The sequence below is a fragment of the Pseudomonas sp. R4-35-07 genome (assembly GCF_003852235.1).
Lineage (GTDB): Bacteria > Pseudomonadota > Gammaproteobacteria > Pseudomonadales > Pseudomonadaceae > Aquipseudomonas.
Window position 1 is genome coordinate 2563386 of record NZ_CP027732.1, and the last position, 115343, is coordinate 2678728.

At 62.6% G+C, this 115343-nt stretch carries 82 protein-coding genes and 1 pseudogene (2 of these 83 cut by a window edge); 36 read left to right on the forward strand and 47 right to left on the reverse strand.

The window, feature by feature from the left end; translation table 11 throughout:
• A protein-coding gene (locus C4J89_RS11850) for an AraC family transcriptional regulator (protein WP_124414487.1) crosses the window boundary here: on the reverse strand, positions 1–702 show its 5' portion. The gene continues 222 nt to the left of window position 1, outside the view; the window shows 702 of its 924 coding nt (coding positions 1–702); its start codon is at positions 700–702; its stop codon lies beyond the left edge, outside the window.
• Between the two features lie 210 nt (positions 703–912).
• On the opposite strand from C4J89_RS11850, the gene C4J89_RS11855 reads away from it, so the two are divergent.
• Together C4J89_RS11855 and C4J89_RS11860 are read left to right on the forward strand one after the other, a co-directional pair.
• Positions 913–2238: a sugar ABC transporter substrate-binding protein gene (locus C4J89_RS11855; RefSeq protein ID WP_124414488.1), complete on the forward strand. Its 1326-nt coding sequence runs from the start codon at positions 913–915 to the stop codon at positions 2236–2238.
• A 17-nt stretch (positions 2239–2255) separates the two neighbouring features.
• Positions 2256–3029 carry an L-iditol 2-dehydrogenase gene (locus C4J89_RS11860; protein WP_124414489.1) on the forward strand — a complete coding sequence of 258 codons (774 nt, stop codon included), beginning with the start codon at positions 2256–2258 and terminating at the stop codon, positions 3027–3029.
• 33 nt (positions 3030–3062) lie between these two features.
• On the opposite strand, the gene C4J89_RS11865 is transcribed toward C4J89_RS11860, so the two are convergent.
• Positions 3063–3755, reverse strand: a complete 693-nt coding sequence (locus C4J89_RS11865) for an NUDIX hydrolase (RefSeq protein WP_124414490.1) — start codon at positions 3753–3755, stop codon at positions 3063–3065.
• 146 nt (positions 3756–3901) lie between these two features.
• On the opposite strand from C4J89_RS11865, the gene C4J89_RS11870 reads away from it, so the two are divergent.
• The 3 genes from C4J89_RS11870 to nadE are packed head-to-tail and all read left to right on the forward strand — an operon-like array spanning position 3902 to position 6595.
• Positions 3902–4549 (forward strand): isochorismatase family protein, encoded by a 648-nt coding sequence (locus tag C4J89_RS11870; RefSeq protein WP_124414491.1) that lies wholly within the window; start codon positions 3902–3904, stop codon positions 4547–4549.
• Positions 4550–4560: 11 nt separating this feature from the next.
• A complete protein-coding gene (pncB, locus tag C4J89_RS11875; RefSeq protein WP_124414492.1) occupies positions 4561–5778 on the forward strand; it encodes a nicotinate phosphoribosyltransferase in 1218 nt (405 codons plus the stop codon).
• Between the two features lies 1 nt (position 5779).
• Positions 5780–6595, forward strand: coding sequence for an ammonia-dependent NAD(+) synthetase (gene nadE, locus C4J89_RS11880; protein ID WP_124414493.1), 816 nt, complete (start codon positions 5780–5782; stop codon positions 6593–6595).
• Here the strand turns inward: nadE and C4J89_RS11885 are convergent, their stop codons facing one another.
• Genes C4J89_RS11885 through C4J89_RS11915 form a run of 7 tightly spaced genes read right to left on the reverse strand, consistent with a single transcriptional unit; the run spans position 6596 to position 13035 of the window.
• The gene (locus C4J89_RS11885; RefSeq protein WP_124414494.1) at positions 6596–7627 is read right to left on the reverse strand and encodes an ABC transporter substrate-binding protein; all 1032 of its coding nucleotides are present in this window, start codon (positions 7625–7627) and stop codon (positions 6596–6598) included.
• A gap of 14 nt (positions 7628–7641) precedes the next feature.
• Positions 7642–8685: an FAD-binding oxidoreductase gene (locus tag C4J89_RS11890; RefSeq protein WP_256681812.1), complete on the reverse strand. Its 1044-nt coding sequence runs from the start codon at positions 8683–8685 to the stop codon at positions 7642–7644.
• Positions 8686–8735: 50 nt separating this feature from the next.
• Positions 8736–10079 (reverse strand): NAD(P)/FAD-dependent oxidoreductase, encoded by a 1344-nt coding sequence (locus C4J89_RS11895; RefSeq protein WP_124414496.1) that lies wholly within the window; start codon positions 10077–10079, stop codon positions 8736–8738.
• A complete protein-coding gene (locus C4J89_RS11900) occupies positions 10076–10366 on the reverse strand; it encodes a (2Fe-2S)-binding protein (protein WP_124414497.1) in 291 nt (96 codons plus the stop codon). The genes C4J89_RS11895 and C4J89_RS11900 overlap by 4 nt, the downstream gene beginning before the upstream one ends.
• Positions 10366–11160 (reverse strand): ABC transporter permease, encoded by a 795-nt coding sequence (locus tag C4J89_RS11905; protein WP_124414498.1) that lies wholly within the window; start codon positions 11158–11160, stop codon positions 10366–10368. Before C4J89_RS11905 ends, C4J89_RS11900 begins: the two co-directional genes overlap by 1 nt.
• Before the next feature lie 4 nt (positions 11161–11164).
• Entirely contained in the window at positions 11165–12010 is an 846-nt protein-coding gene (locus C4J89_RS11910; RefSeq protein ID WP_124414499.1) for an ABC transporter permease, read from the reverse strand.
• Positions 12007–13035 (reverse strand): ABC transporter ATP-binding protein, encoded by a 1029-nt coding sequence (locus C4J89_RS11915; RefSeq protein WP_124414500.1) that lies wholly within the window; start codon positions 13033–13035, stop codon positions 12007–12009. The genes C4J89_RS11910 and C4J89_RS11915 overlap by 4 nt, the downstream gene beginning before the upstream one ends.
• A gap of 239 nt (positions 13036–13274) precedes the next feature.
• Here C4J89_RS11915 and C4J89_RS11920 point away from each other — a divergent pair, with 239 nt between their 5' ends.
• The 4 genes from C4J89_RS11920 to C4J89_RS11935 all read left to right on the forward strand — a co-directional run bounded on the left by C4J89_RS11920 (position 13275) and on the right by C4J89_RS11935 (position 18418).
• Positions 13275–14108, forward strand: coding sequence for an IclR family transcriptional regulator (locus C4J89_RS11920; RefSeq protein ID WP_177413008.1), 834 nt, complete (start codon positions 13275–13277; stop codon positions 14106–14108).
• Between the two features lie 242 nt (positions 14109–14350).
• On the forward strand, positions 14351–15655 hold the full coding sequence (locus tag C4J89_RS27000; protein ID WP_177413009.1) for a hypothetical protein: 1305 nt from the start codon (positions 14351–14353) through the stop codon (positions 15653–15655).
• A gap of 162 nt (positions 15656–15817) precedes the next feature.
• The gene (locus C4J89_RS11930) at positions 15818–17173 is read left to right on the forward strand and encodes an MATE family efflux transporter (protein ID WP_124362543.1); all 1356 of its coding nucleotides are present in this window, start codon (positions 15818–15820) and stop codon (positions 17171–17173) included.
• Positions 17174–17212: 39 nt separating this feature from the next.
• The gene (locus tag C4J89_RS11935; protein WP_124414502.1) at positions 17213–18418 is read left to right on the forward strand and encodes an MFS transporter; all 1206 of its coding nucleotides are present in this window, start codon (positions 17213–17215) and stop codon (positions 18416–18418) included.
• Here the strand turns inward: C4J89_RS11935 and C4J89_RS11940 are convergent.
• A complete protein-coding gene (locus C4J89_RS11940) occupies positions 18385–18750 on the reverse strand; it encodes a type II toxin-antitoxin system HicB family antitoxin (protein WP_124362545.1) in 366 nt (121 codons plus the stop codon). The genes C4J89_RS11935 and C4J89_RS11940 overlap by 34 nt on opposite strands.
• Positions 18747–18998 carry a type II toxin-antitoxin system HicA family toxin gene (locus C4J89_RS11945; RefSeq protein ID WP_124414503.1) on the reverse strand — a complete coding sequence of 84 codons (252 nt, stop codon included), beginning with the start codon at positions 18996–18998 and terminating at the stop codon, positions 18747–18749. The genes C4J89_RS11940 and C4J89_RS11945 overlap by 4 nt, the downstream gene beginning before the upstream one ends.
• Positions 18999–19207: 209 nt before the next feature.
• Here C4J89_RS11945 and C4J89_RS11950 point away from each other — a divergent pair, with 209 nt between their 5' ends.
• Together C4J89_RS11950 and C4J89_RS11955 are read left to right on the forward strand one after the other, a co-directional pair.
• Positions 19208–33244, forward strand: a complete 14037-nt coding sequence (locus C4J89_RS11950; protein ID WP_124414504.1) for a non-ribosomal peptide synthase/polyketide synthase — start codon at positions 19208–19210, stop codon at positions 33242–33244.
• A 3-nt stretch (positions 33245–33247) separates the two neighbouring features.
• Entirely contained in the window at positions 33248–45103 is an 11856-nt protein-coding gene (locus C4J89_RS11955; RefSeq protein ID WP_124414505.1) for a non-ribosomal peptide synthase/polyketide synthase, read from the forward strand.
• Between the two features lie 340 nt (positions 45104–45443).
• Here C4J89_RS11955 and C4J89_RS11960 read toward each other — a convergent pair whose 3' ends face one another.
• The gene (locus C4J89_RS11960; protein WP_124414506.1) at positions 45444–47885 is read right to left on the reverse strand and encodes a TonB-dependent siderophore receptor; all 2442 of its coding nucleotides are present in this window, start codon (positions 47883–47885) and stop codon (positions 45444–45446) included.
• 109 nt (positions 47886–47994) lie between these two features.
• Positions 47995–49647, reverse strand: coding sequence for a cyclic peptide export ABC transporter (locus C4J89_RS11965; protein ID WP_124414507.1), 1653 nt, complete (start codon positions 49645–49647; stop codon positions 47995–47997).
• Positions 49648–49844: 197 nt separating this feature from the next.
• Here C4J89_RS11965 and C4J89_RS11970 point away from each other — a divergent pair, with 197 nt between their 5' ends.
• Positions 49845–50672 (forward strand): formyltransferase family protein, encoded by an 828-nt coding sequence (locus C4J89_RS11970; RefSeq protein ID WP_124414508.1) that lies wholly within the window; start codon positions 49845–49847, stop codon positions 50670–50672.
• A gap of 120 nt (positions 50673–50792) precedes the next feature.
• Here the strand turns inward: C4J89_RS11970 and C4J89_RS11975 are convergent, their stop codons facing one another.
• From C4J89_RS11975 to pvdM, 3 genes are read right to left on the reverse strand one after another with little or no spacing between them, the layout of a single operon-like run.
• A complete protein-coding gene (locus tag C4J89_RS11975; protein ID WP_124414509.1) occupies positions 50793–51665 on the reverse strand; it encodes a formylglycine-generating enzyme family protein in 873 nt (290 codons plus the stop codon).
• Positions 51666–51695: 30 nt separating this feature from the next.
• Positions 51696–52964, reverse strand: coding sequence for an aminotransferase class V-fold PLP-dependent enzyme (locus C4J89_RS11980; protein ID WP_124362553.1), 1269 nt, complete (start codon positions 52962–52964; stop codon positions 51696–51698).
• Positions 52961–54322 carry a pyoverdine-tailoring dipeptidase-like protein PvdM gene (pvdM, locus tag C4J89_RS11985; protein ID WP_124414510.1) on the reverse strand — a complete coding sequence of 454 codons (1362 nt, stop codon included), beginning with the start codon at positions 54320–54322 and terminating at the stop codon, positions 52961–52963. Before pvdM ends, C4J89_RS11980 begins: the two co-directional genes overlap by 4 nt.
• A gap of 142 nt (positions 54323–54464) precedes the next feature.
• Between pvdM and C4J89_RS11990 the strand changes: the two genes are divergently transcribed.
• Both C4J89_RS11990 and C4J89_RS11995 read left to right on the forward strand, forming a co-directional pair.
• Complete coding sequence (locus tag C4J89_RS11990) at positions 54465–56093, forward strand: PvdJ/PvdD/PvdP-like protein (protein ID WP_124414511.1); 1629 nt, start codon at positions 54465–54467, stop codon at positions 56091–56093.
• A gap of 109 nt (positions 56094–56202) precedes the next feature.
• Positions 56203–57555, forward strand: a complete 1353-nt coding sequence (locus C4J89_RS11995; protein WP_124414512.1) for a Fic family protein — start codon at positions 56203–56205, stop codon at positions 57553–57555.
• Positions 57556–57561: 6 nt separating this feature from the next.
• Here the strand turns inward: C4J89_RS11995 and C4J89_RS12000 are convergent, their stop codons facing one another.
• Complete coding sequence (locus C4J89_RS12000) at positions 57562–58104, reverse strand: thioesterase family protein (protein WP_124414513.1); 543 nt, start codon at positions 58102–58104, stop codon at positions 57562–57564.
• Positions 58105–58212: 108 nt separating this feature from the next.
• Here C4J89_RS12000 and C4J89_RS12005 point away from each other — a divergent pair, with 108 nt between their 5' ends.
• Positions 58213–59172, forward strand: coding sequence for a GlxA family transcriptional regulator (locus C4J89_RS12005; protein ID WP_124414514.1), 960 nt, complete (start codon positions 58213–58215; stop codon positions 59170–59172).
• Between the two features lie 70 nt (positions 59173–59242).
• On the opposite strand, the gene C4J89_RS12010 is transcribed toward C4J89_RS12005, so the two are convergent.
• Together C4J89_RS12010 and C4J89_RS12015 are read right to left on the reverse strand one after the other, a co-directional pair.
• Positions 59243–59590: a hypothetical protein gene (locus C4J89_RS12010; RefSeq protein WP_124414515.1), complete on the reverse strand. Its 348-nt coding sequence runs from the start codon at positions 59588–59590 to the stop codon at positions 59243–59245.
• A 116-nt stretch (positions 59591–59706) separates the two neighbouring features.
• Positions 59707–60429, reverse strand: coding sequence for a pirin family protein (locus tag C4J89_RS12015; RefSeq protein ID WP_124366789.1), 723 nt, complete (start codon positions 60427–60429; stop codon positions 59707–59709).
• 179 nt (positions 60430–60608) lie between these two features.
• On the opposite strand from C4J89_RS12015, the gene C4J89_RS12020 reads away from it, so the two are divergent.
• Both C4J89_RS12020 and C4J89_RS12025 read left to right on the forward strand, forming a co-directional pair.
• Positions 60609–61559: a GlxA family transcriptional regulator gene (locus tag C4J89_RS12020; protein ID WP_124414516.1), complete on the forward strand. Its 951-nt coding sequence runs from the start codon at positions 60609–60611 to the stop codon at positions 61557–61559.
• 149 nt (positions 61560–61708) lie between these two features.
• On the forward strand, positions 61709–63160 hold the full coding sequence (locus C4J89_RS12025) for a winged helix-turn-helix domain-containing protein (RefSeq protein WP_124362562.1): 1452 nt from the start codon (positions 61709–61711) through the stop codon (positions 63158–63160).
• On the opposite strand, the gene C4J89_RS12030 is transcribed toward C4J89_RS12025, so the two are convergent.
• Both C4J89_RS12030 and C4J89_RS12035 read right to left on the reverse strand, forming a co-directional pair.
• On the reverse strand, positions 63107–65878 hold the full coding sequence (locus C4J89_RS12030) for a winged helix-turn-helix domain-containing protein (RefSeq protein ID WP_124414517.1): 2772 nt from the start codon (positions 65876–65878) through the stop codon (positions 63107–63109). The two genes, C4J89_RS12025 and C4J89_RS12030, sit on opposite strands and share 54 nt — an antisense overlap.
• A 58-nt stretch (positions 65879–65936) precedes the next feature.
• Positions 65937–66335, reverse strand: coding sequence for a helix-turn-helix domain-containing protein (locus tag C4J89_RS12035; protein ID WP_124414518.1), 399 nt, complete (start codon positions 66333–66335; stop codon positions 65937–65939).
• Positions 66336–66539: 204 nt separating this feature from the next.
• Here C4J89_RS12035 and C4J89_RS12040 point away from each other — a divergent pair, with 204 nt between their 5' ends.
• From C4J89_RS12040 to C4J89_RS12060, 5 genes are all read left to right on the forward strand, one after another.
• Positions 66540–67448, forward strand: coding sequence for a LysR family transcriptional regulator (locus C4J89_RS12040; protein ID WP_124362565.1), 909 nt, complete (start codon positions 66540–66542; stop codon positions 67446–67448).
• Positions 67449–67580: 132 nt separating this feature from the next.
• The gene (locus tag C4J89_RS12045) at positions 67581–68171 is read left to right on the forward strand and encodes an antibiotic biosynthesis monooxygenase (protein WP_124414519.1); all 591 of its coding nucleotides are present in this window, start codon (positions 67581–67583) and stop codon (positions 68169–68171) included.
• Entirely contained in the window at positions 68168–70006 is a 1839-nt protein-coding gene (locus C4J89_RS12050; RefSeq protein WP_124414520.1) for an amidohydrolase, read from the forward strand. The genes C4J89_RS12045 and C4J89_RS12050 overlap by 4 nt, the downstream gene beginning before the upstream one ends.
• A gap of 27 nt (positions 70007–70033) precedes the next feature.
• Complete coding sequence (gene ycaC / locus C4J89_RS12055; RefSeq protein WP_057722054.1) at positions 70034–70651, forward strand: isochorismate family cysteine hydrolase YcaC; 618 nt, start codon at positions 70034–70036, stop codon at positions 70649–70651.
• Positions 70652–70848: 197 nt separating this feature from the next.
• A complete protein-coding gene (locus C4J89_RS12060) occupies positions 70849–71730 on the forward strand; it encodes a LysR family transcriptional regulator (protein ID WP_124366798.1) in 882 nt (293 codons plus the stop codon).
• Here the strand turns inward: C4J89_RS12060 and C4J89_RS12065 are convergent.
• Positions 71717–72754: an AraC family transcriptional regulator gene (locus C4J89_RS12065; protein WP_124414521.1), complete on the reverse strand. Its 1038-nt coding sequence runs from the start codon at positions 72752–72754 to the stop codon at positions 71717–71719. The two genes, C4J89_RS12060 and C4J89_RS12065, sit on opposite strands and share 14 nt — an antisense overlap.
• Before the next feature lies 1 nt (position 72755).
• Positions 72756–73670 (reverse strand): GGDEF domain-containing protein, encoded by a 915-nt coding sequence (locus C4J89_RS12070; RefSeq protein ID WP_124362570.1) that lies wholly within the window; start codon positions 73668–73670, stop codon positions 72756–72758.
• 380 nt (positions 73671–74050) lie between these two features.
• On the opposite strand from C4J89_RS12070, the gene C4J89_RS12075 reads away from it, so the two are divergent.
• The 5 genes from C4J89_RS12075 (at position 74051) to C4J89_RS12095 (ending at position 80507) form a co-directional block, all read left to right on the forward strand.
• Positions 74051–76555: a TonB-dependent receptor gene (locus tag C4J89_RS12075; RefSeq protein ID WP_124414522.1), complete on the forward strand. Its 2505-nt coding sequence runs from the start codon at positions 74051–74053 to the stop codon at positions 76553–76555.
• 144 nt (positions 76556–76699) lie between these two features.
• The gene (locus C4J89_RS12080; protein ID WP_124414523.1) at positions 76700–78559 is read left to right on the forward strand and encodes a phytase; all 1860 of its coding nucleotides are present in this window, start codon (positions 76700–76702) and stop codon (positions 78557–78559) included.
• Between the two features lie 47 nt (positions 78560–78606).
• A complete protein-coding gene (tolQ, locus tag C4J89_RS12085) occupies positions 78607–79299 on the forward strand; it encodes a protein TolQ (protein ID WP_124414524.1) in 693 nt (230 codons plus the stop codon).
• 15 nt (positions 79300–79314) lie between these two features.
• A complete protein-coding gene (gene tolR, locus C4J89_RS12090) occupies positions 79315–79761 on the forward strand; it encodes a protein TolR (RefSeq protein ID WP_124414525.1) in 447 nt (148 codons plus the stop codon).
• Positions 79758–80507 (forward strand): energy transducer TonB, encoded by a 750-nt coding sequence (locus C4J89_RS12095; RefSeq protein ID WP_124414526.1) that lies wholly within the window; start codon positions 79758–79760, stop codon positions 80505–80507. The genes tolR and C4J89_RS12095 overlap by 4 nt, the downstream gene beginning before the upstream one ends.
• Positions 80508–80625: 118 nt before the next feature.
• Here C4J89_RS12095 and C4J89_RS12100 read toward each other — a convergent pair whose 3' ends face one another.
• The 6 genes from C4J89_RS12100 to C4J89_RS12125 all read right to left on the reverse strand — a co-directional run bounded on the left by C4J89_RS12100 (position 80626) and on the right by C4J89_RS12125 (position 87456).
• Entirely contained in the window at positions 80626–81570 is a 945-nt protein-coding gene (locus C4J89_RS12100; RefSeq protein WP_124414527.1) for a D-isomer specific 2-hydroxyacid dehydrogenase family protein, read from the reverse strand.
• Positions 81567–82736: an acyl-CoA dehydrogenase family protein gene (locus C4J89_RS12105; protein WP_124414528.1), complete on the reverse strand. Its 1170-nt coding sequence runs from the start codon at positions 82734–82736 to the stop codon at positions 81567–81569. Before C4J89_RS12105 ends, C4J89_RS12100 begins: the two co-directional genes overlap by 4 nt.
• A 119-nt stretch (positions 82737–82855) precedes the next feature.
• A complete protein-coding gene (locus C4J89_RS12110; protein ID WP_124414529.1) occupies positions 82856–84196 on the reverse strand; it encodes an LLM class flavin-dependent oxidoreductase in 1341 nt (446 codons plus the stop codon).
• A 10-nt stretch (positions 84197–84206) separates the two neighbouring features.
• A complete protein-coding gene (locus C4J89_RS12115) occupies positions 84207–85181 on the reverse strand; it encodes an ABC transporter substrate-binding protein (protein ID WP_124414530.1) in 975 nt (324 codons plus the stop codon).
• Between the two features lie 83 nt (positions 85182–85264).
• On the reverse strand, positions 85265–86848 hold the full coding sequence (locus C4J89_RS12120) for a rhodanese homology domain-containing protein (RefSeq protein ID WP_124414531.1): 1584 nt from the start codon (positions 86846–86848) through the stop codon (positions 85265–85267).
• Positions 86845–87456: a cysteine dioxygenase gene (locus tag C4J89_RS12125; RefSeq protein ID WP_124414532.1), complete on the reverse strand. Its 612-nt coding sequence runs from the start codon at positions 87454–87456 to the stop codon at positions 86845–86847. Before C4J89_RS12125 ends, C4J89_RS12120 begins: the two co-directional genes overlap by 4 nt.
• Before the next feature lie 213 nt (positions 87457–87669).
• Between C4J89_RS12125 and C4J89_RS12130 the strand changes: the two genes are divergently transcribed.
• Complete coding sequence (locus C4J89_RS12130; RefSeq protein WP_124414533.1) at positions 87670–88575, forward strand: LysR family transcriptional regulator; 906 nt, start codon at positions 87670–87672, stop codon at positions 88573–88575.
• A 229-nt stretch (positions 88576–88804) separates the two neighbouring features.
• Positions 88805–89599: a class II aldolase/adducin family protein gene (locus C4J89_RS12135; RefSeq protein ID WP_124366812.1), complete on the forward strand. Its 795-nt coding sequence runs from the start codon at positions 88805–88807 to the stop codon at positions 89597–89599.
• A 55-nt stretch (positions 89600–89654) separates the two neighbouring features.
• On the opposite strand, the gene tkt is transcribed toward C4J89_RS12135, so the two are convergent.
• On the reverse strand, positions 89655–91712 hold the full coding sequence (gene tkt / locus C4J89_RS12140) for a transketolase (RefSeq protein ID WP_124414534.1): 2058 nt from the start codon (positions 91710–91712) through the stop codon (positions 89655–89657).
• 174 nt (positions 91713–91886) lie between these two features.
• On the opposite strand from tkt, the gene C4J89_RS12145 reads away from it, so the two are divergent.
• Positions 91887–92111 (forward strand): YdcH family protein, encoded by a 225-nt coding sequence (locus C4J89_RS12145; protein ID WP_124362585.1) that lies wholly within the window; start codon positions 91887–91889, stop codon positions 92109–92111.
• A 105-nt stretch (positions 92112–92216) separates the two neighbouring features.
• On the opposite strand, the gene solA is transcribed toward C4J89_RS12145, so the two are convergent.
• The 6 genes from solA to C4J89_RS12175 all read right to left on the reverse strand — a co-directional run bounded on the left by solA (position 92217) and on the right by C4J89_RS12175 (position 97578).
• Positions 92217–93470, reverse strand: a complete 1254-nt coding sequence (gene solA / locus C4J89_RS12150) for an N-methyl-L-tryptophan oxidase (protein ID WP_124414535.1) — start codon at positions 93468–93470, stop codon at positions 92217–92219.
• A gap of 15 nt (positions 93471–93485) precedes the next feature.
• Positions 93486–94229, reverse strand: coding sequence for a hypothetical protein (locus C4J89_RS12155; protein ID WP_124414536.1), 744 nt, complete (start codon positions 94227–94229; stop codon positions 93486–93488).
• A gap of 251 nt (positions 94230–94480) precedes the next feature.
• Entirely contained in the window at positions 94481–95245 is a 765-nt protein-coding gene (locus C4J89_RS12160; protein ID WP_256681795.1) for a 50S ribosomal protein L11 methyltransferase, read from the reverse strand.
• A 5-nt stretch (positions 95246–95250) separates the two neighbouring features.
• Positions 95251–95676, reverse strand: a complete 426-nt coding sequence (locus C4J89_RS12165) for a pyrroline-5-carboxylate reductase (RefSeq protein ID WP_124414537.1) — start codon at positions 95674–95676, stop codon at positions 95251–95253.
• Positions 95673–96053, reverse strand: coding sequence for a pyrroline-5-carboxylate reductase (locus tag C4J89_RS12170; protein ID WP_124414538.1), 381 nt, complete (start codon positions 96051–96053; stop codon positions 95673–95675). Before C4J89_RS12170 ends, C4J89_RS12165 begins: the two co-directional genes overlap by 4 nt.
• A 148-nt stretch (positions 96054–96201) precedes the next feature.
• Positions 96202–97578 (reverse strand): VOC family protein, encoded by a 1377-nt coding sequence (locus C4J89_RS12175; RefSeq protein WP_124414539.1) that lies wholly within the window; start codon positions 97576–97578, stop codon positions 96202–96204.
• 198 nt (positions 97579–97776) lie between these two features.
• Between C4J89_RS12175 and C4J89_RS12180 the strand changes: the two genes are divergently transcribed.
• The gene (locus C4J89_RS12180; protein WP_124414540.1) at positions 97777–100413 is read left to right on the forward strand and encodes a glucosidase; all 2637 of its coding nucleotides are present in this window, start codon (positions 97777–97779) and stop codon (positions 100411–100413) included.
• Between the two features lie 123 nt (positions 100414–100536).
• On the opposite strand, the gene C4J89_RS12185 is transcribed toward C4J89_RS12180, so the two are convergent.
• Complete coding sequence (locus C4J89_RS12185) at positions 100537–100851, reverse strand: SCP2 sterol-binding domain-containing protein (RefSeq protein ID WP_005788868.1); 315 nt, start codon at positions 100849–100851, stop codon at positions 100537–100539.
• A gap of 56 nt (positions 100852–100907) precedes the next feature.
• Complete coding sequence (locus C4J89_RS12190) at positions 100908–101618, reverse strand: histidine phosphatase family protein (protein ID WP_124366817.1); 711 nt, start codon at positions 101616–101618, stop codon at positions 100908–100910.
• Between the two features lie 192 nt (positions 101619–101810).
• Between C4J89_RS12190 and sohB the strand changes: the two genes are divergently transcribed.
• A complete protein-coding gene (sohB, locus tag C4J89_RS12195) occupies positions 101811–102836 on the forward strand; it encodes a protease SohB (protein WP_124362594.1) in 1026 nt (341 codons plus the stop codon).
• A gap of 133 nt (positions 102837–102969) precedes the next feature.
• Here sohB and dhaL read toward each other — a convergent pair whose 3' ends face one another.
• The 7 genes from dhaL to C4J89_RS12230 form a co-directional block, all read right to left on the reverse strand.
• Complete coding sequence (gene dhaL / locus C4J89_RS12200) at positions 102970–103614, reverse strand: dihydroxyacetone kinase subunit DhaL (RefSeq protein ID WP_124414541.1); 645 nt, start codon at positions 103612–103614, stop codon at positions 102970–102972.
• A 3-nt stretch (positions 103615–103617) separates the two neighbouring features.
• Positions 103618–104619 (reverse strand): dihydroxyacetone kinase subunit DhaK, encoded by a 1002-nt coding sequence (locus C4J89_RS12205; RefSeq protein ID WP_124414542.1) that lies wholly within the window; start codon positions 104617–104619, stop codon positions 103618–103620.
• 151 nt (positions 104620–104770) lie between these two features.
• A complete protein-coding gene (locus C4J89_RS12210; RefSeq protein ID WP_124414543.1) occupies positions 104771–105886 on the reverse strand; it encodes a zinc-binding dehydrogenase in 1116 nt (371 codons plus the stop codon).
• A gap of 24 nt (positions 105887–105910) precedes the next feature.
• Positions 105911–106666, reverse strand: coding sequence for an SDR family oxidoreductase (locus tag C4J89_RS12215; protein ID WP_124414544.1), 756 nt, complete (start codon positions 106664–106666; stop codon positions 105911–105913).
• 138 nt (positions 106667–106804) lie between these two features.
• Positions 106805–107812: a substrate-binding domain-containing protein gene (locus C4J89_RS12220; protein ID WP_124366823.1), complete on the reverse strand. Its 1008-nt coding sequence runs from the start codon at positions 107810–107812 to the stop codon at positions 106805–106807.
• A gap of 34 nt (positions 107813–107846) precedes the next feature.
• Positions 107847–108824 (reverse strand): ABC transporter permease, encoded by a 978-nt coding sequence (locus C4J89_RS12225; RefSeq protein ID WP_124362600.1) that lies wholly within the window; start codon positions 108822–108824, stop codon positions 107847–107849.
• Positions 108821–110308 carry a sugar ABC transporter ATP-binding protein gene (locus C4J89_RS12230; protein WP_124414545.1) on the reverse strand — a complete coding sequence of 496 codons (1488 nt, stop codon included), beginning with the start codon at positions 110306–110308 and terminating at the stop codon, positions 108821–108823. The genes C4J89_RS12225 and C4J89_RS12230 overlap by 4 nt, the downstream gene beginning before the upstream one ends.
• A 283-nt stretch (positions 110309–110591) precedes the next feature.
• Here C4J89_RS12230 and rpiB point away from each other — a divergent pair, with 283 nt between their 5' ends.
• From rpiB to C4J89_RS12245, 3 genes are all read left to right on the forward strand, one after another.
• Complete coding sequence (gene rpiB, locus C4J89_RS12235; RefSeq protein WP_124414546.1) at positions 110592–111053, forward strand: ribose 5-phosphate isomerase B; 462 nt, start codon at positions 110592–110594, stop codon at positions 111051–111053.
• A 63-nt stretch (positions 111054–111116) separates the two neighbouring features.
• On the forward strand, positions 111117–112097 hold the full coding sequence (locus C4J89_RS12240; RefSeq protein WP_124362603.1) for a sugar-binding transcriptional regulator: 981 nt from the start codon (positions 111117–111119) through the stop codon (positions 112095–112097).
• 456 nt (positions 112098–112553) lie between these two features.
• Positions 112554–114122 (forward strand): TerC family protein, encoded by a 1569-nt coding sequence (locus C4J89_RS12245; RefSeq protein ID WP_124414547.1) that lies wholly within the window; start codon positions 112554–112556, stop codon positions 114120–114122.
• A 76-nt stretch (positions 114123–114198) separates the two neighbouring features.
• On the opposite strand, the pseudogene C4J89_RS12250 reads toward C4J89_RS12245, so the two are convergent.
• Together C4J89_RS12250 and C4J89_RS12255 are read right to left on the reverse strand one after the other, a co-directional pair.
• A pseudogene (locus C4J89_RS12250) lies at positions 114199–114432 on the reverse strand (thioredoxin family protein); the annotation flags it as partial.
• A 73-nt stretch (positions 114433–114505) separates the two neighbouring features.
• Complete coding sequence (locus C4J89_RS12255) at positions 114506–114754, reverse strand: hypothetical protein (protein ID WP_124414548.1); 249 nt, start codon at positions 114752–114754, stop codon at positions 114506–114508.
• A 385-nt stretch (positions 114755–115139) separates the two neighbouring features.
• Between C4J89_RS12255 and C4J89_RS12265 the strand changes: the two genes are divergently transcribed.
• Positions 115140–115343, forward strand: the beginning of a protein-coding gene (locus C4J89_RS12265; protein WP_124362608.1) for a transporter substrate-binding domain-containing protein. It continues 645 nt past the right edge of the window; only the first 204 of its 849 coding nucleotides appear in the window; the start codon lies at positions 115140–115142; its stop codon lies beyond the right edge, outside the window.

Consider the following 115343-nt stretch of genomic DNA (forward strand, 5'->3'; position numbering starts at 1 on the left):
GGTCGTGCGTTTGAAGAAACGCGAGAAACCCGGTTCGCTCATGTCCAGTTGCCGGGCGATGTCTGACAGGCGCACCTCGCCGCCGAGTTCACGCATCAGGTAGGCGAAGGCCTTGTTGATGCGTTCGGCACTGCGCGGGTCCAGGGTCGGCGCGTAGCGCGGGCTGGCCAGCACCTTGAACTGGCGGGGCGGGGCGTTCTTGAGGGTGTCCAGCAGTTGCAGGAACAGGATCAGCCGTTGCAGGCCCTGGGCGCTGCCGATGGCTTCCATCAACCGTGCCGCGTGCACCGCTGTTTCGCCGGTGAACTCAAGGCCGCGTCGCGCGTGTTCGAACAGCGGCTGCAGATCGCCGAGTTCCGGCAGTGCCTTGCGCAAGGCGAGGAGGGCGGCGCCGTCGAACTGCAGCACCACGTCGCGACCGCTCAGGCACTCGCCGGGTGCCACGTCGCCAATCCAGTCGTGGGGCAGGTCGGGGCCGATCAAGGCGACATGCCCGGCACTGAATGCACCGATATAGTCGCCCGCCACCAGCTTGCCGCTGCCGTGGCGAATCAGGTGGATTTCGAACTCAGGATGATGGTTCCAGCGCGCCAGCTCAATCGGATAGTCGTGTTCGAACCAGCGAAAGCAGTGCTCCGGTTCGGGCAGGATCACTTCCAGTTCGGCAGGACGGTGCTCGAACAGCGGGGCGCGGATGGGCATGCGGCTGCCTCTTGTGCGTTGGGTACCCGCCAAAATACCCGCCTCGGCAGGCCTGGCGCTACCCCCGGCGCCGCCCCACACTGATACTTTTTTGCGCCTGGGACACCGGTTAAAAAAGTACCGGTCGGGCATCCGCCAGGGGTTTGTGAGAAACCGGCCCAAGCTGCTGTAATCGGCGCTCAACAACAAAAACAACCGGTGGACACCGCCATGCTATCAACCCGCAAAGCCACGCTTGCCCAAACGCTGTTGCTGCTCTCCGGCCTGGCCATGAGCCTGCCCAGCCAGGCCGCCGACACCCTGACCATCGCCACGGTCAACAACAGCGACATGATCCGCATGCAGCGCCTGTCCAAGGTGTTCCAGGCGCAGCATCCGGACATCCAGCTCAATTGGGTGGTGCTCGAAGAAAACGTCCTGCGCCAGCGCCTTACCACCGATATCGCCACCCAGGGCGGGCAGTTTGACGTGCTGACCATCGGCACCTACGAAACCCCGCTGTGGGGCGCCAAACATTGGCTGGAGCCACTGACCGACCTGCCGGCCGACTACGATGTCGAGGACATCTTCCCCTCGGTGCGCCAGGGCCTGTCGGTGAATGGCACGCTCTACGCCTTGCCGTTCTACGGCGAAAGCACCGTGACCTATTACCGCACCGACCTGTTCAAGCAAGCCGGCCTGAGCATGCCCGCGAATCCAACCTGGACCCAGCTCGGCGAATTCGCCGCCAAGCTGACCGTAAGGGACAAAGATCAATATGGCCTGTGCCTGCGCGGCAAGGCGGGCTGGGGCGAGAACGTTGCGTTGCTGAGCACCATGGCCAATGCGTTCGGCGCGCGCTGGTTCGATGAGCAATGGCAGCCCGAACTGACCAGCCCCGAGTGGACGGCTGCGGCCAATTTCTACGTCAACAGCCTCAAGCAATACGGCCCGCCGGGCGTGTCGAGCAATGGCTTCAACGAAACCCTGGCGTTGTTCAACAGCGGCAAGTGTGCGATCTGGGTCGATGCCAGCGTCGCCGGCTCCTTCACCACTGACACCGGCCAAAGCAAAGTCGCCGATAGCGTAGGCTTCGCTGCGGCGCCCACCGAGGTCACCGATAAGGGCTCTTCCTGGCTCTACGCCTGGTCGCTGGCCATCCCGGCCACCTCCAACCACAAAGACGCTGCCAAGGCTTTTATCCGTTGGGCGACGTCCAAGGATTACATCCAGCTGGTCGCTGAAAAAGAAGGCATCACCAACGTACCGCCAGGCACGCGGCAATCGACCTACAGCGAGGCGTACCTGAACGCGGCGCCGTTTGCCCAGGTCACGCTGCAGATGATGAAGCACGCCGACCCGGCGCACCCCTCGGCCAAACCGGTGCCGTACGTGGGCATCCAGTACGTGACGATTCCCGAATTCCAGGCCATCGGCACTTCCGTCGGCAAACTGTTTTCGGCAGCGCTCACCGGCGGCATGACGGTCGACCAGGCGCTGCAGCAGGCGCAGACCACCACTGAGCGCGAGATGAAGCGTGCCGGTTATCCGAAGTAATTCCACAGGACACCTCGATGAAACGACTTGAAGGTAAGAGCGCGCTGATCACCGGATCGGCGCGGGGGATTGGCCGCGCGTTTGCCCAGGCCTATATCCAGGAAGGCGCCACCGTCGCCATTGCCGATATCAACCTGCAGCGCGCCGAGCAGACGGCGGCCGAACTGGGCCCCCAGGCGTATGCGGTGGCGATGGACGTCACCGACCAAACCTCCATCGACGCGGCCATGGCCGCCGTGGTCGCCCATGCCGGCAAGCTGGATATACTGGTGAATAACGCGGCGCTGTTCGACCTGGCGCCCATCGTCGACATCACCCGCGACAGCTATGACCGGCTGTTTTCAATCAACGTCGCCGGTACGCTGTTTACCCTGCAGGCCGCCGCGCGGCAGATGATTCGCCAGGGCCACGGCGGCAAGATCATCAACATGGCCAGCCAGGCCGGACGGCGCGGCGAGGCGCTGGTGGCGGTGTATTGCGCGACCAAGGCGGCCGTGATCAGCCTGACGCAATCGGCGGGGCTGAACCTGATCAAACAGGGCATCAACGTCAATGCCATCGCCCCGGGTGTGGTGGACGGTGAGCACTGGGATGGGGTGGATGCGCTGTTCGCCAGGCATGAGGGCCTGGCGCCGGGCGAGAAGAAAAAGCGGGTAGGCGACGAGGTGCCTTATGGGCGGATGGGCACGGCGCAAGACCTGACCGGCATGGCGATCTTCCTGGCTTCGAAGGAGGCTGACTATGTGGTTGCACAGACTTACAACGTCGATGGTGGCAATTGGATGAGCTAGAGCCATCGGTCACCCGTGGATCTCCATGTCCGGTCACTCGGCAAAACTGCGGTCGAAGAAGTAAATCTCTCCTGGCTTCAACATCTCCAGCGTCGCCTGTGGCCTGCCGCCTTCACCCTGCTTCTTGCGCCCCGTCTCACGCAAATATCCCGCCTGCGTCAGCTTCAACAAGCGCTGGCGCACGCTGGTCTTGAGCACCGGCCGCGCCAGTACCAGGGAAAAGATCGCGGTCGCTTGCGGCGCACTGAACTCCTTGCCCAGAAACATCAGCGGCAAGCTGCTGTACAGCGCTTTGGACAACACTCGTTCCTGCACCGCCGCGACGATCAGGTTGTGATCGAAGGGCAGCTTGATGCTGCCGTCCGCCACCGCGTTGAGGGAAAACCAGGCCTGATGTTCACTCAGCGTTACCTCGTCCGCCACAATCGCCAGGTAGTAAGTGGACGACGACCAGCAGCGCGGGTCGCGAAACGCATCGCCTACCGTGCCAACCTGCTCGCTCCAGGCCAGCTCCAGGCCGACTTTGTCACTGGCGCGCAACCGTTCCACGGCATCCTTGAGGCTCAGATCCTGCACGCCGCCATTGACCACCACACCCGGCAGCGCCCAATGCCCGGCGAAGGGCTCGGCGTCACGTTTGTTCAGCAGCAGTTTGAGTTCGCCCGAGGCGCGGCAGTAAAACACTGCGCACAGGTCGACGGTGTGGAGGTAGGCACTAAGTGGCATGTGAAGTCCTTCTGAACGGCAGTGTGGCACAGTCTAACGGATCGAACCGCTATGTCATGTACTTGCTGAAGTACTGGTAAATAAATGTTTCTTGCAATGAAAGTACATGACATGTACTTTTGTTTCCAGGCCACCGGAGAATCACCATGACCCTCGCCAAAACTGCCATCGCTTCATTCGATGTCGACGCCCAGAAGAGTTTCACGCCGCTGTGTCCGGACGAGTTGCCCGTCGTCGGCGGAGATCTGATCGGCGCCGAGCTCAACTACATGGCCAGCCTTGCCGGGCATCGCGTCGGCAGCAAGGACGCTCACACCCCACACGCGCCCTGGGTGGTCGCGCAGCACAGTCAGATGCTGCAACCCACGGGTCTCGTTCACGCCGATGTCACCTGGGTCAGCCACTGTGTACCCGGTACCGAGGGCTTCACCTTGCTGGATGAGTTGCCCACCCCGTATGACTACGACTACTTCATCTGGAAGGGTGTCGAACCCGACCTGCACCCTTACGGCGCGTGCTACCACGACCTGCACGACAAGTTGTCGACGGGCGTCATCGAATACCTCAAGGCCCACGGTGTCGTGCGCGTCATCGTTGGTGGCCTGGCCCTGGACTACTGCGTCAAGACCACCGCCTTGCAACTGCTCAAGGCCGGGCTGCAAGTGGTGCTGCACCTGCCGGCGTGTCGGAGCATCACTGAGGCGGGCGGGGTTCAGGCCGTCAATGCGTTGCTTGAGGCCGGTGCTGTCATCAGCAGTACCCGCGAAGAACTGGCCGCGATGGCCACGCGTTAAGGAGACTCACCATGGAAAGCGCGTATGACGATAAACCCCCGGTCATCCAGGGCTTGCTCGACACCGATTACTACACCTTCACCATGATGCAGGCGGTGCTGCACCAGCATCCCAACGTAGACGTGGAATACAACTTCATCGTCCGCTCCAGGGAAAAGCTCGGCCACCTGATCCCGGCGTTGCGAACCGAACTGGAAAAGCTTGCCGGCCTGCAGATGCGCGAAGGCGAGCTGCGCTTCCTGTTCAACCCGCGTTTTCGCGAATACCTCACGCCGGATTACGAGCGCTTCCTCGGCCTGTTTCGCTTCGACCTGCGCTATATCCACGTCAGTGAAGTAGACGGCCAACTGAACATCCGCGTGATCGGCCCGATGCTGCATTGCATCATGTTCGAGCAACCGGTCCTGGCGCTGGTCAGCGAACTGCGCAACCGCGACAAATACCCTGACGTGACCCTCGAAGATGTCACCCGCAAGCTGTATCAGAAGTTCGACTGGCTGGAGAAGAATCTCAGCCGTGAAGAACTTGCCGACCTGCGCGTTTCCGACTTCTCCACCCGCCGGCGCCTGTCATTCAAGGCCCAGCGCGAAGTCGTCGACATCATGCGCCGCGACTTTCCCGGCCAGTTCCTTGGCACCAGCAATGCGCACCTGGCCTACGAATTCAACTTGCCACTGATTGGCACCATGGCCCACCAATGGCTGATGGTGCATCAGCAACTGGGCCGTCTGCGCGAAAGCCAGAACGCCGCCCTGGAGAACTGGGTGCGCGAGTACCGTGGCCGTCTCGGTATGGCCCTGACCGACTGCATCAGCACCGATTTCTTCCTCAAGGATTTCGACCTGTACTTCGCCAAGCTCTACGACGGCCTGCGCCAGGACTCGGGTGACCCCATCGCCTGGGCCGACAAAGTCCTGGCCAGATATAAGGAACTCGGCATCGACCCCATGACCAAAGACCTTATGTTCTCCGATGGTCTGAATTTCGAAAAATGCCTGCCGATCCTGCGACACATCCGTGGCAAGGCGCGGTTCGGCTTCGGCATGGGCACCAGCCTGGCCTGTGATGTGGACGGCGTCGAGCCGCTGAGTATCGTCATGAAGCTGGTGCGGGTACACGGTGAGCCGGTGGTGAAATTCTCCGATGACCCGGTCAAGAACGTCTGCGAAGACCCGTCGTTTTTGCAGTACGCGGCACAAGTATTCAACGTTGGTAGCGTGGAGGAATGACATGCAAACTCAAGAACGGATCGCGCGTGAACTGAACGTCAACCGCTCGCTGGGCAAAGGTGGCGAGCCCGAGGAGATTCAACGGCGTATCGACTTCATCAAGACCACCTTGCGCGATTCAGGCTGCAAGGCGCTGGTGCTGGGCATCAGCGGCGGTGTCGACTCACTGGTCGCCGGCCGCCTGTGCCAGCTGGCGGCGCAGCAACTGCGCGAAGAAGACTACGCCGCGCGCTTTATCGCCATGCGTCTGCCCTATAAGACCCAGGGCGACGAACACGATGCCCAGGCTTCCCTGGACTTTATCCTGCCGGACCATATCGACACCCTCGACATCGCGGCCAGTGTCGACGGCCTGATGGCCAGCCTGGCCGCTGCCGAGGCCAGCGCCGCCCAACTCGATTTCATCAAGGGCAACGTCAAGGCCCGTGCGCGCATGATCGCGCAATACGCGGTCGCCAACCTGCACAATGGTCTGGTGGTCGGCACCGACCAGGCGGCCGAAGCGCTGATGGGCTTTTTCACCAAATTCGGCGACGGCGCCTGCGACCTGGCGCCGCTGTTCGGCCTGACCAAAACCCAGGTGCGCCTGCTGGGCACGGCCCTCGGCGCTCCAACGAACCTGGCGTACAAGCCGCCCACCGCAGACCTTGAAGAACTGGCACCGGGGAAACTGGATGAGGACGCCTACGGCTGTTCGTATGAAGAAATCGATGCGTACCTGATGGGCGAGCCGGTGAGTGAGCGGGTGAGGGGATTAGTCGAGGCGGCCTACAGCAAGACAGCGCACAAACGCGCGCTACCTTTCGTGCCGTTGTGATCAACGCTCGATTGATCGACTCCATCGCGCGTTCCACTCCGGACGTGCCTGGTTGACCTGGTCCCAATCGATCGAAATCGCCGTCTGCAGGTAACCCTGCATCGCCTCGACCCGTGCGCGGGTCTTGTCGGTGGTCGGCGTGGTCGGGTTTGACGGGATCTGGTCACCGTCTTCCAGTGCTGGCGCCTGGGCTTGGGCGCTGAGCAGGAACGCCGCGAGCTTCTGCGCCAGTTCCGGCTGGTCATTGCGCGCAATCACGCATTCGGCCACGTTCAGCACCACTGCGCCTTCCTTGGGTTGCGCGTATTCCATGGGCACGCCGAGCAGCTTCTGGGTGGCAACCTGGGTCGGCGTCAGGGGGAAGATCGCCGCTTCGTCGGTTTGCACCATTTCGGAGATTTTTGCCGAACTGGCGATGTATTCCAGCACGTTGGGGCCGACGGTCTTCGGCCACGCCTTGAAGCCTGGCTCCACGTCGGCCTCGCTGCCGCCCTGGATACGGTTGAACATCAGGAAAGCGTGCAAGCCGAAGGTGGAGGATGCCAGAGACTGGAACACCACTTTTTCCTTGAAGCGCGGGTCGGCCAGGTCCATCCAGGAGGTGGGCGCGGCCCAGCCGTTTTCCTTGAACATTTTGGCGTTGTAGCCAAGGCCTGTAACGCCGAGGGTCACGGCCACGGCCTGGTCCTTGATTTTTGCCTTGGCCGGGATCTGCTCCAGGGTCGGGCTGGGCGCCAGTTTGTCGCACAGGCCCATGGAGATGGCGCGGTACATGATGCCGTCGTCGAGGAACATCACATGCATCTGCGGGTTGTCCTTGTTGGCCTGCACCTTGGCAAGAATGTCCGACGAGGTGCCCGGCACAATCACCACTTTGACGTCGTTGGCCTTTTCGAAGGCAGGCAGCACTTTATCGGCGTAGACCCGTTCCATGGTGCCGCCGTTCATGCCCAGGTACAGCGTGGACGCGGCATGGGCATTGGACGCGAGCAAGGCGAGGGACAAGCAGGACAGCGCGGTACGTGGGTTCATGGGATTTTTTCCTCTCAGGCTTGGAAACGACGGATGGAAAACGCTTCAATGGGCTGGCGGCTGGCACCCGAGCAGACGATCTCTGCCAGGGCTTCACCGACCGCAGGGCCGAGCTGGAACCCGGCGCCGGCAAAACCGAAACCGTGGAGCAGGCCGGGTTGGGTGCTGCTGGGGCCGATCACCGGTTCATGATCGGGTAGATAACCTTCGGTGCCGCTCCAGGTACGGATGGCCTGGGCCCCCCGCAGGAATGGGTACAGCTCACCCGCATTGCGCAGGATCTCCAGCACCGCTGCGTGGCCGGGCCGGGCCTGCTGCGGGCCAAGGGCGAAGCCGCGACCACCGCCGAGGATGCAGTTGCCGCGCGCCACTTGCCGCGCATAGATGCCGCCGCCTTCGACGCCGGTGCTCACGTTCATCACCCTCGGCAACGGCTCGGTCACTAACATCGCCGGGTGTGCCGAGATCATCGGCACCGGTTCGCCAAATTGCGCGGCGACGCTGCCGGCCCACGCACCTGCGCAGTTGAGCAGCCATGGCGCCTGCAGGTGAAGGCCATTGGCGCAATGCACCTGGAAGCGCTGGCCGTCATGGTCGATGCGGCTCACTTCTGCCTGCTCATAAACGCAGGCGCCACTGCGTTGCGCCGCTCGGGCGAAGGCCGGCGATACCAGGCGCGGATTGGCGTGGCCGTCGTCGGGGCAGAGCGAGGCGCCCACTGCGATATCGCCCACCCACGGGAAGCGCTCGCGCAACTGGGTGTAATCGAGCAATTGCAGGTTCAGGCCAAAGCCACGGGTGTGCGCGGCATAGGCTTCAAGCGCGGCAAAATCCCCATGACTGCGCGCCAGTTTCAGGTGTCCGGAGCGCACGTATTCGCCGTCGATGCCGATCAATCCAGGCAGGTCGGCCCACAGCTGATGGGCGCGCTGTGACAGCGGTAACTGATGCAAGGGCCGTCCTTGGCGCCGCACCCCACCGTAATTCACGCCGCTGGAATGCGAGCCGCAAAAGTCGCGCTCGACCAGCGCCACCCGCTGACCCTGGCGCGCAAGCATCAAGGCCGCTGACGCGCCAACAATCCCGCCGCCCAACACAATAACGTCGATCACGGCTGCACCTGCACGCCGAACGGCAGCGGCTTGATCGGCGCCTGGGCACGCAGGCGCCCGACCTGTTCAATGCTCCGCCCGCTGCGCTCGGCGACGATCTCCGCCGCCGCCAGCCCGCACATGCGCCCCTGGCAGCGGCCCATGCCGACGCGGCAATGGGCCTTGACCCGGTTGATCTCCCAGTGGCCTTCATCCACCACAGCGCGCACCTCGCCCACACTGACTTCTTCGCAGCGGCACAGGGTCAACGCATCCGATGCCTGCGCGGCCCATTGTTCAGGGAAGGGAAACGCGGTTTCCAGGCCCTGGCGAAAGCGCTGGATGCGCGCCAGTTGCTGTTCCAACTGGGTGATGCGACGCTGATCGACCCCCTTGCCGATATCTTCCAGTACGGCCAGCGCTGCACGCTCACCGGCCAATTGCGCCGCGTCGGCGCCCATGATGCCGGCACCGTCGCCCGCCAGGTAAACCTGCGCCACGCTGCTGCGCCCGGCGCTGTCGCGGCGCGGCAACCAGGCCCGGTTCAGGCGGTTCCAGGCAAACGCGCAACCGAGCAGGTCTGCCAGTTGCGTCTCACTGCGCAGCGCGTGGGCGAAGGCCACGGCGTCGCACGCCAGGCGCTGTTCGCCCCAGCGAATACCGCTGACCCGCTGTTCACCGTCGATCTGCCGCAGGGTTGCGCCCTGATGCACGGCAACCCCGTGGGCGGTCAGCCAGGCGCGGTAATACATGCCCTTGGCCAGGGTCAGCGGCTGCCCGAGCAGGGCCGGCAGCGCACGGCATTGGGCGCTGAACGGCGCGCTGTCGAGAACCGCCACAACCTGGGCGCCGGCCTTGGCATATTGGTAAGCCACTAAATACAGCAAGGGCCCCGAACCACAGAACGCGACGCGCTCGCCAATGGCGCAGCCCTGATATTTCAATGCAATCTGTGCGGCGCCCAGGCTGTAGACGCCGGGCAAGGTCCAGCCTGGCACCGGCAGGATACGGTCGGTGGCCCCGGTGGCGACGATGACCCGCGAGTACTCGACGCGCTCGGCACGGCCCTCTGTGAGCGTGTCCAGGCATGTGTCTTCGGCATTCCACACCAGGGTGTCGGGGCGATAGTCGATCAGCGGTGCCAGCTCGTCCAAGGTGCGATGCACGGCCTGGGCCTTGCCCGCTTCAAAACCGTAGAGCTGCTTGGCCGAGCGTTGGAAGCTCACCGGTTGGCGCCGATAGACCTGCCCGCCGCCGCGCAGGCTTTCATCGATCAGGCACGGCTTGATGCCATGGTCGAGCAAGGTTCGCGCCGCCGTGATGCCGGCCGGGCCTGCGCCCACAATCACAATCGGTTTCATGTGTGGCGCCCCGGTTCACGGCTGATCGCCTGGCCCTCTTCCAGTAACGTCGAACAGGCGCGTACGCGGCGCCCGTCTGCAAGGCGCACCCAGCAGTCCTGGCAGGCGCCCATCAGGCAGAAACCGGCACGGCGCTCCGCGCTGAAATCGCTGCCGCGCAGATGCTCGGCGCAGGTCAGAATTGCCGTCAGCAGGGTGTCGCCGAGCAGGCCTGCGGCCGGTTGGCCGTCCAAGGTGAATGCCAGGGCAGGGCGCTGGGTTTCAGCGAGTCGCTTGAACAGGGCCATCAGTGTTTCCCCACCAGCACGCGGTCCAGGCCGTACACCCGGTCGAGCAGAATCATGGTTGCCGCCGTCAGCGCGATCACCAGCGCCGAGACCGCCGCCATCATCGGGTCGATGGACTCGGTGGCGTACACGTACATGCGCACCGGCAGGGTTTGCGTGGCCGGTGAGCTGACGAATATCGACAGGGTCACCTCATCGAAACTGTTGATGAACGCCAATAGCCAGCCACCGGCCACGCCCGGCAGAATCATCGGCAGCGTGATCTGGCGAAACAGCGTAAAGCGGCCGGCACCGAGGGATTCTGCGGCCTGTTCGGCACTGCGGTCGATACCGATGGCGGCCGCCAGCACCAGGCGCAGCACATAGGGCGTGATGATCACCACATGGGCGAGCATCAGCCAGGTGAAGCTGCCATTCACGCCCATCAGCGCAAACAGGCGCAACATGGCGACGCCCAGGACCAGGTGCGGGATGATGATCGGCGACAGAAACAGCGCACTGAAAAAATCCCGTCCTGGAAACGCATAACGGCTGATCGCCAAAGCCGCCGGCACCGCAATCAGCGTGGCCAGCGTCGCGGCGGTAAACGCCAGGATCAGGCTGTTATAGAACGCCTGGATAAAGTCGGCGCGCTCGAACACCGCGCGAAACCAGCGCAGGGAGAAGCCCGACGTGGGCAGGCTCAAGGTGTTTTCCGGGGTGAAGGCCACCAGGCACACCACCACCAGTGGTGCCAGCATGAACACCACCACCAGGGCGTGGAAACTGAGGGCCAAAGGACCGTTTCTAGACATGCGCTCAAACCCCCAGGGACTTTTTGTAGCGGCCTTCGACCATGCGGTTCCAGCTCAGCATGATCAGCAGATTGACCAACAGCAGCACCACGGCGATGGTCGCGCCCATGGGCCAGTTGAGTTCCGAGAGGTATTGGTCGTACACCACCGTGGCGACCATTTTCAGGCGGCGCCCGCCGAGCAGGCCGGGGATGGCGAACGAACTGGCGGCCAGGCCGAACACAATCAGGGTGCCGGACAGCACGCCGGGCATCACTTGGGGCAAGACGATCTTGCGCATCACGGTGGCCTGGCTGGCACCCAGCGACAATGCGGCCTGTTCAGCCGACGGGTCGAGCTTCTGCAAGGAGGTCCAGACCGGGATGATCATGAACGGCAGCATCACATGCACCAGCGCGATGATCACCGCGAACGGTGTGTACAGCAGCTTCACCGGGCGGCCGCCGAGCATCTGGATCACTTGGTTGACCAGCCCGTCGGCGCCGAGCAGCAGGCTCCAGCCAAAGGCGCGCACCACCACCGAAATCAGCAACGGCGTGAGGATCAGGATCAGGAAAATCGAGCGCCATGGCGTGTCCATGCGGCTGAGGATATAGGCCTCCGGTACACCGATCACCACGCACAACAGGGTGACCAGCGCACTGATCCAGAAGGTGCGCCAGAAGATCTCGTAGAAGTAGGCATCACTGAACAACGACAGGTAATGGGCGAAGGTCCACTCATCGGCCTTCACGCCTACCTGGTAATCGAACACGTTGAACGACAGCACCAGCGTCAGGCCCAGCGGCAGCACCAACAGCCCGGCAAACAGCACCAGCGCCGGCAGGGACAGCAAGTAGCCCCGGCTCATGGCTGCACCTCGTCCGGCGCCAAGACCCGCAACAGATCCGCCTGCCAATCCAGGCCCACTGCCGCGCCGTTGCCCAGCGGCGCGCTGCCGTCGTTGCTGCGTACTACGGTGATTTCGCCGAGGTCGGTATGGACCCGGTACAGCCACTGGCTGCCGAAGAAGTAACGGTCCAGCACCTTGCCCTGCAAGCGTCCCGAGCCCGCGTCCAGCAGTTGGATTTTCTCCGGGCGCAGGCTCAGAGTCAGCGCGCCAGCGCCGCTTGTATGGCGCACTTGCGGGGTGCCCAGGGCATCGTAGTCGCCGGCGAGCAGATTGGCCTTGCCGACGAAGTCCGAGATAAACCGTGTGCGCGGGTGCTCGTACAACCGGTAGGGCGCATCGATCTGGGTCACGCGCCCGGCCTGCATCACCACCACGCGGTCGCTGATCGATAGCGCCTCGGCCTGATCGTGGGTGACCATCAAGGTGGTGATGCCCACCGCGCATTGAATACGGCGGATTTCGAACTGCATTTCTTCGCGCAGGTTGGCGTCGAGGTTGGACAGCGGCTCATCCAGCAGCAGCACCGGCGGCTCGATCACCAGCGCTCGGGCCAAGGCCACGCGCTGGCGTTGGCCGCCGGACAGCTCCCGGGGGTAGCGTTCGGCATGGGGGGCCAGGCGCACCAGCTCCAGCACGGTCTTGACCTTGGCGGCGATCTCGCCGGCGGGCACCTTGCGCATCTTCAGGCCGAAGGCGACGTTGTCGCGCACCGTCATGTGCGGGAACAGCGCATAGCTCTGGAACACTACGCCCAGGCCCCGGCTGGCGGGCTTGGCATGGGTGATGTCGCGACCGTCGAGCAGGATCTGCCCGCCGCTCACGTCGACGAAGCCGGCAATCATCTGCAGGGTGGTGGTCTTGCCGCAACCCGAGGGGCCGAGCAGGGAAACGAATTCGCCTTTTTCCACCGCAAGGTCGGTGGCGACCACCGCATCGACGGTGCCGTAGCGTTTGCTCAAGGCGCGGAGTTGGAGAAATGCCATGTCTGCGTTCCACCTGTTTGAGTCGCGTCGAAACGCGCTTTTTTTGTTTTGGGCAGATGCGAAAGAACCGTTGCGGGTGCGTTGGCGCTCGATCTTCGGTCGGCTGCCGGTTGTTGTTCATTTCGCCCCTGTGGACGCAGATTAGGACGAAGACTAGAGTGGACGGAAGACGGCATTTCACTGAATGGATGATTATTTTCAGTTTTATTCATTCATCAGAATTTAATTGGAGATTAAGCGTGGAAAATTCCATTGAGCGGAATGAAGCTGCCAGGGAAGTCGGGTCAGGCGGCGTCTCCCGCCTGTTTGCGGTGTTGCGCACCCTGGGTGAAGTGCCTGAAGGCGGTGAGCGCGTGACCCAACTTGCGCAGCAGGTCGGCCTCTCGCAGCCGACCACCCACCGCCTGCTGCGCAGCCTGATGGACGAAGGCATGGTCGAGCAGGACGCGCGCAGCAAGCGCTACCGCCTGAGCCTGGAGTTCTTTGCCCTGGCGGCGAATGCCGGCAAAACCGGCAACCTGCGCGACCTGGTACGGCCAAGCCTGTTGCGCTTGAGTGCGTCGCTGGGCGATTCGTTGTTCCTGCTGGCCCGCAGTGGCTTCGACGCAATCTGCCTGGACCGCAGCGAAGGCCCGTACCCGATCCGTACCTTCACCGGCGATATCGGTGGGCGCGTGGCGCTAGGCGTGGGGCAGGGCAGCCTGGCGATCCTGGCATTCCTGCCCGAGGAAGAGCGCGAAACGGTAATCCGCTACAACCTGCCACGGCTCAAGGATTTCCATGTGTACGACGAGGTGCTGTTGCGTTCGGAGGTCGAGAATGTGCGCAGCCTGGGGTATGCCGCGCGCAACACGGGCGTGCTCGAAGGCATGGCCGGGCTGGCGGTGCCCATTCTCAACCGTGACGGGCATGCGGTGGCGGCGTTGAGCGTAGCGACCATCAGTGATCGCCTGGGGCCGAGCCGTTTGCCGATGGTGGTGGAATTGTTGAAGCGCGAGGCGGCGGCGATCGGGCCACGGATCAATCCGTTTGATCCGACGTTGCGCCGGCCTTCGCAGGCCTTTGGTGGGTAGTCCATTTCTGATGCGAAAGCGTATATGAGAGAGCGGGGCTTTTCAGATCGGTCCTACGCAAATGCCATTCTTTTTCGCATCGTTGCACAGGCTTTTACTTTGCGTGCGACGGTAAATTCCTTGCGTGTAACTGCATGTTTATTTGGAACTGCACTGTTTTCGGTTGCCACCAAGAGGTAGCTGAATCGAGGGCTTACTGGCCTGGTTAAGCAGTTGTTACGTCCAAGACATGAGGTGTTGCAATGAATCCTAACTTCAACCAGCCGCTCTATTCGCCTCCACCCGCACAGAGCTTCGGATATACCCCTGCCGACTATGAGCGCAAGGCTACTGCGAACATGCCGAGCAACATGACCAGCATTTATTCCAATTCGGCAGTCGCAGAGTTGCTGCTACGCAATTTTGAATACTTCTCGTCTGGAGCTGCTTTCGTTACGCGAGACTCGCTTATTGACTTTGCCAATCGTCCACTGGTAGACGGTGGTTACCATGATCAGATGACGTTGCTTGCCAGGGATATATTGGGCAGGGGCGACCTCCCACGCCTCTTTGATGGCGTTCAGAACGGCGGGCAGGAAGACGGGCTGATCAACCAAGAGGATGTAGAGCTAGCCATCAACCAGTTAGCTCAGCAAGGCGCACGTGGCTATCGGTCACCGGGTTATAACGGCGCGATGCAACAGCCAACAGGGGAGTTTGGCGCGCGCTATACCAGCGCGATGCAGCAACAGAGAGTCAACCAGCAGTTTGCTCCTGCGTTCTGCGAACGGCCTTTCTCCAATGGGCCGCGCGGCATGGAAGGCTGGGACGCGTCGCCACCTGCACCACGAGCGTTCGGGGCGCAGCAGCCGTTCTATGCGGGGATGCCAGTCAGTCAGCAGTGGAACCCCACGACGACAGGGCAGCGACCGTATGCGAATGACAGTAACGAAGCCTTATCGGCCAAAGTGCTCTCCCATTTCAGCAACCTGCAAGACCCCTCAACGGGGACGATCACTGACGCGTCACTGAGTGCTGCAGCGTCGGGATACGCTCTGGATGGTCGGCCTATCAGCGCGGCGGATGCCGCTATCGCGCAGGAGCTGCTGGAGCGGGGCCAACTGTTCAAGACCCTTGATCAAGGCCGCACTGGCACACTTGACGGCAGTATTGCCCGGCAGGATCTGGGCGATGCAGCGAGTGAGTACCGCACAAATAGCAACGCCGAACTTCTGCAGGCCGTGAAAGATAATTTCAGGCAGTTTACCGCCGGTGGGACTGATGATTATGTCAATGTCAATGAGTTGAAAGAGGCGGCGGGTCTTATTCCGTCCGACCGAACGTTCAGCCCGCAAGCGCGCGAAGTGGCCTTGGAGTTGCTCAATCGTCCGGGATTATTGCGCGAGTTGGATATCGGCGTTCGGGAAGACGGTACGCCAGGCGCTGAAGATAAACGTTTCGACATGGTTAACATCGACCATATGATCAAGAAAGAGTCCTCCCCAGAGCGCGCCAAGCCTGACGCCAGCGCATCTGTGGGTAATTACTCCGTGGCTGCGGGTGGCTAGTATCGACTGAGCGCCAACGGCTGCTTCCGGTGACTCAGGTAGCAGCCGTCGGTGCTTGAGGCTTGTGCAGTGGGATCGTCATGTCGGCGTAGCATTCGCGGTTCAGCGCCAATAGACTCAAGCGATTGACGACACCACCGAGACCCAGGGCCCCGAATCATCATGGAAGTCATCCAACAACGACCGCTGTGGCAGGTCTATCTGTTTTTTCTGGCACCGATGGTGCTGTCCAACTTTCTGCAAAGCTTTTCCGGCACGCTCAACGGTATCTATGTCGGGCAGATGCTGGGTACCCACGCGCTGGCGGCGGTGTCGGGCATGTTCCCCATCGTGTTTTTCTTCATTGCTCTGGTGATTGGCCTGGGGGCTGGCGCCTCGGTGTTGATCGGCCAGGCCTGGGGCGCCCGGGAGACGGGAATGGTCAAGGTGATCACCGGCGCCACGCTGACCCTCGGCGCGCTGGTGGGCCTGGTTGCCGCCCTGCTTGGCAGCCTGTTGGCTCGCCCCGCGCTGCAGGCGTTGGGAACCCCTGTCGATGTGCTTGACGATGCGGTGGGCTACGCCCAAGTGATGATGCTGATCATGCCGCTGCTGCTGGTATTCATTCTTTATACCCAGTTGCTGCGCGGCGTCAGCGATACCGTTTCACCGTTGTTGGCCTTGATGGTGTCGACCCTGGTGGGTTTGCTGCTGACGCCAGCGCTGATTCGCGGCTGGATCGGCCTGCCGCCCATGGGCATCCAGAGTGCGGCGTACGCGGGGCTGGCGGGGAATGCCTTGGCAATGCTGTTTCTGATCCTGCGCCTGCGCCACAAAAACTCGGTGATGGCGCCGGATCGCGACATGCTCGCCGCCTTGCGCCTGGACCGGGTGATCCTCGGCAAGGTCCTGCGCATCGGCCTGCCGACAGGCCTGCAGATGGTGGTGCTGTCGTTGTCGGAACTGGTCATCCTGGCGCTGGTCAACGGCCACGGTTCCCAGGCGACGGCGGCGTACGGCGCGGTGACGCAGATCGTCAACTACGTGCAGTTTCCGGCGCTGTCGATTGCTATCACCGCCTCGATCCTGGGGGCCCAGGCGATTGGCGCCGGGCGCCTGGAGCGCATCGGGCCTATCCTGCGCACCGGGCTGTTGATCAACACCGCCCTTACCGGTGGCCTGATCGTGCTCGGCTATGGGCTATCGCATTGGCTGCTGGGGCTGTTCATCACCGACGCCGCCGCGCGCGTCAACGCTGAGCACCTGTTGCACATCATGTTGTGGAGCATCCTGGTGTTCGGTTTCCAGGCCGTTATCGGCGGGATCATGCGCGCCAGCGGTGTGGTGTTGATACCGGTCGCCATCTCGATTTTCTGTGTGCTATGCGTGGAATTGCCGGTGGCCTACCTGTTCAATGCGCATTTTGGCCTCGAAGGCGTGTGGATGGCGTTTCCGGTGACTTACCTGGCGATGCTGGTGCTGCAGACCGCGTATTACCGCCTGGTATGGCGGCACAAGCAGATCAAGCGGCTGCTGTGATAAAAGGTTGCCCACCCAAGCAGAGAAGGCGCTTTATCGATGGCTAACCCTTACGCCGAGCTGTTCCAGGTGCCAGGCGCTCGCGCTTTTGTGCTGGCGGGCATGCTGGCACGCATGCCGATCTCCATGACCGGGATTGGCCTGATCACTATGCTCTCGCAGGTGCATGGCGGTTACGGCCTGGCGGGTTCGGTGGCGGCGGTATTCGCGTTGGCCACCGCGTTTTGCGCACCGCAGGTGTCGCGCCTGGTGGACCGCTACAGCCAGGGCAAGGTGCTGCCCATTGCGGCGTCGATCGGTGGCGGCGCGTTGTTGATGGTGTTGCTGTGCACGCGTTTGCGGGCGCCAGGCTGGACGTTGTTCCTGTTCGCCGCATTGGCCGGCTGCATGCCCAATATGTCGGCGATGGTGCGGGCGCGCTGGACCGAGCTGTACCGTGGCCAGCCCAAGCTGCACACCGCATTTGCCCTGGAGTCGGTGCTCGATGAAGTGTGCTTCATCATCGGCCCGCCCATTTCCGTCGGCCTCAGTGTGGTGCTGTTCCCCGAGGCCGGGCCTTTGGTGGCGGCCATATTGCTGGCGGTGGGTGTGACCACTTTCGTATTGCAACGCGCTACTGAACCGCCGGTGCATGCACGTCATGACCACCAGGGGCGCTGGTTGATCGCCTCGCCGTCGGTGCTGATCCTTATGACCCTGTTGCTCGCCATGGGTGTGATCGTCGGTGTGGTGGATGTGGTCAGTGTCGCGTTCGCCCAGCAGGCGGGCCACCCGACGGCAGCCAGTATTGTGTTGTCGGTCTACGCCATCGGTTCCTGCCTGGCAGGCTTGGCCTTCGGCATGCTCAAGCTCAAGGCGCCGCTGCCCCGGCAGTTTCTGTACTGCGGCGTGGCCACGGCGGTGACGACGTTGCCATTGTTGTTGGTGACCGACATTCCGGGGCTGGCCGTGGCGATCTTTATCTCCGGGCTGTTCTTCGCCCCAACCCTGATCGTGTCCATGGCGCTGGTGGAGCAAGTCGTCCCACCCAGCCGCCTCACCGAAGGCATGACCTGGCTGATCACCGGCCTGAGCATCGGGGTGGCCATCGGCGCCGCCAGCTCCGGCTGGATGATTGACCACTTTGGCGCCGCCAGCGGGTTCTGGGTGGCACTGGCGGCGGGGCTGGTCGTGTTGGGTTCGGCGGTGCTGGGGTATCGGCGGTTGGGCAGTCAGCCAGTCGCCGCGCAAGGCTGCGGGAAATGATGGTGTAGAAACTCATCCAGCGCCTGGCGTGTCAGGTCGTTCAACGTCACTTTCTTGCGGTTCGCCGCCAACGCTGCCGCCAGATGCAGGTCATGGCCGACGCGTACGTTGAACGAGCCCTTGCATGGCTTTTCAGGAGTTTGCCCGAGCGACTGGCAGGTGGCGAGGTAATCGTCCACCGCCTCTTGGAAGGCCGCGTCCAACTCTGCGACGGTTTTGCCTTCGTAGCTCACCAGGGCCTTGATGAACAGGATTTTGCCGAACAGGCAGTTGTCCTCGAGGCTGGCTTCGATGGAGCCGATGTAGCCTTTGTGTTTCAGCTGGTTGTTCACTGAATCAGTTCTCCTGATTTCAATTGTTCGATGATTTGGCGCCGAATGTAGTGTTTCAGTTCGTTGCCGGGGTAAGGCTTGTGCAAGGTGATCATTGCATTGGGGTCGCCAATGTCGAATTTGACCCGGCTTCCAGCCTCTTCAATCTGGGTGTAACCCAGTCGACTTAACAGGGTTACGAGTTCAGACCAGGTGAATGCCATGTGCTCATTGAGCAGTTTGGCGAGCAGCTTTTCATTTTTGGACACGGCGTTCCCTGCGTGTAACTAAATTTAGTTGCAAAAAGTGGTGTACGTCAATGCTAGCTCGGTCTGATGCGTCTTTCCCAAGATTGATGTAACCCGTGATGACACCTCGCTTGCAGGCCCCCATTGCTCGCTAATTTTTCCCTCTGCGGTTCGTTTTATAGGGACGACGTGCCTTTGTGCTTCCTGCCTATTGCTCCGGACTCCAACAAATGAATGCTGAAGACTCCTTGAAACTTGCTCGCCGGTTTATCGGGTTGCCCCTGGAAAAACGCCAAGTGTTCCTGCAGGCCTTGCAGAAAGAAGGCGTGGATTTTTCCCGGTTTCCGATTCCGGCGGGGGTTGAGGCCGAGGATCGCCAGGCGCTGTCCTACGCGCAGCAACGCATGTGGTTTCTCTGGCAGTTGGATCCGGCCAGCGGCGCCTACAACCTGCCCGGCGCCGTACGCTTGAAAGGCGCGCTCAGCCTCGACGCCCTGGAACAAGCGTTCGCCAGCCTGGTGGCGCGTCACGAAACCTTGCGCACGGTGTTTCAGCGTCAAGCGGATGAGCGTCTGGCGCAGGTTTCAATCGAGCCGTCGTTGGCCATCGAGCACCTGGACTTGAGCACCCTGGCGCCCGTTGACCGTGAGCAGGCGGTCAACGCGGCAGCGACGCGTCAGTCGCTACTGCCATTCGACCTCGAGCATGGCCCGCTGCTGCGCGTGCAGCTGCTCAGGCTCGACGAACACGAGCACGTGCTGCTGCTGACCTTGCACCACATCGTCTCCGACGGTTGGTCGATGAATGTGTTGATCGACGAGTTCATCCGTTGCTATGACGCCCACGAGCGCAACGAGGCGCCACAATTGCCGGCGCTGGCGATCCAGTACAGTGACTACGCCCTGTGGCAGCGCCGCTGGCTGGAGGCCGGCGAACAGGCGCGCCAGTTGGCGTATTGGCAGGCGCGCCTGGGCGATGAACATCCGGTTCTGGAGCTGCCGACCGACCGTCCACGCCCGGCCATGCCAAGTTACCAGGGCACTCGCCATGCCTTCGAGATCGACCCGGCGCTGGCCACGCAACTGCGCGTGTGCGCGCAAAAGCACAACGTCACCTTGTTCATGCTGCTGCTCGGTGCCTTCAACGTGTTGCTGCATCGTTATACGGGGCAGGACGACATTCGTGTCGGCGTGCCCATCGCCAACCGCAACCGCACTGAAGTCGAAGGCTTGATCGGCTTCTTCGTCAACACCCAGGTACTGCGCACCGAGCTGACCGGCCAAACCCGCATTACCGAACTGCTGCAAGGCATCAAGGAGCACGCCCTGGGCGCCCAGGCCCATCAGGAATTGCCGTTCGAACGCTTGGTCGACGCCTTGAGCGTCGAGCGTAGCCTCAGCCATACGCCGCTGTTCCAGGTGATGTACAACCATCAACCGGTGGTGGCGGATATCGCTTCTGTCAGCACCGCCTCCGGCCTGGAACTGGCCCTGGTGGAATGGCAAGGCCGCACCACCCAGTTCGACCTCACCCTCGACACCTATGAAAAATCCGGCACCTTGCATGCCGCGCTGACCTACGCCAACGACCTGTTCGACGCGACCTCCATCCAGCGCATGGCGCGCCATTGGACCCGCCTGTTGCAGGCGATGGTGGCGGACGCTGAACAGCGCATCGGTGAGCTGCCGATGCTGGACGCCGACGAGCTACAACTGCTGGTCAAGACCCGGAACCACACGGCCACGCCGTACCCCACCGAACGCGCGATCCATCACTTGATTGAAGACCAGGCGCAACGCACGCCTGATGCGCCAGCGCTGGTGTTCGGTGAGCTGACCCTGACGTATGCCCAGCTTGACGCGCGCGCCAACCGGTTGGCCCATGCATTGCGCGCACAAGGCATCGGCCCGGACGTGCTGGTGGGCATCTGTGTCGAGCGTTCCATTGAAATGGTCGTGGGCCTGCTGGCAATTCTCAAGGCGGGCGGCGCCTACGTCCCGCTGGACCCGGAATACCCCGAGGAGCGCCTGGCGTACATGATCGACGACAGCGGCATCAGGCTGCTGCTCAGCCAGCAAAGCCTGCTGGCACGGCTGCCGACCGCAGGCCTCCAGGTGATTGCCCTGGATCAGCCAGCGAACTGGCTCGATGGCTACAGCACCGCAGCCCCGAACGTCAGCCTGCATGGGCTGAACCTGGCCTACGTGATCTACACCTCGGGTTCCACCGGGAAACCCAAGGGCGCCGGTAACAGCCACCGCGCACTGGTCAACCGCCTGTGCTGGATGCAGCAGGCCTATGCGCTCGATGGCGGTGACGCGGTGCTGCAGAAAACCCCGTTCAGCTTCGACGTTTCCGTGTGGGAGTTTTTCTGGCCGCTGATGACGGGCGCGCGCCTGGTGGTTGCCGCGCCGGGCGAACACCGTGAACCGGCCCGCCTGATCGAGACCATCGGCCGGCACGCCATCACCACCGTGCACTTTGTGCCGTCAATGTTGCAGGCGTTTATCCATGAGCCCGGCGTGGAGGCCTGCGCCAGCCTCACGCGCATTGTCTGCAGTGGCGAAGCCTTGCCGTTGGACGCGCAACGCCAAGTGTTCGCCAAGCTGGCGAATACGGCCTTGTACAACCTTTACGGCCCGACCGAAGCAGCAATCGACGTCACCCACTGGACCTGCATCGACGAAGGCGCCGACAGCGTGCCCATCGGCCGGCCGATCGCCAACCTCGGCACCTACGTGCTGGATGCCCAGCTCAATCCGGTTGCGGCTGGCGTCTCGGGCGAGCTGTACCTCGGCGGCACCGGCCTGGCGCGCAGTTACCATCGCCGCCCGGCGCTGACGGCCGAGCGCTTTGTGCCAAGCCCGTTCGTGGCCGGCGAGCGCCTGTATCGTACCGGTGACCGTGTGCGCCAGCGCGGCGACGGGGTGATCGAATACCTTGGCCGCCTCGACCATCAGGTCAAGCTGCGCGGCTTGCGCATCGAACTGGGTGAGATCGAAACGCGCCTGATGCAGCACCCAACGGTGCGCGAAGCGGTGGTAGTGGTACACGGCGGCAAGCAGTTGGTGGCTTACCTGGTGCTTGAACGCGACGCACCGACCGACCTCAAGGCCTGGCTGCTTGGCAGCCTGCCGGAATACATGGTGCCAAGCCACTTCATCACGCTTGCCAAACTGCCGGTGACCGCCAACGGCAAGCTCGACCGCAAGGCGCTGCCACTGCCGGACGCCACGGCGCAGCAGGCCTTTGCTGCCCCGGAAAATACCGTGCAACAAGCCCTGGCCGCGATCTGGAGCGACGTGCTGGGCATTCAGGCTGTCGGCCTGGACGACAACTTTTTCGCGCTGGGCGGCGATTCGATCATCTCCATTCAGGTGGTCAGCCGGGCCCGCCAGGCCGGTATCCGCCTCAGTCCGCGCGACCTGTTCCAGTACCAGAGTGTGCGCAGCCTGGCGCTGGTGGCGGGCGTCGACGAACTGAGCGAAGTCGATCAGGGGCCGGTCAGCGGTGAGGTCATCCTCACGCCGGTGCAGCAGGGCTTTTTCGCCCAGGCCATCCCGGCGCGTCACCATTGGAACCAGTCGTTGCTGCTGACCCCGCGTGAACCACTGCAGCCCGCTCGGCTCGACGCGGCCGTGATGCAAGTGGTCCGGCATCACGATGCCCTGCGCCTGCGCTTCGTGGCGCAGGCTGAAGGGTGGCAACAGCACCACGCCGCTGCGGTCGATGCATCGCTGCTGTGGCAGGCCCAGGCCGACACCGACGCCGAATTGGCCGCGCTGTGTGAAAAGGCCCAGCGCAGCCTTGACCTGGAGCACGGCCCGTTGCTGCGCGCCGCCCTGGTCGAGATGGCCGACGGCACCCAGCGGTTGCTGCTGGTGGTGCATCACCTGGTGGTGGATGGCGTGTCCTGGCGCATTCTGCTGGAAGACCTGCAACAGGCGTATCGCGAGCAGCGGTTGCCGGCAAAGACCAGCGCCTATCAGCACTGGGCGCACCGGCTGCAGGAGCGGGCGCACGTTCTCGAGCACCAACTGGCGTACTGGCAGGCGCAATCGGTCGATGCCGAGTTGCCGTGTGATCATCCTGAAGGCGGCCTGCAGCATCGCCTGGGCGTCAAGCTGGAAACGCGCCTCGACGCCGAGCACACGCGCCAGTTGCTGCAAGAGGCGCCGGCGGCCTATCGCACCCAGGTCAATGACCTGTTGCTCACCGCCCTGGCGCGCGTGGTCAGCCGTTGGAGCGCTCAGCCCGCCGCGCTGATCCAGCTGGAAGGGCATGGCCGCGAAGACCTGTTCGACGGCATCGACCTGACGCGCACCGTCGGCTGGTTCACCAGCCTGTTTCCGCTGCGCCTGCAAGCGGACGGCGAGTTGGCCGGCGCGATCAAGGCGGTCAAGGAACAACTGCGTGCAGTCCCCGACAAGGGTCTGGGCTATGGCCTGCTGCGCTACCTCGGCGCGCCCGGAGCCCGCGAATCCCTGGCCGGCCTGGCCGTGCCGCGCATTACCTTCAACTATCTGGGGCAGTTCGATCGCCAGTTCGATGAATCGGCACTGTTTGTACCGGCCGCCGAGGGCAGCGGCCAGGCCCAGGACCTCGAGACACCGCTGGCCAATTGGCTGACGGTGGAAGGGCAGGTGTATGGCGGTGAATTGGCGCTGCAGTGGGGCTTCAGTCGCGAGATGTACGAGGCGGCGACCATCCAGCGCCTGGCGGACGACTTCGCCTGTGAGCTCAAGGCCGTGATTGCCCATTGCTGTGCCACACCGGCCGGGCAGGTCACGCCATCGGATTTCCCCCTGGCACAGGTCACTCAGGCGCAACTGGATGGATTGCCGGTGGCCGGGCCGGCCATCGCCGACCTGTACCCGCTGTCGCCGATGCAGCAGGGCATGCTGTTCCACACCCTGCTGGCGCCGGAGGCCCAGGCCTATATCAACCAGTTGTGCGTCGACATCGACGGCCTCGATCTGCTGGCGTTCGGGCGCGCCTGGCAGGCCGCGCTGGACCGTCACGACATCCTGCGCAGCAGCTTCCATTGGCTGGGCCTGGACAGCGCCCATCAAGTGATCCGGCGCCAGGTCGACCTGCAGCTGCAGGTGATTGAAGACCCGAGTGCCGATCTGGATGCGCTGGCCCACGCCGAGCGTGAACGCGGTTTCGCACTCGATACCGCGCCGCTGTTTCGCCTGATGCTGGTGCGCGGCACGGGGGCGACCTGGCACCTGATTTTCACCAGTCACCACATTCTCATGGATGGCTGGAGCAACGCCCAGTTGCTCGGCGAGGTGCTCGCCCATTACGCCGGCCAGGCCGTGCCCGCACCGCTCGGGCAATTTCGCGATTACCTGGGCTGGCTGCAACGGCAAGGCAACGGCGAAGCGTTCTGGAAAGCCCAGCTGGCGCCGTTGCAGGCGCCGACCTTGCTGGCCCAAGCGCTGCGTACGCCGGTTGCGCCGGCAGGCACTGCCGACCATCACGTCGTGCTGGGCCGTGAGGTCACCCACACCCTCAGTGAGTTCGCCCGCCAATACAAAGTCACCCTCAACACCGTGCTGCAAGGGGCCTGGAGCCTGCTGCTGCAACGCTACACCGGCCAGGCGTGCGTGGCGTTCGGCGCCACCGTGGCCGGGCGTTCCGCGCCGTTGCCGGGGATCGAACAGCAGTTGGGCCTGTTCATCAACACCTTGCCGATCATCAGCGCCGCCTCGCCGGCACAATCGGCCATCAGTTGGCTCGGCGAGTTGCAAGCGCTGAACCTCAGCCTGCGCGATCACGAGCATGTGCCGCTCTACGACATCCAGGGCTGGGCTGGCCAGCCAGGCGCCGCGCTGTTCGACACCCTGCTGGTGTTCGAAAACTTCCCGGTGGCCGAAGCCTTGAAACAGGGTGCGCCGGCCGGGCTGAGCTTCGGGCCGTTGCATAACCATGAGCGCACGCATTATCCGCTGACCCTCGGCATCGAACTGGGTGACAGCCTGCGCCTGGAATTCAGCTACGACCGGGCGCACTTCAGCCAAGCCCAGGTCATCCGCCTGAGCGACAACCTGCAGTATCTGCTCGCGCAATTCCTCGCGGACGCGCAAAGCCCCCTGGGCAACCTGCGTCTGCTCGACGCCAGCGCCCAGCGCGACGTGCTTGCCCTCAGCCAATTGCCCGCAGCCACCCAGCCTCACCAGCGCGCCCATCAACGCATCGCTGCCCAGGCCCAGGCCACGCCGAACGCACTGGCGGTGCAGGCTGGCAGCGAACGCCTCAGCTATGCCCAACTCAACGCCCGCGCCAACCGCCTGGCCCATCGCCTGCTGGAATGCGGCGTCGGCCCCGGTCAGCGCGTGGGCCTCGCGTCCCGTCGTGGCCCGCAGTTGATCGTCAGCCTGCTGGCGGTGCTCAAGAGCGGCGCGGCCTATGTGCCGCTGGACCCGAAATACCCGGCCGAGCGCCTGGCCTACATGCTGGCGGACAGCCGCCTCGATCTGCTGCTCAGCGAAACCGGCCTGCTGGCCGACTTGCCATTGCCCGCAGGGCTGAGCCGCATCGACTTCAGCGCCGGCGGTGATGAATTGGCCAGCTACCCTGCGACCAATCCGCCCAACCACGCGGCGGCGGCAGACCTGGCCTATGTGATCTACACCTCCGGCTCCACCGGCCAGCCCAAAGGCGTGGCCATCGACCATGCCGCTCTCGACCAGTTCTGCGACAGCGCCGCGGTGTACAGCCAACTGAGCGGCCAGGACCGCGTGCTGCAATTTGCGACCTTCAGTTTCGACGGCTTTGTCGAGCAGTGCTACCCGCCGCTGTGCGTGGGCGCGGCGCTGATCATGCGCGGCGATGAACTGTGGGACGCCGGGCAACTGGCGCGAGAAATCGTCGAGCAGGGCGTGACCCTGGCCGACTTGCCCGCCGCCTACTGGTACTTGCTGGCCAAGGAATGCGCCGTGCACCGCCGCCCCCTGGGCCAGCTGCGCCAGGTGCATGTGGGCGGTGAGGCCATGTCCGTGGAAGGCCTGCGCGCCTGGCATGCCGCCGGGTTGGGCGGTGTGCGGCTGGTCAACACGTACGGGCCGACCGAGGCGACGGTGGTGTCCAGCGTGCACGATTGCCGGTTGGCTGATGCCAGCGATGCGTTCGGCGTGCCGATTGGGCGCGCGATTGCAGGGCGCTCGCTCTACGTGCTCGACAGCGCTTTCGAACTGCAGGCGACCGATGGCGTGGGCGAGTTGTGCATTGGTGCCGAGGCCGGCCTGGCCCAAGGCTATTTCGACCGCCCGGCGCTGACCGCCGAGCGCTTCCTGCCCGACCCGTTTGCCGCTGTCCCCGGTGCGCGGCTCTACCGCAGCGGCGACCTGGCCCGTTACAACGAGGAGGGTGTGCTGGAATACGTCGGGCGCATCGACCACCAGGTGAAGATTCGCGGCTTGCGTATCGAAATGGGCGAAATCGAAGCCAGCCTGCAAGCCTTGCCGCAGGTGCGTGAAGCAGCGGTGCATGCGCTGCCGAGCGCCACGGGCACGCAATTGGTCGCCTACGTGGTAGCCGCCGAAGGCCATGTGCTGGAGACACAGGCACTGGCGAGCCGTTTGCGCCAGTCGCTGCCGGACTACATGGTGCCTGGGCAGTGGGTGGTGCTCGAGGCGTTGCCCTTGAACACCAACGGCAAGCTCGACCGCCGCGCACTGCCGGCGCCGGACCTGAACCTGCACGCCCCGGCCTACGTGGCGCCCCACAGCCCGCTGCAAATCCAGCTCGCGGCGATCTGGCAAGCGGTGTTGCAGGTTGAGCGCGTCGGCCTGGACGATCACTTCTTTGAACGCGGTGGTCATTCGTTGCTGGCCACCCAGGTGATCTCACGGGTGCGGCATGCGCTCAAGCTGGAAGTGCCGCTGCGCGCGCTGTTCGAACAGCCGACCCTGCGCGCATTTGCCGACGCTTGCGCGGCGTTGCAGATGAGCACGGCGCAGCCGTTGCTGGCGCTGGAACGCGGCCGGCCGCTGGCGTTGTCCTTCGCCCAGGAACGCCAATGGTTCCTCTGGCAGTTGGACCCCGCCAGCGCGGCCTATCACGTACCCGTCGCCCTGCACCTGCGCGGCCAACTGGACCGCGCCGCACTGGAGCAGGCGTTCCAGGCCCTGGTACAGCGCCATGAGCCGCTGCGCACCACCTTTGTGGAGCAAGGCGAGCACACTTTGCAAGTCATTCATCCGCACCTGGCGCTGACCATCGAGCAGCAGCGCGTCGATGTGGCGGCTATCGAACAGGCGGTGGCCGAGGAAATCCAGCGCCCGTTCGACCTGCGCAACGGCCCGCTGATGCGGGTTAAAGTGCTCGACGTCGCGCCAGAGCATCATGTGCTGGTGATCACCCAGCACCACATCATCTCCGACGGTTGGTCGATGCAAGTGATGGTCGATGAGCTGGTGGCGCTCTATCAGGGCGACGACGCCTTGCCGGCGTTGCCGATCCAGTACGCCGACTATGCCCAGTGGCAACGTGACTGGATGGCGGCCGGGGAAACACAGCGCCAGCTCGATTACTGGTGCGCGCGCCTGGGCAGTGAGCACCCGGTGCTGGCGCTGCCCCTGGACCACCCGCGTCCGGCGGTGCAAAGCCATCGGGGCGCGCGCCGGCAGATCCATCTGGACCGCGCGCTGGTGGCCGAGCTCAAGGCGTTGGCCCAGCGTCAGGACGTGACCTTGTTCATGCTCCTGCTGGCCTCGTTCCAGACCTTGCTGCATCGCTACAGCGGCCAATCCGAGATCCGCGTCGGCGTACCGATCGCCAACCGTACGCGCCTGGAAACCGAGCGACTGGTCGGTTTCTTCGTCAACACCCAGGTACTGCAGGCGCAGTTGCATGGGCAAATGCCTTTCGAACAGTTATTGGCCCAGGTCAAGCGCCGTGCCCTGGAGGCCCAGGCGCATCAGGACCTGCCATTCGAGCAACTGGTCGAAGCCTTGCAGCCTGAGCGCAGTCTCAGCCACAACCCGCTGTTCCAGGTGATGTTCAACCATCAGGACAGCCTGCGCGCCGGCCCTGTGCACTTGCCGGGCCTGGCGTTGCAGGCGCTGGACTGGGCCGGGCACACCACCCAGTTCGATTTGAGCCTGGAAACCGAAGAATCCGCCGATGGCCTCTGGGCGTCGCTGACGTACGCCACCGACCTGTTCGAAGCGGCGACCCTGGAACGCCTGGCCGGGCATTGGCATAACCTGCTGCGCGCAGTGGTGAGCGATGCGTCCCAGGCGCTCGATGACCTGTCGATGCTCAGCGCGCCGCAATGGCAGCAGATGGTTGAAGACTGGAACCACACCTCATTCGACTATCCACGCGAGCAGTGCGTGCATCAGTTGTTCGAGGCCCAAGCCCTTGCCCAGCCGGAGGCCGTCGCACTGCGCTTCAATGGCGACCGCCTGAGCTACGCCGAACTCAACCGCCGGGCCAATCGCCTGGCGCATCGCTTGATTGCGACAGGCGTGGGCCCTGACGTGCTGGTGGCGGTGCATGTGGAGCGCTCCCTGGACATGGCGGTCAGCCTGTTGGCCACCCTCAAGGCCGGCGCTGCCTACGTGCCGCTCGACCCGCAGTTCCCGGCCGAGCGCCTGGCATTCATGCTCGACGACAGCGGCGCCCGGGTGCTGCTGACCCAGGCGCGGTTGCACGGTCAGTTGGCGCAGCCCGAGGGCCTGCAGGTGCTGCTGGTCGAGGATGAACCGGGAGCAGAACACAACCCGCAGGTTACGCTCACGCCGGAATACCTGGCCTACGTGATCTACACCTCCGGCTCCACCGGCAAGCCTAAAGGCGTGATGGTGCGGCACCAGGCGCTGTGCAGTTTTACCTGCGCCATGGCCGACAGCTTGTCCATCGGCGCTGATGCCCGCCTGTTGTCGTTGACCACGTTCTCGTTCGACATCTTCGCCCTGGAGCTCTACGTGCCGCTGAGTGTCGGCGCGACAGTGCTGCTGAGCGAGCAGGCCATGGCGCTCGACCCGGAAGCCATTCTCGACCTGGCCCACAGCCAAGCGGCCACGGTGCTGCAGGCCACGCCGTCGACCTGGCGCATGCTGCTCGACAGCCCGCGCGCGCAGCTGTTGCGCGGCGTCCAGTGCCTGTGCGGCGGCGAAGCGTTGCCGGCTGATCTGGCCCAGCGCCTGCTCGCTCTGCAAGGTCCGGTGTGGAACCTCTATGGGCCGACGGAAACCACCATCTGGTCGGCGGCCCATCGGCTGCACGAAGCGCAGCCTTTGGTCGGGCGGCCCATCGCCAACACCTCGCTGTTCATCCTCAATGCCGGGCTCACGCCATGCCCGCAAGGCGCGGCCGGTGAGCTGCTGATCGGCGGGGTCGGCCTGGCGCGTGGTTATCACGCACAGCCTGCGCTCACCGCCGAGCGTTTTGTGCCAGACCCGTTCGGTGCGCCCGGCGCACGCCTGTACCGCACCGGCGACCTGGCGCGTTACCGCGCAGACGGCGTGGTCGAGTACCTCGGCCGGGTCGATCATCAGGTCAAGGTGCGCGGTTTCCGTATTGAACTGGGTGAGATTGAAGCCTGCCTGCGTGACTGCCCAGGCGTGCGTGAAGCCGTGGTGCTGGCCGACAACGACCGCTTGATCGCCTACCTGGTGAGCTCCGCACCGGACGAACAACAGGCCTACAAAACCGCGTTGCGCGAGCGCCTGCCGGACTACATGGTGCCGGCGCACCTGCTGTTCCTCGACCGTCTGCCCCTGACCCCCAACGGCAAGCTCGACCGCAAGGCCTTGCCCAAGGTGGATGCCAGCCAACTGAGTAAAGGCCATCTGGCCCCCGTCACCTCGCGCGAACAACAGGTCGCGGCGATCTGGGCCGAGGTGCTGGACGTGCCGCAGGTAGGTCTCGACGATCACTTTTTCGAACTGGGCGGGCATTCCTTGCTGGCCACGCGGGTGGTGTCGCGGGTGCGTCAGGCCTTGGCCCTGGAAGTCGCGCTCAAGACCCTGTTCGAACAACCCCTGCTGGGTGACTTTGTGCGCGCACTGGGCGAGGAGGGCGTGACCGCGCCGGCGCTGCAGAGGGCCGACCGCACGCAACCCTTGCCGCTGTCTTACGCCCAGGAGCGCCAATGGTTCCTGTGGCAACTGGACCCGCACAGCATGGCCTACCACATCCCCAGTGCCTTGCGCTTGCATGGCCCACTGGACCAGGCCGCGCTGCAACGCAGCTTCGATACCTTGCTGGCGCGCCATGAAAGCCTGCGCACCCATCTGCGCCAGGAAGCCACGGGCGCGGTGCAAGTCATCGAAGCGCTGGGCCTGATCGATATCGACCGGGGCGCCTGTGCCTACGCCGACCTCAAGGGCGCTGTGGCGGCCGAAGTCGCACGCCCCTTCGATTTACTGCGCGGGCCGCTGTTGCGGGTCAAGTTGCTGCGCCTGGCTGAGGACGACCATGTGCTGGTGCTGGTGCAGCACCACATCGTCTCCGATGGCTGGTCGATGCAACTGATGGTCGAGGAACTGGTGCAGCTGTACGCCGCGTTCAGCCAGGGGCACACGCCGCACCTGCCGGCATTGCCGATCCAGTACGCCGACTATGCCGTGTGGCAACGCCAGTGGATGGAAGCCGGCGAGCAGACGCGTCAACTGGCTTACTGGCGCGAGCAGTTGGGCGGCGAGCAACCGGTGCTGGAGCTGCCGTTCGACTACCCGCGCCCGGCGCTGCCAAGCCATCGCGGCGCACGCCTGGGCATCGAGTTGGCGCCAGGGCTGCTGGACGGCCTGCGCACCTTGGCGCACAACGTCGGCGTCACGCTGCCGATGGTGCTGCTGGCGTCCTATCAGGCGCTGTTGCACCGCTACAGCGGCCAGGAAGACGTGCGCGTCGGCGTCCCGGTTGCCAACCGTAATCGCCTGGAAACCGAGGGTTTGATCGGCTTCTTCGTCAACACCCAAGTGCTCAAGGCCGATCTGCACGGGCAGATGAGCGTCGAGCAGTTGTTGAGCCAGGTGCGCCAGCGCTCCCTGGACGCCCAGGCCCATCAGGACCTGCCGTTCGAACAGCTGGTGCAGGCGTTGCAACCGGAGCGCAGCCTCAGCCTGAGCCCACTGTTCCAAGTGCTGTTCAACCACCGCGTGACGTCCGCCGCAAGCCAGTTGCACCAGCTGACCGACCTGCACATCGAAGTGCTGAGTTGGGACGAAGGCGTGGCCCAGTTCGACCTGGCGCTGGACGTCGAAGAAAGCCCGACGGCGGTGCATGCCTCCCTGAGCTATGCCACCGACCTGTTTGCGCCTGCCACCATCGCGCGCATGGCGGCGCATTGGCAGAACCTGCTACAGGCAATGGTCGCCGATCCACACCAACCCATCGGCCAGTTGCACCTGCTGGGTCAGCATGAGCAGCAACACATCCTGCAACTGTGGGACCGTACCGAATCCGGCTACTCGGCCCAGCGCCTGGTGCATGAGCTGGTCGCTGACCGTGCGCGGCAGACCCCGGATGCAGTGGCGGTGAAGTTCGATGCGCAAACCCTGAGTTACGCTGAGCTCGACGCCCAGGCCAACCGCCTGGCCCATGCGCTGATCGCCCGTGGCGTCGGCCCGGAAGTGCGGGTGGCCATCGCCATGCCGCGCAGTGCCGAGATCATGGTGGCCTTCCTCGCCGTGCTGAAGGCCGGGGGCGTGTACGTGCCATTGGATATCGAATACCCGCGTGATCGTTTGCTGTACATGATGCAGGACAGTCGTGCGCAACTGCTGCTCAGCCATACCCAGGCATTGGCGCAACTGCCGATACCGCAAGGGTTGGAGACCTTGGCGATTGACGCTACCGAGCAATGGGCGCACCTCAACGACAACGCGCCGAACGTGGTTCTGCACGGCGACAACCTCGCCTACGTGATCTACACCTCCGGTTCCACCGGCATGCCCAAGGGCGTGGCGGTGTCCCACGGGCCGTTGGTGGCGCACATCATCGCCACCGGCGAGCGCTATGAAACCAGCCCCGCCGATTGCGAACTGCACTTCATGTCGTTCGCCTTCGACGGTGCCCACGAAGGCTGGATGCACCCGCTGATCAACGGCGCCAGCGTGTTGATCCGTGACGACAGCCTGTGGTTGCCGGAATACACCTACGAACAAATGCACCGCCACCACGTGACCATGGCGGTGTTCCCACCGGTGTACCTGCAACAACTGGCCGAACATGCCGAGCGTGACGGCAACCCACCGGCGGTGCGCGTGTATTGCTTCGGCGGTGATGCGGTGGCGCAGGCCAGCTATGACTTGGCCTGGCGCGCACTGAAACCGACTTACCTGTTCAACGGCTATGGCCCCACCGAAACCGTGGTCACGCCGCTGCTGTGGAAGGCGCGCAAAGGCGACCCGTGCGGCGCGGTGTACGCGCCCATCGGCACCTTGCTCGGCAACCGCAGCGGCTACGTGCTCGATGCCCAGCTCAACCTGCAACCCATCGGCGTGGCCGGCGAGTTGTACCTGGGCGGCGAGGGCGTGGCCCGGGGTTATCTGGAACGCCCGGCGTTGACCGCCGAACGTTTCGTGCCGGACCCGTTCGGCCAGCCCGGCAGCCGTGTGTACCGCAGCGGCGACCTGACCCGCGGGCGCGCGGACGGGGTGGTGGACTACCTCGGCCGTGTCGACCATCAGGTCAAGATCCGCGGCTTCCGTATCGAATTGGGCGAAATCGAAGCGCGCCTGCGTGAGCAGGACAGCGTCGGCGAAACCGTGGTGGTGGCCCAGGAAGGCCCGACCGGCAAGCAGTTGGTGGCCTACGTGGTACCGGCCGATGCCAGCCTGGCCGACCAAGGCGAGTTCCGCGACACCCTGCGCCGCGCCCTGAAAAGCGGCCTGCCGGATTACATGGTGCCGGCGCACTTCGTGTTCCTCGCGCAGATGCCGTTGACCCCCAACGGCAAGCTCGACCGCAAGGGCCTGCCGCTACCCGACGCCAGCCAAATGCAGCAACGCTACGTGGCGCCGCAGACCGAACTGGAGCAGCAGATCGCCGCCATCTGGGCCGACGTGCTGCACCTGGCGCAAGTGGGCCTGGACGACAACTTCTTCGAAGTCGGCGGGCATTCCTTGCTGGCCATCCAGATCACCTCGCGGGTCCAGGCCGAGCTGGGCCTGGACGTACCGCTGATGGAACTGTTCCAGACCGAATCGCTGCGTGCCTATGTGCAGGCCGCAGCCACCTTCCGCGCCGGCAGCGAGGAAGATTTTGATGATCTTCGTGACTTTTTGAGCGAACTAGAGGCGATTTGAACCATGCTTTCCAACCCTAACATCGACCTGGTGTCGCGCTTTCTTCGCCTGCCTCTGGAACAACGCCAGCAGTTCTATCAGCGTCTGCAGGGCCGGGGCATGAGTTTCGCTCAACTGCCGATTGCCCCGACGCGTCACGACAGCGACACAGTACCCTTGTCCTACGCCCAGGAACGCCAGTGGTTTCTCTGGCAACTGGACCCCGACAGCGCCACTTACCATATCCCCGGCGCCTTGCGCTTGCATGGGCGGCTCGACCTGGCGGCCCTGCAGCGCAGCTTCGACAGCCTGTTGGCCCGCCACGAAAGTTTGCGCACGCAACTGATCGAGGACGGTAAGCAGGTGCGCCAGGCCGTGCTGCCCGAGGCGCGGGTGCAGATCCAGCAGGCGCAGATCGATGAGGCGCAATTGATGGCGCGCGTGGAAGCGGAGGTGGCCCAGCCTTTCGATCTGCTCCAGGCGCCGCTGCTGCGCGTGACCCTGTTGCAACTGGCTGAAGATGACCATGTGCTGGTGATGGTGCAGCACCACATCGTGTCCGATGGTTGGTCGATGCAGGTGATGGTCGAAGAGCTGGTGCAGTTGTATGCCGCCTACAGCCAAGGCCAGGACCTGCAACTGCCGGAACTGCCGATCCAGTACGCCGACTACGCCCTGTGGCAGCGCGGCTGGATGGAAGCGGGGGAGCGGGCGCGGCAACTGGCCTATTGGCAGGCGCTGCTGGGCGGTGAACAACCGGTGTTGGAGTTGCCGCTGGACCGTCCGCGCCCGGCGCAGCAAAGCCATCGCGGCGCCAGCTTGCAGGTGCATCTGCAACCCGAGCTGGTCGCCGGCCTCAAGCGCCTGGCCCAGCACGAGGGCGTCACCCCGTTCATGCTGCTGCTCGCGTCGTTCCAGACCCTGTTGTATCGCTACAGCGGGCATTCGGACATCCGTATCGGCGTGCCGATTGCCAACCGCAACCGTGTCGAAACCGAGCGGCTGATCGGGTTTTTCGTCAACACCCAGGTGCTCAAGGCTGACCTGAACGGGCAGATGAGTTTTGTCGAGCTGCTGCAACAGACCAAGCAGCGCGCCCTGGAGGCCCAGGCCCACCAGGACCTGCCGTTTGAGCAATTGGTGGTGGCACTTTCGCCTGAGCGCAGCCTGAGCCATAACCCGTTGTTCCAGGTGATGTTCAACCATCAGACCGACGCCCAGGGCGCGCGCGACGGCCAGGCATTGCCGGGCCTGCGCGTAGTGGAGCTGGACTGGGACAGCCAGACCACGCATTTCGACCTGAGCCTGGATACCCACGAGTCGGCCGACGGGCTGTGGGCGGCGTTGAGCTACGCCACCGACCTGTTCGACGCCGCGACCATCGAGCGCCTGGCGCAGCACTGGCAGCAGCTGTTGCAGGCGGTGGTGAGCGCGCCGCGTAGCCGTCTGGCCGAACTGCCGATGCTGGCGGCCGCCGAGCAGCAACGCATGCTCCAGGACTGGAACGCCCCGGCCTGCGCCCGTGCATTGCAAGGCGTGCACCACTTGTTCGAGGCCCAGGCCGCCGAGCAGCCCGAACGCCAGGCCCTGGCCCTGGATGATCAAACCCTCAGCTACGGCGAGTTGAACCGCCAGGCCAACCGCCTGGCGCACTACCTGATGGCACAGGGCGTAGGCCCGCACGCATTGGTCGGGATCGCCGTGGAGCGCTCCTTTGCCATGGTGGTGAGCTTGCTGGCGGTGCTCAAGACCGGCGCCGCCTACGTGCCGCTGGACCCCGAGTACCCGCGCGAGCGTCTGCTGCATATGCTCGAGGACAGCGGCGTGCGCCTGGTGTTGACCCAATCGCACCTGCGCGAGCGCCTGCCATTGCCGGCGCAGGTAGACGCCGTGGCGATCGACCTCGTCCAGGCGTCGTTGGCGTTGTGCGCAGACCACAATCCACCCGGCGACTTTGAGCCGCAAAGCCTGGCCTATGTGATCTACACCTCGGGCTCCACCGGCAAGCCCAAGGGCGTTGCCATCAGCCACGCGGCGTTGAGTGAGTTCGCCGGCATTGCGGCCGAGTACTCGCACCTGGTCGCGCAGGATCGGGTGTTGCAGTTTGCGACCCTGAACTTCGACGGCTTCGTCGAGCAGTTGTACCCGGCCCTGACCCTCGGCGCTACGGTGGTGCTGCGCGGGCCGCAGCTGTGGGACGGCGCCGAGCTGTACCGGCAGATCATTGCGCAGGGCATCACCCTGGCCGATTTGCCCACGGCGTACTGGAAGCTGTTTTTGCAGGATTGCCTGGCGGCGGGCTCGCGGCCTTACGGCGCCTTGCGCCAGGTGCATATCGGCGGCGAAGCCATGCCCTTGGACGGCCCGCTATTGTGGCAACGCGCGGGCCTGGGGCATGTGCGGCTGCTCAACACCTATGGGCCGACCGAGGCCACCGTGGTCTCCAGCGTGCTGGACTGCACCGACCCCAACGTCATCAGCGGTGTCACCGCCAGCCCCATTGGCCGCGCAGTGCCTGGGCGTGGCTTGTTGGTGCTTGATCGCGACCTGAACCTGTTGCCGATCGGTGCCGTGGGCGAACTCTACATTGCCAGCGCCAGCGGCCTGGCCAGCGCTTATCTGCAGCGTCCGGGCCTGACCGCCGAGCGCTTTGTGGCCAACCCGTTCAACGCCTGCGGCGAGCGGCTTTATCGCACGGGTGACCTGGCGCGTTATCGCGCCGATGGGGTGGTGGAGTACGTCGGGCGGGTCGACCATCAGGTGAAGATTCGCGGGTTCCGCATCGAACTGGGCGAGATCGAAACCTTGCTGCTGGCCCAGGACAGCGTGCGAGAAGCGCTGTTGCTGGCCGCCGACAATCAGCTGCTGGCCTACCTGGTGCCCGCGCAGCCGTTGAGCGAGGCCGAGCGCGAAAAGACCGGCGAGCAGTTGCTGATCATCCTGCGCGCACACCTGCCGGATTACATGGTGCCGGCGCACCTGATCTTCCTTGAACGCATGCCGCTCAACCCCAACGGCAAGCTGGACCGCCAGGCTCTGCCCAAGCCCGACGCCAACGCGGCGCAACCGGGCTGGCTGGCACCGGTCACGCCGTTGCAGCAACAGGTCGCCACGGTCTGGGCGGATATTCTCGGTGTCGAGAAGGTCGGTTTGAACCAGCATTTCTTTGAACTGGGCGGGCATTCGTTGCTGGCGATGCAAGTAGTGTCGCGCATTCGCCAGGCATTGCAGCTGGAGGTGCCGCTCAAGGCGTTGTTCGAATACCCGCGACTGGATGCATTTGTCGCGGCATTGCAGGCCCAGGACAGCCAGGTGCCGACCGCGCCAGCCTTATTGCCGACTGGGCGCGAGCACCCCTTGCCGCTGTCCTACGCCCAGGAGCGCCAATGGTTTCTCTGGCAGTTGGAACCCCACAGCGCCGCGTACCACATCCCCAGTGCGCTGCGCCTGAAAGGGCAGTTGGACCGGGACGCGTTGCAGCGCAGCTTTGATGCGTTGCTGGCCCGGCATGAAAGCCTGCGCACTCACCTGCGCCAGGATCGCGCGCGCACGGTTCAAGTGATCGAGCCGCTGGCGTCGTTGCAGATCGCGCACGTCGAGGTCGACGAAGCCGGACTCAAGGCACAGGTGGAGGCGCTGATCGCCCAGCCGTTCGACCTCGAACGCGGCCCATTGCTGCGCGTGTCGCTGCTGCGCCTGGCTGCGGATGAGCATGTGCTGGTGCTGGTGCAGCATCACATCGTCTCCGATGGCTGGTCGATGCAGTTGATGGTCGAGGAACTGGTGCAGCTGTATGCGGGCTACAGCCAAGGCTTTGATGTGCAACTGCCGGCGCTGCCGATCCAGTACGCCGACTACGCCGTGTGGCAGCGCAACTGGATGGAGGCGGGCGAAAAGGACCGCCAGCTGGCGTACTGGCGCGACCGGCTCGGCGGCGAGCAAAGCGTGCTGGAGCTGCCGTTCGATCACCCGCGCCCGGCCGTGCAAAGCCACCGTGGCGCGCGCCTGGCCTTCGAACTGGCCCCTGAACTGAGCCACAACCTCAAGGCCCTGGCCCAGCAACAGGGCGTGACCCTGTTCATGTTGCTGCTCGCGTCGTTCCAGACCCTGCTGCATCGCTACAGCGGCCAGGAAGACATCCGCGTCGGCGTGCCCATCGCCAACCGCAATCGCAGCGAAACCGAGCGTCTCATAGGCTTCTTCGTCAACACCCAGGTGCTCAAGGCCGAGCTGCACGGCCAGATGAGCGTCGAGCAGCTGTTACAACATACCCGCCAGCGCGCGCTGGAAGCCCAGGCCCACCAGGACTTGCCGTTCGAACAGCTGGTGGAAGCGCTGCAACCGGAGCGCAGCCTGAGCCACAACCCGTTGTTCCAGGTGATGTTCAACCACCAGACCGACGTCGGCCAGGCCCAGGTCCAGCAGCAATTGCCGCAACTTCTGGTCGAAGGGCTGGAGTGGCAAAGCAAGACCGCGCATTTCGACCTGGACCTGGATATCCAGGAGTCTACCGAAGGTATCTGGGCCACCCTGGGATATGCCCAGGACCTGTTCGAAGCCAGCACCGTGCAGCGTATGGCGCGCCACTGGCAGAACCTGTTGCAGGGCATGGTCGCCAACCCTCGGCAGCCGCTCGGCCAGTTGAGCCTGCTGGACGCCGCCGAGCAGCAGCAGATTCTGCAACTGTGGGACCGTACTGAATCCGGCTTCTCGGCCCAGCGGCTGGTGCATGAATTGGTGGCCGACCGCGCCCGCGAAACCCCGCAGGCGGTGGCAGTGAAGTTTGCGGACGAGCAGCTCACCTACGGCCAACTGGACCGCCAGGCCAACCGCCTGGCCCATGCGCTGATCGCCCGTGGCGTCGGCCCGGAAGTGCGGGTGGCCATCGCCATGCCGCGCAGCGCCGAGATCATGGTGGCCTTCCTCGCCGTGATGAAGGCCGGTGGCGTGTACGTACCGCTGGATATCGAATACCCGCGTGACCGCCTGCTGTACATGATGCAGGACAGTCGCTCGCGGCTGCTGCTGACCCACTCGGCGGTGCAACACCGCCTGCCGATCCCGGAAGGCCTGCAAGCCCTGGCTGTGGATCAGCTACTGGCTGGGTGCGATGCGCATGACGCGGCGCCGAATGTGGCGCTGCACGCCGACAACCTCGCCTACGTGATCTACACCTCCGGTTCCACCGGCATGCCCAAGGGCGTGGCGGTGCCCCACGGGCCGTTGGTGGCGCACATCATCGCCACCGGCGAGCGCTATGAAACCAGCCCCGCCGATTGCGAACTGCACTTCATGTCGTTCGCCTTCGACGGTGCCCACGAAGGCTGGATGCACCCGCTGATCAGCGGCGCCAGCGTGCTGATCCGTGACGACAGCCTGTGGTTGCCGGAATACACCTACGAACAAATGCACCGCCACCACGTGACCATGGCGGTGTTCCCACCGGTGTACCTGCAACAACTGGCCGAACATGCCGAGCGCGACGGCAACCCACCGGCGGTGCGCGTGTACTGCTTCGGCGGTGATGCGGTGGCCCAGGCCAGCTATGACCTGGCCTGGCGCGCACTGAAACCGACTTATCTGTTCAACGGCTACGGCCCCACCGAAACCGTGGTCACGCCGCTGCTATGGAAGGCGCGCAAAGGCGACCCTTGCGGCGCGGTGTACGCGCCTATCGGCACCTTGCTTGGCAACCGCAGCGGCTACGTGCTCGATGCCCAACTCAATCTGCAACCCATCGGCGTGGCCGGCGAGTTGTACCTGGGCGGCGAGGGCGTAGCCCGGGGTTATCTGGAACGCCCGGCGTTGACCGCCGAACGTTTCGTGCCGGACCCGTTCGGCAAGCCCGGCAGCCGCGTATATCGCAGCGGCGACCTGACCCGTGGGCGTGCGGATGGCGTGGTGGACTACCTCGGCCGCGTCGATCACCAGGTGAAAATCCGCGGTTTCCGTATCGAACTGGGCGAAATCGAAGCGCGCCTGCGTGAACAGGACAGCGTCGGCGAAACCGTGGTGGTGGCCCAGGAAGGCCCGACCGGCAAGCAATTGGTGGCCTACGTGGTGCCGCTGGACCCGGCCCTGCTCGACGATGCCGTCGCCCAAGCCAACGGCCGCGAAGCGCTGCGCCGCGCCTTGAAGACCCGCTTGCCGGACTACATGGTGCCCACGCACCTGATGTTTCTCGAACGCATGCCGCTGACCCCCAACGGCAAGCTCGACCGCAAGGGCCTGCCGTTGCCGGATGTGAGCCTGATGCAGCAGGTGTATGTGGCGCCGCAGAGTGAGCTGGAGCGCAAAATCGCTGCGATCTGGTCCGACGTGTTGCGCCTGCCGCAAGTGGGCTTGCATGACAACTTTTTCGAGCTGGGCGGCGATTCGATCATTTCCATCCAGGTGGTCAGCCGTGCGCGTCAGGCCGGGGTGAGGTTCTCGCCCAAGGATCTGTTCCAGCACCAGACCGTGCAGAGCCTGGCGGCCGTCGCCCGGGAAGGCGAGGGCGCAGTGCTGCTGGATCAGTCGGCGCTGAGCGGCGCGTTACTGCTGCTGCCGGTACAGCAGGCGTTTTTTGCCGATGACATACCCCAGCGCCACCACTGGAACCAGTCCGTGGTGCTGCAACCGCACCAACCGTTGCAGGCACCGCTGCTGGTGGCCGCGCTCGAGGCGCTGATCGTGCACCACGATGCGCTGCGCAGCACCTTTGTACACGGGCCGGCGGGCTGGAGCGCGGCGTATCGCGAGCCGCAACAGCACCAGGCCGACCAGGTGCTGTGGCAGACCCGCTTGAATAGCGTCGAGGAACTTGAGGCCCTGGGCGAAGAAGCCCAGCGCAGCCTCGACCTGAGTGCCGGGCCATTGTTGCGCGCGGTGCTGGCGCAGTTGGCCGACGGTTCCCAGCGTTTGTTGCTGGTCATCCATCACCTGGTGATCGACGGCGTGTCCTGGCGCATCCTGCTCGAAGACCTGCAAAGCACTTACCAGCAACTTGCCCAGGGCGCCGCCGTGCAACTGCCGGCCAAGACCAGCGCCACCCGTGCCTGGGCCGAGCGCTTGCAGACCTATGCGCGCAGCACCGCCCTGCAACACGAGCTGGCCTGGTGGCAGACGCACTTGCAGGGCAGCCCGTCCGGCTTGCCGGGCGCAGACCCGCAGGCCAGCCTGAGTAACCACCTTGCGCTGAGTGTGACCACGCATTTGGACCCGGCCTACACCCAGCGCCTGCTGCAGGACGCGCCGAGCGCCTACCGAACCCAGATTAACGACCTGTTGCTGACCGCCCTGGCCCGTGTGATCACGCGCTGGACCGGCGACGAGTCGATGTTGATCAGGCTCGAAGGCCACGGTCGCGAAGACCTCTTCGATGAGATCGACCTGACCCGCACCGTCGGCTGGTTCACCAGCCTGTACCCGTTGCAACTGCTGCCGGCCGCGACGTTGGCCGGCTCTCTGAAACAGATCAAGGAACAGCTGCGCGCTGTCCCGGCCAAAGGCCTGGGCTTTGGCGCATTGCGTTACCTGGGCGATGCCGAGGCCCAGCGGGCATTGGCCGCGTTGCCGCGCCCACGCATCACGTTCAACTACCTGGGGCAATTCGACGCCAGCTTCGACAGCGCTGAGCAAGCAGGGCTGTTCGCGCCGTCCGATGACGCCAGCGGTGCCGAGCAAAGTCCGGAGGCGCCACTGGGCAACTGGCTGGAAATCAACGGCCAGGTGTATGGCGGCGAGCTGAAGCTCAATTGGAGTTTCAGCCAGGCCATGTTTGCCCAGGCGACTGTCCAGCAACTGGCCGACGAGTACGCCGAGGAACTCAAAGCCCTGATCGACCACTGCTGCACGCCTGCCAACCAGGGCGTGACGCCCTCCGACTTCCCGCTGGCACAGTTGACTCAGCACCAGCTTGACGACTTGGCGCTGAACGCGGTCGAGGTCGAAGACTTGTACCCGCTGTCGCCCATGCAGCAAGGCATGCTCTTCCAGTCACTGTATGGCGAAGGTTCGGGTGACTACATCAACCAGATGCGCATCGACGTGCACGGCCTGGATGTATCGCGCTTCCACCAGGCGTGGCAGGCGGCGGTCGAGCGTCACGAGATCCTGCGCAGCGGGTTTGTCTGGCAGACCGCGCTGGAGCAGCCGCTGCAGGTGGTCTACAAGCAGGCACGGCTGCCGTTTTTCGAGCTGGATTGGCAGACCCGCGAGGACACCGCCCAAGCTCTCGACAGCCTCGCCGAATCGGCACGGGCCCAGGGCTTTGTGCTGGAACAGGCCCCCCTGTTGAGCTTGACGGTGGTGCGCACCGGCGCGTCGAGTTATCACTTGATCTACACCAACCACCACATTCTGATGGACGGCTGGAGCGGTTCGCAGTTGTTCGGCGAGGTGTTGCAACACTATGCAGGTGAGCCGTTGCCGGCGCCGACCGGGCGTTATCGCGATTACATCGCCTGGCTGCAAGCCCAGCACAAGGCGCTCAGCCAGGCGTTCTGGAAAGACCAGTTGATGAACCTGCAGGAACCCACGCGCCTGGCACGGGGCACACATGCCCAGCCAGACGCGAGCCTGGCGGTCAACGGTGAACATCGCCTGGCCCTTGACGCGCCGCAAACCGAACGCCTCAAGGCATTCGCCCAGCGCAACAAAGTGACCCTCAACACCCTGGTGCAAGGTGCCTGGCTGTTGCTGCTGCGCCAGCACACCGGGCAAGCGACCGTGGCGTTCGGCGCCACGGTGGCGGGGCGCCCGGCGCAACTGCGCGGGATCGAACAGCAGGTCGGTTTGTTCATCAACACCTTGCCGGTGGTGGCGACCCCGGATGCGCAGATGTCGGTCAGCCAGTGGCTGCAGCAGATCCAGCAGCAGAACCTGAGCTTGCGTGAGCAGGAACACACGCCGTTGTTCGAGATCCAGCGCTGGGCCGGCCTGGGCGGCGAGGCGCTGTTCGACAGTATTCTCGTATTCGAAAACTACCCGGTGTCAGAGGCCCTGGAGCAGGGCGCACCGTCGGGGCTGCGCTTTGGCGCGGTGCACAGCCTGGAGCAGACTCACTACCCATTGACGGTCTTGTTGGCGCTGGGCGACAGCCTGGGCGTGGAGTTCAATTACGACCGCCATGCCTTCAGCGCGACGCACATCCAGCGCTTGGCCGAGCATTTCCAACAATTATTGCTGGCATTGGCCGACGATGCTTCCCAACGCCTCGGTGCATTGCCGTCCATGGCTGCAGCCGAGCGCGAAACGGTGGTGCAGGCCTGGAACGCCACGGCGGTGGAGTATCCGCTGGATCAAGCGGTGCACCAGTTGATCGAGGCCCAAGCGCAGCGCACACCCCAGGCCCCGGCCTTGGTGTTCGCCGGGCAGACCTTGAGTTATGCCCAATTGAATGCGCGGGCCAATCGTCTGGCTCATCGCCTGATGGCTGCCGGCGTCGGCCCGGATGTGCTGGTGGGGCTGGCGCTGGAGCGTTCGATCGAAATGGTCGTCGGCCTGTTGGCGGTGCTCAAGGCGGGCGGTGCCTATGTGCCGCTGGACCCGGAATACCCGCGTGAGCGCCTGGCCTATATGCTGCAGGACAGCGGTGTGCAACTGCTATTGACCCAGGCCCACTTGCAGGCGCAACTGCCGGTGCCGGCGGGGGTGCAAAGCCTGGTGCTGGAAAGCGGCGATGCCTGGCTGGACGCCTTCAGCGCCCACAACCCGAACATCGCGGTGCAGGGCGAAAACCTCGCCTATGTGATCTACACTTCCGGCTCTACCGGCCAACCCAAGGGCGCCGGCAACCGCCATCGTGCGCTGACCAACCGCCTGTGCTGGATGCAGGAGGCGTATGGGCTTGGCGCGAACGACAGCGTGCTGCAGAAAACCCCGTTCAGCTTTGACGTGTCGGTATGGGAGTTCTTCTGGCCGTTGATGACCGGCGCACGGCTGGTGGTGGCCGCACCGGGCGACCACCGTGACCCCGCCAGGCTGGTCAGCCTGATCAACGCGCAGCACATCACCACGCTGCACTTCGTGCCGTCCATGCTGCAAGCCTTTTTGCAGGACGCAGACGTCGCCTCATGCCACAGCCTGCAACGCATTGTGTGCAGTGGTGAAGCGCTGCCCGCAGACGCTCAGCAGCAGGTCTTCGCCAAGCTGCCTCGCGCCGGGTTGTACAACTTGTATGGCCCGACCGAAGCGGCGATCGACGTGACCCACTGGACCTGCGTCGAGGAAGGCCGCGACGCCGTGCCGATTGGCCGGCCGATCGCCAACCTGGCGTGCTACGTGCTCGACGACAACCTGGAACCGGCGCCGGTCGGTGTGTTGGGCGAGTTGTACCTGGGCGGTGTGGGCCTGGCGCGGGGGTATCACCGTCGCCCGTCGCTGACCGCCGAACGCTTTGTGACCGACCCGTTCGGCAGCGGCGCGCGCTTGTATCGCACCGGCGACCTGGCGCGTTATCGCGAGGATGGCGTGATTGAATACGCCGGGCGCATCGACCATCAGGTAAAACTGAGGGGGCTGCGCATCGAGCTGGGTGAAATCGAAGCACGCCTGCTGGCGCTCGACAGCGTCCGCGAAGCGGCGGTGCTGGCCGTCGACGGCACGCATCTGGTGGGTTACCTGGTGCTGCAAACAACTCAGGAGGATTGGAAGGCGCAGGTGGTTGCGCACCTGGCCGAGCAGTTGCCGGATTACATGGTGCCGGCGCAGTGGGTGCTGCTGGCGCAGATGCCGCTGAGCCCGAATGGCAAGCTGGATCGCAAGGCATTGCCCAAGCCGCAGGCCCACTGCGCCGAGCAGTACCAGGCACCGCATAGCGAACTCGAACGGCAGGTCGCGGCGATCTGGAGCGAGGTGCTGGACGTGGAGCGCGTGGGGCTGCACGACAACTTCTTCGAATTGGGTGGCCATTCGTTGCGGGTCCTGATGCTCAAGGAGCGCATCCGCAAAGTCAGCGGCGTGAACGTGTCGGTCAGTCAGTTGATGCTTAACCCCACCGTAGCGGGTCAGGTCAGATGCGTGCAGGGCGATAGCCGCACGTCGTTGATCGTCAAGCTCAACCAGCAGACCGAAGGCACGCCGTTGTTCCTGTTCCACCCAAGTTTCGGCTCGGTGCATTGTTACACCGCAATTGCCCTGGCACTGCGCGAGCAGCGCCCGGTATTGGGGGTGATGTGTCGTGCCTTGGCCGAGGACGGCGCAGCGGTGCCGCACTGGCAAGTGATGGTCGAGGATTACACCGCACAACTGTTGACGGCCCAGCCTGAGGGGGCGTTCCGTCTGGCCGGTTGGTCGTTGGGGGGCAACCTAGCGATGGAAGTGGCGCACGGCCTGGAACAGGCGGGGCGTGACGTGGAGTTCGTGGGGTGGATCGACGCCGCACCGCCACAGTGGGTCAAACCCTACTGGGACGCGGTGGACCTCGGGGACGATCGTGAGGTGTCAGCCAACGAGCGCCGCGCCGCTTTACTGGGCGTGATGTTCCCTGAGTTCGCCGACGCGATACAGCGCGCCTGGGCGCAGTGCCAGCGCGATGCCGAGGACGAAGCGGGACAATGGCAAGGGTTCGTGAGCTGGGCTGAGCAGGCTTTGGGTGAAACCTTTATCGCGATCAAGGAGCAATTGCTGCACGGTAACGAAGCGCAGATTGCCTGGGACGTCGACCAGGCGCTGAGCGAACGGATGGTGGCGGCCGACTTCAAACCGATCAAGGCACCTGTCAGTTGCTGGTGGGCGTCCATGAGCCGGGCAGGGCGCTTCAGGGAACTGATCGAACAGCAGATGGCGACAGTGATCAGCCAGGGACGCATCGAGCGTTCGGTGATGATCGAGACGGACCACGACGGCATTGTCGACAGTGCCGTGTTCATCCGCAGCTTGGCGGAAGCGATGGGGTAACCCGTATCCAATGTGGGAGGGGGCTTGCCCCCGATTGCGGTGTCACAGTCAACAGATGTATTGACTGACACACTGCCATCGGGAGCAAGCCCCCTCCCACATTTGGAGCTTCATTACTCCGCCGATTGGGGAGCTTGCCGCAGTGCGATCAGAGTCCCAGCGATGCTGACCATTACGAGGCGGATCAGGACGGCATTATCCAATGTGGGAGGGGGCTTGCCCCCGATTGCGGTGTCACAGTCAACAGATGTATTGACTGACACACTGCCATCGGGAGCAAGCCCCCTCCCACATTTAGAGCTTCATTACTCCGCCGATTGGGGAGCTTGTCGCCGTGCGGTCAGAAGTCCCAGCGGGTGCTGACCATCACGTTACGCGGCTCGCCGTAGGCGGCGGAGTTATAGAAACCGACATTGGTGTAGTAGGACTTGTCGAAGATATTGTTGAAGTTGACCGTCGCCGACAGGTTCTTGGTGACCTGGTAACGGGTCATCAGGTCCACCAGCCAGTAGGATTCCTGGGTGATGTCCTGGTTGGTTTCGAGCGGCCCGTTCCAGATCTCGTTCCAGCCCTTGGTCTGCCAGCGTACGCCGCCGCCGATGGTGAACTTGTCCAGGTCACCCTTGAGCTTGTAGGTGGTGTTCAGGTTGACCTGATGCTCAGGTTCGAAGGTGGAGATCTTCTTGTCGTCATCATCGCGCACGATCTTGTGGGTGTAGCCACCTTGCACTTGCCAGCCTGGGCTCAGTTCACCGGAGATTTCCGCTTCGTAGCCTTTGGTCACGGCCTTGGAGCCTTTGAACGCATAATTTTGCGGGGTCGGCGTCTGGTTGTTGTACGCATCGTCCGAGATCGCGCGGTTGGTCTCGTGCACTTCGAAGTAAGCGATGCTGGTGTTCAGGCGGCCCTCGAAGAATTCGCCCTTGAGGCCAATCTCGTAGTTTTGCCCTTCGTCCGGTTCCAGCAGTTTTTCGTTGCGATCCTTATAGGTACTTTCCTGCGGCTGGAAAATATCGGTGTAGCTGGCGTATGCCGAGAAGTTCTCGTTGAGGTCGTAGATCACCCCGGCGTACGGGATGAACCGGCCGGTTTCCTTGTAGGAAGGGTTATTGCCCGTCACATGGTAGTTGGCCACGCGCCCGCCGAGGATCACGTTCAGGTCATCCATCACGTTCAAACGTGTGGTCACGTAGTAGCCTGTCTGGCGGATGGTGTCGTCGATGTACTGCTGGGCCGGGCCGTAGATCGGCTTGGAGATATGGCCATTCCAGTTATAGAAATCGACTTTATTGCCCCCCGGCCATTCCGGCGACCAGTAACCCTTGCCCTGCCAGCGCGAGGTACCGATCGAACCGCCCACCACCAGCTCATGTTCGCGGCCGAACAGGCTGAAAGGCCCGGTAGCGTAGAGGTCGGCGGAAGTGCTTTTGGTTTCGCCGGTGTATTTCTGCCCGTTGATTTCAGCGGTGCCATCGGCTGCCGGCTGGACGAACTGGATCGAACCGAGGTCGGCGTGATAGCCGTTGATCTTGTGGTCGAGCTGGAACTTGGTCACCCAGCCGTCGCCCAGGTCATGCTCGAGCATGGCGAACGCGGTACGGGTGTTCTGCTCCCAGGAACTCCAGGTGGTGCCATTGTTGTAGGAGCGCGGCATCTTGTTGATGCTGCCGTTGGAATTGACCAGCGGGAAGGAGCCGGACCAGCTCGAACCCTGCGGAACGTTGTCCTGGTAATCGAAGCCCACGGTCAGCATGGTGTCGGGGGACAGGTCGAATTCGGTGATGCCGTAGTAGGTTTCGGTCTTGCGCGAGTAGTGGTCCATGAAGGACTTCTTGTCCTGGTAAGCGGCGACCGCACGCCCACGCACATTGCCGCTGTCGGTCAGGGGGCCGCTGACATCCACTTCGCTGCGGTAGTTGTCCCAGGAACCGGCGCCCAGTTGCACGTGCCCTTTGAAATCCGCCGTTGGCTTCTTGCGGATCAGGTTGATGGTTGCCCCCAGGGAGCCTGCCCCATTGAGCAGGCCGGTAGCGCCCTTGAGCACTTCAACCCGGTCGTAGATCGCCATGTCGCTCAAGGTGTTGCCCGCCGAGTAACCGACGTTACGCACGGTGGACGGAATGCCGTCGTACTGGAAACTGTTGACCGAGAAACCACGGGAATAGTAGTTGGTACGGTCGCTGTCATAGGCCGACACAGTGATGCCCGGGGTGTGGCGCATCACGTCATCCATGTTGTTGAGGCCGAAGTCTTCGATGTGCTGGCGGGTGAGCACTGTGATCGACTGCGGGGTTTGCCGGGGTGTCAGGGTCAGGCGCGTGGCGGTGGCGATGGTGCCCGGAGTATAGGAACCCGAGCCTTCAGTGATGTTACCCAGGTAGTTGGCGGTTACCTCGGTCGGGCTCAGCTCCAGCCCGCCACCCGCGCTGGCAGCAGCCACGGTCAAGGTATTGCCGTTGAGGCTGTAGGTGGTCTGGCTGCCTGCCAGCAATGCATCGATGGCCTGCTGCGGCTGCAGCTTGCCCTTGATGGCCCGGCTGTTCTTACCCTGCACATCGCCAGGGCTGTACAACACTTGCACATTGGTCTGGCGCCCGAATTCCTGCAGCGCGCTCCCCAGCGGCTGGGCAGGAATGTTCAACTCGATCTCCTGGGCCTGTACATAGCCTGCAATCGGCAGCGACACCGCCAGTGCCAGGGCACTCGGAAGAAGGTTCATGTTCAGGGCCCTGCGCATGGATAACACTTTGCTCAGGGGGCTGAGACCGAGTCGTGCTGGCATGGATACTTTCTCTTCTAGGTTTTAAGTGGGCAGTTATACGTATCTATTGAGGTTAATTCTCATTACCACTAGTGAGACGTTCCTACCTCGAAAAACCGGAAAATAAAATTCACGCCGGTTCCATCTCGTGCACCACTTGGCCGGCGCGCAGGCGCACCAGTTGATCGGCGATGTCGAAATAACGGTCGTCGTGGCTGATCACGATGATGGTTTTGCCCAGGCGCTTGAGGTCCGGCAACAGCTCGGTGTAGAAGATTCGGCGAAAGGCGGGGTCCTGGTCGGCGGCCCATTCGTCGAACACCAGCACCGGGCGTTCTTCCAGCCAGGCGTTGACCAAGGCCAGGCGCTTGCGCTGGCCGGTGGAGAGGTCGGTGGTGCTGAACACACCGTCCTTGACACTGACCTTGTGCGCGATTTCCAGGCGTTCCAGGTATTTAGTGGCGCTGTCCAGGGATTGGGCGGCGCTGCCTTGCACCAGGTCGTCGAACAGGTAGTAGTCGGAAAATACCGTGGTGAACAGCTGGCGATAGTCGTCGCGTTCCGGGTCGGTGACCGCTTCGCCGTTCAGACGAATCTCGCCGGCCTGAGGCGGGTACAGGCCCAATAAAAGCTTGATCAAAGTGGTCTTGCCGCTGCCGTTCTCACCGACGATAAACACGATGTCGCCTTGTTTGATGCTCAGGTTGATCGGCCCCAGGTGGAACGGCTCGCTGCCTTCGACCGCTGGCGGGCTGTAGCTCACGCCGCGCAGCTCGAGGCTGTTGACCACCGGCTTTGGCGCTTCGCTGTCGTCCATCAACAGGTGCGGTTCCGGCGACGAGAAGCGTTCCGACAGCTCACTGATGCGGCCAAAGGCAATCTTGGCCTTGCCGACTACGGGCAGGTAACCGAGCAGGTGCTCCAACGGGCCTTTCATGTACAGCAGCACCAGCACGAACCCGGTGATTACGGTCGGATCCGGATTGGGGTTGTACGCCTGCATTGCCAGGGCCAGGCCGATGACCACGAAGAACAGCATCGAGCCAAACGTCTTGGCGAAGATGTAAATATTGACCGAACGCACCTGGATATCGCTGATGCGGTCGGCGGTTTCCTGGATGCGATGGGTGTTCATGCGAAACCGCCGTGGCCGGTGCATGCGCAGTTCCTTGGCGCCGGACGCGATCGCGTTGTAGTAACGCTGCAGCTCGTCTTCATGGCTGCGCGCCAGGTCGAAGCCCTGAATGCCTTTGCCGCCGGCGATGAATTGCACGGCGCTGCCGATAATGATCGCCACCACCATCATCAGGAACATCGGCACGGACAGGTAGGCCAGGTAGCCCAGGCAACCGAGAGTGACCGTGGCCGCGATAGCCAGGGGCGTGAACGCGAAGGAAAAGTCACTGATGGTATCGACGTCGTGGGTCAACACCGGAATCAGGCGGTGCGAGCGATACCGTTCGATCTGCCCGATGGGCGCCGATAGCACCTTTTCGCCCAGGTCCTTGCGCAGGGCGGCGATGATTCGTTGCCCGACGTAGTTGGTGCCGATGTCGGAAATGATCGAACTGAGCAACGCCACCACGCACAACGCGGCAAAGGTCATCACCACGCCCTGGGTCATGCCGTCGGCCGAATGCAACGCATTGTTGATGGTGGCCAGCAGCAGGGTAATGGCCAGGCCGCCGACCATGCCGAGGGCGACGGAGACCGTCACGATGGCGCGAAAGGGCCGCAGCAGGGCGAGCAAACCGTTGAAGGCGCCGCGTTTGGGGTCGGTCATAAATACATCCCGGAGAGTGAAAAGAGGGGCTGGGCACACAGACCCTTACCCATGACAAACGAAGTGTCGGCGCGACTATTTAGCCCGGCGTGCCGGGCGGTGCCGGCGAGGGATAAATTGCGTGTGGGCTGGTTCGTTCCTGTTGTGTAGGCGCACGGCTATTCATGCTGTACGTATTTTCTGCGAGAGCGAAACTAATGACGAAAAAGAACCTGGTGTATGTGTGGTCCCTGAGAAATGCCGCCGCCGACAAGGCCGGGCAGCCGGTGGCCTACAAGGACCATGAGCGCTACATGAAGTCGGTGCTGGAATTTCTGGTGGGCTCGCTCAACGACACCTCGCTGGGCGATGCCTACAAACTGGTCGGCGTGGTGTATGACGATGATGAGCAAAACCCGCGGGATCAGGCGCTGGTCGCCGATTACGGGTTCGCTTACCAGTCTGGCCGCCAATGGTTGTACCCGGCCGACTTGCGCGTGCAGGGCACGTTGGTCAACGACCTGCTGCTGAGCGTGCCGTCGACCTATCGCCGCCTGCCACGGGGCAGCGCTGAACATATCGCCGGCAAGCAGGATTTCGAACGACGCCTGCATGACACGCTGGTTGAATTGAACGCCGACCTCGTGGTGCTGGATGGCTTGCTGGTGATCCTCGATGACCTGGTGCGCCCAGGCGCGCCGTTTGCGCGGCGTATCATGAACATCCATCCGGGAATCACGCGTATCGAATCGCCGTACGAGCGCCGTGGTGCCTATGCCACGTGGAACGCGTTGTACGGCGCGCGCGGGCAGACGGTGGTGGACTGGGCGACCAAGGCCACCACACCTTCGGAGCCGCTGTACCTTACCGGAGCATCGTTCCACTATGTGGATAACGGTATCGATTCCGGCGAAGTGTTCCACGACGTATTGAAGACCGAGATTTCACCAGAGGACACGATCCTCGAACTGCGCTGGAACAACTTCAACAACAGCCTGTTCCCGGCGTTGTATGAAGGCCTGGAACTCTTGGCCAAAAAAGGCTGAATGCAATCCGAAATGTGGGAGGGGGCTTGCTCCCGATAGCGGTGTATCAGTCGACATCTGCATTGACTGAATCACCGCTATCGGGAGCAAGCCCCCTCCCACAGTGGATGCGTGTATGGCTTAGAGGTCGCGCACTACCCGAAATCCAATCCAGTCACCGCGCGTCTGCGGGTAGATGTTGTTGCGGTTGCCGGAGCGGGAAAATACCGGCGCTTCGCCCCAGTCATTGCCGCGGATCTGGTAGGCCTCACAGTTCGGCTCCACCCAGGCACTGCCGTCAGTCGGTGCGCCGATGTAGTTGGCATGCTCGCAATCGGCAACCCGCTCGTACACGTTGCCGTGCATGTCATACAGGCCAAACGCATTCGGCGGGTAGCTGCCCACCGGTGACGAATAGCTGTAGCCGTCCGCCGGGCCGTAGGTGTTGGCGTGCTGGGCGATGCTGTAGCCCTTGCCCTCGTCGAACGGGAAGGGGAACGGCCCGCTGGTGCCGGCACGGGCGGCGTATTCGCGCTGGGCCTCGCTGACCATGTGGTATTGCTGGCCGGTTTTCTTCGACAGCCAGCTCACGTAGCGCTTGATGTCGTCCATGTCCATGCACACGGCCGGCTGGCGAGGCCCCTGAGGGTAGCGCGGTTTACTGGCGATGCATTCGCGGCCGGGGCGATCGTCGCCGTTGGCGATGGTGACCCCGGTCTGGCGCACGTAGCTGTCCCACTCGCCGGCGGTGATCTGGAAGCGGCTCATGGCGAAGGGCTTGGCGAAGGTCACTTCATGCATCGGGCCTTCGTCGGGCTCGCGGCCGACTTCGTCTTCCGGGGTGCCCATGGTGAAAGTGCCGGCGGGCAGCACCACCATTTCCGGGCAGTCCTTGCAGTCCTTGAAGACTTTGCCCGGTTGCGGTGCAGCCGCCTGGGCCAGGCCAGGGAGCAGGGCGCCGCACAGTGCGGTGAGTGCCAGGGCGGTCAGGGGGTTGAGTCGAAAGGGCATCATGTGAGCGTCTCGTTCAAATAAAAAAGGGGGTCACAGCCGCTGGCTCAGCAGCGCCATGAAGCGCTGGATTTCAGCCGAGCTGTTGAGCAGGCCGGGGGCGGTGCGAATGACCGGCCCGACATCGCGGTCCACCGCGTCGATCACCACACGGTTTTGCCGCATGTGCGCCGCTACTGCATCGCTGTCCTGGCCCTTGACCCGAAAGAAGGTAAAGCCCGCCGATAACTCCGGGCTGCGCGGCGTGACCAGTTCGATCTGTCGATGCGCCAGCAACTGTTCCTTAAGCTCGGTGTTGAGTGCGTGGATTCGCGCCTGCACCGGCGCCTTGCCCAGCTGCAGGTGCAACTTGAACGCTTCGTCGGCGGCCCAGCGATGCTCGAAAGCGTGGTAGCCGCCGGGGGTCATGGTGGTGGCGAAATCCTTGTCTTCGGAAAAGGTCGGCACCATCGGCGTGACGTACCTGTTCTGGGCATCGCGTGCGCACACCAGGCCGGTACCGCGCGGCCCGAACATCCACTTGTGGGTGCCGGCGATAAAAAAATCGCAATGCATGCCAGGGAAATCGAGGTCTTCCACGCCGAAGCCGTGCACACCGTCGACTACATAGAGGATGCGGTCGTTGTCGTCACGGTGGCGGTTGTGTTCAGTCACCAGTCGGCCGATTTCGCCGATGGGCAATTTGACCCCGCTGCCCGACTGCACCCAAGTCATGCCCAACACACGGGTGCTGGGGCGGATATTGCGCTGGATATTGCCCAATACTTCATCGACTGACACACGGCTTGCGCTGTCGAACAGGCGGATACGGCGCACCCGGGTGCTTTCCTTGCGCACGCGAAAATCCAGCACGTTCTGTGTCGCGTAATGCTCATGCTCGGTGGTGAGGATTTCCTGGTCGGCGCGCACCTGGATCCCGCCGTAAATCATCGCCAGCCCCTCGGACGTGCTGCCGGTCAGGGCGATCTGCGGCGGCGTGGCGTTCAGGTAGCGACCGGCCCACTCACGCACCTGGCCTTCGCGTTTCCAGGTTTCCTGCAGGTCCCAGTCCATCGCCAGGCCGGGGTTGCGGTCGATCTGCGCGCGGTAGCGCTCGATGGCCTCGCGCACCGGCCTGGGGTGCGAGGCCACCAGGAAGTTGGAAAAATGCAGGTAATCCGGGTCCTGGTCGAAAAGCTGCTTCAATCCCGTCCAGGGATCGTTGGTGGCGGCTGCCAGCACCTGCGGCATCAGCGCGGCGCCCAGCGGCAGGCTGGCGGCAAACACGCCGGCCTGCTTGAGAAAGGTGCGGCGGTCGGTCATGGGCTGACTTCGCGGTTGGCCAAGGGTTTGGCGGCTTTTTGCACCTGCTCCCATACCCGCAGGAAGTTGCCGCCCCACAGCTTGGCGATATCGGCTTCGGAATAACCACGCTGGATCAGTTCGGCGGTGACGTTGCGCACCTCGCCGACGTTCTCCCAACCCTGGAGACCGCCGCCGTCGTTGAAGTCCGAAGCGATGCCGACGTGGTCGATGCCGATCTTGCGCACGGTGTAGTCGATGGCATCCCCCCAGTCCTTGAGGGTCGCCTTGGGTTCTTCTTCGAGGATTGCGTACAACTCACTGGCGTATTGGCCGAAGCGCTGTTCGGGCCACGCGGCGATGATCGCGTCGCCCGGCATCAGGGCCATCGCCAGGTTCGGCAGGGGCGGCAGGTCGAAGCGCGCGCGCAGGGCGTTGAGCTTGTCCTGGGTCGGTTGGCTCAGGGGGCGCAGGTAGGCAGGAAAGCCCACCACCTGCACCACGCCACCGCTGTTTTTGATCAGCTGCAACTCCTTGTCGCTGAGGTTGCGCGGGATGTCCACCGACGCCCTGGGTGCCGAATGGGAGGCCACCAGTGGCGTACGGCTCAATTGCGCGACCTGCTCCAGAGCCTTGGTCGACATCTGCGACACGTCGATGATCACGCCCAGGTCGTTGAGGCGTTGCACCGCTTGCTGGCCGATGGGCGACAGGCCCTCGAGGGCGTCGGCGGTGTCATTGAAAAACGGCAGCGGGCGCGATGAGTCCGCCCAGGCGTTGTTGCCGATGTAGCTGAAACCGAACATGCGCATGCCGCGCGCCGCCCACAGGTCCAGCTGGTTCAGGTCGTTGCCCAGCGGGTAGGCGTTAAGCATGCTGATGAAAATCGCGAACTTGCCTTCGCCGTGCAGGCGGCGCATATCGTCCGGGGTATAGGCGATGCCGACCTGGTTGGGAAAGTCGCGGACCATGCCGGAGATAATCTTGTAGCGCACCTCCTGCTCGTGGCGGGCCTCTTCGACAAAGCCGTCGGTGGGTTTGTGCGGGGCGTTCGGGCCGTTCCAGATTTCCGGCCAGCCGAAAATGGTCAAGGCCGCACCGGACAAGCGGCCGCGCGCCGCCTTGGCCAGGTCGAACTGGCCGCTGCCGTCCTTGTCGGCTTCATTGCCGGCGGTGCCAAAATCCATGGGCACGGTGATATGGCTGTCGAACGACAACAGGCGATCCTGCATTTCGTTGGCTTGCTTGATCACCTCCAGCGGATAGCCGGCGTTACCCTTGAACCAGTGATCCCAGGCCAGCAGGCCGGCCCCGGCGGCGACGGCCAGTGCCAGCGGCAGGCCGATATATAGCGCCTTTTTCGAACGTGGTTTTGTCATTGCCATCTCAGTCAGTTGAGGCCGTTGCTATCAGGGAAGAACGAGCGATGGCCCGGGAAATTTAGCCGGCGGCCCAGGGCCGGTAAATTTCCCCAGGTTGAAAACGTTCTAGCTCTGATTAAGCCGTTTCCTAAGGTAGACAATGACGATCTCTCGACGTGGGTTCATCGCAGGCCTGGCGCTGACCGGCGCGGCCGTGCCTGCGGCCTTTTATGCCCATCGCGAGCTGACACGGGAAGACGAATTCCCGGTCACCCCCGGCGAAGCCACGGTCGATCTGGCCGACACCCAGGGCCAGCACTTGGCGAACACCTTGCGCGGCGTGTGGAACCTGCGCCTGGAAGGCCGTGATGCCGGCCTCAAGGGCCTGCCGTTGCAGGGCCTGCAATTGCTGCTGGATGTCGCACCCCGTGGGCGGGGCTTGCGCGGGTATCTGGACACCGCCGAGAACCTGCGTGGCGACGGCGAACCACGCTACCGTGTCTTGGGCGATCTGCTGACGGGCGAGGGCGCGTTGCTTTATTGGCGGCTGATCGACCGTGATTCGGCAGCGGGCATTCCTGCCTACGAATTCAAGATGACCCTCGATGAAGTCTGGGCCGACTTCGGCAATGCCGGCAGCGCCACCCTCAGTGGGCAGATCCTCGACCTTGAGCGGCCGTTGGCATTGACCGAGCGCGACAACCGTTTTATCGCCCACAAACAGCTGTTCCCCGAAGCCCGCCAGCGTATCGGCCTCAACGAGGCCCTGCTGGCGTGGCTGATTGCCCCCGAACATCGCCTATTTCACCAGCTGTGGCACGCCAGCCGTGACCAATGGCACAAACTCTCCGAGGAAAAACGCGAAGCCCTGCGCGGCATCGGCTGGCAACCCGGCCCGCGTGGCCAGGAGCGCGATGCGCGGGGCAAGCGCAAGGACCGTAACGGCTCGGGCATCGACTTCTTCTTCATGCACCGCCATATGCTCGGCACTGCCCGCTCCCTGCAGGACCTGCCGTCATGGCCGCATTTCCCCGCGCCGCAGCCGGCGCTGGAGCGTGATCGCCAGGGCTTTTTGCGTTACTTCGACAACCACGACGGCTTTGCGCTGCCGCCCTGCTGGTCGGCGCCGGACGACGCCGATTACACCCAGTGGGTCAGCGACATTAAGGCCGCCGAGACCTACCACAGCAATTTCCAGGTGTGGGAATCCCAATACCGCGACCCGCGCTACCTGGCCCGATTGACGCTCGGCCAATTGGGCTCGGAAATGGAATTGGGCCTGCACGACTGGCTGCACATGCGCTGGGCCTCGGTGCCGCGCGACCCGTCCAACGGCGCCCCGGTGCCGTTTGCCCGCGACCCTGCGGACTTTGCCGCGCGCTGGTACGCAGCGGAGAATGACTTTCTCGGCGATCCGTTTTCATCCCATGTCAACCCGGTGTTCTGGCACTTTCACGGCTGGATCGATGACCGTATCGAAGACTGGTTTCGCGCCCACGAACGCTTCAATCCCGGCGAAGTAACCCGGCTCGAGGTCAACGGCGTAGCCTGGTTTGCGCCGGGGCGCTGGGTTGAAATAGGCGACCCCTGGCTCGGCCCGGACACCCATGGCTGCAGCACCACGCCGGGGTTGCAGCAGGGGCGCTCGATGGAAATGGACCCGGAAATCATGAAACTGGCCCTGCGCATCACCTTCGGCGCCGATGAAGAACGGCTCAAAGGCCTGTTCAAGCGCGTGCCGCAGCGGCCGTGGTACGCGCGGCACTTGAAGGTCAAGCGCGAAGCGTAAGGCAGCCCGTCACAGGGTGAGGCGTCTTGCGGGTTTTACGCTGCAAACGTTGACGTCTAAGCGCCCATGCGCCACGATCAACTCAATTTTGGAAAATTGAGTTTCAGTTGTGGCAAAGATCCATAAACCCACTGATTTCGGCACGTTATTGAGTCGTCACGGCTTGCAGGTGTTCGAGCTTGCACGCATTTTCAAGGCAGTCGATGACAAAGGCCGGTATCTGCATTGGGATGAATTTCGCCGTTACCCCACACCCGGCGTCGATAAGGAAGCTGCATGGACCGCCATCAAGATGTCCCGGGCCTGTGCAAGCAAGACCCTTGAGCTCAAGAGCGAATGCGGTAGCGCTTTTTTCTTATGTTCCACGGATTTCAGTGATGCGGTGGTTCACGCCGTCGAGTCTGTGACCTCCAGCCTGGGCGGTGCAGCAGCAGCGTCTCCTCAGTACCGCGATAATGCTCAGTACCTGGTCGATTCATTGATGATGGAGGAGGCCATCTCCAGTGCCCAGCTGGAAGGTGCGGCGACTACGCGCAAAATCGCCAAGGACATGCTGGCCAAGGAGCGTGCGCCGCAGAATGATGATGAGCGGATGATCCTCAACAACTATCACCTGATGAAACATGCCAAGTACAACCAGGGCGAAGCGCTGTCTGTCGCGTTGATCTGTGAGTTTCATGCCATCGCAACGGCGGGTATTGAAGAGGACGATGTTCGCCCTGGGCATATCAGGACGACCAACGATATTTTTGTTGGCGGCGCCGGGAATGAAATCATTCATCAACCACCTCAGGCCGCAGTGCTGCCGGACAGGCTCGAGGCGCTTTGCAGGTTTGCCAACGATCAGCATGACGGCCAAGGCGGCGCGCACTTTATCCATCCAGTGGTCAAGGCCATCATCCTTCATTTCATGCTGGGTTATGAACATCCCTTCAGAGACGGCAACGGTCGGACCGCACGCGCTTTGTTTTATTGGTTCATGCTCAAAAGTGGTTATTGGCCCTTTGAGTACATTTCCATCAGCGCACTGCTTAAAGAGGCCCCCATGCAATATGGGCGTTCGTATATCCATACGCAAACCGATGGGTTCGATCTGACCTATTTCGTCATCTATCAGTTGCGAATCATCGAACGCGCAATGAACGAATTCATGTTGTATTTCGAGGGTAAAAGACGAGAAGCCGTAGAGCTGATGAGCTGGTTGGATGCCCTTGATTTAAAGGAGGGGTTGAATTACCGGCAGGGCCATTTTTTGAAAAAAGTGCTGCAACATCCTGGGCGCATTTATACGCCCAAGGAACTCACCCATGACTATGACATTTCGGAAAACACCGCACGCAAGGATCTTGAAAAGCTGGTCGGTATGAAACTTCTGTTCAAGGTACAGGAAGGAAAAAGTTTCCTATACATCGCGCGGGATGATGCGCAGGCCAACTTGAAGAAGCTGACACCTGCGGGTTGAGCGCTTTCAAACCTGTTCTTCATCCCGCAACTGCCCGCTCATTGCATCGCAACTGCGCGCCCAGTCGCTCATCCATTGCGGCACCGGTGGCGAGGTCTCATCCAGGCCCAGCGCTTGCACGAACTCCGCGGGGGGCAGGGTGCCCTTGGAGGAGCGAAACAGCCCGCGTATCACCACCACGCCGATGACCCGGCCATTGCTGACAAACCGGTGCTCCATCAGGCTCCACTTGTGGTCCCAGCCGAGCATGCGGGTATGCACTTCGAATACTTCGAACAGCTTCAGCTCCCGGCGAAACTTGCCCCAGGTATCGCCCACGATCGGCACGGCTTTGTTGCGCAAGGCCACGCGAAACGCGCCCGTGCGCAGGACGAAATCCATGCGGGCCACATCCGCCAGGGAAAAATACCGGCCATTGGTGACATGCCGGTTGAAGTCCAGATCCAGCGGCCACACGCGCATGCGCACCACGGTGGTGGCCAGGCCATGCGCCGGTGTGCGCCAGGGGCGACGCAATAACATGCGCAACAGTCGAAACCATAAATTCATAAGTACACCAGGCAATTGATCGATGCTGGCACTGTACTGACGTGGAATCGGCTAAGGTAGGTGCGCAAATGACTTATTTCATGCGAAAAGCGCAAGTGGGTTTCTAAAATGCACATTACCTTGCTGCTGGCGGATCAATGTTCGGCGGCCAACGCTACCCTGGCCATGGAAATGCTCAGCGCAGCCAACTTGTTCGCCGACAATCCGCCCTTCGAGGTGGTAATGGCTTCCCTGGATGGCCAGGCGGTGACGACCTGGGGCGGGCAGCGCCTGCAGGTGCAATGTTCTCTGGCTGAAGTGATGCGCACTGACTTGGTGTTGATCCCCGGTTTTCTGTTTACGTTGAAACAAGCCCTGCCGACGTTTGCCGCTTACGGGCCGTGGCTGCGCGAGCAACACGCGCAAGGCGCGGTGCTGGCCTCAATGTGCACGGCTGCCTTTTTGCTGGCCGAGTCAGGCCTGTTGCACGGTGCGCGCGCCACCACCCACTGGGCATTTGCCGCGTTGTTCCGGCGCCGCTATGCCCAGGTCAGCCTGGATGACGCACAGATTCTCTGCGAAGAAAACCGCTTGATCACCTGCGGCGGCGCGACGGCGGCGATGGACCTGATGCTGCACCTGATCCGCCGCTTCGGCTCACCGGAGCTGGCGCATACCTGCAGCAAATACTTGCTGATTGACAACGTGCGCACCGAGCAATCGGTGTATGCGCTGTGGTCGTTGCCCAAAAGTCACGGCGATGGGGAAATACTGCGGGTGCAGCATTGGCTGGAGCAGCACTTCGCCCAGCCGGTGGTGATCGATGACGTGGCGCAGCGCTTCGGCTTTGGCGTGCGCAATTTCAAGCGCAGGTTCAAGGACGCCACCGGCTATACGCCCATCGGCTACCTGCAAACGCTGCGCCTGGAGCGGGCCAAGCAGATGCTTGAATCGACCCGCATGACCCTCGACAGCATCACCTACGCCGTCGGTTATGAAGACAGCAACTCGTTTCGGCGCCTGTTCCAGCAACGGGTGGGCATGTTGCCCGCCGCGTATCGGAGGAAATTTCTGGTTGCCGCGTCCTGAGCGCCTGAATCAGAGACGAAAAAAAACCGGCTGATCAGGCCGGTTTGGGGTGTCCCTTCAACAGCAGGGGTTATACCTGGTTGCTCAACAAACGATCCGCACCGCCTTCAGCCAAGCCACGTTCCTGCAAACGATCCGCACCGCCTTCAGCCAGGCCACGTTCCTGCAAACGATCCGCACCGCCTTCAGCCAAGCCACGTTCCTGCAAACGATCCGCACCGCCTTCAGCCAGGCCACGTTCCTGCAAGCGATCTGCACCGCCTTCAGCCAGGCCGCGTTCCTGCAAACGGTCCGCACCACCTTCGGCAACGCGGGTTTCAATCAGACGTTCCGCGCCGCCTTCAGCGACTACCGGGTGGGCGAAAGCGTTTGCAGCCAGTACCGAGAAAGCGAGGCTAAGCAAGAGTTGGCGTTTCATGAGTGTGTGCTCCGAGTGTCTTGGTTGGGTGCCGTTTGGCATGGGTTTGATGTTACGCGTCGCAGTTTTTAAGAGAACTTCATTGCGCTGATGGTGACTATCGATGCCAACAATGGTCATGGCATCTGCGGCAGTTCGTTGGGGCGCAGGTCGAACACCAGCACCTCGGCGTCTTCGCCATGGCTCAGGCGAATCTCGCGCTCGTCCCGTACCCGCACACCGTCGCCTTCCTGCAAGCGCTGGCCATTGAGCTCGACGCTGCCGCGTGCCACATGGATGTAGGCGTAGCGATCCGGCGCCAGGTCCAGTTGCGCGCTTTCATCGCCATCGAACAACCCGGCGTACACCCGCGCATCCTGGCGAACGTTCAACGAACCGTCGGCGCCATCCGGCGAGATGATCAACTGCAGGCGCCCGCGTTTTTGCGCTTCACTGAAGTGCTCCTGCTGATAGCGCGGCTTGGCCCCGGCTTCGTTGGGCACGATCCAGATTTGCAGGAAGTGCACGCCCTGGCGCTGGCTGTGGTTGAATTCACTGTGGGCCACGCCGCTGCCGGCACTCATCAGCTGCACATCACCGGGACGGATCACCGAGCCGGTGCCCAAAGTGTCCTTGTGTTCCAGGGCGCCTTCGAGCACATACGAGAAGATTTCCATGTCGCGGTGCGGGTGTTGGCCGAAGCCTTTGCCGGCGGCGACGCGGTCATCGTTGATCACCAGCAGGTCGGAAAAACCTTGCTCCTTGGGGTTCCAATAGTTGGCGAAGGAGAAGGTGTGGAATGACTTCAACCAACCGTGATTGGCGGCACCGCGTTCGGAAGCTTTGCGAAGGGTCAGCATGGTCCAGTCCTCAAGTGAGCGCGGGCTGCGAAATGCAGGGCGCTTGCGTTGAGAAGAAGGTTAATGGTTAACCGTAAATTCATTAAGAAGATGAAAATTGAATAACTGTCATCTCTGAGTTGACAGTAAAGTCATGCCATAATGCTCGTCGCCTTTCTACTTGATGGACATTCCCACCTATGAAAACCGTGGCCATGGCGCTGTTCCCGGACTTCCTGCTGCTCGACATGGCCGGGCCGCTCGAAGTGTTTTCGATTGCCAACCGCTACCTGCCGGCGGCCGACCACTACCGCATCCTAACCATCGGTACCGAACCCGGGCCGTTGCGTGCCTCCAATGGCGTGATGGTCCAGACCGACCTGCTGCTGGAGCAGGCCCAGGCGAACTACGACCTGCTGCTGGTACCGGGCGGCCCAGGTGCCTATAACGAATGCCATCCTGCGCTGCTGCCCTGGCTGAAGGCGGTGGCGCCACGGGCCCGGCGTTTCGGTTCGATCTGCACCGGCGCCTTTGTGCTCGGGCATGCCGGCTTGCTTGACGGGCACCGCGTGACCACTCATTGGCACTACACCGAGCGCCTGATCAAGGCGTTCCCCTACGCCATGGTCGAGACCGATCGCATCTACCTGCAGGACCGGCGCCTGATCACCTCGGGCGGCGTCACTGCCGGTATCGACCTGGCCCTGTCGATTGTCGCCCAGGACCATGGCAAGCAAGTGGCGGTGGATGTGGCCAAGGTGTTGCTGGTGGTGATGAAGCGTCAGGGTGGCCAGGCCCAGTTCAGCCCGATGACCGCCGCCGTGGCGCCCCAGGAAACCGCGATCACTCGTGTGCAGCACCATGTGCTGGCGCATCTGGATCAACCCTTTACCATCGAGTCCATGGCCGAGCTGGCTGGCATGAGTGCGCGCCACTTTGCGCGGCTGTTCGCCAAGGAAGTGCAGATGACGCCCATGGCGTTCCTGCAAGGCGCGCGCATCGACCGCGCCCGGCAGTTGCTGGAAACCACCGATTTGCCGCTCAAGACCGTGGCCTTCCACGCCGGCTTCGGCAGCGTGCGGCATATGCGCTTTTTGTTCAGTGAAAAGCTCGGCCTGAACCCTACCCAATACCGACAACAGTTCAGTTAACGACACAATGTCCGTCTGAGGCACCCGATTGTCCGTATCGCTCCCTGTGCCGGGATTGTCCTGTCATCCCTAGCTGGCAAGATAAGCCCGAGCCCACGGAAAAGGATGCGCAGGCACTCAAGCACGGGTGTTTCAGCGCGGTTACGGACATGAATGATTCTGCGGCGGTGAGCTTCGGCCCCTACACCTTTCATCGGCACCAGCGCCTGGTCAGCAAGGCCGGTTGGCCGGTGCCGCTGGGCGGGCGCGCGCTGGATATTCTCGCGGTGTTGCTGGAAGCACCGGGGCAATTTATCAGCAAGGCGACGTTGATCGAGCGGGTCTGGCCCAATAGCGTCGTCGAAGACAATAACCTGCGCGTGCACATTGTCGCGTTGCGTCGCGCCCTCGACGGGCAGCGTGTCATCCTCAACCACCCGCAGCGTGGCTACTGCTTCGCCGCGCCCGTGCAAGGCACACTGCCGACGGTGCCGGCACAGCACAACCTGGTGGCACGGCTCAGCCCGGTGCTCGGTCGCGATGAGCTGGTGGCTGTGCTGGTGCGGCGCATCGCCGGGCAGCGCCTGTTGACCCTTACCGGGGTGGCCGGCATCGGCAAAAGTACGCTGGCCCTGGCCCTCGCCGAACGCGTGGTGCCCCGCTATCGCGACGGGGTGTGGTGGGTCGACGTGACCGGCCTGCAAACCCCGGGCGAACTGCTCGGCCATCTGGCCACGGTATTACAGCTGAACCCCGCCGACAGCCTCGACGAGCTGGCCCGACAGTTAGCCTCGCGCCAGTTGTTGCTGGTACTCGATGGGGCCGACCTGCTGCTCGGTGCCTGTCGCACGCTGGTGCGTACATTGGGCGAAAGGGCACCGCAGGTCAGCGTGCTGATCAGCAGTCGCGAAGCCTTGCTGGCGCCTGGTGAATGGGTGGTGCGCGTGCCCCCGCTAAGCGTGCCGTCACTGTCGGCGTTGGTCAGTGTCGAGCAGGCCATGGCCTGTCCTGCGGTGCAACTGTTCGTCACACGGGTACGCGCCAGCCAGCAGGGGTTTGTGTTGCGGCCTCAGGAGCTGGCGCCGTTGCGTGAGATTTGCCGGCGGCTGGACGGCATCCCGTTGGCCCTTGAACTGGCCGCCGCCCAGGTCGACGCACTTGGCATCGGCGGTGTGCAGCAGCAATTGTGCATGGGCTTGCACGGGCTGAGCCGCGGGCGTCGCACCGCGGTGGAACGCCATCGTTCGCTGGCTGCTGCGCTGGACTGGAGCTATGCGCGCCTGAGCCTGCCGGAGTGCTGGCTGTTCCTGCAGCTGGGCTTGTTCAAGATGGCGGTGACCCTGCCCACCTTGAACGAAATGGTGAGCGGCACCGAGCTTGAACACGCCAACCTTTCCCACCTGCTGGCGCGTCTGGTGAATATGTCGCTGCTGAGCGTCGAGCCCGGCCTGGGCCCGACGCGCTATCGCCTGCTCAACTGCGTGCGCAGCTACGCCCTGGCGCAACTGCGTGACCCGCTTCAGGTAGCGCGCTTGCAACAAGGCTACGGGGAGTGCCTGGGCGCGTTTTCAGGCCGGCCGTTTGTCCTGCAACTCGTCGAGCAGGCGGCGTACGCGCAATAGATCCTGGGTGGCGAAGCCTTCGGTAAATCGAGCGTAGAGGGGGTTCAGCAAGTCGATGCCTGCCTGCTTGCGCCCTTGCTGTTGCCAGAGTTGCGCCAGGGAGCCCGCACACCGCAGCTCCCAGGCCAGGGCGCCTTGCTGGCGTGCCAGGTCGAGGGCTTCGAGCAGCAGCGTTTGCGCGCCCTGGGTATCACCTTGCAGCGCTGCCTGCCCGGCATAGACCCGCAGGATCTCCGGGGCACACCAACCCGCCGCGCCACTGCGCGCCCGTTCGAGACCTGGCTCATCGACGTGGCGCATGCCGAAGGTGACCAGGGTGTCCTCGATCAGCCCCAGGCCCTGTAAATCCCCGTTGCACAGGATGCCGGCGTAATGCCCGGCCCAGGTCTGGAACAGTTGCACCGAATGCGTGTGGGACTGCTCCAGCAGCAGACTTTGCAGGTTTTGCGCATCGTCTTCGGCACCGTTGTAGCGGGCGATCACCACACCGGCCAGGGCCAGGGTGTAGCAGATCGACGTACCGTGGTTAATCTGCAGCGCCAGTTCCAATGCCTGGCTGGCGGTGCGCCAGGCGCGCTCGGGAAAGCCCTGCAACCAGAGGATTCGCGCCAGCACGGTCAGGGACGCGACGCTCTGGTCGTATTGCACGCCGACGCCATGGGCGAAGCGGTTCACGTGGGCGCTGTGGCTCATGCGCTGCAGCACTTGCTCGGCCTGCTGTCGGGCCAACGCTTGATGGCCGGTGTAATGCTGGGCCAGGGCGCGCAAGCGTTGGGTGCTCAGGTCCAGCAGCGGCTCGGTGCGCGGGTCGAGGCGATCGAACTGCCTGCTCTGTTCCAGCGCTTGAACATAGCGCCCGGCGCACAGGTTCGCCGCCATGTGCCCGGAAACCGCACGCAACTGGCCGGCCAGGTCCTGGCGCTCTTCAGCCAGGCGTGCGGCCCCGACAAACGCGGCGATGGTCTGGGGCGCGGCGCCCACGGCGTGGTAGGAGAGGCTGCCCAGAGCCAACTGCAGCTGCAGGGCCAATTGCGTGCAGGGCGCTTCGACCTGACCGATCAGGGCCAGTGCCTTGTCCACATAGCCGGCGTGCTCGCGCAGCAGCGACAGTTCCTGCCACAGGGGCATCGCACTGACCGTCAGGCGAATCGCCAGCAAGTGCCCGGCAGTGTCGGCAAAGCCCCAGTCGAGGGCGGCGCGCACGTCTTCACGCAGTGGAGCATAGCGGTCGATCCAGGGCTGTGTAGCAATCAATTCCCAATCGCCCTGGGCCTGTTCCATCAGGGCCAGGCAGCGTGCCGCGTGGCGCTCGCGGGTGGCTTGCAGCTCGCCGGCGAGGCTGAGCTTTTCCAGGGCATAGGTGCGGGTGATATCGAGCAGGCGATAGACCATCTCGTCCTCGCTGGCGTCCACGTTCAGCAACGACTTGGCCACCAGTTGCGTGATCGAGCCCAGCACTTCGGCCGGGGCGATGTGCTCCCCGGCGATCACCGCCGCCGCGCTGACCAGGCTGAAGCCGCCGCGAAACACCGCGAGCCGGCGCAGGCAGATTTTTTCGCAGTCGGTGAGCAGGTCAAAGCTCCAGTCGAGCGTGGCCCGCAGGGTTTGCTGGCGGGGCAGGGCGCTGCGCCGACCGCGGGTCAGCAGGCGGAAGTTATCTTCCATCTGCACCAAGAGTCCCGCTAAGCCAAAACGCTCGATCTGCGCGGCCACCAGCTCAATCGCCAGGGGAATGCCGTCCAGGCGCTGGCAGATATCGATCGCCAGCGGCAGTTCGGCGTCGCTGAGGGCAAAGCTGTCTTGATGGGACATGGCGCGCTCGATCAGCAGCTGCATGGCCGGGTAACCCAGGGCCTGGGCGCGGTTGCCGGTGGCAGGCGGGCAAGTCAGCGGTTCGAGGCGTTGCACGTATTCACCTTCGGCGCGCAGGGCTTCGCGGCTGGTGGTGAGGATGTGCAGGTGCGGCGCATGGCGCAGCAGGGTTTCGCTGATCAGGGCGATGTCGTCGAGCAGGTGTTCGCAGTTGTCGATCACCAGCAGCATCTGGCGTGCCTGCAGGCTGCGGGCAAAGCCGGCCAGCGGCGCATGCTCGCCAGGCGGGACGCCGAGTAGGGCGGCGAGGTTGGGCAGGATCATCGAGGCGGCACTGAGCGGCGCCAGGTCGAGCAGGTGGATGCCGTCGCGGTAATGGCCGATCAGCAACTCCGCTACGCGCAGGGCGACGGTGGTCTTGCCGATGCCGCCGGCACCGGTAAGGGTGATGAAGCGTTGCTGCGGCAATTGCTGCACCAGCGCGTCGATCAGCGCCTGGCGGCCGAGCATGCGCGTGCGCCGCAGCGGCAGGTTGTGGCTTGGGCGTGGGGGTGCGCCGTCAGTGGGTAGCGTCATCGGTTCGATGCTCAGTGGCGCGACAAAACTGTAGCCGCGCTGGGCGACCGTGACGATATAGCGCTGCCCGGCCTGGCCGTCGCCCAGGGCCTTGCGCAACGCGGCCATGTGCACCCGCAAGTTGCCGTCTTCCACCACGCTTTTGGGCCAGACCCGTGCGATCAGCTCCTGCTTGCTCACCACATTGCCGGCGTGCTCGAGCAGGATCAGCAGAATATCCACCGCCCGCCGTCCCAGGCGCAGCGGGCGACCGGCCTCCAGCACCAGGCGCTCGCGCGGATGGATGCGGTAGGGGCCGAAGTGCACGGCCTGGTCGCTCAAGTCATTCATGGCTGCACGGGTTCAGGGGTCAGGGAGGGGCCAGCATATTCCAGGTGCATCAAGACCACTAGGCGGCGATCACCTCGGGTTTGGGGCGCGAGTGGTGGTTTCGCCAGGTCATCGGGTTTACGCCTTCGCTGCGGGTGAACATATGACAGAAGTGCGCCTGGTCGCAGAAGCCACATTCCAGGCTGATTTGCGTGAGGCTCAGGGACGAGCTGGTGATCAGTTCCTTGGCGCGCAGGATGCGCTGCTGGCGAATCCATTCCTGGGGCGAGACGCCCGTGGAGCACTTGAATGCGCGGGAAAAATGGCTGCGCGACAGGGCGCATGCCTGGGCCAGCTCGGCAATGCTCAGGCTTTCGCCGAGGTTGGCGAGAATCAGTTGCTTGGCGATACGCTCGCGCCGGGGGCATAGGCCTCCGGTGGCGGATAAACGAGGGGCATATTGCTCGAGTCGGGCCATGACAAATATCCGCAGTCGATGGGAGCGTTCCCGGTGAATGGATGCAGTGTAGACGCCGCTCATCTTGTTGCCGGACCGCCTGGCTGACGAGTTAATCGTTGTTAATTTCGCCAGGTGCGAGCGTGGAAAAGACAGCACAGGTATGCAATCCAGAGCGTTCCGGGCATGCTTTCCTGACCCTCTGCACACCGTTTGGATACCGCCATGAACCGCAACGACCTGCGCCGCGTCGACATGAACCTGCTGGTGATTTTCGAAGCGCTGATGTTCGAAAAAAACCTGACCCGGGTCGCCGAAAAACTCTTTATGGGCCAGCCGGCGGTGAGTGCGGCACTGGGCCGCCTGCGCGACTTGTTCGACGACCCGTTGCTGCTGCGCAACGGTCGCGGCATGGAACCCACGCCACGGGCGCTGGCGATACTCAAGGAACTGCAACCGGCCATGGACACCATTTCAGGCGCCGTCAGCCGCGCCAAGGATTTCGACCCTTCCACCAGCTGCGCGGTGTTTCGCATCGGCCTGTCCGACGATGCGGAGTTCGGGTTGTTTCCGCCATTGCTCAGTCGCCTGCGCGAAGAGGCGCCGGGCATCATCGTGGTGGTGCGCCGGGCCAACTTCCTGCTGATGTCGTCGCTGCTGGCCAGCGGCGAAATCTCGGTGGGGGTGAGCTACACCACGGAACTGCCGGCCAATGCCAAGCGCAAGAAGCTGCGGGACATTCCCTGCAAAGTGCTGCGCGGCGATGATGGCGAGGCGCCACTGACCCTCGACGATTATTGCGCCAGGCCCCATGCGATGGTGTCGTTCTCGGGCGACCTGAGCGGCAATATTGACCTGGACCTGGCACGCATCGGACGTTCGCGCCGGGTAGTGCTGGCGGTGCCGCAGTTCAGCGGGTTGCGTGCGCTGTTGGCAGGCACGCAGATCATCGCGACCGTGCCGGATTACGCGGCCTGCGCCTTGACCGAAGGCACCCGCCTGCGAGCCGAGGACCCGCCGTTTGCGATCGATGCGGCAGAGCTGTCGATGGTGTGGAGCGGGGTGCATGACAATGACCCGGCCGAGCGGTGGTTGCGCGGGCGGATTGCGGAGCATATGGCGGCGGCGAACTGACTGCCAGATCAAATGTGGGAGGGGTTAAGCCCCCTCCCACATAAAAGCCAAACAGCACATACATCCAATTCCCCGCCGTCCCAGCTCGGCAAACTTCCCCCATCGCTCAATGCCCTGGGGAAACACCCAATCATGGACCCAACACCCAACACCAGCCCCGACGAAGTCGTCACGCTGGTCGTCAAGCACCGGGTCAAGCCCGGCCGCGAAACCGAGTACGAAGCCTGGCTGCGCCGCATCGTGCGCATTGCCGGCGAGCGCCCCGGCCACCTTGGCGTCGACGTAGTGCGCAGCCAGCAGGGCGGCATGGCGCTGTTTACCTGCGTACTGCGCTACCGCTCCACCGACGCCCTGGAGTTGTGGCTCGAGTCGCCACAACGTCGGGCCCTGATCGATGAAGCGGCGCCAATGCTGGCCGACGGCGACCAGACTGAAATCGGCGGCGCCAATGAATTCTGGTTCGCCCCCCAGGCCGACGGCGCCGCCAAGCCGCCGCGCTGGAAGCAAGCGGTGGTGAGCCTGTTTGTGATCCTGCCGCAAACCCTGCTCCTGCCGTTTATCTGGGGGCCGATCCTGCGGTTGCACCCGTTTCTGTCCAACTACGTGGTCTCCACCTTCCTGGTCACCCTGACCATCGTGCTGCTGGTGGTTTACCTGCTGATGCCGGCCGCCACCCGCCTGTTTGCTCCCTGGCTTGAAGCCTCTGAAAAGGAAACCCTATGAACGCCGATCTGATTCTGTTCAATGGCCAGTTCCACACCGTGGACCGGGAAAACCCACGCGCCACCGCCGTCGCCATCCGTGACGGACGCTTCGTCGCCGTGGGCACTGACGGTGAAGCCATGGCCCTGCGCGGTAGCGGCACCCAGGTCATCGACCTCAAGGGCCGCACCGTGATTCCCGGCCTCAACGACTCGCACCTGCACCTGATCCGTGGCGGGCTGAACTACAACCTCGAGTTGCGTTGGGAAGGCGTGCCGTCCCTGGCCGATGCCTTGCGCATGCTCAAGGATCAGGCCGACCGCACCCCCACGCCGCAGTGGGTGCGCGTGGTGGGCGGCTGGAACGAATTCCAGTTTGCCGAAAAACGCATGCCGACCCTGGAGGAGCTCAACCAGGCTGCGCCGGACACGCCGGTGTTCGTGCTGCACCTGTACGACCGCGCCTTGCTCAACCGGGCCGCGTTGCGCGTGGCCGGTTACACCAAGGACACGCCGAACCCACCAGGCGGCGAGATCGTGCGCGACAGTAACGGCAACCCCACCGGCATGCTGGTGGCGCGGCCCAACGCGATGATCCTGTATTCCACGCTGGCCAAAGGCCCGAAACTGCCCTTGGAATATCAAGTCAACTCCACCCGCCAGTTCATGCGTGAACTCAATCGCCTGGGCCTGACCAGCGCCATCGATGCCGGCGGCGGTTTCCAGAACTATCCCGACGACTACGCGGTGATCGAGCAACTGGCCAAGGACCAGCAGTTGACGGTGCGCATCGCCTACAACCTGTTCACCCAGAAGCCCAAGGAAGAGCTCAGCGACTTCAAGAATTGGACCGGCAGCGTCACCCTGCACCAGGGCGATGACTACCTGCGCCACAACGGCGCCGGCGAGATGCTGGTGTTTTCGGCTGCCGACTTCGAAGACTTCCTCGAGCCGCGCCCGGACCTGCCGCTGACCATGGAACAGGAGCTGGAGCCGGTGGTACGCCATCTGGTGGAACAGCGCTGGCCGTTCCGCCTGCACGCCACGTACGACGAGTCGATCTCGCGCATGCTCGACGTGTTCGAAAAGGTCAACCGCGACATACCGTTCAATGGCCTGCCGTGGTTCTTCGACCACGCCGAAACCATCACCCCGAAAAACATCGAGCGCGTGCGCGCCCTGGGCGGCGGCATTGCGATCCAGGACCGCATGGCATTCCAAGGCGAATACTTCGTCGAGCGTTACGGTGCCAGGGCCGCCGAAGCCACGCCGCCGATCAAGCGCATGCTCGCTGAAGGCGTACCGGTGGGCGCGGGCACCGATGCCACGCGGGTGTCGAGCTACAACCCGTGGACCTCGCTGTACTGGATGGTCAGCGGCCGCACCGTCGGTGGCCTGGAGCTGCATGCCGAGGGCTTGCCGCGCCTCACCGCGTTGGAACTGTTTACCCACGGCAGCGCCTGGTTTTCGTCCGAGCAGGGCAAGAAAGGCCAGATCAAGGTCGGCCAACTGGCAGACGTGGCAGCGTTGTCGGCGGACTTTTTCAGTGTCGATGAAGAAGCCATCAAGTGGATCGAATCGGTACTGACCGTGGTCGGCGGCAAGGTCGTCTACGGCGCCGGTGACTTCGAAGATTTCGCGCCACCGCGCGTTCCGGTACTGCCGGACTGGTCGCCGGTGGTCAAGGTGCCGGGGCACTGGCGCCCCAGCTCACCGCTGCAAGCTCAAGTTCACCAGTGCAGCGGCCCGTGTGGCGTGCATTCCCACAGCCATGAAAAAGCCCGTCTTTCCAGCGTGCCGGTCAGCGACTTCCAGGGTTTCTGGGGTGCGTTTGGCTGTTCGTGCTTTGCCTTCTGATTGTCACTACCCAAAGGAGTTACCCGCATGACTTATTCGCGCTTGAACAAAGATGATGCTGTTGTACTGCTGGTCGATCACCAGACCGGCCTGATTTCGCTGGTGCAGGATTTCTCCCCCAACGAATTCAAGAACAACGTACTGGCCCTGGCCGACGTGGCGAAGTTCTTCAACCTGCCGACCATCCTGACCACCAGCTTCGAAAGCGGCCCCAATGGCCCGCTGGTACCGGAACTCAAGGCGCTGTTCCCGGACGCGCCGTACATCGCCCGCCCTGGCCAGATCAACGCCTGGGACAACGAAGAGTTCGTCAAGGCTGTCAAGGCGACCGGCCGCAAGCAGATCATCATTGCCGGTGTCGTAACCGATGTGTGCGTCGCGTTCCCGACCCTGTGTGCCCTCGATGAAGGCTTTGAGGTGTTCGTGGTCACCGACGCCTCCGGCACCTTCAACGAAACCGTGCAACAAGCCGCCTGGGCGCGCATGACTGCGGCCGGTGCGCAACTGGTGAACTGGTTCGCCGTGGCCTGCGAGCTGCAGGTTGACTGGCGCAACGACATGGAAGGCCTGGCCAACCTGCTGTCACCGCGCATCCCCAACTACCGCAACCTGATGAACAGCTACTCGGCGTTCACCGCCAAGTAACTCGTCCTCAAACCTGTCGGTAATCCCTGTGGGAGGGGGGCTTGCTCCCGATAGCGGTGTATCAGTCAGCTTATCTGTTGCTGACGCACCGCTATCGGGGGCAAGCCCCCTCCCACATTTGCCTGTGTTCACATTTTGATTTGTGGTGCTGCGACCAACCGGTTATAAAACAGCCCATCGTCCACCGAGAAGCGACAATGAACCCTTTCGAAGACATGCGCCTGTTCTGCCAGGTCATGGAATCCGGCAGTTTCACCGCCGCCGCCGAGCAACTGGGCCTGTCCAAGCAGTTTGTCAGCCGCCGCCTGATCCAGCTCGAGGATCGCCTCGGCGTGCGCCTGCTCAACCGCTCCACGCGTCGCCTGGATGTCACGCCTCTGGGCCAGAGTTACTACGAATCCGCCTTGCGCCTGCTCAGTGATGTGGAGCAAGTGGAGCAGGGCATTGCCGGTCAGAACAGCGAACCGCGCGGCACCATTCGCCTCAGCGCGCCGTTGTCGTTTGCCATGGCGCATCTGGGTTGCCTGTTGCCGCTGTTCTTGCAGCGCTATCCCGAGGTGGCGGTGGAAGTCGACCTCAGCGACCGCCCGGTGGACCTGATAGGTGAAGGCTACGACCTGGTGCTGCGCATCGGCACCCTGGAAGATTCCACCTTGATCGCCCGTCGCATCGCCAGCATCCCACGGGTCTACTGCGCCAGCCCCGACTACCTGGCCCTGCGCGGCACACCGCAAAAGCCCGATGACCTCGCCGCCCACGATTGCCTGCCCTACGGCCACGGCCGCCACGTGCAATGGCGCTTCAAGGGCAAGCTGCAAGCGCTGAACGTGAGCGGGCGCATGCGCGTCAATAACGGCGACCTGCTGCGTGACACCGCGATTGCCGGCCTGGGCGTGACCTACCTGCCGACCTTTATCGTCGGCGACGCGTTGAAGGACGGCCGCCTGGTCAGCGTACTGGACGCGTTCGCCCCCGAAGCCCTGACCTTATCGGCGGTGTACCCCCAGCATCGGCAGAGTTCGCGGCCGGTGCAGGCGTTGGTCGAGTTCCTGCGCGAACGCCTGGCTAGCGGCTGCTGAACAACTGACGGATCAGGCTGGGCGTGCTGCCGGTCCAGCGCTTGAACGCGCGCCGAAAGTTCGCCGCATCGTTGAAGTTCAGGTACGCGGCGACTTCATCGTTGCTCAAGCCTTTGACCTGATACAGGTGCAACGCCATGTGCTTGCGTACCCGGTCCACCTGTTGCTGAAAGCCGGTGTCGTGCTTGTGCAGCTTGCGCTTGAGGGTCGCCGGGCTCATGGCGAAGGCCAGTGCGGCCTGTTCCAGGCTCGGCGGCTGGCGCACGTGCTCGCGCAGGTAGTCATGGAGGCAGTCGAGAAAGCTGGCGGCAAAGCCCAACTGGTCGATCTGCTCGCGGGCGTGCTGGCGCGCCACCTGGCCTGCCGTGGCCGAGGCACCGGGCCAGGCGCGGGTCAGGTACTCGCGCGGCAGGCACATCATGTCCAACGGACGTTCGAAGCGCGTGTGTTCGCCCAGGTGCACCCAGTATTGCTCCACATAGCGCGGCTCGGCGTGGCTGAAAGCGCACACCCACGGCAGGCGCTGGCCGCTGAGCCATTGGCTCATGGCCACCAGCGAGGTCATGCTCGCCTCCAGCACAAAACGCCAGTGCTCGCCGGCGCCGCAACTGTCCCGCCAGTACAGGTAGGCATGGTGCTCATCCAGCTCCAGGTCCAACGTAACCAGCGGGCTGAGCAGCACCTGTTGCTGGATCAGGATCTCCAGCGCCTGGTGCAGATTCTGCGCATGCCCGAGGGCATGGCTGGCCGCGCCATAGTGGCCGGGCAGCAAGCGTTGGCCAAACAGGAAACTGCTGTCATCGGCGTCCAGCAGTTTGCGGCTGTTGCCGATCACGTCGAGGAACTGCCGGGGGCTCAAGCGGGCGTTGCCGGCCAGGATGTCTTCGTGGAACAGCCCGGTGCCGCGCAGCAGGCGATGGCTGTCGATGTCCCGAGACAACGCCAGGTCGATCAACGTGGCAGGTTGGTAATGGCCGGGAATGAAGCGGCTGTCGCTTTCATACCAGCTGGCTTTGACGGCCATCTCAAGCGCTTTTCGCAAGGGGTTGCTTGGCCCGCGCCAGCGCCAGGTTCAGGCGCCTGAGCAGATCGTGGGGCGGCTCGTCCAGGGCCATTACCACCGCCGTGGTCGCCGCCAGTTGCAGGCGTTCGCCCTGCAGCCGGGTTTTGTGCGCCAGGCTCTGCACCGCTTGCTGCAACTCCAGCGCCAACCCCTGAGCCTGGCGCTCGCCGGTGTTGGCCAGCAGCACCACAAAGCGGTCGCCCGCCAGGCGGCACAGCAGGTCCTGGCGGCGCAGGTTGAGCAACAGCACATGGCTGACCGCCTGCAGTACCGCATCGCCCTCGGCATGCCCGTAGGCCTGGTTGATGGCGGCAAAGTGGTCCAGGTCCAGGGCCAGCAGCGACAGCGGTTGCTGCTGGTCGCGGCTGTCGTGCAGGCTGCTTTCGAGCTGGCGCTTGAGGTAGTCGGCACCGGCCAGGGGCGTGAGTTTGTCGAACAGCCGATGCTCGCGGAACAGGCGCTCGCGCTTTTCCATCTGTGCACTGATCGCCAGTTGTTCGCGGTGCCAGTGGTAGATGCCGATCGTCAGCAGGATCATGCCCACCGGCATCGGCCCCGACTCCAGCCAGTGGTCCCAGGTGATGCTGTCGGGCAGGCGAATGAACTCGTCGAGGCTGTCGATCCACCAGGAAAAGAAGATGCACGACAGGCCCAGTGCCAAGTAGTTGGTGACTCGCCCGGCGGGGCGGCTTTTCAGTACCAGGCCGAGCCATATCAACGCGAGCAGCGCCGAACCGCCTTCACCGACGATATCCAGCCACACCCACTCACTGAGGCTTTTGAGCTCGCCGCAGGCCAGGTGCAGGATCAGCCCGAGGTTGGCAGCGATCAGCAGCAGGGCGAGCTTCCAGCGATGGGGTTTGAGCACGCAGAACATGGGTGCGGGTCCTTGGATGGTCCAGTCGTGAGCGCCAGCACAGCAGATGCATGTGACGGTTGGATGACGGTGGAGGAGGGTCGGATCAGCTCACATCAAAGGGCGATGAAAATCAAAATGTGGGAGGGGGCTTGCTCCCGATAGCGGTGCATCAGTCAGAGCTATTGGGGCTGACACACCGCTATCGGGGGCAAGCCCCCTCCCACAGGGGATCTTCACAGGTCATATCAGCTCATTTGCACCGGCAGTACCGCGCTGAACCCCGGTTTACGGGCCTTCACACCGAGTTCTGTCACAGAACCGTCATCCCCCACCCCTAGCTTGCCCTTCCAGTTGCCGGGCCCCTTGCCTGGCGCCAACGGATTCTTGGGGAGGGTTTCATGTACAAGCGCACCGGGCTCGTCAGCTTTACGCTTACCGCCTTGGCCCTGGCGATCACCTGCGAGCGGCTCAATGCTGCCGAGACCGAGCATGTCGAGGTGGTCGGCCAAGCCGCCGCCATCGGCAGCGCCCTCAAGGAACAGCGCAGCTCCGACAGCATCAAGAGCGTGGTGCATGCCGACGGTGTGGCGCAGTTGCCGGACGAGAACGTCGCCGAAGCGGTGCAGCGCCTGCCGGGAGTCAGTGTGGAGCGCGACCAGGGCGAAGGCCGGTTCGTCAGCGTGCGCGGCCTGGGCCCGGACCTCAACAGCGTGACCATCAACGGCACCCTGGTGCCGTCGCCCGAGAGCGAGCGCCGCGCCGTGGCCCTCGACGTACTGCCCTCGGAACTGGTGCAGTCGCTGTCGGTGATCAAGACCCTCACGCCGGACATGGACGCCAACTCCCTTGGCGGCACCGTCGACGTGAAGAGCCTGTCGGCGTTCGACCACAAGGGCCTGTTCTATACCGGCAGCACCGAGGCCAGCTATGACAAGAACACCGCCCAGACCAGCCCGAAATTCTCCGGCGCCGCCAGCAACCGTTTCAGCCTCGGCGACGGTGTCGACAACTTCGGCGTGGCCGCGGCCCTCAGTTGGCAGCAGCGTGATTTCGGCTCGGACAACGTCGAGACCGGCGGCGCCTGGGATTTCAGCAACGGCGCCAGGCTCAACGAGTTCGAACAGCGCGACTATGACATCCGCCGCGAACGCGCCGGTGGCGGGCTGAACTTCGACTACAAGCCCGATGACCTGAGCAGCTACTACCTGCGCACCCTCTACAGTCGCTACAAGGACACCGAAACCCGCAACGCCGCCAGCCTCGAATTCGCAGACCCCCAGGCGCCGGGCGAACTGGGCGAGGCCGAGGGTAAGCGCAAGCTGAAGAACCGCGAGGAAACCCAGCAAATCCAGTCCTACGTGTTCGGCGGCGAACGCATGCTTGGCCTCTGGACCTTGAGCGGCCAGGCCGGCTACAGCCGCTCCAGTGAAGACAGCCCGGCGCATATTGCCGGGGCCACGTTCGACGGCGGTGACTTTGCCGACAGCGGCTTCTACGACACGGCCAAGCCACGCCCGATCATTGGCAACAGCTTCTACGACCCCGGCAGTTTCACTCTCGACAAGGTTGACTGGGAAAAACAGCACACCCAGGACACCGAGAAAAACCTGCGCCTGGACCTGGCCCGCGACTATGACCTGAGTGGCTACGCCTCCCAGTTCAAGTTCGGCGGCAAGGTCAGCCGGCGCCACAAGGACAACGACCTGGAGGCCTGGGTCTACAAGGACCTGGATGAACAGGGCCTGACTGACGAACAGCTCAACCTCAGCCAATTCCAGAAGGGTAATGTCGACTACCGCCTTGGCCGTTTCGGGCCGGGTATCAGCGCGGGTAACATCCGCCAACTGATCGGCGGCCTCAACCGCGATGACTTCTACGACCCCACCGAATCCCGGGTCAACGACTTCACCATCCACGAAGACATCAACGCCGGCTACCTGATGAACACCGTCGATATCGACGACTGGCGCTTCATCGCCGGGATGCGCTACGAGGGCACCGAGTTCGACGCCAAGGGCACCGGCGCCACGGACGGCCAGTTCAGCGCCACCGAGACCAAGCGCCGTTATCACCACTGGCTGCCGGGCCTGCATGCGCGCTACCAGATCGACAAGAACACCCAGGTGCGCGCTGCCTGGACCAAATCCGTGGTGCGCCCGACCTTCGGCCAACTGGCCCCCGGTTTCGTGATCGACGATGACGAGGCCACCTTCGGCAACCCGGACCTCAAGCCCCTGGAATCGAGCAACCTGGACCTGGGCATCGAACACTTCATGGGCCGCGCCGGTACCGTGTCGGCGTTCGTGTTCTACAAGGACATCCAGAATTTCGTTTACAACACCGACGTCGCCGGCACTGGTGCCTGGGCCAACTTTGCCGAGGCGCACACCTTCGCCAACGGCGACAGCGCCAAGCTGTATGGCCTGGAACTGGCTTACTCGCAAAAATTCGACTGGCTGCCCGCGCCATGGAACGGCCTGCTGATCGGCGCCAACAGCACCTTCAGCCGCTCCAGCGCGGATATCGAGGGCTTCGACAGCGCCAGTGGCGGTAACCGCAAGCGCAACATCAGCCTGCCCAACCAGTCGGACACCGTCGGCAACCTGATGCTGGGCTGGGAAGATGACAGGTTCAGCCTGCGTGTTTCGGCCAACTACAAGTCGGCCTACCTGTACGAGCTGGCGTCGATCAACGACAAGGCCCACGACCTGCATGTGGATGCGCAGACCTTCGTCGATTTCAGCGCGCGCTATTCGCTGAGCAAAAACCTGCAAGTCAGCTTCGAGGCGCAGAACCTCACGGATGAGTCGTACTTCGTCTACACCGGCCACCGCAGCTACAACGGCCAGTACGAGGAATACGGGCCTACTTACAAGCTGGGCCTGACCTTCACCCATTTCTAACCCACACCTCGGTCGAAATGTGGGAGGGGGCTTGCTCCCGATAGCGGTGTGTCTGGCAGCACATACATTGACTGAACCACCGCCATCGGGAGCAAGCCCCCTCCCACATTGGATCTTCATCGTATTTAAAGGATTTGTTTGTCCATGAGAATTTGCAAGCTGTTGCTGTTGATGGCGCTGTCAGGCCAGGTGTTAGCAGTTGACTTGGCCCTGTCTCCCTGGGCGCCGGGGTTGACTGCTGAGGCTGTCGCCTTCCTGCCCAACGGCACCCAACGCCTCGCCGCCAGTGCCCGCGACGGCCTGTTACTGCTTGACGATAAAGGCGCCGAGCTGGCCCGATTCAAGGGTAATTTCAGCAGCCTCGACACACGCACCGTCGGCACTCAAACGCTGGTCGCCAGTCTCGACAACCATCGCCAACAGACCTTGCTGATCAGCCTGGACAGCGCCGGCAAAACCTGGGGCAAACCCCTGTACCTGCCGACCCGCGATTACCCGGTGAATGGCCTGTGCCTGTACCGCGATTCGGCGGCCAACCTGTTTGTGTTCCTGGTGGGCGAGGAGGGCAAAGGTGAGCAATGGCTGGTGGGCAACGCCGCGACGCTGCTGGCCCAGGCGCAGCGTGTACGCGGGCTGCCGCTGCCGCCATCGGCGCAGTTCTGCCAGGTGGACGATGCGGCCGCGCGCCTGGTGGTGAACGAGACCAATATCGGCTGGTGGGCCTACCCGGCGCACCCGGAAGCCGCGGTGAAACGCACGCCCGTTGCGCTGTTCGATGACCCCAGGCGCGAAGCCGGCGCCATGGCGCTGGTGCCGGGTGGAATGGTGGCCCTGGACCCGAAAACCGCGCAATTGCATCTGTTCCAGCAAACCGGCGAACGTTGGGTCGAGCAGTCGAGCCTGAGCTTGCCGGGCCTCAAGGAGCCGGAGCAAGTGGCGATCCACGGCCGGCAGTTGCTGGTGCGCGATGACGACAGCGGCCAGCTCTATCAGGGCCGCCTCGACTGGCAGGCCACGCCGGTGCCGGCTGCCCCGGTGCTGCCGCAGGTCGGCGCATTGCGCCAGACCGAACCCGTGAGCCGCCAGGGCGATGCGGCGGATGATCCGGCGATCTGGATTCACCCGCACACCCCCGCGAAAAGCCGTGTGCTGGGCACCAACAAAAAACAGGGCCTGCTGGCCTACGACCTCAACGGCAAGCTGTTGCAGGAACTGGCCGTGGGGCGCCTGAACAACGTCGACGTGCGCCCCAACTTCAAGCTTGGCGCACAGACCGTCGACCTCGCCGTCGCCAGCAATCGCGATCGCAACAGCCTGAGCCTGTTCAGCATTGACCGACAGAGCGGCGAGCTGCAGGCAGCCGGCGAAGTGCCGACGCCGCTCAAGGAAATCTACGGCATCTGCCTGTTCCAGCCCGCCAGCGGCGAGCTCTATGCCATCGCCAATGGCAAGGACGGCACCTTCCTGCAATACCGCCTGAGTGCGCCGGCCGGGCGTGTGCAAGGCGAGTTGGTGCGCCAGTTCAAGGTCGACAGCCAGCCGGAAGGCTGCGTGGCCGATGACCAACGCCAGCGCTTGTTTCTCGGGGAAGAAGACGTCGGCGTGTGGGCGGTGGATGCGCGTGCCGACCAGCCGGCCACCCTGGCCAGCGTGATCAAGGTGGGTGCGCAGTTGCATGCGGACGTCGAGGGCCTGGCGCTGTATCAGAGCCCCGCGCGGGGTTACCTGGTGGTCTCCAGCCAGGGCAATGACAGCTACCTGGTGCTCGACGCCGAACCGCCGTTCGCCGTGCGAGGGGCGTTTCGCGTCGGTTTGAACGCCGCCGCCGGCATCGATGGCGCCTCGGAAACCGACGGCCTCGAGGCCACTGCCGTCAACCTGGGTGGGCCGTGGAGCCAAGGCATGCTGGTGGTGCAGGACGGGCGCAAGCGCATGCCCGAGCAAGCCCAGAATTTCAAGTTCGTGCCCTGGGACGAGGTGACCCGCGCATTGAAATTACCTTGAGCTGTCATCACCCAGTCACGCGTATTTAATCGAATAGGAGCTTCACCATGCATGCGACGATGGAACATATGACGATCTGGAGCTTGATCAGCGACGCCAGCCTATTGGTCAAGGCGGTGATGATCACCTTGCTGTTGGCATCGGTGATCAGTTGGTACCTGATCATCCGGCGCGGCAGTGTGCTGCGGCGCCTGGAGCGGCAGTTGCACGCCTTCGTGGTGCGCTTTCGCGCCGCATCGGATCTGCAACCGCTGTATCGCGACGCTGTGCAGGCGGGTGAGGGCGGTGTGGCGCCGATTTTTATCGCCGGCCTGCAGGAATACCAGCACCTGCACCACCACGATCCCGCAGTGCTCGAAGGCGTGGAGCGCGCCTTGCAGGTGGCGATCACCGAGCAGGAGCTTGAGCTGGAAAAGGGCCTGCAGTTTCTCGCGACAGTGGGCTCGGTCAGCCCCTACATCGGCCTGTTCGGCACGGTGTGGGGCATCATGAATTCCTTCCTCGGCTTGTCCCAGGTGCAACAGGCCACGTTGTCGACGGTGGCGCCGGGCATCGCTGAAGCCTTGATTGCCACGGCCATCGGCCTGTTCGCGGCGATCCCGGCCGTGATCGCCTATAACCGCTTTGCCGCGCGCAGCCAGAGCCTGCTCACCCGTTACTACGCCTTCGGCAACGAACTGCAAGTGCGCCTGCACCGTGCCCTGCGCGGTACCCCGATCAACTTGGCCGTGGCCGCCTGAACAAGGAGCGAACCGATGTTGACCAGGCCGCAACGCAAGCACGGGCCCAAGGCCGAGATGAACGTGGTGCCTTACATCGACGTGATGCTGGTGCTGCTGGTGATCTTCATGGTCACCGCGCCGATGCTGACCCAGGGCGTGAAGGTCGAACTGCCCAAGGTCGCCGCCGAGGCGCTGGCCACTGACACCCGCCAGCAGATCCTCACGCTGTCGGTGCAGGCGGACGGCGGTTACTACTGGAACCTGGGCGGCGAGCTCGACACCCGCAACCAGACCGACAGCGCCGTGAGCCTGGAAGAAATGGGCGCCAAGGTCATGCAGGTGGTGGCGGCGCGCAGCGACACCCAGGTGTATATCCGCGCGGACGACAACGCGGGGTACGGCCGCGTGGTGGCGGCCATGGCGGTGTTGCAGAAGGGCGGTGTCAGCAACCTGGGGCTGGTGACCGAGGCCCCGCAATGACGGCGATGATCATGCACAGCCCGACACAGGCGCGGGCGCCACACAGCGACGGGATGTGGCGCGTCAGTCTCGCGGCAGGCCTCGCCGTGGCGCTGCATGTGGCGGTAGTGGCGGCACTGATGCTGGGCTGGTCGCCGGAGAAACTGGTGGCGGACGCGCCACGGGTGATGCATACGCAACTGGTGATGATGCCGGCGCCGGCGCCTGAGCCTGTAGCGCTCGCATTGCCTGAGCCGGTTGCGGTCCCGGTACCGGTACCGCCCAAACCGACGGTTGACCCGCAGATCCAGGCGCAGAAAATCGAGAAGGCCGCTCTGGCGCGCAAACGGGTCGAAGCGCAGAAAATCGAGCGGCAACAGCAGCGCCAGGCCACCGAGCAACGCAATCGGGAGATGGAACAGCAACGCCTGAACCAAGAGCGTGTAGCGTCCGAGAAAGCCCAAGTTGCTGTACCGGCACCCACTCCGGCGTTCGACAGCCGCCAATATCAGCCCTTGAGCAAGGAAGCGCCGGACTACCCGGAGCGCGCACTGGACAAAAATATTGAAGGCGACTGTTCGGTGGAGTACACCGTCAATACCCAGGGCCGCGTGGAAAATCCCAAGGTGCTGGACGGCTGTCACCCGTTGTTTATCCGGCCTTCACTGGCGGCGGCGAATACCTTTCGCTATCAGCCCAGGGTCGTCGACGGCCAGCCAGTCGCCGTGCCGGCGGTGCGCAACACCTTCCACTACCGCATCAAATAATGGCTGACACCGAATCAATGTGGGAGGGGGCTTGCTCCCGATGGCGGTGTGTCAGTCTCTATATCAATGACTGACCCACCGCTATCGGGAGCAAGCCCCCTCCCACATTTAAACGGCGTCAGGCGTTAGCGAGATTTGCCAATTCGATGCCCGAAACATAGCGCTCCAGATTGGCCAGAAACGTATCGGCAATCTCATTGCGGCTATTGGTCGAAATCGCCGACGTATGCGGCGACAACCGCACCCTCGGATGGCTGTACAACGGATGCCCATCCGGCAACGGCTCCGGCTCGGTCACGTCCAGTGACGCCAGGCCGATCTGGCCGTTATCCAGCGCTTCCAACAATGCTTTTTGATCCAGCAACCCACCGCGCGCGATATTGATCAGGTGCAGCCCCGGTTTGGCGCTGCCCAGCACGTCACGGTTGATGATGTGCCGCGTGGCCTCGGTCAGCGGTGCTGCCACCACCAGGTGGTCGGCACGGGCGAACAGGTCGTGGATGTCCTTGGCGGCTTCTACACCCACGCCAAACGGTGTCAGGCTCTGCCGCAACGCGACGACATTGATGCCCAGGGCCAGGGCTTTCTGCGCTAGGCTTTGACCAATCGCGCCGAAGCCGAGGATGCCCAGGGTGGTGCCCTTGAGTGGGCGCAGGGCGGTGAATTGCCATTGCGCGTCTTTCACCCAAATGTCCGGCAAATGCTTGGACGCGGCAAAGATCGCCGCCAGGGCGAACTCGGCGAGGTTGTCGGCGGCGCTGCCCCGTGAGGTGGTGACGGGAGGGCCGTTGAACAGCCAATGCGGGTAGAAGTCGATGCCCGATGACACCAGGTGCACCCATCGCGCGCCGTACGGCCAGCCCGGTGGTGGCGTGTCCGGTGCAGTGTAGCCGCGCACATTGATAGGGCGCAGCAGCAGGATATTCGCCTGGGGCGGCAGGTCGCTCGGTACGCCGGCGGGTACGCCGATCACCTGGGCGTGGGGGTGCCGCGTGGCCAGACGTGCGCGGATTACGTCGTTGTAGTCCTCGTCCAACTGGCTGGCAATAATCAGCTGACTCATGTGCGTTCCTTCTGGCGTTGGGCGAACACCGCTTTACCGACGCCTTGCAGCACGGCGTCGTTCTGCGGCGTGTGGACGCGACTGCACAGCACATCGCGGTAGTGCCGTTGCAGTGGGCTATGCCGTGACAGGCCGGGGTTGCCCGAGGCCTCGATAGCCAACTCGACCGCGCGGATAGCGTTGCCAGTCACCAGGTACTTCAATTGCGCTGCATTGGCGGCCGGCGTGTGGCCGTCGGCGGCGGCATCGAGCAGGCTGCGGTTGGCAAACAACAGGGTATCGATATGGCCGACGGTCTCCTGGAAACGCGGCAAGGTGGACAGCGCTGCGCCGAGATTCGACGGCTGGCGTTCTTCGAGCCAGTTCACCAGCCAGTCCCGCGCGGCCTGGGCCACGGCGTCGTACACCGAGGACAGCAGCACCGACATCCACAGCAAGCCCTCGCCATCCAGCTCCGGCTGCGGCGCGCTGCGCGGGCTGACGCTGACGGCGTGGTCCAGCGGCACCAGCACGTTGTCGAGCACCACTTCATGGCTGCAGGTGGCGCGCATGCCCAGGTGATCCCAGGTGTCGATGATGCTCACGCCGGGGCTGTCCTTGGGCACCAGCCAGGCGCCTACCAGCGGGTCGGCATCGTCGCTGCGCGCCCACACGCTGAACCAGCTCAGGCCATGGCTGCCGGTGGAGTAGATTTTGCGCCCGCTGATGCGCCAGCCGTCGGCGCTGCGTACGGCGGTGGTCGCCGGCAAGCCGCCACGGGCCGGCGTGCCGAGGTCGGGCTCGACGCGCAGGGCATTGATCAGCGCGCCATGGCGCACCGCGTCTTCGCCGACGCGCACACGCAAGTGCCGGGGCCAGGTCTTGCTGTCCTGCAAGCGGCTGTGCTGCAGGTATTGCATCACCAGGATCAGCGCGGTGGAGGGCTCGCCCTTGGCAATCGCGCTGATGGCCTTGCGCGCCAGGGGCAGGCTGGCACCGCCGCCGCCGAGGGCGCTGGGCACGGTGAGGGCGATCAGACCGTGTTCATGCAGTCGCTTGAAATTATCGTGGGGGAAGGCGCCGCTTTCATCATAAAGGTGGGCAGTGCTGGCCAGCTCGGCGCTGAGGCGTTCGAGCAGAATGTCGAAATCGACGGCCTCCACAGCGCGTAAAGATGATTGAGTCATGAATATGTACTCGGTCAAATGTGGGAGGGGGCTTGCTCCCGATAGCGGTGGTTCAGCCAGTGGATGTACCGCCTGACAGATTGCCATCGGGAGCAAGCCCCCTCCCACAGGGGATGGTGTCAGGCCAGGGCTTTTTCGGGGGCTTCAACCACGCTGTAGCGGTTGGCCGGTACCTCCAGTCCTAGGTTGTCGCGCAACGTCTGACCGCTGTACTCGGTACGAAACAACCCACGCTGCTGCAGCACCGGCACCACCAGCTCAGTGAAGTACTGCAAGCCGTCGGGCAGCACCGAGTTGATGATGAAGCCATCGCTGGCTCCCTCTTCGAACCAGCGCTGGATCGCATCGGCGACCTGCTCCGGCGTGCCGACGAAGTCGCGCTTGGGCCGCGAGAACCGCAGCGCCACTTCGCGCAGGGTCAGGCCTTCGTCCCTGGCCAATTGCTTGATGCGTTCGGAACCGCCTTTCTGGCTGTTGGCGCCCAGGTCGCCGAGTTCCGGGAACGGTGCGTCAAGCGGGTATTGGCTGAAGTCATGATCGTTGAACGGACGGCCGAGGGCGACGATGGCATCTTCGACGGTGACCAGTTCCACCGCCTGCTGATAACGGCTTTCCACTTCGGCGGCATCGCGCCCGACAATCGGGCGGATACCCGGCAGAATCGACAGGCTGTCGGGGTCACGCCCGAAGCCCTTGGCCCGGCGTTTCAAGTCGGCGGTATAGGCTTTGCCCTCGTCGACAGTCTCCACATGCACAAAGATCGCATCGGCATTCTGCGCGGCGAAGTTGCGCCCGTCTTCCGAGGTACCGGCCTGGAAAATCACCGGCTGGCCCTGGCGCGAACGCGCAATATTCAGCGGGCCCTTGACCGAGAAAAATTCGCCCTGGTGGTTAAGCGCATGCAACTTGTGCGGGGTGAAGAATTCGCCGCTGTGCTTGTTATAGGCAAAGGCGTCGTCTTCCCAAGAGTCCCACAGGCCCTTGACTACATTCAGGTGTTCCTTGGCGATGCGGTAGCGCACGGCGTGAGGCGGGTGTTCGGCTTTGCCGAAGTTATCGGCGGTGCCGCTCAGCCACGAAGTGACCACGTTCCAACCGGCGCGGCCACCGCTGATATGGTCCAGCGAGGCAAACTGGCGCGCCACCTGGTAGGGCTCGGTGTAGCTGACGGTCACGGTGGCAACCAGGCCGATGTGCGTGGTCAGCGCGGCCAGGGCCGACAGGATGGTCAGCGGTTCAAACCGGTTGAGGTAGTGCGGGCTGGATTTGGCGTGGATATGCAGGCTGTCGGCGATGAACACGAAGTCGAACCGGGCGGCTTCGGCCAGTTCGGTCTGCTGTTTGTAAAAGCCGAAATTCGTGCTGGCGTTGGGTTGCGCCTGCGGGTGGCGCCATTCGCCCCAACCGTGGCCGACACCGTGGACCATGGCCCCGAGTTTCAATTGACGTGGCTTGCTCATGTTCTGCTCCTTAGCGCGATGCTTGGGAATTGGGGGCACGCTGGGCGTTGAAGCTCTTGTCGAAGCCTTGCGACACGTCGATGTGCCGGCTCAACAGGCCTTCCTTCTGGTAGGTGTCGGCGGTGGCTTGCAGGCCGCTGATCACCGCGTCGTCAATCTGCACCGGGGACAGGTGGGTGTCCTTGGCCACTTCAATGTGCACCGCCAACGGCAGGCCGGTGATTTTGGCCTGGGCGGCGGCGTATTCGTCGGGGTGCTTGTTGGCCCAGGCGTAGGCCCGGTCGACGCGGGCGACAAAGTCATCCAGTTGCACGCGCTTGTCGGCAATGGCCTGGGCGGTGGCGGCGAAGTACAGGTGGTTGCTCAGCAGGTTCCTGCCGCTGACCAGCACCCGGGCGTTGCTTTGTGAGGTGACCACGGTGGTGTACGGGTCCCAGGTCGCCCAGGCATCGGCGGTGCCGTTATCCAGCACCAGGCGGGATTCGGCGGGCAGCAGGAAAATGAACTGCACATCCTTTGACGTCAGGCCGGCGCTGGCCAGCGCCTTGATCGCCAGGTAATGGCCGATGGAGCCGCGCCCGGTGACGATTTTCTTACCCTTGAGGTCGGTTGCGGTCTTGATCGGCGAATCCTGGGGCACCAGCAACGCGGTGGTATTACGCCCTTCGGCGTGGATGATGCTGATCACTTTGAGCGACGCACCGGCGCCGAGGGCGAACACATAGGGCGCATCGCCCAGGGCGCCGACATCCACCGCACCGGCATTCAGCGCTTCGCCCAGGGGCGAGGCCGAGGGGAATTCCGACCACTTGATCTCGTAGGGCACGTTTTTAGTTTCGCCGGAGGCTTCCAGCAGCGCCTTGATCGTCGACTTCTGGTTGGCCACGCGCAAGGGTTGCAGGTCGGCGGCGTGGGCATTGGCAAGCAGGCCGAGCGCCAGGGCGCTGCCCAGCAGCAGGCGTGTGAGGCGAGTAGTGAACAGCATGGGACAAACTCCAGGCGTTGGGTAAAGGAAGGTACCTCCGCCTGGAGAAGGGGTCGGATATCCGGGAACGGTGCTGCGGTGGATCAGATCACGTAGAAACCGTGGGTGCCGTCGCGGGCCAGTTGCTCGACCAGGCCGAATTCCCAGTCCAGGTAGGCCTGCATGGCTTCCCGTGGGTTATCAGTGCCTTCATACGGGCGGCGGTAGCGGTCGATACGGGGTGACGCCAGGTGCGTTTCGCCTTCCTCCAGCGGCAGTTGCGCGGCGATCCAAGTGGCGGTGCCGCCCTCCAGCAGGAACACTTGTTTGCCGGTCAGGGCTTCGACCTCGGGCACCGCCAGGCGCGCCAACTGGCTGCTGCCGCAGGTCAATACGTAGCGCTGCGCGCGGGGCACCTTTGCCAGCGCCTCGGGCAGTTGCGCACGCACCGCCCACCAGGCACCGGGGATATGGCGCTTCACGTAATTGGCGCTGGCGGTGAAGTCCAGCACCAGCGTGTCGCCATGTTCGAGCCAGTCGGCGAGGGTGTGCGCGCTGATCAGTTCGGCCTGGGGTGGCGCGGGCACCGGCGCGACCCAGGCGCCGTGTTCGCTGAAATGCGCGGCGTGTACCTCGTCGAGCACATAGACGTCCCAACCCAGTTGGGCGAGCCAGGAGGCCGACATATTTGCACGCACGCCGTCATCGTCCACCAGCACCAGGCGCGCACCACGCACGCTGGCGACATGGTCGGTTTCCTGCACCAGTTGCCCGCCCGGTGTGGAGCGGGCGCCGGGCAGGTGGCCGGCCTCGAATTCTTCCGGGGTGCGGACATCGAACAGGTAGGTGGTGCGTGTCGCGTCCTGCTGCCAGCGTTGCAGATCATCGAGGGTGGCACGGCCGACGCGGGCCTTGTCGGCCACGCCGCGGGCCTTTTGGGCAGCGATCAGGCGATGTTCCTCTGACGTCGGCGCGAAGCGGCGTGCTTGACCATGGGCGAGTGTCTGCCCGGCCAGGGTCCAGCCGATGGTGCCGTTGCGCAGCGCCGACACCGGGTTGGCCACGCCAGCATTGATCAATGACTGGGTGCCGATAATGCTGCGGGTACGCCCGGCGCAGTTGACGATAATGCGCGTGGCCGGATCCGGGGCCAGTTCACGGGCGCGCAGCACCAGTTCGGCACCGGGCACGCTGATGCCGGTGGGAATGCTCATGGTCTGGTATTCATCGAAACGCCGGGCGTCGAGCACCACCACATCGGCCTGGCTCTCGAGCAGCGCCTGGACTTCCTCGGCCGCCAGGGACGGCGTGTGGCGCTGGCTTTCCACCAGTTCGCCAAAGGCCTTGCTCGGTACGTTGACGTCGATAAACAGCTCGCCACCGGCCTGGCGCCAACCCTCAAGCCCACCTTCCAGCAGGCTGACCTGGGTGTAACCCAGCGCAACCAGGCGTTCGGCGGCGCGCTCGGCCAGGCCTTCACCGTTGTCATACAGCGTGACCTGGGTATCGCGGCGTGGAATGCGCGCATACACCTCCAGTTCCAGCTTGGACAGGGCAATGTTTGCGGCAAACAGCGGGTGGCCTTCGGCGAACGGCGCTTCCTCGCGCACGTCTACCAGGGCGACTTCCTCATGGTCCAACAGGGCCTGGCGAATCTGGGCGTAGCTGCGGGTCGATACGGTGCTCATAGGGCAGGGCTCTTTTCTTTGGACAGGTCCCAGATATTCGGGAGGTAGGCGTTGGAATAACCGGAGATAAACAGCTTCTCGCTGCCGTCGGGCTGATACACCGCCCGACGCACCGCGCCGATGTTGGCGCCGTACACATGAATGCTGATGGACACCTGGTCGTCGTGGGCATTGCTCACCTGATGGATATCACCGATCTTGGGCGACACCGCTTCGACCTGGCCCGGCAGCAGTTGCCCTGGCGTGCCTTCGGCAACCAGGGCGCCACCAGGCGCCCGGGCAAAACCCTGGGAAAATTCCGCACCGCGCAACATGCCGATCAGCCCCCACACCCGATGATCATGAATCGGCGTGCGTTGCCCCGGCCCCCACACAAAGCTGACGATGCTGAAACGCTGGCGCGAATCGGCATGCAGCAGAAATTGCTGGTAGCGCTCGGGGTCGGGTTGGGCGAATGCGTCCGGGAGCCAGTCATCATGGCTGACCAGTTGCGCCAGCAGCTTGCCGCCACGGTGCAGCAGGTCGCCCTCGCGCGGGTTGCCGTCGATCAGCTCAGCCAAGGCGCCGATAAAGGCGCGTAATCTCTCGGGGTGTTGGGCCTGGCTCATGAACATTCCATTCGCGGTAGTTGATGGGCTTATCTAAGCATAATGTTCGTTGTTAATATGCTATTTTTTAATGATTAGCTTATAGCTGTAAGTAATTTAGAATCGTCCTGTATAGCGTTAGACGTTATTGATCACAGCACGGGCTATCCAGACCGGGTGGCGCCAACTATGCTTGGCGCACATCTTAACGACTGTTCTCTATGTGCGGCCCAAATGAAAATTGACGATATCGATGCCTTTGTCGAAGTGATTCGTTGCCAGTCCATCAGCCATGCCGCCGAGTCGTTGCAGTTGACCCAGCCGGCCATCACCCGTCGCGTGCAGAACTTCGAGCAGGCGCTGGGGGTTGAGCTGTTCGACCGCAACACCAAACCACTCAAGCCAACGCGGATCGGCACCCGGGTGTATGAGCAATGCCGCTCGATCCTGCGCGAGATGGACGCGCTGCGCGAGCTGGTCGCCACTGACGCACCGCCCAGCGGCGTACTGCGCCTGGGCGTACCGCAGACCATCGGCGACGTGGTGCTGCTCGATGCGCTCAAGCACCTGCGCAGCGAGTACACCGACCTGCGCGCCCAGGTGGCGACCGGGTGGGGCAGCCAGTTGGTCGGCAAGATCGAGCGCGGCGAGCTGGATGCGGCGGTGGCGTTATTCCCGGCGGGAAAGATTTTTCCGGACAACATCGTTGGTGAGTCGATCGGCAAGATGGACCTGGTGGTGGTGTGCGCCACGGCGCAACTGCCGAAAAAACCGTGCAAGCTGGCCGACGTGTACCAGCACGGTTGGATCCTCAACCCGGACGGCTGCGGCTTCCGCGCCGGTCTGCAACGTACCCTGTCGGACCAGGGCCTGGCCTTGCGGGTGAACCTGGAAACCTTCGGCACCGAGTTGCAATTGGGGCTGGTGGCGGATGGGCTGGGCCTTGGCCTGGTGCCGCGCCCGTTGCTTGCGCGCAGTGCCCATCGCGAGCAACTGGCGGTGATGCCGTTGAAGGACTTCAAGCCGGTGATGGATTTATGGCTGATCTATCCGCACTTTCTTGGCAACCTGCAAGGGCCGGTGGATGCGTTTGGTCAGTGGGTGGCCGATTCCCTGCACAAGATCCGCAACGCTGCCTGAACCCCTGTGGGAGGGGGCTTGCTCCCGATGGCGGGGTTTCAGTTAAAGATGATTTGACTGATCAACCGCTATCGGGGGCAAGCCCCCTCCCACATTGGTCAGGTGTTGTCGGCGTGGGATTTTATAAAAATTAATAATAATTAGCTTAGATTAAAATGTGCTTTTTATTATTTTTGCGCATCGCCTAGGCTGGCCGGGAAGTCCTTAAGGCCATCCAGGAAGTTTTGCCATGAGCAGCGTCACCTCGCTATCGAGCGTCTCCAGTACCGTCCGCCAACGTGTCACGCCAGAGGAATGGGAGGTGCGCGTCAAACTGGCCGCCGCCTATCGGCTGGCGGCCTTGTACAACTGGACCGACCATATCTACACGCATTTCTCCGCCCGTGTACCGGGCCCCGAGGAACATTTCCTGATCAACGCCTTCGGCCTGCTGTTCGATGAAATCAGCGCCTCCAACCTGGTCAAGGTCGACCTCGACGGCACCCTGGTCGATGACCCCACCGGCCTTGGCATCAACTACGCCGGTTACGTGATCCACAGTGCCATCCATGGCGCGCGCCACGACCTGCAGGCGGTGCTGCACACCCATACCCGCGACGGTATTGCGGTGTCCGCGCAGAAGGACGGGTTGTTACCGATCTCCCAGCATTCCATCGCGTTTTCCGGACGCGTGGCCTATCACGGCTACGAAGGCGTGGCCCTGGACCTGGACGAACGCGAGCGGCTGGTGGCGGACCTGGGCGACAAGAGCGTGATGATCCTGCGCAACCATGGGCTGTTGACCGCAGGCATCAGCGTGGAGCATGCGTTTCAGCAGCTGCAGGGGCTTGAGCGCGCCTGCAACATCCAGATCGCGGCGCAGGCAGGCGGGAATGCGGAACTGGTATTTCCACCGGCTGAAGTGGTGGCCAGGGTCGAGGAGCAGGCCAAGGTCTTCAGCAGCGGCGAAGGGCCTGGGGTAACGCGGCATTGGAATGCGTTGATCCGCAAGTTGGAGCGTAGCGATACCGACTACAAGAATTGAGCCGTCGCCGGTCTGGATGCAGCAGGGGAGCAAGCCCCCTGCGCATTGAGAGGGGTTACTCAGCCCGGTTGTGCTGGAGCTGCTGCTTGGCCAGCTTCACCACATTTTCCTTAGTGAACCCGTACTTTTCCTGCAACTTCGCCAGCGGCGCCGACGCGCCAAAGCTGTTCATCACCACTTTGGCGCCGGTCTGCCCGACGTAGCGGTCCCAGCCCAACGGGCCGGCCTGTTCCACCACCACACGCGCCTTCACCGCCGGCGGTAACACGCTGTCGCGGTAGGCCTGGTCCTGGTCTTCGAACAGTTCCCAGCTGGGCATCGACACCACCTGCGCGGCAATCCCTTCGTCCGTGAGTTGTTCGTAGGCGGCGACCGCCAGGCTGACTTCACTGCCCGTGGCGATCAGGATCACTTCAGGCTTGTCTGCGCCGGCCAGCACGTAGGCGCCCTTGGCCGCACCGGAGGCGGCGGCATAGCGGCTGCGATCCAGCGTCGGCAGCGGTTGGCGCGACAACACCACGCAGCTTGGCCGATCGGTCTGCGCCAGCGCCACCTTCCACAACTCCAGGGTTTCGTTCGCGTCCCCTGGGCGCAGGGTCAGCAGGCCCGGGGTTGCGCGCAGTTGGGTCAGGTGTTCGATGGGTTGATGCGTGGGGCCGTCTTCGCCGACGCCGATCGAGTCATGGGTAAACACGAAGACCACCGGCAACTCCATGATCGCCGCCAGGCGGATCGGCGGTTTCATGTAGTCGCTGAACACCAGGAACGTCGAGGTGTACGGCCGCAGGTAGGACAGCGCCATGCCGTTGGCAATTGCGCCCATGGCGTGCTCGCGAATGCCGAAGTGCAGGTTGCGCCCGCTGTAGTCATCGGCACTGAAACGGCCGGCGCCGTCGAAGGTGAGGTTGGTCTTGGTCGAGGGCGACAAATCCGCCGAGCCGCCGAGCAACCAGGGGATGTGTTGGGCGAAGGCGTTCAGAACCTCGCCTCCGGATGCACGGCTGGCGACACCCTTGGCATCGGTCGCAAAGCGCGGCAGGTCGGCCTGCCAGTGCTCGGGCATTTCTCCGGCGCGCATGCGCTGCAGTTCATCGGCGCGTTGCGGGTCGAGGGATGACAAGGTCTGGTTCCACTCGGCATACAGCGGTTCGGCACGCTCATGCAGTGCGTCGCGCAACGTGGTCCGTGCTTCATCGGGCACCAGGAAACTGGAATCCTCTGGCCAGCCATACGCGGCTTTGGTCAGGCGAATTTCATCCTCGCCCAACGGCTCGCCATGGGCAGCAGCGGTGTTGTGTTTGTGCGGCGAGCCGTAGCCGATCACGCTGTCGACCACGATCAGGGTCGGCGCGCCGGTATTGGCCTTGAAGGTTTCCAGCGCCACGCTCAGGGCCTGCAGGTCATTGGCATCGGTGACATGCACGGTGTGCCAGCCATACGCCTGGAAACGCTTGATCACATCTTCACTGAAGGCCAGTTCGGTGTGGCCCTCGATGCTGATGGTGTTGTTGTCGTAGATCCAGCACAGGTTATCCAGCCGCAAATGCCCGGCCATCGACGCCGCTTCGCTGCTGATGCCTTCCATCATGTCGCCGTCACCGCACAGGGTGTAGACGTCGTAGTCGAACAGCACCTGGCCGTCGAGGTTGAACCGCTGGGCCAGCCAACGCTCGGCCATCGCCATGCCCACGCTGTTGGCGCAGCCCTGGCCCAGGGGGCCGGTGGTGGTTTCCACCCCGGTGGTCATGCGGTACTCGGGGTGGCCCGGGGTTTTGGAACCCATCTGCCGGAACTGCTTGATGTCGTCCAGGCTGACCGCCGGTTGCCCGGAGCGCTTGCCGTGGGCATCGATTTCCACCACGCCGGCCAGGTGCAGCAGCGAGTACAGCAGCATCGACGCATGCCCCACCGACAACACGAAGCGGTCGCGGTTGGGCCAGTCAGGATGCTCCGGGTGGTAGCGCAGGAAGCGACTCCACAGCGTGTAGCCCACCGGCGCCAGGCCCATGGGCGTGCCGGGGTGGCCCGAGTTGGCCTTCTGCACGGCATCCATGGCCAGGGTGCGGATCGTGTTGATGCATTGCGTGTCGGCAGCAGTGGCAGTGTGATTCATAAAACCGGTCTCCCTCGGGTGGCGATCTACAGTGGAGGGCAGGGCACGGCAAAGGTTTGATTCCATCGCCTGGGTTACGACGAACGGAGAGGGTTTGACCTTGAACATGACAAGACCCCTGGGAATGGGCTAGTTTCAAGAGGTAGGCCATTGATCAACTTGTGGAGGTACGCCATGCCAGTGAAACACGACCTGTATCAGGACTTGGGGATGAGCAAGGAAGCTGTTCACGAACGCAGGGCGAGTGACAAGCGTCTGGACTCGTTGCTCACGAAATATGATGTTGCCGACGGCAAGGTGCTGGAAGCCGAGTCGCGCAAAGCTGATGACTCGGAGGTCGAGGTGCTGAAGAAGGAGCGCTTGTTGATCAAAGATCAAATTGTCGAGAAGTTGGGTTAAACATAACCCGTCACCCGTGGCGAAGGTGCTTGCTCTCGCCACAACCAGCCTGTTGCACTCGAATGTGCACATTTGTTCAGAATTGTTTGCAGGACACGCTCAAGCTCACTCCTTATGATGCGCCCCGTCCACCCGGCTCTGGGGCTTTTCGCGGCGCAAGGATTGCGTTGTTGAGCCGGGCGGACACTCTCGAAATTCAGGTGATACGTTGTAGAATCGGTCTGCAGAAAACGCCGCTAAAGACACATATGGTTTTAGCCCAACCGCCATGCAGGCAAGCGCATCACCGATAGCAGGCGCAAATTTGAATCCGTGCCCCGAGCATGCGGATGCGAAATAAGTCGATTTCAACACTTGGGATTCCCCGATCAGAAACGACTCATCAGGACTAAGCGTATAGAAGCAGTTTTTTGCTTGGATAGGCGAACGCTCCAACTTGGGAAAAAGGCCTCCAACCACCTGCGATATCTCGTCTAAATGTCTTTTGTGTACGGGAATATTTTTCCAGTTAGGAGCAGCTGGCGTCTGTTGCCTGTTGTGAAAACCGATTTTTACACCAGGCTCGTTGCTAAGGATGGATGGCACACCGTAGAGGAGGGCTCCATCCTGATGTTCATATAAGAAAATGGGGAACTGATCTGACGAGAAAAGATTACCAAAACCCGTTTTTGGTTTGAACCAAAATACGGGAATCTGACGCGGCTCTATATAGCGTTTGAGCTCCGGCAGGAGGTGAGTGCCAATCCAGGGTCCTGCTGTGACTATTACGGCTTTTGCAGAGTAGGTTCGCCCGCTTCGAGTGCTTAAGCGCATCTCCAAACCGCTGGTTTCCAAGCCTGTAACGCTGTTACCAAATTCGATGATGGCGCCCTGGTGTACAGCCTCGTTGAGCATCCCTAATCTGGCTTCGCAGGCCGATATTGCATAGGCTCCGGGCTCAAATACCGTCTGCGACCCATCCGATACATTGAATGCGGGAAAATGGGACCTGGTTTCTGATTCGCTCCACACAGCATGTTCTATCTCTCCCTTCCTTGCGGTTTCAATGCTCCCTGCTACCACGTGGCTGGACTGATGCCCAACGAAAATTCCCCCTGTGCGAAAAAGCAGCTTTTGCTGTATTAACTTTTCCAATTCCTTCCAGAGCAAATCGGATTGGTTCAATAATGGCAGGTACTTTTCGCCCTCCCAATAAGCGCGACGGAATATGCGAGAGTTTCCATGTGACGACCCGTAGCTGTGAGTGGGGCTCGATGCGTCAATTCCAAGTACTCGAGTGCATTTCGAAGCGACTCTCCACAATGCAGATGCGCCCATGATTCCCAAGCCAATTACGATAACGTCGTAAGTGTTCCTCATGTTTAGAAATCCCCGTTATTCTTTTGGCGAGCGGGTAGGTAGGCTGTCGTAAGCCAGAAGGCAGACTAATACGCCCGTGGTGGAGATGATTAAGGTCAGAGACAAAGTAGGAATATTTTTCCCATTGGTTATCAGGCCAATGGCTAGCAGTGTCAGTGGAAGTATGAACTGCAAAAAACCTGTCAGGGACAACGGAATTTTTCCGGTGGCGAACGAGAACATCAGTAGCGGCGTGACTGACACCGCTCCGGCTAACCAAATAAGCGGAGCTGAGCGATATGACACTTCACTCGGCCATATGATTGGGAAATCGAAGATCCAGACGGCAACTACAATACAACTGCTCAAGAAAACAGTTTCCAGGAACAGGCCGGTCACTGCATTTAAAGGTGTGTATTTTTTTAGGTAGGTGTACACGCCCCATGTTGCAGCGATCAATAGATAAACCGAATGGTTCAGCTTTTCAGTGAACGTTATCAAAAGCAATATCGCGACGAGTGCGATAGCGATAGACAGGGTTTTGATCGCTGAAAATTGCTCATGATAGATCAGGGCTCCCAATGTGATAGGTATGAACGGCGCCAATAAGTAGCCGATTCCGCTTTCCAAAATATATCCGTTGATTGAAGCCGCCATGAATGTGGCCCAATTAACGGCAATAAAAATAGAAGCGGTGCCGTGCAGAGCTATTAGTTTGGCTGTCAGTTGGTTTGCCTGGCCAAGGCGTCGAAAAATTAGAAGAAGTGCACTGAGAATCAAGCAGGACAGGACAATCCTATAGGCAACTAGTGTTGCAGAGGATAATCCGTCAAGCGCCCTCCAATAAAGAGATGACGCTCCTAGCATTAAATTCGCGAGCGCCGACAATGCGATTGCCGTAAAACGCCTTGTAGAAGGTGCTGGTTGTATAATCATGATTTTTATTTGGGATAGTAGAATTCAACGATTTCGTAAGACCAGAAAATTATGCCGTGTTTGTCGACGGAATATGCAGCTAAGTCTTGATTTGCCTACTGTTCGAATTCGCTTTTTAAAAGTTTGCTCGTGGCCTGCCAATGATCAGAGTAATAAAGAAGTGGGAGTGTATGGCGTTCCATGAGTCTGTAAGCCAGCGGCGGAGCACCGTGATGCCTTTCCCTGTACCCGTTCAATACATCACGTATTCCCACTAAAGAATTAAGCCCCACAATGGCCGTTCCCGTGGGTGCCAGGTATTTGGGAAGATTATCAAGAAAGCGGGCGATGATTTGCTCTCCGTAGAACATTGCTTCCAGAGGTAACTGTCCCGTCGGCTCGATGATGTCCAAGCGCTGGGTGAGCGAAGGTGAGGGAGTTCGCCAGCCAGGCGGGTTAAAGGTGATTGTTTCAAATTGTCTTTCGGGCAGATTGCTGAACAGGTCGCCAATACAAAAAGAAATGGCTGGCTGCTTGAAGTTTATGTGTTCGTGAAGTTTTGCCTGTTCAATGGAGTATGGGGAGATGTCCGTGGCAAAAATGTCTTGAACTCCAAGTTTGCGCGCCAATAGCGCATGGACGCCGCTGCCTGTCCCGACATCCAGGAAGCTGTTGTTTGATCTGCTGGAGCTGAGTGAACGTAACAGATAACAGCCGAGCCTCACGCCCGCGAGGCTTACTCTGAAAACGGTGGGCGAATGTATGAAGTCAAGTTGTTGGCCAAGTCCATAATAAATGCTGTAGCTGTCGCTCAGACAATTCGATTTATCAAAATCTAAATAGTGCTGTCCTGCTAGCCCATGATCAATAAGTCCTTGCATATCTATCACCTCTGACCCAGTTCCATCGAGCGAGCGCAGGATATTTTGAGACCTCCTATGATGGCGGCTCGTACTCCGTGCTGATTAAACCAATCAATTGCTCGCTCTGTCGTTCCACCTGCAGTCATCACTTTTTCACATAGATTAATCGCAGGTTCCTTGCGTTGCTCCAAAATTGCCGTGGTTCCGCGTAGCAGCTGGAGAATTATTGAGGTAGCACTTGATTTATCGAAGCCAGCCGAAATAGCATATTCTGTGAGCGCCGCGGCGAAGTAGGCAATGTAAGCGGGGCCGCCGCCAACGAGAGCTGTGGCGCTATCCAGCAAAGCCTCATCTTTTAACTCCAGTAAATTTCCAAGCTTGGCGAGAAGTTGATTAACCACGATATTGCTTGCAGTCGTTGTCTCAGTCGCGGCAATTAAAACGGTCATTCCTTCATTAACGCCGCACGGAAGATTGGGTATAGTTCGATAGATTTGCGAGTTTTCAAGCGGGCTGTGAGTTCGCGGATACGAATTCCAGCCATAACTGAAATGACGATGCCAGCATACTGTCCGATGCGAGCATTATTTTCCAGGAACCTCAGGAAAGCCTGAGGTGGGATCGCTAGAAAGATAACGTCAGCTATTAAAGGAGTTGGTAGTTCTTCCAGCGTTGAAATACCTGCATTTTTGATATCGTTTCGGCGAGTAGCGTCGGGCTCGACGACAGTTATCAGCATGTCTGCACTGGATCGCTTTAAACCAAATGCGATCGCACTGCCCATATGCCCGCCACCGATGATCATGATATTCATTGCTGCTGACATGACTATCCCCTCCGGCGCTATTAAACTGCTGGGTTGGCTAAATATCAGCTTCGTATGGAGTCGGAGTTATATCAAATCATTGGCTTCCTAAAATGGTGTAGGGCGTTTCTGGTGGTTACTGGTTCAGCGAGCCGAGCCGACATCCCCTTTATTCCCGCAGCGTGCTCATGCACTCATCCATCGAACGCTGCTGCGTCTCGCCATACAACTGCAACTCGTCAATCGTGCTCCGGCCCAGCGCCTGCTCAAACTCGGGCTTGTTCGAATTGGCCGCGTAGTGACTCTGCGCCGCATCGCCCAGGTTCGACTGAAAAATCCCCGCCGCGCTCACCGGCAGGAAGTCCTCGTACACCAGCGGTTCCACCTCTACATGCCCTGCGCTGATCAATGCCTCCAGTGTGCGCGGTTGGTCGGACTTGCCGCGGGCCGCCAGGCCTTTTTCAGTGGGGAAATAGCGGAAGTACGCCAAGCCTTGTTCACGCATTTGCGCGTGGTCGTCCGGGAATGCCTGGAAGTGCTGCGCCATTAATTGCTCATAACGTGCGGCGTTGGATTCGTTGGGGAAGGCGCCCAGTTCATCGCGGGCGGCATTCAGCAGTTGGTCGTACAGGGCGCGCCCCTTGGGGGTGAGCGCGACGCCGCGTTGTTCGATTTCGCCGAAGCGTGCGCTGTGGCTGCCCTGGGCATCGGTAAAGCCTATGGATTCGTCGAGGGCCTTGAAGCTGGTCTGGCGTAGCAGGATCGGGCACTTGCGTCGAGGTGGGCCTTCGATCACGGCTTTGGGGGTGATGCCGTGGCCGGGCATGGCCGCTTGCACCTGGTCGATGTCCAGGGTGCGCGGGGTGAGGTGATTGATGTGCGGGCCTCTGAAGGCCACCACGTCGGCGATCAGGCGATGCTGGTCGCTGAGTTGCCGATACTGCGCGGCCGTGACGGTGGCGGTGGGGTGCCAGCGAAACGTCTCCAGCGCCTGGCGAATGAATTCCTCGGCGTCAGAGGCTCCGAGGCCGCCGTGTTTTTCCGCCTGTTCGATCAGCGCCAGGGCGCCGGGGGTGAAGATCGAGCGCTTGGCCAGGGCGGTTTCGGCGAAGCTGCGCAGCGCCGGGCTTTCGATCAGCTCCAGGCGCAGCAGCGAGGTGAACACGCGAAACGGGCTGGTTTGCAGCGACTGTTCGTGGACGGCGCGAAAGGCCGTGGAATGGACCGGCACGCCAGCCGGGGTCAGATCGTAATAGCCCACCGGTTGCATGCCCATGACCGCGAACAGACGGTTGATGGTCGCCAGTTCCGCAGCGGTGCCCAGGCGGATCGCACCGTGGCGCTCCATGTCCAGACGCTGGGTCTCGCCGGTACGGCGCAGGTGCTCGGCCAGGCCCGGGTTGCTCTCCAGCACCTGTGCGTTGGTCTGAGCCACCAGGCTCATCAGCGCGCCGTACAACGGCACTTCATCCCTGTACATATCGGACATCGCCCGGGAAAAGCCCTTACGGATTTCGTCGGGGCTGACATGTGCGGTACCTGGCATAGAAAAATTCCTGAAGGCTGAGGCGAGGTGTGTGGCTTTCCCTGGATTTTGTTGGGCCCAAGAGGCGCGTGCAAACGAAGTTTCCTCTGGACTTCATTCTGCAAATGAATGAGGTGACGCCCCTATGCAGTCTTCATGTGCATCCGGGCGGCATTGGGTTCTACACTGCTGCTCATCAGACCGGCGATGGAGGACTCAATGACGGCCGCACCCACACACCGAATGCTCAACACCCTCGAAGGTCAACGCCTGGCGACGGAGCATGCAGAAAGCTGGCGCGAATGGGGGCCGTACCTGAGTGAACGCCAATGGGGCACCGTACGCGAGGACTACAGCGCCGACGGCGACGCCTGGGCCTATTTTCCCCATGAACATGCCCGCAGCCGCGCCTACCGGTGGGGCGAGGATGGCTTGGCCGGTTTCAGCGACAAGGCGCAACGCTGGTGCCTGGGCCTGGCGCTGTGGAACGAACGTGACGCGATCCTCAAGGAGCGCCTGTTCGGCCTCGATAACGCCGAGGGCAACCACGGTGAAGACGTCAAGGAACTGTACTTTTTCGTCGATGGCGTGCCGAGCCATGCCTACATGCGCATGCTCTACAAATACCCCCATGCAGCGTTTCCCTACGCCGACCTGATCGCCGAAAACGCCCGCCGTGGGCTGGCTGACGCTGAGTATGAAATCCTCGATACCGGCGTGTTTGACGATAACCGCTACTGCGACGTCAGCGTTGAGTACGCCAAGCATCAACCCGACGATATTTTCATGCGCATCACTGTGCACAACCGTGCCGAGCAACCCACGCGTCTGCAGGTATTGCCCCAGCTGTGGGCGCGCAATGACTGGAGCTGGACCTTCGGCGCCCCCAAGCCCGGCTTGACCCTGGACGGTGACCGCGTGCGAGCGCGTCATCATGAGCTGGGCGACCGCCATCTCAGCGCCTGGGGCCAGGACGGCGTGGAATGGTTGTTTTGTGAAAACCAGACCAACCTCCCCAGGCTGGGTGGGCCGGCGGCGCCGGGGCCGTTCAAGGACGGTATCAACGATTACGTGGTCGGCGGTGTGCAAGGCGCGATTCGCCGAGATACGGGCACTAAGGTGGCGGCGCGGTTCGTCCTGGAACTGGCGGGTCAGGAGCGCAAAGTCCTGTACCTGCGCTTTGCCCCTGTGGACGCGCCCGAGGTCAACGCGCGCAAGCTGTTCGAACAGCGCCGCCAGGAGGCCGACGATTTCTATGCGGCACTGCAACAGGGCATCGCCGACGACGATGCACGCAATGTGCAGCGTCAGGCCCTGGCCGGGTTGTTGTGGTCCAAGCAGTTGTACTATTTCGACGTGAACCAGTGGCTCGACGGCGACCCGGCCCAGCCCGCGCCGCCGCCCGAGCGCCTGCATTTGCGCAATACCCATTGGCGGCACCTGTCCAATTTCGACATTCTCTCCATGCCCGACACCTGGGAGTACCCTTGGTATGCCTCGTGGGACCAGGGCTTCCAGGCGATAGCGATGGCGCTGATCGATCCCGGCTACGCCAAGCAACAACTGCTATTGCTGGTGAAGGACCGCTTCATGCACCCCAATGGCCAACTGCCGGCTTATGAGTGGCGCTTCGACGATGCCAACCCGCCCGTGCATGCCTGGGCCAGCTGGCGCGTGTATCAGCAGGACAAGGCGTTGACCGGTGTGGGCGACCTGGACTTTCTGGAGCGGATTTTCCACAAACTGCTGCTGAATTTTTCCTGGTGGGTCAACCGCAAGGACGCCGAGGGCCGCAACCTGTTTCAGGGCGGCTTTCTCGGGCTGGACAATATCGCCCTGTTCGACCGCTCTGCCGCGCTGCCACCGGGCTATCAGCTGGACCAGGCGGACGGCACGGCGTGGGTGGCCGCCTATGCGCTGGACCTGATGCGCATCGCCCTGGAGCTGGCCAAGCGCAATGGCGTGTACGTGGATATCGCGGTGAAGTTCTTCGAGCACTTCCTGTACATCGCCGGCGCCATCAACCGCGTCGACGACAGCGCCGACGGGCTGTGGGATGAGCAGGATCTGTTTTTCTACGACGTGCTGCACCGCCCCGATGGCGAGAGCGAACCGGTACGCCTGCGTTCCATCGTCGGGCTGATGCCGTTGTTTGCAGTGCTGGTGCTGGAGCAGCGCGAGCATGAAGGCCTGACGGGCTTGCGTGAGCGGCTGTTGGGCTTCATGCACCATCGGCCGGACCTGGCCAGGCTGGTATCACGCTGGAACGAACCGGGACAGGGCAATCGGCTGCTACTGGCATTGCTGCGCGGCGAACGCACCAAGGATCTGCTGCGGCGCATGCTGGATGACGATGAGTTCTTGTCGGCATTTGGCGTGCGCTCCTTGTCCAAGGCTTTCGCCGAGCAGCCCCTGGCCCTGAAGATGAATGGCAACACCCTGTGCGCCAGTTACCAGCCCGGCGAATCCGATTCACGTTTGTACGGTGGCAACTCCAATTGGCGCGGGCCGTTGTGGATGCCGGTCAACTACATGCTGATTGAGTCGCTGCGCGAATTTCATCGCTATTACGCGGATAACTTTTCGGTGGAATACCCCAAGGGCAGCGGTTATCTGTCATCCCTGGAGGAAGTGGCCAACAGCCTCAGTCAGCGCCTGACCGGGTTGTTTCTAAGGGACGAAGATGGCCTGCGCCCGTCCATGGCGGCGTATGCGCAGTTGGAGGCGGACCCGCTCAGCCGTGACCTGGTGTTGTTCCATGAGTATTTTCATGGGGAGACCGGCAGGGGGTTGGGGGCGTCGCACCAGACGGGGTGGAGTGCGCTGGTGGCGTTGTTGCTGCAACCTGAAAACTAAATGTGGGAGGGGGCTTGCTCCCGATGGCGGTGTCTCAGCCAGCTCACCTGTCACTGATACATCGCTATCGGGGGCAAGCCCCCTCCCACATTGGATCTTCATCAAATTCAGGTTGTGCCTGAATCAGGAAGGAAACAGCTCGCTCAGCTTCATGGCCAGCATCATGTCGCCTTCGGTGCGCAGTTTGCCGCCCATGAAGGCCTGCATGCCGTCGGTGGAGCCGTCGACGATGCCTTCCAGGGTTTCGCTGTCCATCACCAGGGTCACCTGGGCGTCCGGGTTTTCACCTTCCTGCAGTTCGCAGGTCTTGTCTTTTACCACCAGCGAAAAGTTCTTGGTGTCGTCGATACGGAAACCGAATACCAGGTCCAGGCCTTCAGCGGCGCTTGGGTTGAATTTGGCTTTCATTGCTTCTACGGCTTTAGCTACGTCAGTCATGGTTTCGATCCTTTAGGGTAGAGTCCAGTGACCTTGGGGTCACGGTTGGCCGCACTTCATCGGAAAGTGATGAACTGCGGCGCCTTCAACAGCTGCAAGTGGGTATGACTGTTGAAGGAAGCCAGTGCCACCTCGCGACCACGGAATTTCAGTTGATTGAGCGAGGTGTTGACAATTTGCCAGTTCAGTTCGAATGCCTGGGCGGCCGGCATACGGGTAATCAGGTGGAGCAGGGCGGTGATGGTGCCGCCGGAGGTGAATACCGCGATCTTGTGCGAGTTGTCGGCCGCTTCAAGGATGCGCTGCAAGCCGCCCTGGACACGTTCGACAAACCCCAGCCAGCTTTCCAGCCCCGGTGGATCGTAGGTGCCGGCCAGCCAGCGCTCGATGATCAGGGCGAAGATGCGCTGGAATTCGCTGCGGTTCTGCGCACCATTGCGCAGGATGTGCACGGCGTCGGGTTCGGCGCCTAGCAGGTCGGGGAGCAGGCCGCGAATAATCGCCTCGCCGTCGAATTCGTTGAACGCGCTGTCGATTTCCAGCGGCGGAACGGGCAGGCCGAGGGCGCTGTATTGATCGAATGTGGCGGTGGCGGTGTGCTGCTGGCGGCGCAGGTCACCCGACAGGCAGCGATCGAACGTCAGCCCCAGGTCGGCCAGGTGGCGACCGAGTACTTGGGCTTGTTCCACGCCGACGGGCGACAAGACGTCATAGTCGTCTGCACCGAAGGAGGCCTGGCCATGTCGAATCAGATAGATGCTGCCCACGTCCGTTTTCCCGGTACGTTGAAAGTCTGGCGAGGTTATGAGGATGCCCGCGAGCTGTCAATGAAAAAACATACGCTTGTTTTAAAAGCCTGTTAGAGGTGCGCTGGTGGCGGTTTGGGCACTGGTCCGCGGGCATTGGCGCCGGTATGCTGGGCCATCCGCGCCTGGCGCAGTGCATTCTTAAGGAGACATATGGATTTTTTGGCCGAATATGCGAGCTTTCTGGCGAAGACCGTCACCCTGGTGGTCGCTATTCTGGTGGTGCTGATCAGCTTCGCGGCGCTGCGCAGCAAAGGGCGTCGCAAATCCGCTGGCCAGTTGCAGGTCAGCAAGCTGAACGATTTCTACAAGGGCTTGCGCGAGCGCCTGGAATCGAGCCTGCTCGACAAGGACCAGCTCAAGGCCCTGCGCAAATCCGAAAGCAAAGCCGAAAAAAAGCACGGCAAGAAGAAGCCCGAGCCTAAAGCGCGGGTATTCGTGCTGGATTTCGACGGTGACATCAAGGCCTCCGCCACTGAAAGCCTGCGCCATGAAATCACCGCACTGCTGAGCCTGGCCACGCCCAAGGACGAAGTGGTGCTGCGCCTGGAAAGCGGCGGCGGCATGGTGCACAGCTACGGCCTGGCCTCTTCCCAACTGGCGCGTATTCGTCAAGCGGGCGTGCCATTGACCGTGTGCATCGACAAGGTCGCGGCCAGCGGCGGCTATATGATGGCGTGCATCGGCGAGAAGATCATCAGCGCCCCGTTCGCGATCCTCGGTTCCATCGGCGTGGTCGCGCAGTTGCCCAACGTCAACCGCCTGCTGAAAAAGCATGATATCGACTTCGAAGTGCTCACCGCCGGCGAATACAAGCGCACGCTGACGGTGTTTGGCGAAAACACCGAGAAAGGGCGCGAGAAATTCCAGGAAGACCTGGACATCACGCACCAATTGTTCAAGAACTTCGTCTCGCGTTATCGCCCGCAGTTGGCAATTGACGAGGTAGCCACCGGAGAAGTGTGGCTGGGTGTTGCTGCCCTCGACAAGCAACTGGTCGACGAACTGCAGACCAGCGACGAATACCTGGCCACCAAGGCCAAGACTGCCGAGGTGTTCCATCTGCACTACGCCGAGCGTAAAAGCCTGCAGGAGCGGGTAGGGCTGGCGGCCAGTGGTTCGGTGGACCGGGTGTTACTGACCTGGTGGAGCCGGCTGACCCAGCAGCGGTTCTGGTAATCCACTACCAACTCGATCGCTCCCACGCTCTGCGTGGGCGCGCATCCCGTGACGCTTTGCGTCACCCTCGCGCAGGCGGGACGCGGAGCGTCCAGGGCTGTATTCCCACGCGGAGCGTGGGAACGATCACCGGTCAGTTCAAGCGGAGCTGGATGGAATCCGCCAGCCGCGTGAGGATCAGGCAGCACGACACCGCCCCAGCATCCAGCGCCCCGAGCGAGCGTTCACCCAGGCGACTGGCCCTACCGATCTTCGCCACCAGGTCCCTGGTCGAATCACGCCCCTGGGAAGCAGCGCTTTTCATCGTCTCCAGCGCCGCGTTGAACGAAGCCCCATTGGCATGCGCTCGCTCAAAGGCTTGCACCGCCGGAATCAGGGTGTCCATCAAACACTTGTCACCCACCCCCGCCTCGGTAATGTCCTGCAACGACGTCAGGCCGCCGCGCAGCAAGCGGGCGAAGGTGGCGGCGTCGATGTCTTCACTGCCGCGCACTTCGTCGGCCATGCCGATAAACAGGCTGCCATACAACGGGCCCATCGAACCGCCGATGCCCTCCATCAGGCTCAGGGTCAGTTCGTCCAGGGCTTCGGCCAGGGTCAGTTGGCGACCTTCAAGCGCGCGCCCGCAGTGGGCAAAACCCTTGGCCATGTTGATGCCGTGGTCACCGTCGCCAATCGCACCGTCGATTTCGCTGAGGTAGTCACGGTTGGCCACGATCACGCTGACCAGGTCGGCGACGATGGCGCTGCCGTCGTGGCTGGAAAAATGCTCACTCATGGTTCACTCCGCCTGGGTCATGCCGATGGAACGGCAGGGTTGGTCGATCAGGGTTTTCAGCTCCGCGTCCAGGCCGAGCAGGGTCAGGGTCACGCCCATCATTTCCAGGGAGGTGAAGTAGTTGCCGACATAGCAACGGTGAATCTTCAAACCCTTTGACGTGAGCTGGCGTTCCACCTCGGCATAGAACACGTACAGCTCCATCACCGGCGTGGCGCCGAGACCGGAGACCAGCACCACCACGCTGTCGTCCTGGCTGAAGTCGCGGTCTGCGAGAATGGGGGCGAGCATGCGCTCGGCCATGGCTGCGGCGGACTCGATGGGTATCACTTCGATGCCCGGTTCGCCGTGATGGCCGATGCCCAGCTCCATCTGGCCGTCGGGGATCTGGAAGTTCGGCTTGCCCACTGCAGCGATGGTGCACGGCGTGAGGCCGATGCCGATCGAGCGACAGTGGTCGACGGCTTTTTGTGCGACGCGAATCACACCGTCCAGGTCGTAATGCTGGGCGGCGGCGGCTCCGCCGATCTTCCACATGAAGATTTCCCCGGCCACGCCGCGCCGCTTGGCGATATCCGCCTGCGGGGCGGAGGCGACGTCGTCGTTGGCGACCACGGTGCGAATACGCATGTCTTTACTGGCGGCCATTTTCATCGCCAGCTTCACATTCATGTTGTCACCCGCGTAGTTGCCGTACAGGCAGGCCACGCCCGCGCCATGGTCGGCGGCGCGGAAGGCGTCGAAAAAGCTCTTGGCGGTGGGCGAGGAGAAAATCTCACCGACCGCCACCGCATCCACCAGGCCCGGGCCGACGTAGCCGAGAAAGGCCGGTTCATGCCCGGAACCACCGCCGGTGACAATGCCGACACGACCCTGGGCCGAGGGTTTGGCCTTGACGATGACTCGTGGGTTGGCTTCGTACTGGCGCAGTTCAGGGTGCGCGACCAGGACGCCGCGCAGCATGTCTTCGACCACTTGGTCCGGATCGTTGATGACTCGATTCATAACGCGGGTTCCTGTTTTTGTTCTGTTGGTTCGCAGTTGTTCAGTGTGGGAGGGGGCTTGCTCCCGATAGCGGTGTGTCAGCCAACTGATTTGTCACTGTTGCACAGCCATCGGGGGCAAGCCCCCTCCCACATTTGGATTTGTGGTGTGCTTAGGGCTCAAGTACCACCTTCAGCGACTTGTCGCCACGCTCCATCACCGCAAACGCTTCCTTGAAATCCGCCAGCGCAAACTTATGGGTTACCACATCGCGCATGTCGATCTTGCGGCTGCCGATAAAGTCGATGGCGCGCGGGTACATATACGGCCCCAGGTGCGAGCCGAGAATATCCAGCTCCTTGCGGTCGCCGATGATCGACCAATCCACCGTGGCTTCATCATTGAACACGCTGAATTCAACGAAACGCCCCAATTTGCGCAGCATCGCCAGGCCCTGGTTCACTGCCTTGTGGTGCCCGGTGGCTTCGATATAGATGTCGCAGCCGTAGCCATCGGTGATCGCGCGGATTTTCGCCAGCACATCGACTTCGGCCGGGTTCCACACTTCGTCGGCGCCCATGCGCAGGGCCAGGGCGGCGCGTTCGGGTTTCATGTCCAGCACGATGAGTTTTTTCGGGTTGCGCAAACGCACCGCGCCGATGATGCCCAGGCCCAGGGTGCCGGCGCCGGCGACCACGACGATGTCGTCGTGGTCGACATTGGCGCGTTCTGCCGCGTGCAGCGAGCAGGCCAGGGGTTCGATCAGGATCGCTTCATCCGGAGCGATGGATTCCGGCACTTTATGGATGATGCCTTCCTTGGTGAAAATCATGTACTGGGCCATGGCGCCCTGCACATTGTTCTGGAAGCCGTAGAGGTCATGCTTCTGGCACATCCAGTATTGGCCGTGATTGCAGAACCGGCAGCCCCAGCACGGCACGATCTGCTCGGAAATCACCCGCTCACCGACTGCCACGCCGCGTTTTTCCGCGCCAGGGCCAAGGGCAACCACGCGGCACACGAACTCATGCCCGGGGATCATCGGCGGTTTCACGTAGCGCGGTTGCTCGGCATCGCCCCAGAACGACGGCGCGCCGCGATAGGTCTTGATGTCGCCCATGCAGATGCCGCACAGCTCGACCTTGGTGAGAATTTCATCAGGCCCCGGTGTGGGTACGTCGACAGTTTCCAGGCGATAGTCTTCCGGGCCATGGCACACCACGGCCTGCATGGTTTTCGGGATGACCGGGGCCAAGTGTTCAGCGCTGCGTTCGGTAATGGTGGACATGACAAAACCTCACATAAAGATGGATTACTGAATGCTGTAGCCGCCGTCGATCAGCATGTTCGCGCCAGTGATCATCTGCGCGGCATCGCTGAGCAGGTAGAGTGCCAGCGCGGCGATCTCCTCGGGCTGGGCGAAACGTCCCGCCGGGATCTGCGCCTTGGCCCGTTCGCCCACTGCGCCGGCCCAGGCTTGCTTGCCCAGGGCGGTCTCGACGATGGTGGGGGAGATGGCGTTGACGTTGATCTGCGGCGCCCATTCCATGGCTAATACCTTGGTCATGCCGACGATGGCGGCCTTGCTCGCGCAGTAGGCGACGTGGCGGTCCAGGCCGATCACGGCAGCCTGGGAGGCGAGGTTGACGATGCGCCCGCCGCCCTGGGCCAGCATGTGGCGGGCGCAGGCCTGGGCCACGAAGAAGCTGGCCTTGAGGTTGATATCCAGGGTGGTGTCCCAGGCGCTTTCGCTGACCTCGACGGCCTTGTCCAGCAACACCACGCCGGCACTGTTGACCAAGTAATCCAGGCGTTGGAAGTGTTCGAAAACGTGATCGATGGTGGGTTGTATCTGGCCGATCTGGCCGAGGTCGACGGCAATGCCCAAGTGCCCGGCACCGAGACGCGCGGCCACCTCGACCACTGCCGGGTCGCGGTCCAGCAGCGCCACGCGTGCACCGCGTTCCACCAACAGGGTGGCGCAGGCCAGGCCGATGCCGGCGGCGCCCCCGGTGATCACGGCGCAACGGCCGCTGAGGTCGAAGGCTTGATTCCAGAAACCTGACATGAATGACTCCATTTTTGGCAATCGATCATTCCCACGCTCTGCGTGGGAATGCCGCCTGGGACGCTCTGCGTCCTGATGATGGATGACGCGGAGCGTCATGGGATGCATTCCCACGCGGAGCGTGGGAACGATCTATAACTACTTACCGCCGCTGACCTGCTTGTACAGCGCATCGGCATTGGCATTCGTCACCGGCACCCATGGCAGGATGTAGTTCTTGGCCGTGCCATCCCCCCATTTCACGTCGTTGCCGTAGCGCGCCCAGATCACCGATTGCGGCTTGTAGTCCTTGCCGGCCAATGCGCGCAACGCCACGTCCAGCGCACCCTGGGACTGGGCCTGGGCATCCTGGAGAAAGGTGGTGACTTCGTCTTTTTTCGCCGCCTGGATCGCATCCGGCATGCCGTCGATGGAGGTGACGGGCACGTCCTTGGAGGTCAGCCCATGGGACTTCAACGCCTGTACCGCACCGAGGGCCATGTCGTCGTTCTGGGCGATGACGCCATTGATGCCTTTGGGGTGAGCGTTCAGCCAGTCTTCGGTAAGGGTCAGCGCCTGGGCGCGGTCCCAGTTGGCGGTTTTTTTCTCGATGATCTTGATGTCCGGGTGTTTGCCCAGCACTTCCAGTTCGCCCTTTTCCCGGTCGATCTGTGCCGACTGGCCAATCGGGCCTTGGATGATCACCACGTTGCCCTTGCCATTGAGCTTGTCGACCATAGCCTGGGCCTGCAGGCGGCCGCCTTCGACATCGTCGTTACCCACATACGGCACGTTGGCATCGGCTACTTTCGTATTGGAGGCGATGACCACCACGTCGTTGCTCATGGCGGCTTTCACCGTGCCGACGCCGGCCTTGGTATCAATGGGTACGAACAGGATGGCGTCGTAGCGCTGGGTCACCATGTTTTCGATCTGGTTGTTCTGCGTCAGCGCGTCGTAGTTGCCGTCGAACACGGTCAATTGCACGGTGCCGTCCTTGACCGCAGGGTGTTCCTTGAGCTCGCGGACCCAGTTCTGCATGAACTGGCCCTTGAGGCCGTAGACGGCGGCGCCGATCTTGTAGGTCTTGCCATCGGCGGCCAGGGCGATACTGCTGGCCAGCAGGGTAAAGGTCGCCGCAGCGGCCAAGGTTGTACCCAGTTTCATAAGTAGAACTCCGGTTATTGTTGTGGGTCGTTCTCTAGCGTTTTTTCTTGCGCCACACGTCGATCAGTACTGCAAACACGATGATCAGGCCCTTGGCGACCTGCTGGTAATAGGAGGACACGCCGAGCAGGTTCAGCCCGTTGTTGATCACGCCGATCAACAGCGCGCCAAACAATGTGCCGACGATGCTGCCGGTGCCGCCCGACAGGCTGGTACCCCCAATCACCACGGCGGCAATCGCATCCAGCTCATAGGAAACCCCGGCCTGGGGCAGGGCGGAGGTGGTGCGCGCCGACAGCACCACGCCGGCCAGGCCCGCCAGCAGGCCCGACACCACATACACCGAGAACATCACCTTGCGCACACCGATACCGGAGGTGCGCGCGCTTTTTTCATTGCCGCCCACCGCGTACACATAGCGCCCGTACGTGGTGTAGCGCAGCACCATCCAGAAGATCAGTGCGACCACTGCGAAGATGATGATCGGCACGCCAATCGGGCCGATCTTGCCGATGCCCAGCGCCAGGTAGGCGTCGGGCAGGTCGGTGATCGGGCTGCCGTCGTTGAGGATGAAGGTCATACCGCGGGCAATGCTGAGCATGCCGAGGGTGGCCACGAACGGCGGGATCGACAGGTTGGCAACCATGAAGCCGTTGACCACGCCGAGCATCGCCCCAGCGAACATCCCCGCGCTGACCGCCGCCAGCAGGCCATAGCCCTGGGTCGCGACCATGGCGCTGCACAGCCCGGCAAACGCCAGGATCGAGCCCACCGAGAGGTCAATGCCCTTGGTCAGGATCACATAGGTCATGCCCACGGCAAGGATGCCGTTGATGGAGGTCTGGCGCAGGATGTCCATCCAATTGCGCCAAGTCATGAAGTACTCGCTGGAAAACGCCATCACCACGCACAGCAAGATAAACACCAGCGGCAGGCCGAAGCGGTCGAGGGACAGGCGCAGGCGGTTGCGCGGTGCGGCGGTAACGGGCGCAACAATCGTTTTGGCATTCATGAGGCAAGACTCAACAAGGCTTCCTGGGAAAGGGCGGTGTCGCTGCTGACGGTTACCAGCCGGCCGCCCTTGAAGACGGCGATGCGATCGCTCAGGTGCAGCAGCTCCGGGGCCTCCGACGACACCACGATGGCCGCGCCCCCGGCGCGTACGAACTGGTCGAGCAAGTGGTAGATCTCTTGCTTGGCGCCTTCGTCGATGCCCCGGGTCGGTTCATCGCAGAGCAGGCAGATCGGTTCGGTGGACAAGCATTTGGCGAGCACCACTTTCTGCTGGTTGCCGCCGCTCATGGAGGCCACCGGCAAGTCCAGGGAGCTGGTCTTGATCTGCAGGCGTTTGACCATGTTTTCAGCCAATTGGGTTTCCTTGCGTGCATTGATCAGCGACCAGCTCGACAAGCGCTTGTAGGCCGACAGCGCAATGTTGGAAAGAATGCTGCCGGTCAGTACCAGGCCGCTGTCCTTGCGATCTTCGGTGACCAGCGACATGCCGGCGTTGATGGTCGCCTTGGGCAGCCCGACAGGCATGGGCTTGCCTTGCAGGGTGACGCTGCCGGAGTCCGGTGTGGTCAGGCCGTAGATGCAATTGAGGAATTCGCTGCGCCCCGACCCCATCAGGCCGTAGATGCCGAGGATTTCGCCCTGGCGCAGTTGCAGGCTGATGTCGTGAAATTCGCCGTTGCGGCTCAGGTTGTCGACTTGCAGGCAGGTGGCGGCGGCGCACTCACGGCCGACCTTGTGGTCGATCCGCGTCAGCTCCTGGCCGACGATGCCGCGCACCAGGTGGTTGCGGTCGATATCGGCCATGCGCCCGCTTTCCACAAAGGCGCCGTCGCGAAAGATGCTGTAGTCGTCGGCGATCTGCGCCAACTCGCTCAGGCGATGCGACACGTACACAATGCCGGCGCCGCGTGCAGTGAGGCGGCGAATCGCCTTGAACAGGGTTTCTGCCTCGCGCTCGCCGATGGCCGAGGTGGGTTCGTCCATGATCATCACCTGGCAGTCATGGCTGAACGCCTTGGCGATTTCCACCAGTTGGATCTGCGCCACGCTCAAGCGGTGCATGGGGCTGGTGGGGTCGACGTCGAACTCCAGGCCTTCGAGCAGCTCGCGGGTGCGGCGGTTGAGGGCCTTGCTGTCGACAATGCAGCCGGCGCGGCGCGGTTCGCGGCCCAGCCAGATATTTTCGGCGACGCTCATGTAGGGAATGGGTTCCAGCTCCTGGGTGATCATCGCGATCCCCGCCGCCAAGGCTTCGCTCGGACGGTTGAACTGCACCGCAACACCCTTGAGCCGGATGCTGCCGGCGTCGCGCGGGGTGATGCCCATCAGGATGCTCAGAAAGGTCGACTTGCCGGCGCCGTTGCCGCCACACAGGGCATGCACGCTGCCGGCCCGCAGAGAGAGGCGCCCGTCACGCAGGGCAGGGACCCCGTCGTAAGCCTTGGCGACGTGTTCAGCCTGGAGCAGTAATGGCGTGGCCATCGGCGTGTCCTCGTGCTGTGAATTCTTATTAGGTCGCACAGTCATGTTTCGCTGTGAGCATATGTGTACCAAATGAAATTCTGATCAGTCAATCTCTTTCACTTGAAAGCGATCATTCTCATCTGGCGTGGCGGTATTGGCTTTTAATGCCGCGTTAGCGGGAGCTCTGATAAAAACGAGCTTGACAGATCAGCCTATATGCCCGAGAAATGCCTGAGCGAAATTTCACTGAGTGATCATATGATCAGTCATAAGTACGATGACGGCAGCGGAGCTAGACGCCATGAACACACCTTTCCCGGTGGCTATCGGATGCGATGAAGCGGGCTTTGAGCTCAAGGAATTGTTGAAGCGGCATATCGAAGCGCTGGGTTACCCGGTGACCGATTTCGGCACGCATTCCACCGCGCCGGTGCTGTACCCGGACATTGCCCTGGCCGTAGCCAATGCCATCACCGCCGGGCAGCAGCGTCTCGGCGTGCTGGTTTGTGGCACCGGGATCGGCATGGCTATTTCCGCCAACAAAGTGTTCGGCATTCGTGCGGCCCAGGCCCACGACACCTACTCGGCCGAGCGTGCGCGCAAGAGCAACGATGCGCAGATCCTATCCATCGGCGCGCGGGTCATCGGCATTGAACTGGCCAAGAGCGTCGTCACCGCGTTCCTGGCCTCGGAGTTCGAGGCTGCGCGCTCAGGGGCCAAGGTCGAGCGCATCAATGCGATCGAGCGCGATGGGCATCAATAGTGGACGGCGCGGGGCAAGAGTCGGGAGAATGCGCCTTTGACGCCGAAACGGAAGCCCGTCCCCATGAGTGACAGTAGCCAGCGCATGGCCAGCGATATCGATCAGATGACCGAAGTGGCGATGCTCTATTACCTCGAGAACGTCACTCAGGAGGCCATCGCCAAGCGCTTCGACCTGTCGCGGGCCAAGGTCAGCCGCTTGCTCAAGCGGGCACGCGATGAAGGTATTGTCGAGGTGCGGGTGTTGCAGCACCCGGCGATGAACAACGAGTTGGAGCGGGCGCTGGTCGAGCGCTTCAAGCTGGATCGCGCGTTGATCGCGGTTGATCACAGCGACCCGGACACCCAGCGCTCGGCCGTCGCCAGCCTGGTGGCCAATTACCTGAATAAAACCTTGGGCGACGGCATGATCGTCGCGGTGGGCATGGGGCGTAACGTCGGCGCGGTGGCCGATAACGTCTTTCTGCCGGTGACGCGCAACTGCACGTTTGTCTGCGCCATCGGCGGTTCGCTCAAGGCCGGCGAGTACATGAACCCCGACCATATCTGCCGGCGCCTGGCCCTGCGCTTTGGTGGCGAAAGTGAAAGCCTGTACGCCCCGGCGCTGGTGGCCAACCCGGAACTGCGCGGTGTGTTGATCAACAACGACACGGTGCGCTCGACCCTGGACCGCGCGCGCCGCGCCGATATTGCCCTGATCGGCATCGGCGACATGAGTGAAAACAGCAACATGGTGCGCATGGGCTGGTTCTCGCCCCAGGAAATCGCCCAGGCACGCTTGTCCGGCACGGTGGGCGACATGATGGGTTACGACTTTATCGATATCCACGGTCAACCGGCGGTCAACGCCATCCAGGGGCGGGTCATCGGCCTGACGGTGCAGGAACTGTTCCGCATCCCGGACGTGGTGGCGATTGCCAGTGAGAACACCAAGGCGGCGGCGACCTTGGGGGCGTTGCGGTCGGGGGTGATCAATACCCTGGCAACGACCGTCACCAATGCCCACACCATCCTCGCGCTGGACGACGCCACCCGAAAATCCTGACACGCCGCAGATCAAAATGTGGGAGGGGGCTTGCCCCCGATTGATCGTTCCCACGCTCCGCGTGGTAACCCCGCTCGGGACGCTCCGCGTCCCGCCAACGTCCGGTGACGCAGAGCGCCACGGGCTGCATTCCCACGCGGGAGCGTGGGCACGATCTTGACAGATGCGCTCACTGGCACACCGCCATCGGGAGCAAGCCCCCTCCCACATGGGTTTTGTGTGGGTTCAGAAGACAGGTTTTGTAATAGTTTTGCGTTGTAGGCAAATCGTATTTGGGCTGTAGGATTCAAGTCCTTTCGTTACCTCAGGACTTGCATGAACACCCTCTCGGAGCCTCCCAGTCGTCTTTCCCCAAGACTCCCGCACAAGCACCCCATATTGCATCGACTAACCTTGTCCCGGTCCCATGACCGCGCTTTGCCGTGCCCGGCATTCTTGAATACAGAGACTTTTTAAATGGAATGGTTAGCGGATCCAACGGCCTGGCTCGGCCTGGCGACCTTGATTGTGCTGGAACTGGTGCTGGGTATCGACAACCTGGTGTTTATCGCGATCCTGGCGGACAAGCTGCCGCCGGAGCAGCGCGACCGTGCGCGGCTGATCGGTTTGTCCCTGGCCTTGCTGATGCGCCTGGGTCTGCTGGCAAGTATTTCCTGGTTGGTCACGCTGACCCAGCCGCTGTTCGAGGTATTCGACAAAAGCTTCTCCGGCCGTGACCTGATCATGCTGTTCGGCGGTGTGTTCCTGTTGTTCAAGGCCACCATGGAATTGCATGAGCGCCTGGAAGGGCATGTGGCCCAGCATAAGGGCAATGTGGCTTACGCGATGTTCTGGCCGATCGTGGCGCAGATCGTGGTGCTCGACGCGGTGTTCTCCCTCGATGCGGTGATTACCGCCGTGGGCATGGTCGATGAGCTGGCGGTGATGATGATCGCGGTGATCGTGTCCATCGGCCTGATGATCGTGGCGAGCAAGCCGCTGACCCGCTTCGTCAACGCACACCCGACCGTGATCATGCTCTGCCTGGGCTTTTTGATGATGATCGGCTTCGCGCTGACTGCCGAAGGCCTGGGCTTCCATATTCCCAAAGGCTACCTGTATGCGGCGATCGGCTTCTCGATCCTGATTGAAGTGTTCAACCAGATCGCCCGTTCGCGGCGCAAGAAATCGGCGCAAGGCGTATTACCAGTGCGCGAGCGTACGGCCCACGCAGTGATGCGCTTGCTCGGCGGTCGCAGCCTGGCGGTGGAAGAGGTGGGTGAAGAGGTCGCCGATCTGCTGGGCGAGGTGGATGCTGCGCAAGGTCCGCTGTTCGACCGACGCGAACGGGTGATGATCAGCGGTGTGCTGCAACTGGCCGAACGCCCGATCCGCACGATAATGACCCCGCGGGCCAAGGTCGACTGCATCGACCTGGCGGATGATCCCGAGAGTATTCGCCTGAAGCTGATGCATTCGTCCTACTCGCGTTTGCCGTTGATCCGCAACGGCGCGGTCGATGAGCCCTTGGGTTTCGTGCACAAAAAGGAGTTGCTCAAGGAGTATCTGGCCGGCAACGAGCCGAACCTTGAGCATCTGGCGCGTCGGGCGATCAACCTGCTGGACAGCTTTTCGATCCTCAATGCCCTGGAGCAGATGCGTCAGGAATCCACCCACATCGCCTTTGTGATCAACGAATTCGGCGACTTCATGGGGGTTTTGAGCATGACCGACATCCTCGAATCCATCGCCGGTGAGTTGCCGGACGCCAGTGAAATCGAGGGGCCGGATATCGTCGCGGAGGGTGACGGATTTCGCGCCAGTGGCGCCTTGAACTTGAGCCAGGTCGGTCAGCGCACGGGCTTCAAGGCGGCGGCTACCGAGGATTATCAAACGCTGGCTGGCCTGCTGATGAGCCTGCTCGATCGTCTGCCTGTGGTGGGCGATAGCCTGGAATATGAGGGCTGGCGATTAACGGTGGCTGCGGTTGAAGAGCGGCGGGTGACCCAGGTGGTTTTGCAGCCTTGCTCCGGTCAAAGCGCATGAATAGCGCGTGCACGAACTGCTGTTGCTCCTCCACGGGGCCGAAACCCTTGTGCAGTTCCACCCTGTTGCCGCGCTCGTAGACCAGCAGCGTTGGCGTGCCGGTAACGTCAGGGTGCCTTGGGGTGTGCGCGCAATCGAGCACCATGCACACGATCCACGGATGTTGCCAGGCAACCTGTTCGAATAAGGGCACTGCGCTGACGCAGGCGTGGCAGTGCTCTGAAACGAACAGGATGAAGACCGGGCGTGGTGTGTTCAGCACGCGCTGGAAGTCCTTGGCGCTGGAAATTGTTCGCGTGGCTGCGCCCATGGTGATCTCCTGCCGGTAGCGTGGGTGTGGGCCAACGCTAAGCCGCTGGCTCACCCGCGTCTACTGTCAACCTTCACAGGTCCGGCCCGCGCTCCAGCCGTTCCCGTGCCTTGCGCGCCTGGCTTGCGCACTTGCGGTATTCCTCATTGTCGCGGGCCGCTTTGGCGTCGCGGTAGTCATGGTGGTTCTGGCTGGTGTAGTTGGTGTCGAAGGCTTCCTTGAGTTTTTGCAATTCTTCCTTGCAGTTGCGGCGGTCGTTGCTGGCCAGGGCGTTGCCGGCCAGCAACGTGCCAATGATCAACAGGCTAAGGCTAAGCTTCATCAGGGCAGGATCCTTGTAGGAGCGAGCTTGCTCGCGAAAACCGTCAACGATAACGCGGGCAGCCTGCTTCTACCGGGTGGCTGGGCGTTCTTCGCGAGCAAGGGCTAGCCGCCCGCCTCGCTCCTACAGGCTAGCCCATCACATTGAATCTTCCATTTGCCCAGTGTTGGTGCGCAGTAACACTGTGTGAGGTCATGCGTAGCAGTGCACCGCAAAGTAATGGCGCGACGCCCTTACGGCATTGATAACTATCTCACTGATACCGATAGAGTTTTCCTACAGCATATTTTTTTTACCACGCCTATGGCACACTTTCTGCTGTCTATTCCGTTGTTACATACCAAGTTCCGGTATAGCGGAATACACAACTCCTGGAGTGCTTGTCATGCATCACCGACCTTCCGTGTTCAAAGCGTGTGTTTTTCTCTTCGCCGCATCGGCTACCGTTGCCAGCCTCGCGCAGGCAGCGGACAGCAAGCTCGATGATGTGCTCAAGCGTGGGCACCTCATCGTGGGTACAGGCAGTACCAATGCGCCGTGGCACTTCCAGGGAGCGGATGGCAAGTTGCAGGGGTTTGATATCGACATC

Coding starts and splice junctions, on each gene's coding strand:
- C4J89_RS11860 (WP_124414489.1), top strand. CDS start 2,256: ATGAAACGACTTGAAGGTAAGAGCGCGCTGATCACCGGATCGGCGCGG.
- dhaL (WP_124414541.1), bottom strand. CDS start 103,614: ATGAGTGAGCATTTTTCCAGCCACGACGGCAGCGCCATCGTCGCCGAC.
- C4J89_RS12240 (WP_124362603.1), top strand. CDS start 111,117: ATGAGTGACAGTAGCCAGCGCATGGCCAGCGATATCGATCAGATGACC.
- C4J89_RS12065 (WP_124414521.1), bottom strand. CDS start 72,754: ATGGCCGTCAAAGCCAGCTGGTATGAAAGCGACAGCCGCTTCATTCCC.
- C4J89_RS12145 (WP_124362585.1), top strand. CDS start 91,887: ATGCCAGTGAAACACGACCTGTATCAGGACTTGGGGATGAGCAAGGAA.
- C4J89_RS12245 (WP_124414547.1), top strand. CDS start 112,554: ATGGAATGGTTAGCGGATCCAACGGCCTGGCTCGGCCTGGCGACCTTG.
- C4J89_RS12020 (WP_124414516.1), top strand. CDS start 60,609: ATGAAAACCGTGGCCATGGCGCTGTTCCCGGACTTCCTGCTGCTCGAC.
- C4J89_RS11915 (WP_124414500.1), bottom strand. CDS start 13,035: ATGGCATTTCTCCAACTCCGCGCCTTGAGCAAACGCTACGGCACCGTC.
- nadE (WP_124414493.1), top strand. CDS start 5,780: ATGCAAACTCAAGAACGGATCGCGCGTGAACTGAACGTCAACCGCTCG.
- C4J89_RS12000 (WP_124414513.1), bottom strand. CDS start 58,104: ATGAATTTATGGTTTCGACTGTTGCGCATGTTATTGCGTCGCCCCTGG.
- C4J89_RS12125 (WP_124414532.1), bottom strand. CDS start 87,456: ATGAGCCAGGCCCAACACCCCGAGAGATTACGCGCCTTTATCGGCGCC.
- C4J89_RS12015 (WP_124366789.1), bottom strand. CDS start 60,429: ATGCTGACCCTTCGCAAAGCTTCCGAACGCGGTGCCGCCAATCACGGT.
- C4J89_RS11895 (WP_124414496.1), bottom strand. CDS start 10,079: ATGAAACCGATTGTGATTGTGGGCGCAGGCCCGGCCGGCATCACGGCG.
- C4J89_RS12040 (WP_124362565.1), top strand. CDS start 66,540: ATGAACCGCAACGACCTGCGCCGCGTCGACATGAACCTGCTGGTGATT.
- C4J89_RS12210 (WP_124414543.1), bottom strand. CDS start 105,886: ATGTCCACCATTACCGAACGCAGCGCTGAACACTTGGCCCCGGTCATC.
- C4J89_RS12175 (WP_124414539.1), bottom strand. CDS start 97,578: ATGCCAGGTACCGCACATGTCAGCCCCGACGAAATCCGTAAGGGCTTT.
- C4J89_RS12095 (WP_124414526.1), top strand. CDS start 79,758: ATGACGGCGATGATCATGCACAGCCCGACACAGGCGCGGGCGCCACAC.
- C4J89_RS12030 (WP_124414517.1), bottom strand. CDS start 65,878: ATGAATGACTTGAGCGACCAGGCCGTGCACTTCGGCCCCTACCGCATC.
- C4J89_RS12105 (WP_124414528.1), bottom strand. CDS start 82,736: ATGACTCAATCATCTTTACGCGCTGTGGAGGCCGTCGATTTCGACATT.
- tolQ (WP_124414524.1), top strand. CDS start 78,607: ATGCATGCGACGATGGAACATATGACGATCTGGAGCTTGATCAGCGAC.
- C4J89_RS11965 (WP_124414507.1), bottom strand. CDS start 49,647: ATGACCGACCCCAAACGCGGCGCCTTCAACGGTTTGCTCGCCCTGCTG.
- C4J89_RS11910 (WP_124414499.1), bottom strand. CDS start 12,010: ATGAGCCGGGGCTACTTGCTGTCCCTGCCGGCGCTGGTGCTGTTTGCC.
- C4J89_RS12110 (WP_124414529.1), bottom strand. CDS start 84,196: ATGAGCAAGCCACGTCAATTGAAACTCGGGGCCATGGTCCACGGTGTC.
- C4J89_RS11955 (WP_124414505.1), top strand. CDS start 33,248: ATGCTTTCCAACCCTAACATCGACCTGGTGTCGCGCTTTCTTCGCCTG.
- C4J89_RS11890 (WP_256681812.1), bottom strand. CDS start 8,685: ATGCTTGCGCGCCAGGGTCAGCGGGTGGCGCTGGTCGAGCGCGACTTT.
- pvdM (WP_124414510.1), bottom strand. CDS start 54,322: ATGACAAAACCACGTTCGAAAAAGGCGCTATATATCGGCCTGCCGCTG.
- C4J89_RS11970 (WP_124414508.1), top strand. CDS start 49,845: ATGACGAAAAAGAACCTGGTGTATGTGTGGTCCCTGAGAAATGCCGCC.
- C4J89_RS11935 (WP_124414502.1), top strand. CDS start 17,213: ATGGCTAACCCTTACGCCGAGCTGTTCCAGGTGCCAGGCGCTCGCGCT.
- C4J89_RS12220 (WP_124366823.1), bottom strand. CDS start 107,812: ATGAAACTGGGTACAACCTTGGCCGCTGCGGCGACCTTTACCCTGCTG.
- C4J89_RS12170 (WP_124414538.1), bottom strand. CDS start 96,053: ATGTCAGCAGCAATGAATATCATGATCATCGGTGGCGGGCATATGGGC.
- C4J89_RS12185 (WP_005788868.1), bottom strand. CDS start 100,851: ATGACTGACGTAGCTAAAGCCGTAGAAGCAATGAAAGCCAAATTCAAC.
- C4J89_RS11950 (WP_124414504.1), top strand. CDS start 19,208: ATGAATGCTGAAGACTCCTTGAAACTTGCTCGCCGGTTTATCGGGTTG.
- C4J89_RS11870 (WP_124414491.1), top strand. CDS start 3,902: ATGACCCTCGCCAAAACTGCCATCGCTTCATTCGATGTCGACGCCCAG.
- C4J89_RS12075 (WP_124414522.1), top strand. CDS start 74,051: ATGTACAAGCGCACCGGGCTCGTCAGCTTTACGCTTACCGCCTTGGCC.
- C4J89_RS11960 (WP_124414506.1), bottom strand. CDS start 47,885: ATGCCAGCACGACTCGGTCTCAGCCCCCTGAGCAAAGTGTTATCCATG.
- C4J89_RS12120 (WP_124414531.1), bottom strand. CDS start 86,848: ATGAGCACCGTATCGACCCGCAGCTACGCCCAGATTCGCCAGGCCCTG.
- C4J89_RS12205 (WP_124414542.1), bottom strand. CDS start 104,619: ATGAATCGAGTCATCAACGATCCGGACCAAGTGGTCGAAGACATGCTG.
- ycaC (WP_057722054.1), top strand. CDS start 70,034: ATGACTTATTCGCGCTTGAACAAAGATGATGCTGTTGTACTGCTGGTC.
- tolR (WP_124414525.1), top strand. CDS start 79,315: ATGTTGACCAGGCCGCAACGCAAGCACGGGCCCAAGGCCGAGATGAAC.
- C4J89_RS12130 (WP_124414533.1), top strand. CDS start 87,670: ATGAAAATTGACGATATCGATGCCTTTGTCGAAGTGATTCGTTGCCAG.
- C4J89_RS12230 (WP_124414545.1), bottom strand. CDS start 110,308: ATGGCCACGCCATTACTGCTCCAGGCTGAACACGTCGCCAAGGCTTAC.
- C4J89_RS12255 (WP_124414548.1), bottom strand. CDS start 114,754: ATGAAGCTTAGCCTTAGCCTGTTGATCATTGGCACGTTGCTGGCCGGC.
- C4J89_RS12165 (WP_124414537.1), bottom strand. CDS start 95,676: ATGACCGTTTTAATTGCCGCGACTGAGACAACGACTGCAAGCAATATC.
- C4J89_RS12080 (WP_124414523.1), top strand. CDS start 76,700: ATGAGAATTTGCAAGCTGTTGCTGTTGATGGCGCTGTCAGGCCAGGTG.
- C4J89_RS27000 (WP_177413009.1), top strand. CDS start 14,351: ATGAATCCTAACTTCAACCAGCCGCTCTATTCGCCTCCACCCGCACAG.
- C4J89_RS12180 (WP_124414540.1), top strand. CDS start 97,777: ATGACGGCCGCACCCACACACCGAATGCTCAACACCCTCGAAGGTCAA.
- sohB (WP_124362594.1), top strand. CDS start 101,811: ATGGATTTTTTGGCCGAATATGCGAGCTTTCTGGCGAAGACCGTCACC.
- pncB (WP_124414492.1), top strand. CDS start 4,561: ATGGAAAGCGCGTATGACGATAAACCCCCGGTCATCCAGGGCTTGCTC.
- C4J89_RS12225 (WP_124362600.1), bottom strand. CDS start 108,824: ATGAATGCCAAAACGATTGTTGCGCCCGTTACCGCCGCACCGCGCAAC.
- C4J89_RS12100 (WP_124414527.1), bottom strand. CDS start 81,570: ATGAGTCAGCTGATTATTGCCAGCCAGTTGGACGAGGACTACAACGAC.
- C4J89_RS12005 (WP_124414514.1), top strand. CDS start 58,213: ATGCACATTACCTTGCTGCTGGCGGATCAATGTTCGGCGGCCAACGCT.
- C4J89_RS11855 (WP_124414488.1), top strand. CDS start 913: ATGCTATCAACCCGCAAAGCCACGCTTGCCCAAACGCTGTTGCTGCTC.
- C4J89_RS12160 (WP_256681795.1), bottom strand. CDS start 95,245: ATGCAAGGACTTATTGATCATGGGCTAGCAGGACAGCACTATTTAGAT.
- C4J89_RS12070 (WP_124362570.1), bottom strand. CDS start 73,670: ATGTTCTGCGTGCTCAAACCCCATCGCTGGAAGCTCGCCCTGCTGCTG.
- C4J89_RS12135 (WP_124366812.1), top strand. CDS start 88,805: ATGAGCAGCGTCACCTCGCTATCGAGCGTCTCCAGTACCGTCCGCCAA.
- C4J89_RS11990 (WP_124414511.1), top strand. CDS start 54,465: ATGACGATCTCTCGACGTGGGTTCATCGCAGGCCTGGCGCTGACCGGC.
- C4J89_RS11975 (WP_124414509.1), bottom strand. CDS start 51,665: ATGATGCCCTTTCGACTCAACCCCCTGACCGCCCTGGCACTCACCGCA.
- C4J89_RS11905 (WP_124414498.1), bottom strand. CDS start 11,160: ATGTCTAGAAACGGTCCTTTGGCCCTCAGTTTCCACGCCCTGGTGGTG.
- tkt (WP_124414534.1), bottom strand. CDS start 91,712: ATGAATCACACTGCCACTGCTGCCGACACGCAATGCATCAACACGATC.
- C4J89_RS12050 (WP_124414520.1), top strand. CDS start 68,168: ATGAACGCCGATCTGATTCTGTTCAATGGCCAGTTCCACACCGTGGAC.
- C4J89_RS11885 (WP_124414494.1), bottom strand. CDS start 7,627: ATGAACCCACGTACCGCGCTGTCCTGCTTGTCCCTCGCCTTGCTCGCG.
- C4J89_RS12025 (WP_124362562.1), top strand. CDS start 61,709: ATGAATGATTCTGCGGCGGTGAGCTTCGGCCCCTACACCTTTCATCGG.
- C4J89_RS12060 (WP_124366798.1), top strand. CDS start 70,849: ATGAACCCTTTCGAAGACATGCGCCTGTTCTGCCAGGTCATGGAATCC.
- C4J89_RS12010 (WP_124414515.1), bottom strand. CDS start 59,590: ATGAAACGCCAACTCTTGCTTAGCCTCGCTTTCTCGGTACTGGCTGCA.
- C4J89_RS12115 (WP_124414530.1), bottom strand. CDS start 85,181: ATGCTGTTCACTACTCGCCTCACACGCCTGCTGCTGGGCAGCGCCCTG.
- solA (WP_124414535.1), bottom strand. CDS start 93,470: ATGAGGAACACTTACGACGTTATCGTAATTGGCTTGGGAATCATGGGC.
- C4J89_RS11900 (WP_124414497.1), bottom strand. CDS start 10,366: ATGGCCCTGTTCAAGCGACTCGCTGAAACCCAGCGCCCTGCCCTGGCA.
- C4J89_RS12045 (WP_124414519.1), top strand. CDS start 67,581: ATGGACCCAACACCCAACACCAGCCCCGACGAAGTCGTCACGCTGGTC.
- C4J89_RS11930 (WP_124362543.1), top strand. CDS start 15,818: ATGGAAGTCATCCAACAACGACCGCTGTGGCAGGTCTATCTGTTTTTT.
- C4J89_RS11980 (WP_124362553.1), bottom strand. CDS start 52,964: ATGACCGACCGCCGCACCTTTCTCAAGCAGGCCGGCGTGTTTGCCGCC.
- rpiB (WP_124414546.1), top strand. CDS start 110,592: ATGAACACACCTTTCCCGGTGGCTATCGGATGCGATGAAGCGGGCTTT.
- C4J89_RS12215 (WP_124414544.1), bottom strand. CDS start 106,666: ATGTCAGGTTTCTGGAATCAAGCCTTCGACCTCAGCGGCCGTTGCGCC.
- C4J89_RS11865 (WP_124414490.1), bottom strand. CDS start 3,755: ATGCCACTTAGTGCCTACCTCCACACCGTCGACCTGTGCGCAGTGTTT.
- C4J89_RS12035 (WP_124414518.1), bottom strand. CDS start 66,335: ATGGCCCGACTCGAGCAATATGCCCCTCGTTTATCCGCCACCGGAGGC.